We start from the raw sequence: 115343 nt of genomic DNA, 5'->3' as shown, positions 1-115343 counted from the left end.
CAGCTCCATTATCAGAACTGTTTTACCAACACCAGCTCCACCAAATAAGCCAATTTTTCCTCCTTTAAGATAAGGAGCAAGAAGATCTATAACCTTTATTCCTGTAACTAAAACTTCTTCCTGTATCTTCTGCTCAGTAAAACTTGGAGGTGATCTATGTATAGGTTCTAAATTATACTTTCCTTTTAGCGGACCACACTCATCTATAAGCTCTCCTACAACATTAAAAATCCTTCCTAAAGTTGAGCGTCCAACCGGAACTGATATTGGTGCACCTGTATCAACAAACTCATCACCTCTTGACATACCATCTGTGCTATCCATAGCAATACAACGAACTACATTGTCACCTATATGTTGTGAAACCTCTAAAACTAGCTCCTTGCCCTTACATTTTAGTTTGCTTTTTAAAGCATTAAATATCTTAGGCAACCCGTCTTCAAATTTTAAATCAACAACTGCTTGAGTTATTTTAACTACTTTACCTGTACTCATCTCTTTCATCACCTAACACTAAATTCTATAAAAGAACTTCTAAAGAAAATAAATCCTATATTATTAACAGAAATTTTGCAATATTAAAACACTTACTAGTTACGTTTCATTATAAATAGTGCAAATGCATTTAATAGCCAAGTAATAACAAACAGCACCAAACTAAGCGCATAAGCAGCAAGAGTTTGCACACTATTGAAATCCTGATCTCCGGTAAGTAATGTAGCAATTTGTACAGTGATAGTAGTAACTGAATTGAGAGGATTAAAGGTCAAATTTGCATTGATTCCCACAGCCATTAGTACAATCATTGTTTCACCTATCACCCTTGAAATTGATAATAAAACTGCACTTAAAATTGTAGGCATTGCATAAGGTATTGTTATATGCCATATAGTTTCCGCTGGTGTTGCGCCAAGCGCCATAAAACCATAACGTAAACTTTTTGGAACAGATCTTATAGCATCTTCAAGCAAAGAAATAATAAAAGGAAGAATCATTATTCCAATCGATAAACCAGCAATCAAAGCACTTTCTGAGTGTATACTTAAATTAAAAAAATTTGCTACCTGCTTTATAAAAAAAGACAAAAATACAACTGAGAAGTATCCATATACAACAGTAGGAATAGCAGACAAAACCTGTAAGGCTGTATTAATAACATAACGCACTTTTTCACTCGCATACTCACTAATATATATTGCAGAAAATAAACCAAGCGGCACCGCAACTAACATTGCTACAATAGTTATAAGTAATGTCCCCACTAAAAGTGGCGCTATACCAAAACATCCCACCTCTCCTTCACCAATAATAGCTACATTATGCTTCCATTTTAAGCAAAATAAGAATTCTGAAATAGCTACTTTATTAAAAAAAGAAATGGACTGAACAAAAATAGATAGCATTATAAATAAAGTGATAAAAAGTGATATTGCTAAAGCCATAAATAACAAAAATTTTACCATCTTATTTCTTTTACCTTTAAAGATAAAAATCAGCATAAAAAAAAGTAACGCTATAGAAATAGAAGTTATAAAATAACCATCATAGAATGCTAACAAACAAGGTAGCATCCACATACAACTCAAATATATATAAGACTTAACTTTACTTACTGCTTGAAACTTACTCAAACAAAATAAAAGGATTAGTAAAACAGGTACGCCTATAATTAAATTCATTTTTCCATATATCAAATTTTATTCAACAAGAATGCCATAGAAGTTGACCATTATTTGACAATAGAGCAAAATAATTTAAAATAAATAGTTATATTAATATAAAAACAATGAAAAGAACATTTCAACCAAAAAATTTAAAAAAAAAGCACAAACATGGATTTCGTTCACGTATGTCAACAAAAGCTGGAAGAAAAATTCTTAATAAGCGTCGCTCATTAGGGTGTAATAAATTATGCGCATAGTAAGCATAAAAAAAAAGAGTTTTCCTTTGCTTTTAAAAACAGATTAGCACCTGACAGTCTTTTTTATCGAGGGGTATATATATCACTATATGCTATAAAAGAAAGAGAACCTGAAAAGTATATTCATGTTATTAGAGTAGGTCTGGCTATCAGTAAAAAAGTCGGAAAAGCAGCAAAAAGAAATAAAATAAAAAGGCAATTACGAATGCTAGCTAAAGTTAGCATTTCTAATATAAGTAATGTAGGATACTATTACATAATACTAACCCATAAAAACATTATGCAAGCAGGCTATAAAAATTTACAAAAAGACCTCAATATTTGCTTAAAGAAAGATAAAATAAGAAGAAATTTTCACTAAAGTATTTACAGATATATTTTTTATGATAAGATAAGTAAACTTTTTAAAATAAATTAATAGATGTGGGTGCTTGATGGTAGAGAGTATAAGAAAACAAGATAAAAAGCTCGATACAAATAATGCTGAAGAGAGTTTTTCTGAATATAGAAAGTCTAGCTATCGTACACAATGGGGAATGGCATTTGAACAAAGCCAATACTTAGAACAAAATAAGGATAATCCTACAGGGAAGTTGCTAAATTTGAATATAGAAGCAACTTATTACAATAAGAGAATGGTTTGATAAAAGTAAAAGTACCCGTTCAAGGGAGTAGTTCAAGAAACGATAGGCAGGGGATTGTATAGTTCTCTTTATTTCCATGTTAAGTATAATGAAATTATCCTTTCAAGTTCCTAGCTCTGATTACGTAAAATATGAGCTTTTACAGTAAACGATATAATGCCTAATTTGCTGTTCAGCGTGATAGTGGAATACTTTCTGGTTTACTTAAAAAATTTCACATTATTCTTTCAGATTTTAAAATATTTTTCGCAACTTGAAAAGCTCCAGTTGCTTCAGATAGGTAGCTTCAAGTAATACCTTATACGTTTTGCAACTTTCTTATACTTCTGTTTCATTTTTTAATAAAGCTTTTTTTAGCATAAATAATTCAGTGGATGCGTTTTTTAAGTAACAGCCCAGAATTTTAACTTCAATAGTCCAGCTATGTTTCAAAGTACCTGTCAGCGACTATTACGATTGCAACATACACTGTCTTTTAAATCTTCTTTTCCTTTAAAACTTGCAGTATTGCTTCAGCACTAACCAAGTTTACCTTTATTATAACACGTTGATGCGCAAAACCTCACTTTTCTTATTCGATTTGCTCATACACCTTTTTGCATTTTGAGGGAATTCTATATTCACTATTTGATACGCTTTCAATTCACATTAAAAACATCACTTATAATTTTCACGTTTTGAATTTTTATAAAATCCACTGAGTGCTACAATTATCACCTAACTATTGGACCAAATGTATCTGCTTTTTGGTAGTTTGCTACTTCTTCTTTCTCCTCATCTCCAACAACTTAATTAATATTCAATTATATAAAGTTTGATTTTCGGAAGATCAATTGTTTGATGATTTGTTAAATATTGCTATCTCTCCTCCTCATTTGCAAATAGGTGACAAATTCTACTTTTAAATTTTCTACTTTTATTTTAAAGTTTTCGCAAAATTCTAAAAGATCAGTTATATTACCTCATAGCTACTCTATGTTTACCTTGTTTCATCGCTCTACTGAACAGATATAAATAAAAAGAAATTTTTATAAACTTGGCAACGACCTACTTTCCCTTTTTAAGTATCATCGGCGCTAAAAAGTTTCACTTCCGAGTTCGAGATGAGATCGGGTGGTTCATTTTTGCTATAGTCACCAAGTCAATAAAAATTTCTGACTTAACAAATTTCAATTTAATATTTAACACTGCATATGCACATATAGAAAGCAAATAAATCAATCAGGCTATTAGTACCAGTTAGCTTCACATGTTACCATGCTTCTACACCTAGCCTATCAACGTGGTAGTCTCCCACGGCCTTAATTGGGAAATTTTTTTGAAGAGGGTTTCTTGCTTATATGCTTTCAGCAATTATCCCATCTATACATAGCTACCCAGCGATGCTATTGGCATAACAGCTGGTACACCAGAGGTATATCCATCTCGGTCCTCTCGTACTAGAGTCAGATCTTCTCAAATTTCCTTCACCCACGGCAGATAGAAACCGAACTGTCTCACGACGTTCTAAACCCAACTCACGTAACACTTTAATCGGCGAACAGCCGAACCCTTGGGACCTTCTCCAGCCCCAGGATGTGATGAGTCGACATCGAGGTGCCAAACGGTGTCGTCGATATGAACTCTCGAACACCATCAGCCTGTTATCCCCGGCGTACCTTTTATCCGTTGAGCGATGACCCTTCCATACAGAATCACCGGATCACTATGACCGACTTTCGTCTCTGCTTGGCTTGTCAGCCTCGCAGTCAGGCAAGCTTATGCCATTGTACTATCAAGCTGATTTCCGACCAGCTCTAGCTTACCTTCGCACGCCTCCGTTACTTTTTAGGAGGCGACCGCCCCAGTCAAACTACCCACCATACAATGTCCTAGTTCCAGATAATGAAACATAGTTAGATATCAAAAGTGTAAAGGGTGGTATCTCAAGGTTGACTCCATTATAGCTAGCGCCATAACTTCAAAGTCTCCCACCTATCCTGCACATCACACTTTTAATAGCAATGTAAAGCTATAGTAAAGGTGCACGGGGTCTCTTCGTCTAACCGCGGGTACCCCGCATCTGCACGGGGAATTCAATTTCGCTGAAATGATGTTGGAGACAGTGGAGAAATCGTTACGCCATTCGTGCGGGTCGGAACTTACCCGACAAGGAATTTCGCTACCTTAGGACCGTCAGTGTTACGGCCGCCGTTTACTGGGGCTTCAATTTGGAGCTTGCACCCCTCCTATTAACCTTCCAGCACCGGGCAGGCGTCAGACCCTATACTTCCACTTACGTGTTTGCAGAGTCCTGTGTTTTTAGTAAACAGTCGCTACTCCCTATTTTGTGCCACCTACTCATAGTTGCCTAAAAGCAGGTTACCCTTCTTCCGAAGTTACAGGTATAATTTGCCGAGTTCCTTCAACATCATTCTTTCAACACCTTAGTATACTCTACTCATCCACCAGTGTCGGTTTACGGTACGGCCTCATAAATATAAGTGCTATTTCCTGGAGCTTCTTTTAAGCATAGATCAATCCAATAAGACCTATACAAATACAAAACCCGTCACACTTAAGAGGTTTAGGAATATTAACCTAATTGCCATCGACTACTCCTTTACGGACTCGCCTTAGGAACCGACTAACCCTACGCAGATTAACTTAACGTAGGAACCCTTAGATTTTTGGTGAGAGTGTTTTTCACACTCTTTTACGCTACTTATGTCAGCATTCTCACTTCCGATATCTCCAGCAGTTTTCACAAACCACCTTCACAGACTTACGGAACGCTCCGCTACCGCGCCTATTAATCGAAATCAATAAGCACCCACATCTTCGGTATACAGCTTTAGCCCCGGTACATTTTCGGCGCAGAAAAACTTATTTAGACAAGTGAGCTGTTACGCTTTCTTTAAAGGATGGCTGCTTCCAAGCCAACCTCCTAGCTGTAATGGTTTTTCCACTTCCTTCCCCACTTAGCTGTAATTTTGGGACCTTAGATAGTGATCTGGGCTGTTTCCCTTTCCACCACGGACTTAGCACCCGTAGTGTGTCTGCTGTATAATTAATTGTTGGTATTCGGAGTTTGGTTAGATTTGGTAAGATGATGAATCCCCCTAGTCTATCCAGTGCTCTACCCCCAACAACATACATACAACGCTCTACCTAAATAGATTTCGCGGAGAACCAGCTATTTCCAAGTTTGATTGGCCTTTCACCCCTAATCACAACTCATCCAATAATGTTGCAACATTAACTGGTTCGATCCTTCAGTATGTTTTACCATACCTTCAATCTGGTCATGACTAGATCACTTGGTTTCGGGTCTAATCCATAAAACTAAACGCCCTATTCAGACTTGCTTTCGCTACGCCTACACCTACCGGCTTAAGCTTGCTTCATAGATTAACTCGCTGACCCATTATGCAAAAGGTACGCTGTCACTCTAAATATCAATAAATTGATATAGAGCTCCAACTGTTTGTAAGCACTTGATTTCAGATTCTATTTCACTCCCCTCCCGGGGTTCTTTTCACCTTTCCCTCACGGTACTTGTTCACTATCGGTCGTTAAGGAGTATTTAGGCTTGGAGGATGGTCCCCCCATATTCAAACAGGATTTCACGTGCCCCGCTCTACTCAAGGATTTAAAAACTTTCTATTTATACAGGACTATCACCTTCTATGGTTACCATTTCCAGAGTATTCTAATTCTTATTTTTAAATCACTAGCCTTTTCCGCTTTCGCTCGTCACTACTAACAGAATCTCGGTTGATTTCTTTTCCTTTGGCTACTTAGATATTTCAGTTCACCAAGTTTGCTTTATATACTTAGTATATAATAACTAGCCAAGCTAGTTGGGTTTCCCCATTCGGAAATCTGCGGATCAAAATTTGTTGACAATTTCCCACAGCTTATCGCAGCCTGCCACGTCCTTCATCGCCTCTTAACGCCAAGGCATCCATCAAGTGCTCTTAATAATTTATTTATCTGACTATATGTAGAATATGCAGAGTTAAATATTAACTTACAATTGAATTGAGATTAAATAATCTCTACCATAAAACTTTTCAAACATCTAAAAACTAATCTTTTATATGTTACAATCTGATAAATCATATGTCAACGCCTTTTTACACAAAACATTTACCTATTATTATCAACAACAATATACCAGCAATCTAAAACAGTACAATCTGAGAAATATTCGACAAATTGATATGTACAGAAAAATTAATGAAAAAGATATTTTGTAAGATAAAATGTGTTAAAATTAGTTACCTAAAAATGAAAATGAACATTTGGAGTATTTCTAATGTATGAAAAGTAATCTATCTTTTATAAAAAACTTTGCTTTAAATTGTATATCTAAGCTCACTGGCTTATTAAATATTAAAAAAGTAAAAAATTTCATTATGGATAAATACAATACTCTCCATAAAGAAATTGTAGTGTTTCTTGAAAAATCTAAAAACCTGTTAAATACCAACATTGAAATCGGGTTATATCACTTCTATAAAGGTAATATATCAGATGCAAAGTTAAGATTTTGGTTAATTAGCATATTCTACCCCAATTTACCTATAATCTGGTATAATATTGGAAGATGTCATTTTGCAGTAGGAAATACTAATAAAGCTTATAATTATTTAACAAAGACACTAAAATTAGATAGTAGTCATAAAGAAGCTTCTTACTATATAAAGAAAATAACAAACACATCAGATATCGTGGAATTGCCTGAAAATCTCATAAAGCAATATTTTGATTACACAGGTGAATATTTTGTTGAGCATTGGCTAATTGCCAAACAATACAGAGGACATGAACTAGTACATATGATAATCAAAAAAATCTTTCACAACTCCACTTCTGAACTGAATATACTTGACCTTGGTTGCGGTACTGGAATATGTGGTCACTTCCTAAAAATAAATAATATTAGAAGTCGCATAACAGGAGTTGACATCTCAAATAGAATGCTCAATATTGCAAGAGGATGTCTTATAAAAGGTAAACCTGTTTACAATGAGTTAATACATACAGAAATGAAAGAGTTTCTTAAACAAGAGAAGAACCAGCAGTATGATGTAATTATCTTTGCTGAAGTGCTACACTATCTACATGATTTTCTAGCAGAATTGGAACTAGCAAAAGGATTGACAAACAAAAAAGGGGTTATTGTATGTTTAGTAAGAAGAAAGGAAGGTAAAGGTATTGACTTTGTAAACAAAGGAGATTATTTTCGTCATTCAGAAGATTATATTCAGCATGTTGCAAAAGAAACAAATATGCAAATAAGTCAAATGAGTTACTGTAAAATATATGGCAGTCAGGTTGATGGTATCTTATTTGCATTACAACATCCACAAACAAATTCAACAACTTAATCGAGAAATCGCTCAAATAAATTTCTATATTATCATAAAAGGAGCCTTATGAATTACATTACTATTAATTACGCAAAAGATAGTAAATTAACCGATTTTGGAAAAGCAGTTCTATTGGATAGGTATTTAATAGAAAATGAAAGTTATCAAGATCTCTTTATACGTATTGCTAATTACTATTCTGATGATAGAAAACATGCACAACGTCTTTATGATTACATGAGCAACTTGTGGTTCATGCCTTCAACACCAATACTTAGTAACGGCGGTACCAAAAGAGGATTGCCTATTTCCTGCTTTCTTAATGAAACTGAAGATAGCTTGAAGGGAATAGTTGATCTATGGAATGAAAATGTTTGGCTCGCTGCACGTGGTGGTGGAATAGGTAGTTATTGGGGAAATTTACGTTCAATTGGTGAAAGTGTCAAAGGTAGCGGTAAAACATCAGGAATTGTGCCATTTATCGTAGTACAAAACGCTCTGACGCTTGCAATCAGCCAAGGATCCTTAAGAAGAGGAAGCTCAGCAGTTTATCTTCCTGTATGGCATCCAGAAATAGAAGAGTTTCTAGATTTACGTAAGCCAACTGGTGGTGACCCAAATCGCAAAGCATTAAATATACATCATGCTGTAATAGTAACAGACAAATTTATGCAAGCTGTTGAGAATGATCAAGAATGGAATTTAATAAGCCCTCATAACAATAAAGTTATTTCAACAGTAAAAGCACGGGATATATGGATTAAAATATTAACAGCAAGAATTGAAACTGGAGAACCTTATATTATCTTTCTTAATGCAACAAATAACAATAAACCAGAACCTTACAAAAAGCTCAATTTAGATATCAAAATGTCAAACCTATGCAGTGAAATAACTTTAACTACAGGTTACGATCACCTGAACAAGTCGCGCACTGCTGTATGTTGTTTATCATCCGTAAATCTTGAATACTACGAAAAATGGAAAGATAATGAGCTTTTCATAGAAGATATAATGCGTTTTCTTGATAATGTATTAGAGGATTTCATAAACCACGCACCAAATGAAATACAGCGAGCAAAATATTCCGCAATAAGAGAGCGTAGTATCGGTCTTGGTGTGATGGGCTTTCATTCATTTTTACAAAGTAAAATGGTTCCTTTTGAATCAGTAACAGCCCAACAATGGAATAAAAAAATATTTAAGCATTTGCGCGAGCAAGCAGATGTAGTTTCTAAAAAATTAGCAGAAGAAAAAGGGCCATGTCTTGACGCTAAAGAAATCGATCTAATGGAAAGGTTCACACATAAGCTCGCTATTGCTCCAACTGCCTCAATTTCGATTATCGCAGGCAACACTTCTCCTGGAATAGAGCCGTATGCAGCAAACGTATTTATACAGAAGACACTTACAGGTTCATTTGTAGTACGAAATAAATTCTTGCAAAAACTACTAGCAGAAAAAAATCAAGACAATGATGAAACATGGTCCTCAATTTCAACAAATGAGGGTTCTGTTCAGCATTTAGATTTTCTTAGCAAGCATGAAAAACTGACATTTAAAACAGCATACGAACTTGATCAACAATGGATCATAGAACATGCAAGTGATAGAACTCCTTATATTTGTCAATCTCAATCAGTAAATCTGTTCTTACCTGCCAATGTGCATAAACGTTACTTACACAAAATACATATGCTTGCTTGGAAAAAAGGATTAAAAAGCTTGTATTACTGCAGATCACAATCAATGCAGAGAGCTGACAAGGTCTCACATGACATATTCAAAAAAAGTGAAATATTGCAACAAAAAACAGATATTAATTATGATGAATGTCTATCATGCCAGTAGACTGTACATACCTTACTGTCACAAAAATACAATTGTACAAAAGTTATGTTTTCATAGATGCTACATAGAAATCCAGATGAATTTCTAAAGTCTATTCCAAGAGATAAACGTATAATGTGCCTTGATATGGGAGAAAAACAAATAGGCGTAGCATTTAGTGATAAAACACAGCTTATAGCTACAGCTCATAGTATATATTATAGAAGAAATATGAGCAAAGATTTAGGTTATCTGTATAGAATATTCAAAGAAAATGAAGCTGGATCAATGGTAATAGGACTACCATTCAAAATAGATGACCAAGAGACCGAATGGTGTAAAGCAATAATCCAATTCGCAAATAAAATAATAAAAAAATGTAAGATAAACATATATCTACAAGACGAAAGTTTATCAACATCTCTTGCAACTCACGCACTAAAAATTACTGGAATATCAATCACAAAATCAAAAAAAATAGATGATAAAATTGCTGCATGTATTATTCTGCAACGAACATTGGATAAGATAAATGCCATCAAATAGTTTTTTAAACTGAATTCATGTAAAACTACTCAATAAAACAAGAATTTCTCGTATAAGCATGACAAATTGCTGTAGCAAGAGCATCAGCAGTATGGTGACATTTTATATTTGAGCTTTTAACTATTTGCTTTACCATAAATATAATCTGACCCTTATCAGCATGACCATTTCCAGTAATGCTCTTTTTTATATAGTTTGCATCATATTCATTCATGGGTAAATCCGTCATTCGTAATATTAAAATTGCAATTGCTCTTGCATATCCTAAAGTTAGCGAAGATTTTGGATTCTTATTAATAAAAATTTTTTCCACAGCAGCTTCATTTGGAGAGTATAGGAAAATTACTTTCTTTAATTGTTCAAAAATTATATGTAGACGTTCACCTAAACCCAATTTACCATCAGTTGATATGGTACCGCCACCCAAAAATTTAATATTATTCTTTTCTTCCAGTCTAATAATGGCCCAACCAGTCTTACTCATCCCTGGATCTAGACCTATTATTTTAATCACTTAATAAAGGCTTAACCAATAAATAAACAGAAATAAAAATATCCAGACTAGATCGACAAAGTGCCAATACCAAGAAGCAAACTCAAAGCATAAGTGATCTTGAGGTGTAAATTGATCTTTTCGAGCTCTAAATAAACATACTGACAAAAATATTATACCTATTATAACATGCACACAATGAAAACCAGTAATCATGTAAAAGTTGGATGTATAGATAAGTTTTTCTCCTGTTTCTCGTAAAGAAAAACTTGCTTCATGATATTCGATTGCTTGCACTATTATAAAGAACATCCCAAGCAATATAGTTATAGACAGCATTTTAATCATGCTTTTTTTATCATTTTCAAGTAAAAAATGATGTGCTGAGGTAATTGTTGTACCAGAAAGTAATAATATTAGTGTATTCATGAATGGTAACGACCATGGATCCGGTGGTAAAATCCCTTCAGGAGGCCATTCAACTTTTTTTGTAGGAGAAAACGCTTCAAATAAAAAAACCGGATCAAGCCAGGCTTTAAAGAATGAACAAAAGAACGCTATAAAAAACACAACTTCCGAGAGGATAAATAAGTACATTGCAAGCTTGAGTCCATGTTTTACAATGGCAGTATGGCATTTATCATAAATTGCTTCTCTTATTACATCTCTCCACCAATAAAACAGTACACCTGATACTGCAGAGATTCCTAAAACTAAACCAAATATTCCAGAAGTTTGTTTATGAAATACACCAACTAACCCAAGTGCAAGAACAAAAATTGCTGCTGATATAGCAATTGGCCAGGGGCTTGGATCCACTAAATGAAAATCATGTCCTTTACTTTTCATATCATCTTCAAAAATACGTACCAAGCATACAAATTAGCTTAAAATTGTCAATATTTCTTAAAAGCTCGATCAAATTCTGAAAAATTATATGCGCTATTCCAAAAATCTAACTCAAATTGTGCGCTTATCCTAAATAACTCAAGCATTCTACTTCTTTCTTTTTCTCCTACTTTTTGGCAATACTCATCAACAATATGTTCTAAAGTAGTGCACCCATACTCCATTAAACTACCACTATAAAAATCAAACCAATCCTTATACCTGTTATTTTCCTTGAACCCACTTTTCATACTATCAGTAACAGTTTTGTATATAAACATGCAAGAATATAAAACTGTTACAGTTTCATAGATATCACTATATGAGACAGACAAAAGAAAATTGGTAAAATTAAAACATGTAGGAGATTTTTTTCCTCGTCTCACACCGTATATAGTAAAGTAGTGATCACACAAGAACTTATTAACAGCTATTGACCCTTGCGCTACTTTGGCAAGTGGAATTACATTACTACAATCTTCTATTCTGGACGCAATAATCAATATGGTACGAATGTAATCGTCTAAAAACAACGTGTCTTGCTGGATATAGAATTTAAAGTTCTCTATATTTAAAGTACCTTCCATCAACTCAACATTAAAAGGATGATTAGTTAAATCTCTTAAAAGATTTGATCCATAGCAATTCTTAATTATATTACTAAACATGCAAAACACTCAAAATCAAAGTTCTGACACGAGTAACTCTATATTAGATTCTAAGTCGCAACCTGCATTATAATATATCTCATTCCAAAATTCCATTTCAAGCTGCATCCCACTACGAAAGAATTCTAACATATTCCTTTGCTCATTATCATTGGATTTTTTATATAGACTGTTCATAATGTTAGTTACATCATCAATCATGGTATTTGCTGCATCAGAGTTAAAAAAATCTATCCATTTTTGATATTTGTTATCAGCAACAGTTTTACCTTTCGCAATATGACGTACAACTATTTGATATATACAAAAGCACGGGTAAGAAGCTGCTAAACCTTCAGCAACAGAATTGTGATGTGCAACACGTACAAAGAAGTTAGTAAAAGCTGAGCAAGACTTCGACTTTTTGTGGCTATCAGACAAATCGCAATCTGCAAAATGTTCTCTATAGTAATCTCGTGTGGCAAAAGTACCCACAGCTACACAAACTAGTTTATTCATTATTTCAACGTCATTAAATTTAGCTGCAATAATCAATAAAGCACGAGTGCAGTCTACTACATACAAAAAATCCTGCTGAAGATAAAATTTGAACTTTTCATAATCTAGCGTATTATTCATCAACTCAACATTGAAAGGATGTTTTATTATTTTTTCAATAAGGCCAGATGACTCTCTTACAGCAATATCGTAAAATTCTTCTTTTGGTTTGTCGGACATCTTGTAAGTCCCATAAATATTAAAACTGGTATAATTACTAAAAAGTTACTTACAATTTAATAATAAGTTATTATATCAGTATCAAGCTAGAAATAAAAGAGTTTAATAGTTTAAAGAAATTCTCTCTTTTTTTCTTCTATATTAAATTCTTTACAAAAATCAGTAGATAAGTCCACACCTTCCCAAGAAAATCCACCATCACTTTCCGATTCTTTACCAAAATGCCCATAGCAGGCTGTACGTTTATATATAGGACGATTAAGTGATAAATGTCTTATTATGCCTTTAGTTGATAAATCTATGTTACCTTCAATAAACCCTTTAATCCTCTCTTCATCTATTGTATTCGTGCCAAATGTATCAATGTAAAATGAAGTAGGTTTTGAGACACCAATTGCATAAGAAAGCTGCACAAGACAACGTTCAGCTAAACCTGCAAAGACAATATTTTTAGCAAGGTATCTCGCCATACAAGCTGCGGATCTATCAACTTTTGTTGCATCTTTTCCAGAAAACGCTCCTCCACCATGTGGAATATAGCCTCCATAAGTATCAACCATAATTTTTCGTCCGGTTAATCCACAATCACCAACTGGTCCGCCAATAACAAATCTACCTGTTGGATTGACTAAGAGATTTTCTTTAGGGCACATCCACCCTTCAGGTAAAGATGAAGCTATGTAAGGATAAATTATTTCCTTCACTTTCGATTGACTCAGATCCTCAAGATGCTGTATTGAAACAACAATACTTTCAGCACGCACTGGAAGGTTATTCTCATACGCCAAAGTGATTTGCGATTTTGCATCCGGACCAAGCTTTACCTCTTTGACCATACTCATGATATTTCTCAGAATCGAGTGTGCATAAAAAATGGGTGCTGGCATGAGGCTTTCTGTCTCTATTGTTGCATAGCCATACATTATGCCCTGATCCCCAGCACCTTGATCCACACCTATTGCAATGTCATTTGATTGTTCATGTAGTAATATATTTACTTTCACTGTTTCCCAGTGGAAACCATCATGCTCATAACCAATATCTTTTATTGTATTCCGTACAATACTTTCAATCTTGCTATTTTCAATGTTCGGCCCAAATACTTCCCCAGCTATAATAACATTATCTTTAGTAACTAAAGTCTCTATTGCAGTACGAGAGGAAGAGTCATTAAAAAGGTATTCGTCAAGTATTGCATCTGAAATCTGGTCTGCTACTTTGTCTGGATGACCGGCTGCTACTGATTCACTGGTTACTGAATTCTTATGTAAAACCATCGCTTAGTTACACGATATCAAAACTATTGCAAATTTAAATGGTGGGTCTGGGAAGAGTTGAACCTCCGACCTCACGCTTATCAGGCGTGCGCTCTAACCACCTGAGCTACAGACCCGTATCTATTCAAGCCAAGGCTTGCATATCATCTGTAGGCACAACATCAATAAACGTCTTTTTATTTGCTGATTTTCTAAAACTCACCCAGCCTTTCGTTTTAGCAAAAATCGTATGATCTTTACCCATACCAACATTCTTTCCAGGATGAAATTTTGTACCTCTTTGACGTACAATTATGTTACCTGGAATAACCTCACCATTCTTCTTTATCCCGAGCCGACGCCCTGCCGAATCTCTACCATTACAGGAACTACCACCTGATTTTTTAGTTGCCATATCTTACCTCTTACTTTTGAAGACTAATTTCATTGATACGAAGAACAGTAATATACTGCCTATGACCATTTTTCCTACGGTAATTTTTTCTTCTCTTTTTCTTAAAGATTATAATTTTTTTATCTCTACACTGCTCCAGTACTTCAGCTTTAACAACAGCATTAGACGAACAAGATAAGCCATTGTTTGAAACACAAATCACTTTATTGATTTCCACTTCCTCTTTTTCTTCAGCTTGTAATCTTTCTACTTTAATTATGCTGCCTTTTTTTACTAAATACTGCTTTCCACCAGTTTCGATTACTGCAAACATGACAAATATCAATTATTGTTATTAACACTAATCGTAAATGATGTTACACATACTGTCAATATAAATAAAAACATGAAATACTTCTACCTTTATCTGCTTTTCCTCGTGGAGAGTAGTCAAGTTTTAAAACTTGACTACTCTCAAATTCTCTTAGTATCATGAAAACTTTACGACGTTAATAAAAACTCAAGCTTTCACTAAAAACATTCAATCGGAGCTTATAAATTAAAACTCATTCCAAGTTCAAACCCATGAGAAAAATTACTGAACTTGTGAAGTTTATAGCCAGCGAAAACATTCGTTCTCTCAGAAAGTGGAAGATTAATACCAGCACCTATCTGGTAGGAAAAAACTTTTTTACGTCTAGCTGTTGACCTTGCTGTGCTGGTTGAGATACTTTAGCTCCACCTCCTACACCAAAAGTAACATAAGGAGTAATATCCGTACTTTCAAATTGATGATTATAATGAAGCTTTGCCATGAATCCTAACTCTGCCAAAGATCCTCCAAACAAAACAGATTTCAATACAGGACCAGCTGAAATTTTAATGCTATCTGTATAGTGATAGCCAAGATCAACATTAGCACCAACCCCACCTGAAAAGGAAGTGTAGATTCTATCTTTAATCCAATCAACTCCAAAAGACGGTGCTGACAAAGAACAGCAGATAACCAAAGTAAGTAATTTTTTCATTTTCACCCTCTAACCATGAATATACGCATATATATCCATAGAAAAGTTAAAAATCACATAACTTACATAATAAAATCGGAATCACTTTTTTAGCTACTTGCCTTTCTCTTGCAATTGCCAAACTTTTCTTTTTCACATTTTATTACCTACTGCAATCATCATTTTAGCCTATATAACTTGCTTTTATTTCAACAAAAATTCAAACCAGACTTCACTAAAAACATTCAATCAGATTTTACAAATTAAAACTCATTCCAAATTCAACCCCATGCGAAAGTTCATGGAACTTTTGCAGCTTGTAGCCAGCAAAAACACTTGTTCTCTCAGAAAGTGGAAGATTAATACCAGCACCTATTTGATAAGAAAAAAATTCTTCTACGTCTGGCCCTTGATTTTCTGAAAGAGGAATTTTAGCAACACCTCCCAGACCAAAAGTAACATAAGGAGTAATATCTGTATTTTCAAATTGATGATGATAGTGAAGCTTTGCCATAAGTCCCGCGTCTAAAATCCCTTCATTCATAACAAGTTTAACTGCAGGACCAAATGAAATTTTAATGCTATCTGTACAGTGATAGCCAAGATCATAATTAATACCAAGCATGCCATACGACGAAGAGGTGTAGGTTCTATCTTTAACCCAATCAACTCCAAAAGACGGTGCTGACAAAGAACAGCAAGCCAACAAAGTAAGTAACTTTTTCATTTTTATCCTCCAAAGATTAATATATGCATATACAAGCATATAAATATTAAAAATAGTATAAATTGCAAGTAAAAAATTGGAATTATTTTATTTTTTTTGTTATTTGCCTTTCTCTTGCAATTGCAAATTGGCATATCTTTCACTATCTGCTGCAATCATCATTTGAGTCTACATCACTTACTTTCGCTTCAATATAATTTCCCACTAGCCTTTACTAAAAATATTCAATCAGAGTTTACAAATTAAAGCTCATTCCTAGCTCAATTCCATGGAAAATTTTATGAAACCTTTGCAATTTGTAGCCAGCAAAAACACTTGTTCTTTCAGAAAGTGGAAGATTAATACCAGCACCTATTTGATAAGAAAAAAATTTATCATTGACTATAGTTTCGAAAACCTCTGCCAATAGGGTACTTATGTTTTCACCTACATTATCAGCTCTACTTACATTAGGTTTAGCCTTCATTGTACGAACTATAACAGCACCAACACCAGCAGTAATATAACGAGTCATATTCGTACCTTCAAATTTATGATGATAATGAAGCTTTGCCATAAGCCCTATAACTCCTCCAAATTCTTCATCAAGAGTAGGTTTGATTACAGAATTAATAATAGGTTTGATTACATAGCCAACTGAAATTTTAGTGCTATTTGTATAGTGAAAACCAACGTCATAATTAACACCAAGCCGGCTATATGACAAAGAAGTATAAATTCTATCTTTAATCCAATCAACTCCAAAAGACGGTACTGACAGGAAACAACAGACCACCAAAATCAGCAACTTTTTCATTTTTAACATGTATATTGATATACATGTATACTAATGCATATATTAAAAATAACATAATTCGCGTAATAAAAATTAGAGTTATTTTATTTTCTTAGTTATTTGCCTTTCTCTTGCAATTGCAAGACTTTTCTCTGGCACATCCTCTACTATAACGCTACCTGCTGCAACTAGAGAGTCATCATGAACATTAAGCGGTGCAATTAATGAACTATTGGCACCAATAAAACAATTGCTTCCAATATTTGTTTTATGTTTCTTTTTCCCATCATAATTACAAATAACGGTACCTGCACCTATGTTACTCCCCTGCCCTACCTGAGTATTTCCTATATAACTTAAGTGCTTTATCTTAGTATTTATACCTATATCACTTGCTTTTGTTTCAACAAAATTACCTATGATTGCACCATCACCTATTGTTGTATTTTCACATTTGGCAAATGGACCAACCCTAACACCAGATCCTATTTTTACTCCAGGACCAAAAAAAACGTATGGGTAAACAATCGAATCCATACCAATTTGCGTATCAAGAGAGAAGAAAACAGTTTCTGGAGCAACAAGTGTTACTCCAGAGTTAGTGAAAAACTTTCTTTTTTCTTCTTGAAAGTAAAACTCGGCCGTTGCAAGGTCATTCCTATTATTTATGCCAGTTGCCTCCTCCTCATCAGCAATAACATAGCCAACATTTAAATTACTCTTTACTGCAATGGCAACTATATCAGTCAGGTAATATTCGCGAGCTTGATTATTACACTCTATTTTCTCCACTAATTCATGTAAATCTTTTGTATATGCAACCATTATTCCAGCATTAGCAAGAAATTCCTCATCATTATTTCTACCATTTTGTACTTCTACTATTTCTCTTAGGGAACCGTTCTCAATAATTAGTCTACCGTATCCTTTATTATCAGTTTTAAACCCAAGACAAACTAAAGCATTGCTCTCTCCTAAGCAGCTTATCATTTTAGTTATTGTGCTGCTTTTTATCATCGGAGTATCTCCATACTGCACAACAACTATGTCTGATAATTCTTTCAGGTTTCTCATTGCAATTTTGACTGCATCCCCTGTGCCGAGCGTTGACTCTTGTGTAATTAATTTTATATCCTCAAAGCACTTTAGTCTTTCAATTAAAGGCTGATCAACTACAACAGCAATATTTTCAGGATTTAGCTGCTTTGCATTGTAAATGACGTGCTCAAGCATGGAGAAATTACCTATTTTGTGCAGAACCTTAGGCAAGCTTGAATTCATTCGTTTACCATGCCCAGCAGCAAGTACAACAAATGTATAAGATTTATTTGTCACTTATCTTAAAGACGAAAAATGAAAACCATAATGGTTGAGCCAATTGATTTTGTTGTCGTAAAAACTCCTTAGATCACCAATTTGATATTTCAGCATCGCAAGCCTTTCTATGCCAATTCCAAATGCAAAGCCACTGTATTTAGTATGGTCTATTCCAACATTTTTAAAGACATTTGGATGCACCATACCACATCCAAGTACTTCAATCCATTTACTATCTTTATAGCTTATGTCCACTTCCGCAGAAGGTTCAGTAAAAGGGAAAAAACTATTACGAAAGCGTATTCTTAGACCCTTATCTCCGAAAAATTTACTAAGGAAGCAATGAATAGTAAATTTTAATTGGCCCATATTGACATTTTCATTAACATAAAGTCCTTCTATCTGATGAAACATAGGAGTGTGAGTTGCATCAAAGTCATTTCTGTATACCCTGCCTGCAGCCACTATTTTAATTGGAAAAGTTTTTGTCTTTTCCATGGTTCTAATCTGCACAGATGAGGTATGAGTGCGCAGCACCATTCTTTTATCATTTATTTTATTCCTTAAATAGAAGGTATCTTGCTCCTCTCGTGCAGGGTGGTGACTTGGAGTATTTAATGCATCAAATACGTGAAATTCATCTTCAATATCAGGACCATCAACTGCTTTAAAGCCCATATGCGCAAAAATGAGCTTCACTTCACTTATAACTTTACTGAGTGGATGAATCTTGCCAATTCTTTCTGGTCTGACAGGCAGTGTGATATCAACTGCTTCATTTTGCAGTTTTAACTTAACTTCTTTATCTTTCAGTTCATTTTCTTTGCTTGTTATAAGCTGGTCTATCTTATTGCGTAAAACATTAATCACTGCACCTAGGTCGCGTTTCTCTCCTGCATCATCTATATTCTTTAAGTCATCGAAATAAGCTTTTACTACACCCTTTCTCCCCAAGTATGACAACCTAACTTTTTCTAAATCCTGCAAAGAAGCAGCATTTTCAATCTCAGAAATTACCTTATCTTCAAGTAAAGGTATTTCACTTATTAGCTCTTTGTTCACCTTAAAAACGCCAGCTTAAATTTTTATTATAGTGAAATCTTTAATATCATCAATAAAACTATTCGCATAAAAAGTTGTCATCAGAGTAGCTGATCTCTATGATGGTATCATTAAAATTGCCCCTATCCGAGTGTTTCCTTCTTCTGTCATTCCAGTGCTCCGACACTGGAATCCAGCCTTTACTTAACAATAAAAACTTAGCATAACTTTCGTGCTCAAAAAATTCCTGAATTCCAGCATCAAGTGCCGGAATGACATCTCTATAGGACTCCTAACCAATCCAAAATATTAAGAAATTCACCAAGCAAAAAAAAGGCAAAAGAATCTCCCAGTAGTGAGTTTTATAATGTAAATTGGCATTGTAATAATGTTCTAACGCTTATTTTAAGCGGATTTTGGCTGAATGTAGAAAAAATAAAAAAGACATGCAGCCGCTATAATTTTATGTAATTTGCCAATAAATATCTGAGTTTTTTACTGAATTTTGTTATTAAATCTGCAGAGATTAAAAACAAGGATAAATACTCTTATTGTCATGATAAGGAAACTGATGAGGTTTGTAAAGTAACTTCTTCTGCTCTTATTGAATCCAACGCGCCGCTGTTATGCAAGGGCGCTATAATTATTAATTTATTGACTAATTATGTTTTTTATTTCACTCTACATTAAAAAATTTACTCATGCATAGTAGTAACATAGAAACTAAGAAAAAATACAAAATTGAGGATTTACCTAAGTTTTTTAAGGATAGATCTAAAAAAATAAGTAAGGCATTTTCTAATGAAGTACTGGAGATTAGAACCATTCGCTCACAAAATATTACAAGTGATACACAAGAGTTTTCATTTAAGCTCAAGCTGCTAACAGAGGTAAACCCTAATACAATAGGACCTCAAATAAAACATTTAATTTACTTTTTTAAAGCCTGCCTTTCTCAGGAGAAAAACTTCACAGCCAATATAAAAGTACCAAAAGAAAGTGAAGAATTACACAATAACTACCATAAAGCTAATAAAACTGTAGAAGAATTCATAAGTAATGCTCCAATTCAAATCCTCCTGCAGTGCATAACAATAACGCTACAAACAGAAGTTCAAAACATCAACCTAGGTAGCTTGCAACAAATCGAGATATTCTTGAATAAGCAGCTAAAACATGTAGAAAAAGCCAAAAGTGAGGAGCAAAGTCAAGATACGTTACAAGCAGAAGAAACTGAAAATAAAAACGAAAATGTGGTTGAAAAAGGGAACACGCAAGGCAACCAAATTGTGCAAGGTTCGTTTGGCTACAATATAGTAAGTAACAGAAAACAAATTACACGCGCACCAGTAATTGTTGCTGCAATGCATGAAAATATTTCCTGGTTTAGGTCTCTTTTTCAGCCATTCAATTTTTTTAATACGGCACAATTCTTTTTCCCACAACTGCCCAAATTTTCTATACAGAGTAACAATATGCCACCTGGTGTTATTCCAGCACTTGACCAAAAAGAAAAAGAACCAGTGTTAGACACTCGGATAACAGAGGGTAGTATAGGAAATTTAGTCCCTCAAGAAACAGAGCGGGATATAGGTCAAATTAGGTCACACACAGATTATTTTAAGGCTAATAGAAAAAAGAAGTCAAAAAAGCAGGCTAAAGAATTATTGCAAGAAGAAAAACAATCAATCATAAAACAAGCTCAAATTGATGCTAGAGTAGCTATGATAGATAATGTAGCTAAGCACAAGGGAAAAAAACTCGATGAAATATTCGTAGAAGTAGTAAGTGAATATAAAAATCAAGATCCAGAAATATTTCACAATATTTTCGACTCAATGTTTAATATTATTTATTTCCAAGATAAACAACTACATGAAGTATTAGAACCAGATGAGATATCAGAAGCATTAGAAATGCTGAAGATACCACAAACAGCCGGCAAATCTTCTTTTCCAAAAGAGTATTTACACAAGCAAGTATATAGAAAAAAAGAGCAGTTGATTAAATTAGTTTCAGGCCAACCTTCTCCACAGCCTAAAAATGTTTCTCATGAAATTTTACCAAGCAAAGCTGTAGACCATTTACCAAAAACAAATGAAGCTAAAACTCCATTGCCTACTAATATTAGGCTCAAATCACCATTAAAAACTGTATTTTCTTCAAAAGAGACTTATTTTTGTCTATTTTTAGTAGCAGCTTCTATATCAGCACTCTGCCTATGGCACTTGCCGCTGGGAAAAGTGTCAATTTTAAAGGAATTGGTGCCAACAGAAAAAAGGGAAAGTATCGGTCTAACATTAAACATAGGGTTACCAATATTAATTACACTGTGCGTTTTGAACCTGGCTTACTTTCTATATTCTGAATATTCTGTAGAATCTATTGAGCAGATAAGTAAAAAAGATCTTCCTTTGCGCACCTAACAAATAAGATCTTTTGTGATATAATTATTTATTTTATTGCATGTTTAAAGGAATTATCAAAGATATTGGCACTATAACTGATATCACTATCCACCCTAACTCTGATCAAATCTTCCATATTGAGACACAAAATTTATCCTCTATAAACAAAGGAGATTCAATATCCTGCTCCGGAGTGTGTTTAACTGTTGTCAACATAATGAGCAATGTATTCACAGTTCAAGTATCTCAAGAAACCATGAAGGTTTCTAACTTAAATACGTGGAAAACAGGGAAAAAAATAAACCTAGAACAAGCAATGAAACTGAGTGACAGAATTGACGGCCACTTGGTTCAGGGTCATGTGGATGACACAACAGAAATTTTAACAATCAATCAAAATTTAGAATCTCATGAAATCAGACTATCATGCCCACAAGAATTAATTAAATTTGTTGCAAAAAAAGGTTCTGTAACGCTAGATGGAGTTTCCCTTACAGTAAATTCAGTTGTCGATCAAGAATTCACTGTGAACATTATTCCCTACACATGGAAAAATACAACTTTTCAATATAACAAAACAGGTAATTACCTAAATTTAGAAGTTGATATGATTGCTCGGTACTTAGACCAGCTGATAAAATATCAACACAATTAATTTTACAACTTTGTTATTTACAACTATTATATCTTGAAAATCATATAGATACAAAATATGTTTTTCGATAGCCTAATTATCTTTATTATTGTCTTGTGTGTAATAATATCGATAACTAGAGGTTTTATAAAAGAGCTATGTGCATTAATGTTCTTGCTCTTATCAGTCTTTTTGACAGCTAGTTACTATGATTTTTTTATTATAAATTATAGTAAGTATTTTGACTCTAAAGTTACACAAAACATACTTTCTACAATCTCTGTATTTATCATACTTAATCTTACATTCATGACAATGAATAACTGGCTAATGTACATATTATCACCTATAAGGTTGGGATTAATGGATAGAGTTACTGGAATCTTTGTCGGAGCACTCAGAGGAATATTGCTTTCTTATGTACTATTTTTTGCTGTGCACTTATATTGCCACACAGTATATGATAAAAAAGAGGGAGAGTCTAAAATAGACGCAGAAGACATATTGCCCAATTGGATAATAAATTCACACTCTTATCAGGCTTTATTTGTTACAACAGAAGAAGTAATTAACATGTATGTACCAGAGTCATTGATACTAAAAATAAAAGAGATCGGTGAGGAAATGGTTGATCAAGAAAAACCTCAAAACAATAAAGAAAAGTGAGTGTTGATTTTCTATAGCTAAACTATCCTAGACAGCTGTTATTCACAGCAGTGCGCCATAGGTTACCAATTCCTATTACTAATCAAACAAAACTGCAAACATTGACGAATAAGTAAATCATCAAAAAAATTTAAATGTATAATTTTAGTTCATCAATGTAATACAACAAAACTTTTTTAGTGAATTCAAAATCTTCTAAGGTATTTCCTTCACATCTTGCTGTTATGCAGTTTTGCGTATTTGATACTCTAAGAAGCCACCAACCTTTATCATCAGTTACCTTAATTCCATCAAGCTCTGAAAATACAATGTTTTGCTGCTTTAGTGTCTCCTTTATTGATTCAATTATTTGAAATTTTTTCTCATCCTTCACTACAATTTTCACTTCATGAGTGATATATAACTTTGGTAAATCTTTAATCATCTCAGATAGGCTTTGGTTTTTCTTAAGTAAAATGTCAATGGCTTTAATAGCAGAATATAGTCCATCATCAAAACCTAGCTCAGAAAAGAAAAAATGTCCACTCAGTTCACCGGCAAACTTGGCCCCTTCTTCTACCATCTTTTTCTTAACTAGTGAGTGTCCAGTGGCACAGGTAATTATTTGCCCTCCTAATTTGCTAACGAAATCATGCACTTTCATACTCATTTTTACGTTGGCAATAACCTTGCTTTTTGGGTGTTCCGCCAATACTTCACGTGAAAAAATCATAAACAAGTGATCATTGGAAACAACATTACCTTTATTATCAATCAAGCGTACCCTATCACCATCACCATCAAGTGCAATACCAAGATCACATTTATCTTTCTTGACAATATCTATTAACTGAGCAAGATTTTTCTCTTCTATGGGATCTGGGTCATGCAGTGGAAACGTTCCATCTATAAAGCTATTGGTTACGATGTGTATATGATCTGGTAAAATCTTTTCAATATACCTTACAATTGTTGGGCTATTGCCAAAATCCCAAGCTATTTTTAGTTTTTGTGTAGCGTTATTCTTGAGCGCATTTTTTAATATGTTAACGTACTCACTATATATATTCGTGTTAATTAAGCTTCCAATTTTCGTGCTGTTTTTAATTGTATTGCCTATAATTTCCTTCATTTCTTGATCTGAGTAAACTTTTTTACTACTGAAAAATTTAAAGCCGTTATATTCTCTGGGATTATGAGAAGCAGTGATCATAATCCCAAGATCTGCCTGCATTGTTGCAGCGTAGAGCATAGGTGAAGAACAGAGCCCAACGCGTATAACATTCGCACCGGATAAAATCAAGCCTCTGATTAATTCTTTTTCTATGCTTGGTGAATCTATCCTGCTGTCATAGCCTACACAAACGTTAGCTGCAGTTTGACCGAATTTTCTACCTATTTCATACCCATCACTGATTTGCAGGTCTCTGCCTACCACACCTCTAATATCGTATTTTCTTATAATAGTATTGTCCATACTGCACTTCTTGGAGTGGTTAATATATAACATTCCCGCCAAATACTCAAGTTTATTTAACTATAAGATTAGTTGATTTTTTAAGAAAATATGCTAATATTATAATATAGTTCTCTAAAAATAGAAATTATGCTAAAAGAAAACTTATTTATAGCTGAAAATCAAGGTTTAGATGTAGATGAGCAAAAGAAAAATGATATTTTAAGTTTCATTAAATCTTGCAAAAATTTTCAGGATTTTATCAGAAAACTAGAAGAAGAAAATTTAATCTGGTACTTTATTGGTCCTTTACACAAAGATGAGAACATTAAAGAACAGGTAAGTTCAAAGTGGAAAGAGGAGTTTCAAAAGTTTGAGCAATCAATAAATGCAACACATAAAAAATTCGCAGAATCTCTACCAAGTGAAAATTTCTTAGTATATACAACACAAGATAATGAATTTAAAATTAGATTTGAAAATAAAGAAAAACCAATAGAGATTAGCACCCTTTTAAGAGCCAGTGACGAAGGCAAGGTTTATAACCTATCTTTAGGGAAAGATAGTCAAATAACTGCAACCAAAAAAGGCAGCGAAAGGCACTATGATTTTACTGGTTCAAGCTCATGTGAGATGACCATTAACTGGCAAGCTAAGGATTCTAAAGGCAATAGCATAGATTGTAGCATGACTGTAGAAGTAAATTCTAAGGGCATAAAAAGAGTGATTGATGAACCAAAATTTGGAGAAATAACTGACCCAGAAGAGGTATTAAAATTAGTTGAGCAGAATAAAGAAGTTTTTATCAATGGCAAAACTCTATATCAAACTTTCACTGACATGGTCAAAAGTGTGAACGAGCAGCAAACACCAGCAGATGAAACATTTACAAAAGATTCACCACAGTCAGCTACACCAAGTAGCAGTGGATATTCTTCTCTTAATACACCTTCTTCACGCAGAAGTTCTTTGTCTATTAGTAGTGAATTTAATGGTGAAGATGAAATATTTGAGAGTGATACGTTTAGTGATGAAGAAGAGAACAAACAAGAAGGAAATGAGTTAGAGGAAGAAAACACATATCTCAAGAAGGAAAACGCGGAGTTAAAAAGCCGTAATACGAAGATAACAGAAGAAGGTGAAGCAGAAGCAAGTCAATTAATCGAGGGAAAGCAAGATCTGGAAAAAGAAGTCACAAGACTTAAAGATGAATTGAAAAGAAAGGAAAAAGAGTTAGCTAAAAAGGATAAAGACATAGAGCAATTAGCACAAAAAGTAACCGTACTAGAACAAAGTCAAAAAGATAAAAATGTTAAAATAACACATTTAATGAGTCAATTGAACGATAAAGAAAGTGAGATTCAGTCAACAAATAGAATAAATGAGGAACTACAGAAAAAATTGGATCAAGTTGAGATTGAACTAAGTAAGTTGAAAGAAGAAAACACAGAGCTGAGAAATTATATAGAGAAAATATTGGTAGAAGGTTCACAAGATAATCATGAAAAGCAGTTTGTAGAACAATGGATGGAAGCAAAAAATGAAAACGAAAAATTGACTGATAAAGTAAATCAATTAGCTAGAGAATTAAATCAACTGCAAAAAGAAAAGGGAAATTTAGAAAGGGAAATTTGGCAACTTAAATCTGGAAGATCACTTGCGGATGAGTTCAGTGAAGTAAATGCGAAAGTAGCTACTTCAACTGAAGCTGAATATGAAAGTAGAGGAATCGAGGCAAGTGATCACGAAACTACAGTTCCTAAAACACAAGACCAAGGTACAAATGCAGGTATTGATGCATCATCTTCAACAGATCAAAAAAAGACCAAGGAAGAAGAAGCTCGAACAAACATACCACAAAACATTATGGATTGGTCTATTCCAATTCCGAATGATAAACCAGAAGAGCAGGAAACTCCATTAGAGCCAACTAAGGTAAATACAGAATTATCAGATCCAAAATCAACCCCTGCTGAGATTCCTAAAAAATCCACCCCTTCAAAATGATGAGTTTTTGCTTCAACTATAGCTAATCCAAACGAAACATCATACCGCAACAATCACTAATTTTCTGTGCTTTCAAAAAAACACATCAAGCAAAATCATTTGAGAGTAAGTGGACATTGTTAGATGAATTAACCCTAACTTAAGAATCAGATATATACAATATTAGTATGTTTAATTAATAGTGAGGTTTAAAATGTCACCTAGTGAAAAAAACTCTTCAAATTTTGTTGAAACTAAGCAAGATGATCTTAAAATGATTCAAGATTCTTCATTAAATTCAGATATCATTCACGATCCCAAGAAGCTGAAAGACAGAATTATGGATCTGTTAAAAGGAGATACAGAATTCTCCAAGATGAAGCAAGGAGATAAGGCCCTTGTAGTAGGTACAGCAAGTGGATTATTTGCAGCAGTGTTACCATTTTTGGCAGTTGGTGCAACACTTGCTATACCAAGTGCTATAGTTGGTCTTACTCTATTTTTCGCTGCGAAAGTTGCTGTAAAAGCAGTTCAATCTGGATATAAAGGGCTCAAATGGTCAGCAGAAAAAACAGTTGAAGGAGCGAAGCATATTGGCGGAAAAATCAAAGATGGTGCTGTATATGCCAAGAATTCGGTAAAAGAAACTGCAAGTTCTGTAAAACAGGCAACACAAGAGAGAGCTAGCTCTACATTAAGAAAAATGGGGGATAACATTCAAAACCTTGGAAGGAAGATGAGTGATAGTGGTGCAAGCATGTCTAGTTTAGATGGCATCGCATATTCAATAGGTAATGAAGATCAAACTGTTATTTTGAAAACAAAAGAAAAAACGAGAAGTTTTAATAGTGTAAAGGAAATGTTTGTCAAGGAAGTTTTTGAAGACAAAGGTGTGAATAGCTCTGCTTTAACTAGGAAAATATTTTCTAAGCTGGGGGAAAAAATATTAGAGAAAGCTTATTCTGTTGATGGTCAACACAGTGCCAAAAAGGACCAGTTGATCAACCGATTGAAGCAGCAAATAGATTTTATCAATAAATTAGATGCTAAGAAGTTGCAACATTTGTTAGCTAAAGATAATAGCAGCCTATATGAAATTTTTTCTGAACATCATGATGAGATTAAGGAAGTTATTAAAGAATGCAAGGAAGAGCATACTCGTTTTAATACTTTAGAAAGGCTTAATAAGTCAGCAAAAAGGCATAAAGCAAGTTCTATGAATTCACTGGAAAATAGCTTATCAGGTAGTAGTTCAACGAGTTCTATAAGTACTGTTAGCAGCAAAGCAGAATTATTAAATCCTAATGAGCATAAGGAAGTAAAAGAACCTACTTCATTTTGGAGCAAGTTGTTACCATCACTAAAAGGTGGCAAAAAGCCAGAGGAAGCTACTTATATAAGATATCAAGATTCTGAGTTGGATCAGATACAATCTGCGGAGATAGGAAATAGCCGTTTTTATGTTGCTCCGGAGAAACCGCCAAGAAGCAATTCAACGGGTTCTTTAAGCACTGACAGTACTGCTACAACTTCTAGCTTTGCCAGTTACCGTCGTAATTCTGATAGTGGGTTCAATTCACCAAGTTCTTCTCCGCAACATGGTATGTTCACTGAGAAAAATGGCAAGTTAAAAACCCAAGCTGACTTAAGAAAGACAGGTTCTTTGGACAAATTGGTGGGACCTTCTTCAACAGTAACTGCTGAAGTCGATGTAGAGCATCAAGCTCCAAAAATGAAGATATAGAGAGTAAACAAAACTATCTATCTTCTTAAAAAAGATGTTACTCACTGAGTAACATCTTTTTTTCATTTGATCAAAAACATTCGCTTATTTAAGATCAGTTTTCTAGCACTGGGCCAATTATGGAGTTTCTTTTGCCTTTTTTCTAGGTTATGCAAGAAACTTGAAAAATAAAATTTTTATTCAATAATTTGTGTATAAGGGATATCATTTTACTGCTAGCGAAATAAACCAGAATGAAGTCTATTTTATTGACAAGGCCTTTATTAGATTCGTTGAGCACAAGAAGCACGCTAAAAAAATATGGATACAAAGTTTTTATAGAGCCAGTATTCACAATAAAGTACTTAAATCCTGATATATCCGCGCACGAATTTGATGTTGTGATATCTACAAGTAAAAACAGTGTAAAGGCTTTCAGTCAAATATGCAAAGAGGATAACTTTTCGATTATTACAGTTGGTAATTCAACTATGCAGGCTGCAAAAAATTTGGGATTTTCCGATATAATCTCAGCAGACAGCAACGTTGATGGTCTGATATCATTCATAAAATCTCATTATTCAAATGCAATAAAGTTCTTATATATAAGGGGACAAGAAGTATCATGTGACCTAAAAAAAAGATTATCTGAAGAAGGTTTTAACGTAAGAGAAGTTGTACTCTATAAAACAATTACTAAAAGGAGTCTAACTAATAGGTGTAAAAATTTACTATTGGACGGTAAAATTGATAGCGTTGCTTTTTTTTCCTCACAAACTGCAAGGGTATTTTGTTCATTAGTTCTAAAAAGTGGGCTATCTCCTGTGATGAATAATACAGTTGCATATACCATGAGTAAAAACATTGCTGATAGTTTAAAGTTAATCAAGTGGAAAAAAATTATAACATCGAGGTTGCCCACAGGGGAGAGTTTAATTGATATAATTAATAAGGATTGTTGATGCTAAAGATTGCAACTTGGAATGTAAACTCCATACGTAAAAGAATTAACCAACTTTGTAGTTTTATAGTTGATAGTCAGATAGATATAGTTTTGCTGCAAGAGATAAAATGTACAGAAGAGCAATTTCCTTATGCAGAGATAGAAAAGTTAGGATATGAATATGCTGTCTATGGACAAGTTGCAAGAAATGGTGTTTGTGTTTTATCTAAATATCCAATACTGGAAAAATTAAAAATTGATATTGTGGAAAGTCATCAAGAAGCACGTTATATAGAGTGTGTGATAAAACACACCAATAATAAGGTAAGGGTAGGAAGTGTATACGTTCCAAACGGTCAAAGCCCAGACTCTCATACTTTTGAGTATAAACTCAAGTTTTTTGATAACCTATATGAAAGGATGGGCACTTTGTTGAAAAATGAAGAGTTAACTATTATAGCTGGCGATTATAATGTTGCACTGGATGAAATTGATGTTTTTGATTCAAATTTATTAAATGGCCAAGTGTGCTTTCATATAAAAGAGCGTGAGAAATTAAGAGCGATCTTGAATCTTGGATTTAAAGATGCATTTAGAATATCTCACCTCAACTTACAACAATTCACTTGGTGGAATTATCAAGGCAATTCACTCAGAAACAATCAAGGAATGCGAATAGATCATATGCTGCTATCGCCACAAGCTGCAGATAAATTGGAAACATGTTACATAGATGATAGGTTGCGTAAACTAGAAAACCCATCTGATCATACTCCTGTTGTATGTGTTATAAAACAATAAAAGACCTATTACACAATTCACCTTTGGCAAATAGGTCTTACTTGACTGCTGTCTTTTCTGTGCTTTTGGCTGGCTGATCTATAGTAATTTTTCCATCAAGCATAGTAAGCTGCTCACCCCCTTTATTTCCCACCTGAGAAGCTTGTTTCGGAGTAGGTTGTTTTTTACTCCCGTCAGCAATTGTTTCAAGAGGTCTTTCAATTGGGGTTTTTAAAATATCATCAATACCCTTGTAAATTTTTTCATTCAATTTTTCTCTCTTTTCTATATCATCTTTATCTGGTGAGCTAGGGTCATATAAAGTACCTGGCCTATTATTTGAAAAAAGAACTTCAATTCCTCCCTTTACAGCAAATATTGTACCAATAACAGCAGCAATTATCGCAAGTGTAGTAGGACCAAAAATTAATATTGAAGCAATGGAAAAAAGAATAGGAAGAAAAACTTTACGTAAGAACTTTGTTACCATCTCTTCATCACTAAGTAGTGGTTTATCCTCTTCTTCCTTAACATCTAAAACTTTTCCAAGACCTGGTATTTTTTTTAATAATCCTCTTCCAGGTATTTTACGCTTAACAAAATCAACAACCCAATCCCTAGCTTCTGTACCACGTACATCATCTAAGCATCCTTCTACTATTTGCTTTACTTTACTATCTTCCTCTCCAGCTAATTTTTTCTCTCTAATTTCTTTAAGCACAGAAAGTAAAAACTGACAAAAATTCTCTTCACTGAGTGGTCTTATCTTTTCTGGATTGACATTATTAAGTAGTATGTACTCATAATCTGATATGAAAACATTAGTTATTCGTGGGCTCTCCTGTGATTTGGCTTTATCTTGTAATGCTTCCATGAAGGCATCATAAATTGCCTTATGTTCTTCTTTGAAAATTATCTCACTTTCCTTTATAGGTGATTTTGAAGACTCTGCTTTTACTGGTGGAACTGTCATGGTTGACCTATTTCATTTACCTATGCCATAATTATAGCATATTTTTCGTATTAGTTCAAATTTCTTAGAACCTGTCTTGAAAGAGAAAAAAAGAAAAGAATAAAGCAAAAAATAGAAAAGTAACAAATGATATAAGTGATAAGGGAATGTAAAAAATTGCTTCCATATATTTTAAATCTGATTATAATTACAGTTAGAGATATTTTAAGAGCTCAAAATCTATCTTTGTCTGCAGACTTTTCAGTCAAATTTTTAATCAAAAAGCGTAGCGTATCTTCTTTAGTGCATGTAAATATGCTTAATCTCTGTTGTATGTGCGCTGCACTTTTTTCTAATCTTTTTTTTACACAGGGGGATTTTATGTCCAGAATTCCAGATATTTGACCTTTACTTTAGCTAAAAACCAATAGGCGCCTATTGTTTAACGCTAATTAAAATAAAAATTTTTCTAATATATAGAAAAATCACTGTTTACTGAAAACGGGGCAAGAAAGCTGCTAATGTCACAGAATTTTAGGTAAATGTTGTTTGCTTGACGTATGAGTGTACTCTCCTTACTTCAAGAAATATTTAATATGACTATGCTTGTTAATTAAGTCCTTTCAAGACAGGTTCTTAGGGTCTACGGTATAATTAAGAAAAGCCCCAGTTGTCGCTAATTTTTATTTCTACTTCAAGTGGTATAGAGATTTCTATCGCATTTTCCATTACGTCTTTCATAAGTTTTGCTGTTTCTTGTACCTTGTCGTCCTCTACTTCAACTAGTAGCTCATCGTGAACTTGGAGGATTATTTTACCTGTTTTCAATTGATCAAAAAGCTGAATCATTGCACGTCTTATTATATCAGCGGCGGTTCCTTGCAGTGGTGCATTTATTGCTGCCCTTTCTGCAAATTGTCTTAGATAAGGAATTTTATTGTTGATGTCTCTTACAAAACATCTTCTACCAAACAAAGTCTCTACATAACCGTGCTGTCTTGCGATAGATACTGCTTTTTCCATATAGGCTTTTATTTCTGGATAACAAGAAAAATAGTAATTAATATATTCAGCAGCCTCCTGAAAGGTAATGCCAAGTCGCTTTGCAAGGCCAAATGGACTAATGCCATATATAATGCCAAAATTAATGGTTTTTGCTTTGCGTCTTAATTGCTCATCTATTTCTTGCACTCCAAAAACTTGTCTTGCAGTGATATCATGAATATCTTGCCTGTTTGCAAAAGCTTCTTTAAATGCGGTAACATTTGCAACGTGTGCCAGGATTTTTAATTCTATTTGTGAATAGTCAGCAGAAATTATCTTGCAACCTTTTGGCACAATAAAGGCTTGCCTGATAAGACTACCTTCTTCGCTTCTGATAGGAATATTTTGTAAATTAGGATTGCTAGAGCTCAGCCTTCCAGTTGCAGTCACAGTGATTGAAAAGCTTGTATGTATCCTACCATCAAGCGGATCAACCTGTTTTATTAACGCGTCAGTATAGGTACCCTTTAATTTACTTGAATGTCGCCAACTTAAAATTTTACCTGCGATTTCTGTCCCCTCCTCTTCAAGTGCCTCTAGAACTTCAGAGTTTGTGCTATAAGACCCAGATTTTGACTTTTTCTTTTTACTTAGCTCCATTTTATTAAACAAAACATCACTTAATTGTTTTGGCGATGCAATGTTGAATTTTTCTCCTGCTAAATTATGTATATCGTTTTCAAGTACAGCAATTAGCTGCTCAAACTTATCAGACAATTCCTGTAGTTTTTGAATATTGAGCAGTATTCCATTTTGCTCCATATCAAATATTACTTTCATGAGAGGTCTATCAAAGCGCTCGTAAATCGTAAAAAGTTTTTCCTGAAATAATCTTTGTGTCAGTTTCTCATGGATCGCTATTAAAATTTTTGCCGAGAAAGTTTCTACATTTTTACTTAAATTGTGTGCAATTATGTTTGGAATGCTGTGATCATGCTTACCTGTGTCAAGGCTGTATGACATGATCATCAGGTCATCAATTGAGTCTAGCACTCTCTCTATTGTAGGAAATATTTCTCTGATCTTTCTAATATCATGTACTATTTTAAGCACCCCATTTGAAAATAAAGTTGAATTTATTATAGTAAGTGCATCTTGTAGGCAGCTTTGATCTATGTAGAAAATATTATCCTCACTACAAGATAAGGAGATTTTGTTCAATCTATTGTTTTCAAAGTGGCAATGAATTGCAATTTTACCTTCATATCTGCAATGCTCCAAAAATTTTTCTAATTCTTCACTACTATATTCTATTTTCTCTTTTGTGCTAGATCTACTATAAGAAAAGAGCTTTTCTACTTTTCCTATCAATGAATTAAATTCATATTTCTTCAAAAAGGATAACAATTTTTCCATATTTGGAGGATGGACTTCATATTTTACAATATCATGTTGAAGATCTACTTTTTTGCATAGTGACAAAAGTTCTCTTGAAATTAGTGCTTTTTCCTTATGCTCAGTAAGAATATTACGAACTCTTGTTTGCTCAATGTTATTGATGTTTTCTATAATGTTATCCAACGAATCAAATTTATCCAGCAATTTAGCTGCAGTTTTTGGGCCTATTCCTGGAACGCCTGGAATGTTATCAGATGCATCTCCAGTTAGAGAAAATAAATCAAGAAGCTTATTTGAATTTACACCAAATTTTTCTATTACTTTTTTTTCATCTATGTATATATTTTTAATAGGATCAAATATTAAAATATTGTAATTCAAAAGTTGAAACAAGTCTTTATCTGATGAGACTACTACTACTTTAAAGTCTTCGTGGTTGGCATATTTTGCAGCTAGTGTTGCAATTATGTCATCTGCTTCATAGCCTTCAATCTCTTCATAGCTAAAGTTAAAAGCTTCTACCGCTTCTCTCAGTATTGTAAATTGTGGAATTAGATCCTCAGGAGGTGTTACTCTATTTGCTTTATACTCAGAATATAAACTGTGCCTGAAATTTTTTTTGCCAGAATCAAGTGCTATAGTTAAGTAGTCCGAATGGGAAATATACTTCAGAACCATATTAAGAAAACCGTACACAGCACCTACTGGAATACCAGCTGTGGTAGTCAAATGATGCAAAACGTAATAAGCTCTGAAAAGAAAACCATAACCATCAATGATTGTGAAAGTTTTTTCTTTCATTGTAGATATTTATGTGTGCCTTTGATGGTCTGTTATTTAGCTATAAAAATCAAGCTCTTGTTTCCTATAGCCAAAATAATCATAATGCTATAGTTACTATAAGAAAACATATTACGTAAGGGAATTAACTATTCTGCCACAATTTTGCTCTATCACACTTGCCATATTTAATATTCCAGCTTCATCGTAATAATTTCCAATCACTTGCAAAGCAAGTGGTAAGCCTTCATTGGAAAGTCCAACAGGAACAGAAATAGCAGGTAACCCCGCTAAGCTTGCCGGCACGGTAAACACATCATTGATGCACATAATTAGCGGGTCTGGCTTTTCATTTAAGCCAAAAGCTTCTGTTGGAGCAGATGGCACAAGTATGTAATCTATTTTTTCAAACGCTTTTATAAAATCATTTCTAATTAATGCCCTAATGCACTGTGCTTTTTCATAATACTCATTGTAATGACCTGAAGAAAGCGCATAAGCACCAATTAAAATTCTCCTTTTCACTTCTTTACCAAAACCTTCTGCTCTTGTTAGCGAATACATTTCTTCAAGGGTATCAGCATCAACCCTGAATCCGTAACGTACACCATCATAGCGAGCAAGGTTAGATGAAGTTTCAGCAGAACAAATTAGATAGTAAACCGGTATCGCATATTTAGTATGAGGCAGAGTAATGTCAACAACTTCAGCACCATTTTCTTTTAAATTGGAAGAAACTTTTTCCCAATGATGAACGATTTCTTCTGAAATTCCATCCATTCTATATTCTTTTGGTATACCAATGCGCTTACCCTTGATATCACCATTTATAAGATTAGAGAATTTAGGCACTGGCCTTTTGCTCGATGTTGAATCTTTTTCATCATAGCCACAAATTGTTTCCAGCATTAACGCTGAATCAGAAACGGAACGAGTAATTACTCCTGCTTGATCAAGAGAGCTCGCAAATGCAATCATACCAAAACGCGAACACCTTCCATAAGTTGGCTTTATTCCCACTACTCCGCAATAAGCTGCTGGTTGACGTACAGACCCACCAGTATCGCTTCCTAATGCTCCAGCGCATAAAAACCCAGCAACTGATGCTGCAGATCCACCAGATGATCCACCAGGAACAACTTTTTCTCCGTCACTTTTTCTAATCCATACATTTTTAACAGGACCAAAATAGCTGTTTATGTTCGCAGAACCCATAGCAAACTCATCCATGTTAAGTTTACCAAGCATGGCTGCTCCATTTTTTAAAAGCAAGTTAGATACCGTAGATTCATAAGTAGGGATGAAATTTTCCAGCATTTTTGAGCATGCTGTTGTTTTTATTCCTTTTGTACAGAATAAATCTTTAACACCAACTGGTATGCCCATAAGTGGTGAAATATTATCTTTTTGTTTCAAGAAGTATTCATCTGCTATTTTAGCAGCTTTTATCGCGATTTCTGGGGTTTTTGTTACAAATGCATTTAGTTGCTCATTTTCAACTGCATTAACATGCGTCTCTACAAGCTCAACAGCAGAAAAATCCCCCCGCCTAAGTCCATCATGCATCTCTGTAATAGTGAGCCTTCTCAATTCATTCATTAATATTCAATTTTAGCGAGGCATTAATTATAACAACAATAGGACAGAAAATCTATATATTTATGATCGAAAACGGGAATACAACCGAGATCAATTCAGATTTCTGAAATGGATTGGTTAGTAGTACGTTTTAAATAGCCGGTTTGGCACACAATGCTAAGCCATAAGGGTTTAGCGTTTCTAAAATCAAATATCAACATCATGCACGTTAAGTGCATTGTTATTTATAAAGTCACGACGTGGTTCAACTATATCACCCATTAGCACCGAGAATATGCTATCTGCTTCTTCACAATCTTTTATTTCAACTTTTAGCAGAGTTCTAGTTTCTGGATTGAGTGTAGTTTCCCAAAGCTGATCAGCATTCATTTCACCAAGGCCTTTAAATCTCTGCAGAGTTAAACCTTTTTTACCATAATCCATCACTATTTTTGCGAGTGCACTTGGAGACTTTATTTTTATTTCAGTTTCTTGCGACTGTAAAAATGAATCACCATTAAATAAGTCAATTATGTTATCAAGAGAACTCAATATATTCCGTATTTCTTTACTTTCAAGCATACTAAGCGAGAATACATATTTGTCTGCTAACCCTTGAAACAATTTAGCAATGTGAATTTCCTCATCTTTTACTTCTACTTCCCAATTATATTCACTATACATCAATTTTAAATATTTTAATATCTCATCAGCAGACAATAGAGCATTCTTTTTGCTTAAAATTAGCAATGATTCTAAGAGATCTTTTGGTATTTCCCTATCATAATTTTTGCTAATGTTTGAAATACTGAGGCACTTATTCAAAACGAAACGCAAATCTTTGCCTACACCATTTAATGTTAATTTTTTAATCGCTGAATTTACTATATACTCTTCAAAATTTTCATCATCTTTGATATAAGTATCTTTAGCATTTTTTGTAACTTTATAGAGCGGTGGCTGCGCTATGTATAAATATCCTTTTTCAATTACTTCACGCATATGTCTAAAAAAGAAAGTTAGAATCAAAGTTCTTATATGCGAGCCATCAACATCTGCGTCTGTCATAATGATAATTTTATGATACCTAGTTTTTTCAATATCGAAGTGCTCACTCCCTATTCCAGCCCCAATTGCCGTGATCAGAGAGCCAATTTCTGCAGATGAAAAAATACGATCCAGCCCTGCACGTTCTACGTTTAGAATTTTCCCTCTTAAAGCAAGTACCGCCTGTGTTTTACGATTACGTCCCTGCTTTGCAGTACCACCTGCGGAATTACCCTCTACTATAAACAATTCCGATAACTCAGGAACTTTTTCCTGACAATCGGCAAGCTTTCCAGGTAGAGTTGCAATATTAATATTGTTTTTATTTTTAACTAACTCTCGTGCTTTTCTTGCGGCTTCTCTTCCTTTTGCTGACCTAATCGCTCTTTCTACTATACTTGCTGCTAACTTGGGGTCAGTTTCAAGTATTGTACTCAACTTGTCAAAAACTATGCTCTCTACAACTGCCCGCGCTTCAGAACTGACCAATTTATCTTTTGTCTGTGAAGAAAATTTAGGATCAGGCATCTTGAGAGATAAAACACAAGTTAAGCCTTCTCTAACATCTTCTCCAGTCAAATTCACTTTTGCCTTCTTCAAAAAACCTTCATTGTTTGCATAGTTATTGATACATCTGGTTAGTGCAGATCTAAACCCTGCCAAATGCGTACCACCATCCCGTTGTCTTATATTATTTGTGAAGCATAGCATATTCTCATAGTAGGAATCATTCCACTCCATTGATATTTCTACACTGGTACCTAGATCTTTTACATTATCTCTAATGCTGGCAATTTTAGTAACATGTGTCTTATTCTTGTCTAAGTACCGTACAAAATTAGCTGTACCAAAATTATCTTCAGACTCTTTACTATCGTTAAAATGAGACTTTACATGTGGTTTATTACGGAGATCACACAAAATGATCTCAATATTTGAGTTTAAAAATGCCAATTCTCTGATGCGACTCTCAAGAGTGGAGTAACTAAAATCAATACTACTAAAAGTCCCCGTTGATGGCATAAACGTTACTCTAGTTCCTCTTTTATTTTTGTTTTCATTAATTACCTTTAAAGATTCAACAGACTCACCATCTTCAAAGCGTATGAAATATTCCTTCTTATTGCGCCAGATGGTTAATTCCAGCCAACTCGATAACGCATTAACAACTGAAATTCCAACACCATGTAATCCTCCAGAAACCTTATAGGTATTGCTGTCAAATTTACCTCCTGCATGCAATTGGGTCATTATTACTTCTGCTGCTGATATTCCTTCCTCTGCATGAATATCAGTTGGAATGCCACGACCATTATCGGTTACAGATACTGAGCCATCTTCATTTATGCTAACTTCAATCTTACTACAATAACCAGCTAAAGACTCATCTATCGCATTGTCAACAACCTCGTACACCATATGGTGCAGACCAGATCCATCATCAGTATCACCAATGTACATACCTGGACGCTTTCTTACAGCATCAAGACCTCTTAGGATTTTTATTGCGTCAGCGTTGTAGTTACTTTCCATGGAATTGCTTTATTTATAAATATTAATTAATATTACATTTGTATGTGCTGATTAGCAACATCTTTAAGTTGAAAGAAGGATCCTTGACATGTAGATAAAATATAATACATCACCTACACGAAGTGGTTTTACATGTTATTTCAATACATAAACTTAAGTTCAAATAATCATACAAAACTCTGCTTCGTATTTCAAGATAAATGGCTACAATCAAATACAATTTACCTTCTTCTTTCAATTGGACTTTCTAGCTCAACACAGGATAAGTTGCTCATACACTCTTCTAATATTTCATTCTTTTTATCATTGTTTAATCTATTGCTGAACTCTTGACACCTTCTCTCAAGAGCTGAATGCGTAGTCATAATATACCTTACTGTTTCAGATGATAACTCTGGTAACTCGCTACGGATCCTTTCTTGTTCTGTTCCAGAGAAATTGGTGAAATTGGCTCTGGCCATTTCAGGGAATTTTTGTGTGATCGTTTCTTTTATCATTTCTCTAGCCTCTTCTCCATCGAGTGTAATAACCACTGATGGATGTAAGCCAGATAAAGACTCAAATAATTTATTGTATGTTCCACCTGCACAACTTTGACCTTGATTACCGTAAGTTGTTGCAGCGTCTACAAGACCTTTTAAAAACATATCTTTTCTGTTTTTTATGTCTTCATCATTCAAAGGAGTTCTTTGATTTTCTGTCCCTGTATTTCTATCATTGCAGGCTTTCCAACATAAAATAGCTGCTTGCTTTAATGTTAACTTACTATGATTGTCTTTAAAATTATCTCCTGTTCTATTGATAAATCTTAAGCATTCAAGTGCATGAGATTTATCGCCTTCTGTAAATTCATTTGATTGTTTGATGTACTCTTCAATGTCGGTTGTGTTGCCTCTATTTAGCTGTACATAGAATTCATCTTTGCTTAAATTCTCTTTATACTTTTCTATGAGTCTATCAACACTCAAGTTTATACTAGCAACTGCACTTGGGTCATGAGTAGTTTGTGCCATAAAAGGAATGGCTGCTAAATCTTGAAAGAAAATAGGCCTTTCTTCCTCTGGAATTTGTTGTATTAAATCGTTAAACTGCTGTATTTCTTCAATGAGTGATTTGTTTAGCAACCATAAGCACAATATAGGCAGTACCAAAAGCACACAGGAATTAATAATGTGTATAATTAAAAAAATGCTTAATGTTATTCTAATAACATTTTTTGGCCACGCTGATAATCTTTTTTCATTTTCCCTTGGTTTGAAAAAATAATTTACTAATGATAAATACAAAGAGAGCTGTACAAGAAGAAAAAATGAAGGAATCATACTTACTAATAAAACTATATTAATGAATCTTTTAATTTTATTAGTGTTGTTGTAAGCATTTTGCACTCTTTCTATTAAAGCCTGTACTCTATTTCTATTTTGCTGTTGATTATTATTTTGACCTGCAAACATAACACACCCCCATTCTAACATTAATATATCATGCTATAGAAAGAATTTAAATAAAGCAAGAAATTTAGAGCTGCTTTTATTTTTGCTTGATTGGAGATTCTATCTTTGTGCTTTCTGCTTCATCTAGGCTACTAATTGGTTTTTCTGCAGTAATCTTGTGAGTTACCTTATTCTCGATACCTGCCCCATATGATCTCAGTACTTCAATGGCTTTTTCATTTCCACTATTGAGCGCAATATCCAAAGCATCTATTCCATCTTTATTTTTGTGGTTGATAAAATCCTTCAACTGATCTCTACCAAAGCTTTCTATATATTGTTTAATGATGAGTTCCACTACTTTTCCAGGACAATTATTAGCAGCAGGAAAAAGTATTGTATTGTTATTATTATCTTTTTTCGTTATGTCTGCTTTGAGTTTATTTATCAAATACTCGATAACTTCTACTCTGCTATCATCCTTTGCTTCAGTGCATTGTCTAATAGCTAAAAATAAAGCTGTCCGCCCATTATTATCAATATCTTCAATATCCTGTCCCTTATCAACTAAGGCTTGTATTACACTTTTATTTCCATATAAAGCAGCAAGGTGAAAAGGTGTATGTCCTTCAGTGCTTTCTCTTTCATCAATTGACGCACCATTGCTAGCTAGCAATTCTATAAACTCTGGCGTGTTTGCAAAAATTGCAAGGTGCATTGGTGTTAAGTCATCTTTGCCATGATTTCCAGTTTTTGCGTTAACGTTTGCTCCGTTATTTATCAGCAATTTCGCTATTTCAAACTGCTTATACCCGATAGCAACATGCAGTGGCGTACGATTACGTTCATAATTATCATTGACATTTGCACCAGACTTTATTAGTAGCTCTGTAGCTTCAATATCACCTGCCTTAATTGCAACGTATAAAGAAGGAGATTCATCTTTTTCTATTTCCCCTGTCATACGAAATTGCGAACATATTAATTCATAGATTATTAAGGATTATTATTAAGTTTTTATTAAAGTTATATTAATAATAGTAAAAAAACTTCAATTTTTATTAAAAAATTTACATCTATCAGCGATTTTATAAGCAAATGTTTATATAATAATTCGAAAAGTGAAACAGTAAAAAAAAGCTTTTCATGAGAAATTATAAATGATAAATTGTTAATAATGAATTATTGAGAATAAGTTATGTGCTTTGGTTTGCCTAACATAAACAGAGAAGGTTATTTATTTATAATTGTTTCCTTTATAGTAACGTGTATAGCATTTTCTATATCTTGGGGGACTGGCATTACTTGCTTATTACCAACACTACTATGTACTTATTTCTTTCGTGATCCAGCAAGAGCTGTACCAAACAATAAGGATTTTATATTAAGTCCCGCTGATGGTGTGGTTTCAAAAATTGAAGAAGTTAGTTACCCTTTATCAGAAGAGAATAGAGAAGAGAAAAAGTTTACGCTTGTCAGCATATTTCTAAGTGTTTTAAATGTTCATGTGAATCGTATACCAATATCTGGTACGATAAAGGAAATGAGCTACAAGAAAGGCAAGTTTGTTTCTGCAATGAGTAATAGGTCCAGTAATGAAAATGAAAAGCAGGTTATTGTGATTGAGTATGAAAAGGAAAAAGAAATCATTGTGGAACAAATAGCTGGATTTATCGCACGCCGCATTGTTTGTAATTTAAGAGCGTCTCAGAATGTAAAAGCAGGTGAAAGGTTTGGAATTATAAGATTTGGTAGCAGAGTAAATATTTATATCCCTGCTGGAATAGAGGTAAGAGTCTCAGAAGGCCAAACTGTTATTGGTGGTGAGACAGTTATAGCAGATTTAAATAAACAAGAGAAGCTTACCTTTGACATTGTATGAATAACGATGAAAGTAACGGTAAATCCTTACCTATTACCAAGTTATTTCCAAATTTTATAACTTTACTGGGTTTATGTGCTGGCCTTACTTCACTTAAATTCACATTTAATGAACAATGGGAATTTTCAGCAATTTTTATTATCATTGCAGCAATAATAGATGGAATGGATGGCAGGATAGCCAGAATTTTAAAATCAACTAGCGATTTTGGAGCACAACTCGATTCTTTTGCAGATTTTCTAAATTTTGGTTCAGCACCTGCTTTTCTTTTATATTTTTGGAAGTTAAATGAAATTAAAGTTGTAGGATGGATTTTAGTAATGATATATGTAATCTGCATATCAATAAGACTTGCCAGATTCAATATTTCGTTACATTCAGAACAATTATACTGGAAAAAATTTTTCTTTTCCGGCGTTCCAGCTCCTGTATGCGCTTTACTTGCTCTGTTACCAATAATTATTACCTTTCAATCTCATGAGAGTGAATACTTACTTCTTATAGAGCAATTTTTTAACGTAAAGAATACAGCTTGTTACTTTTTGGCCATTTCATTTTTTTCGATAAGTCATATTCCAACTTTCTCTGCAAAGTACATTTATGTTCCTAGAAGCCTATCCTATATATTTGTGTCGTTTTTTGGAATATTGATCATACTGTTTATAAGCAAGCCCTGGATAACACTACCAATTTTAGGCGCATTGTATATACTTACTATTCCAATAAGCACTGGACTTTATATATACTACACATATAAAACTCATTAGCTATATAAAAGTAGTGAGCAGCATGATTGTAAAAGCAACTGATCTATTAAACTCTCTTCTGTATATAAAGATATTCAACATTCCATTTATAATTCTTTGGGTAATTGCAACTGGGGTTTTTTGTACGATTCGATTCAAATTCATTAACTTTAGGTTGTTCAAATATGGGATACAAACACTATTCAACCTAGAGAGCCATAATAATAACGGCATAATCACCCACATTCAGGCATTTGCAACGGTAATTTCAGGAACAGTTGGTCTTGGAACAATATCAGGAGTTGCAATAGCTATTACAATAGGGGGGCCAAGTGCAGTTTTTTGGATGATAATTACCGGAGTACTTGGCATGTCAATAAAATTTGCTGAAGTAGTGCTTGCATTTACTCATCGCTCTGAAAACACAACTGGTGGGGCTTTTTATTATATGGAACATGGACTTGCAAAGATTGGATTTATGAAGACTGGCAAATTCCTTGCATTTATCTACGCAGTTATGCTGCTTGTTGCAATGATTCTAGGCGGCATACCATTTCAGGCAAATCAAATTGCAGCGTTGTCAAGTAACTTATTTGAATACAACACATCTGTTATTATCTCGCTATTTGTATTAATTGTAATACTGGGAGGAATAAAGCGAATTGCTTTAGTTGCAACAGGTTTAGGGCCGATCATGATAATGTTATATATAGGCATGTGTATATATTTAATCTGTGTAAACGGAAATAATCTACTGAATGCTCTATCTATAATATTTCAAGATATCTTTAACAAATCAGCTATAGGAGGTGGAGTATTGAGTGGATTAATAGCAGGGGTAAGAAGGTCAGTGTTTGCTAATGAAGCAGGTACTGGAACAGCAGCTATAGCACATTCGATTGTAAAAGAGCAAGACCCAGTTAAAGTTGGAAGTGTTGCAATGATTGCACCATTTGTAGACACAATATTAGTCTCATTTTTGACTGGTATTGTGATAATTATCACCGATATGCATATCACTAATACCGTAGGTGATATTACGTTAGTTAGCTCAGCATTTTCAACAGCCTTACCTTTATTTAGCAAGCTAGCTCTTCCGCTGATAATGTTTTCCTTTGCATTTTCCACAATAATAGCTTACTATTACTACTGTGAAGTTGCCCTGTTATACTTATTTGGTAACAAAAAAGTACTGATATTGTTCCAAATTCTTATAGTGGGTTCAGTGTATATCAGTTGTATGTCAAAAAATATAGAATTTATATCTTATTTAGGTGATAGCCTGTTTATGTGCCTTATGATTCCAAATGCTGTTGCGATATATCTACTGAGAAGGGAAGTCTTAAATACAATAGATTCTTATTACAAAAGGTATTAAACATGATTTATAGAATGCTTTATATAGTGTTATTTTGCCTACCATTTAATGATGTATACGCTGCTTCAGTTTTTCATAAAAGTTATGACACTGCATTAAATGGAGTAAGCAACTTCATGAATGAAGTGTTGTTTTTCAAGATCTTTCACGTACCATTTATAATTCTTTTATTGGCCTTTGGTTATATATTTCTAACACTACGTTTTAGATTTCTCAACATAAGGATGTTTAAGCATGCGTTCGCTATTTTATGTGGAAAATATGACACAGATCATCATGATGGTCACATTACGCATTTTCAGGCATTTGTAACCGCGCTATCAAGCACAGTAGGTCTTGGAACTGTTGCTGGTGTTGCAATTGCAATTTCAATGGGAGGGCCAGGAGCGGTACCTTGGATGATGATCACAGGCTTTTTTGGTATGTCTGCAAAGTTTGCTGAAGTAACTTTAGCATTCAGACACAGAACAGAAGGCCAGGAGCAGTTATTCAGTGGTCCCTTTCAATATATAAGAAATGGACTAGAGGAATTTGGATTTAAGAAGCTTGGTATTGTGATAGCTGCAATATATGCAGTGTTTTTTGTATTGTCAGGTCTTGGTGGAAGTGTAGCATTTCAGACTAACCAAATGGTTTCAATATTATCTGGCTATTCAAATTGGATAGATGGTCATCCTTGGTTTCTCTCTTCCATAATTTCTACATTACTTGCTCTAGTGATTATCGGTGGAATCAGGAGAATAGCTAAAGTCTCTTCTGCGCTGGTGCCTATTATGTCACTCATATATATTTTGAGTTGTTTCACGATTATTGCATTCAATATTCACAATTTTAGCAATACATTAAAAATATTGTTTTCAAGTATGATAGACTTCAATGCTGTTGGTGGAGGAGTAGTAGGAGCATTTGTTGCTGGAATTCAAAGGGCAATTTTTGCCAGTGAAGCAGGTGTTGGTTCTGCTGCAATTACTCACGCTGTAGCTAAAGATGAGGAGCCGGTTAGGACTGGTCTAGTTGCTATGATAGAACCATGCTTCGATACAATGTTAATTTGTTGTTTGACAGGAATAACAATAGTAATAACAGGCGCATACCAGACTGGCATTGGCGAGGGAATATTGATCACCCAAAAAGCATTTGAAACAGTTTCTTCTTGGTTTCCTATACTTTTAACCATCGCTGCGCCTTTGTTTGCGTTTTCCTCAGTAATTTCATTTGTATATTGTTGTGAAATGGGATGGCTGTATTTGTTTGGTGTAAAAAGTGTAGTAATATATCGTATAGCGGTGGTGGTAGTTGCATTTTTGTCAGGTTTGTCTAAAGATATAATGGCTATTGCTAATATTGGTGGGGCTTTATTCTCTTGTTTAGCACTCATCAATATGACAGCACTTATACTGTTTAGCAATCAGATTAACAATGAAGTCCAATGTTATCTAAAAAGGCTAAGGAATAACAAAATTAGCTAGATTTTTGCTATGATAGAGATATTTGTAGTTTTTGTATTATCTTACATATTAGGTTCAATACCGTTTAGCTTAATTATTGCAAAAATAAATGGTATAAATTTAAGAGAAGTAGGTTCAGGAAACATTGGCGCTACAAATGTTGCAAGGACAGGAAATAAATTTCTTGCTGCTCTTGCGTTATTTCTGGATACCTCTAAAGGGTTTATCGCAGTTTATACAGCACAACAATTTTGTGATAATAACGATTTATATATATATGTATCTGCAATTTTAGCAGTTCTAGGGCATATGTTTCCTATTTGGCTAAGGTTCAATGGAGGAAAGGGGGTTGCAACAACTTTGGGAGTTTTAGTAGCACTTAACATTTCTATAGCATTAGCATTTGTATTTGTCTGGCTAATAGTATTTTTTATCTTTCGGTACTCCTCTCTTGCTTCCTTGGCTGCTACTGCAGCAGCTGTTATAGCATCTTTCTTTTTTCAAAAGGAGTTATTCCTTATACTACTCACTGTAGCGATATTAATTTTCTTGAAGCATTATAAAAATATTGCAAATCTTCTGCAAGGCAGAGAGCATAAGTTTTTATAAGCGATGAGATGTTAAATCACTGACACTTAAACTACGAGATAAACTGCTTGATGGTATTATTTTATCTTCTTTATTTAAGATTGTAATTTTTACTCTTGTTATACTCTCTACTTCTTGAGGTATTAAAAATTCATCTTCAATGAATCTTTGCTTCACTTCTTGTATTTGTTCATAAAGTTTGGTTACATTGCGCTTATTTTGATTATAAATATCTTCAATCTCTATCTCTAGCCTGTGTGAAGCTTCTTTTTTTAACATGTTATTTATCACTGCTTCTGTTATTGCTAGCTTTTCTTGCAGAATTTTCTTTATTTCTTCTTTATCGTCTCTGCTATTTTTACTCAGTTCCGTGTATACCCTATAACACCTTTTCTCTAGTGGTAACGTTCTTAAACTATCTAACATTCTGGCCACTTGACCCTTAATAGTCTTCTTGGCTTTCAATTTTAATTCTTTTACTTCTTCTTTTATTATTTTGCTAGCTATTCTCTTAGCTTCAGTTAAAGATGAGTCCTTGAGAAAAAAATCTGTTCTAAGTAAATTTTGGTTTAAAAGCTCCAAAAAGACTTTTCCTTTGATGTTTTCGAGTTGATCGTCTAAACCATCCCCCTGTAGTTTATTTGTTATGTGCTGAGACAGCGCAAAGTGCTCTAATTTATTTAACTTTACAGAGTTAATATTTTTCATTAACGTCAGCACAATTTGTTCACTATATTGAGAAGTAAAACTCAGTAAATTTCTCATTAAGGAAATACTTACTTCTGCAATAAAATCATCAACTATTTTTTGACTTTTATCATCTTCATAATTATTTTGGGCGTTATGCCAAGCCCTAAGAATTTCTTTACTGTTCTTCTTATTTTTTAGCCTGTCTAACATAAACTTACGTGCTTCATTTTCTGCTTCTGTAAGGAGCATTTGTCTAGGTGGTGTAAATTTAATCTCTGGATCGGAATGAATACCCTCTAATGTACTTAACATTCTGTAGATAACACCAGTAAAACATGTGTTAGGAATTCGTTCTTTTCTAGAGAAAGTTTGGCTATCTAGTAAATTTGCAATCAACGCGTCTTTTTTATTTTTTACAGCTTCTCTATCTCCATCATTGCAGGCTCTAAGAACTAACAGAAGAATTTGTCCACCAGTGAAACCAGAGCTATGTTTCTCATTACCTTTGCAAAAATCTTGCAAAAACATTACTAATTTTCCCTTATTCTCATTACTAAATGGTTGGCCATCAAGCATATGTAAGTGATTTATATATTCAATAAACTCTTTAAATCCCTCATTATTAATAGTGTCTTCAGATACTTGTTCAGTATATTTATCTTTTAATTTGTCAATATTTTTAATGATATCATTATTTAATTGATGGGGTAGTAAATGCTCATAAGTATCATCAAACTTATTTGTCATACTGCGAGTATTTTCTTTTATGCCTTCTAAAAAGAAACTTATAGCAGCTTTGAGTAACGTAAATGGATTAAAATCCTTTGGCCTTAATTCACTTTGTAATAGAATTAAAACCATTGCAAGTGGTATTGTTGCAAGTAACGAAACGAGCAGAAAAGTAGTTGTAAAGGTTAGATATGTTACAGAAGCAAAAAATAAAAGGAAAGATGCTATTTTAATTTTATTTTTCTCAAAAAATATTTCCCAATATTCCTTTTTACTTATTTTTTCCTGCTTTGCAGCTTTTATGTCTTTATAAACGTAAAAAGTTTTTATTTCAGATCTAAAAAACAATGTGGCAAAAGATAAAAAGACATTGGCAGGATTAACTAAAATGCTTAAAGAAACAAAAGCTGCGAAGTAACTTGCTGTCTTTAATCTGTAAGAATCCTTTCCAGGAAATTGTATTTGGGAAATACCTATCATAGCCTACTCTCTATAATATTATGATATTGTAGTAATAACAAATAGCCTATAGATGTCAATGCTTAAGTATTTTACTGTCTACGCACTCATCGTATTCAATTTCAACTGTAGAGTGCGCAATTTCGAACCTATTTAATAGTATTTTTTTTATCTCATACAAAATATTAGTGTGTTGTCCATTTTGCTTTATCTTGGCATGCATAGTAAGTATAAAATAATTATCAGATAGTGACCATGCATGTATATGATGCACATCTATCACTTCAGGTAACTTAGATACAATCTCACTTTTTATCTCCTCAGCAGATACACTCTCAGGTGTACCTTCAAGGAGTATATGGCAAGAATTCTTGAGAATTTTATAGCCACTGTTTAAGATTATTACACTGACAAATACTGACAAAATAGGGTCCACTATTTGCCATCCGGTAAACATGATAATTATGGATGCAAGTATAGCAGCTACAGAACCTAAAATATCTCCGATAACATGCAATACAGCACTTTTTATGTTTATATTACTTTCGCATTTACTATGTAATATAAAAAAGACTATAATGTTAGAGATTAGGCCAAGTGTGGCAATTATTAGCATTACTTTCCATTCCACATTGACCGGACAAATGAATCTCTTTATTGATTCAATTATAATGACCGCTGCAATGAAAAATAGAGTTAAACCATTAACAAATGCTGCAATTATCTGCAATCTGTGATACCCATATGACCTCTGTAAATCAGATTTCTTAGCTGAAAATTTGTGCGCTACCCAGCTTAAAATCAAGGCAAAAAGATCAGTGAGCATATGCCCTGCATCTGATAACAGAGCAAGCGAGTGTGAAATTACTCCACCTACTATCTCCATAAGCATTGTTATTGCGACTATTATTATGGAATAAATTAAGCGCTTGGACTCTTCTATTGAGTGTTTGCCATTGTGCACTGCTGTCATACAAAATCTTTTTATGAGCAAAAAAACGTGGGTAACACTGGGCTCGAACCAGCGACCCCTTGCACGTCAAGCAAGTGCTCTACCAACTGAGCTAATTACCCATCTTAACCTTAGTATAGTGCTTCAGTGAAATGAAAGTCAATTTGCTTTTAGACTTCTTGCTGAATGAAACTCCTTGACAAACCTTCCCACTTTCCTTATCATACCAATAAGAGTACTTATCCTTGTTTTTGATCCTCGCGGGTTCAACAACAAAAATTCAGTAAAAAACTCAGATATTTATTGGCAAATTACATAAAAATTATAGCGGCTGCATGTCTTTTTTATTTTTTCTACATTCAGCCAAATCGCGCTTGTTAGGACATTATTACAACGCCAATTTACATTATAAAACTCGCTACTAAAGGATTTTTTTACCTTTTTTTCTACTCAGTAAATTTCTTAATTATAATTCCGCTACTTATTAACAGCCATGGAATTTTAGCTATATTCTCGATTTTTCATATTGAGTTAACTATCTATACTTTTTTATTAAGATATAAATTATATCAATATGAGAATTTACACTTTCTTAGCGGAAGTAGCTTTATGCTTGATATTGTGGAGACTAATAAATTAGAGGTTAAAGTTATGACAATCAGTAAACAAGTAAATAAAAATATAACTAAAGAAGAATATTTTAACAATAAGCATATCATAGAAGTTAAAGATTTAAATATTAAAGTAGAAGTTTATTCTCATAATTTAAGAGCAAGTAAAGTTGCTCACATTGAAAGTGAGATAAGAGAAACAGCTACTAATTTTAAAGATGCATTTAAGCTGGAGCCTGGTAGCTCAGAACAAACATTCAAAATTTATGTGTTTGATGATAAGGCTGATTACACTCACCTTGGTGGAAGCGAACGTTTTGGTTCTTACCTTGGAGATGAAGGTGGTAAATGTTACTACAAAGGAGAAGCTGATATTTTTGCTGAGATGTATGTCTATCAGCAAGGTGGCGTTCATAACCTTCAGCATGAATTTGCACATGGTTTAACTTACTTGGCTACAGGAGGAAAATCTCTACCTACAGTATTAATGGAGGGAATTGCAGATTACTTTGAACATCATTCAGATCACAAGTTCAATGCTCAAGGGTCAAGCATTGATAAAACTGAAGCCGCAAATTTGGATCTAGGTGGAATTTTAAATTTACAATACTCAGCCAATGGTGAAGAAAACAGTTTAGTGTATAAAACTGGTCATGCGTTGATAATGTACTTACAGGAAAAAGATCCTAGTTTATTAAGAGACTACCTAGATGCTTTACGTCAAGGTAACTCAGATGAATCAAAAAGTTTCTTGAAAGACATAAAAGGACATGATGCTGACTTCAAAAGTTGGCTTGCTGAGAATGATACAGAAACTGCAATGGAACATCTCAACGCTTTGCAAGTTACAAAAGGAGATTTTATAGCAACTGGTCAAGAAATAGTGGGTGGAGAAATTAAAGATGTATCGTATTATAAAGCAAATATAGAAAAAATAGATGGAGAAAACGTTGGAAGTTTCTCTGCTGTAGAGCATGTGTCATTTTACGATTATGCTCGTGCTGTTAATAGGGCAACAAATGATACCCTCGATATATCAAAGGAATATCATTTCTTAAAGGCAGTAAAAACTACTGATGGGCAGGTTAAGCTGACTTACTCTGATCAACAAGGTAATGAATATCAAAACAGTCAAGAGTATAAAATGCAAGCTTTGAGGATATTATCAAAATATGGTGAAGATCTTAGAAAATCTTACTATGATGGGAAAGAAGACTTAGATAAGCAGAAGGATATAAAATATAATGATGTGTTGAAAAGCCTTCGTGAACAGGAAGAAACACAGCGTCATGATGCATACGAGCAATACAAAAGAGGAGAGATCTCTTATGAGAAATTTGTAGAAAAATGCAATTCAGCCAGCACTAATTATCATAATGAAGATAAGAGATTATATAATGCTACACAGGACAAATATACACAACTGAAAGATGATTTGCTTGATAAAACCATAAACGCTGGCTTGAAACAAGTAAAAGAAACTCAGAACATTGACGTAGAAAAGATGTTAGAAGAGATGGTTAATATCGATCCAAACCTAATCAGAGGTGCTCATATTAATCTACAAGAAGGTAAAGTTTTCTCTATCAAAGCTCTTGGTCACGGAGATATGGGTGCACTATCTATATATGATGGGAATACAAAGCTTGGAGAGTTGTCGAGCGAATCGGGCTTTTTTAAGCAAGTTGAAGGTCAAACTAAAGAAACTTTTGTTTTTGAGGACATATTGCACAACTTGAATACTCAATATGACGGTGGTGCTTATATGGCTATTACAAAAGAAAATGGTCATTATAAAGCTTCTCTGATAGATGGCAGAACAGTTGAACGTGATGAATACTTTGATGAAGCACATTTACATGAAAATGAATTGTTGCATCCTAGCACTGGACACATTCAAAAAGATTTAGATTCTCTGCTTCTTAGAGGGACCAAAATTCTAAATCATCAGGATTCAAAGCATGCTCAATATTCTGATGAGCAAAGAGAAAGCGGTGTAATCGTAGAAAAAGGAACATTATTGGATGATAAAGGGACTGATAGAACAGACGACGATGTATACGAAGCGGTTGTAAAGCAAGGAGGCGAAAATCTACATGCATTCAAAAATATGGGCTTCTATATCACTGAAGAGATGAAAAATGAAAGAGGTGAAGTTATAAATGAAAGTAACTTGTTCATTCATGATCATGGAAAAAACGTAAGGTTTCAATTGCCAGGCAATGTTACTCACCTAAAATTGGTGGAAAAAGATGGACAATATAAATTAGCACCATCTGATTCTGAAGGAAGAGAATACAGTAGCATACCAGACGAATACAAATATATTGACCCAGTATTTGCACATGAATATGAAAAGAGAGATTATTCTCATAAACATATAAATGTGGGCCTTATAAACTTAGAAAAATATGCCCCTGGTAAACTTTTTACAATTAAACATGATCCAAATGATTATCAGATACAAAGAAACTCGAGTGGTCAAATAGTTAGAATAAAAGATCAAACATATTTCACTAAAGTAAAACTATTTGATGGTGATACTGATGAAGAAATTGGAATGTTATCTAATAATTTCCATAACTTCAAAGGAAAAATATTCTTTTCTGCTGATTATAACTACAGCTATAATGATTTCCTCGCATCTGTTTCTCCTCAAGTTGAAATTGAGAATATGGGAAATGGAAGCAAAAAAATAACTTTCGATCAAGGCAGTGGCGATATCGGTGACACTAATAGAGGCTACACTGACTATCAAAGGATATACACAAGGGAAACCGAAAGTCCAAAAGGGCAAGTAAGTGAAACTAAGACAGAAGTTCATAGTACTACTAATGTTGTTGCTGAAGAGAGAAACGACAATAGTGAAATACAGTCTGATCAACCACAAATTCCAACAAGGGCAAAAAGGTCAGCTTCAGTGGAGGAGAAAGAGCAGGTAGTGTTGAAAGACACAATCTTGAAAATAGAAAAGAGCTATGATAGAGATGTAGAAGGAAAGCATAAGGCAAATGTAATCATAGATTATAATGATGTGAAAGCCTTGTATAATAGAGCAGAAGGAGCAGATAAGCAATCTGTGTTAGATTTTTGGAACAAACTGCATACATCGGATTATAAGATTGGTGCTTTGCCGGAAGACAAGTATTACTTTAAAGATGGCAAATTTCTAATTCACGATAGTGACACGAAAAAGCTTATAGTGTTACCTGAAGATAAGGTATCCATCAAAATAATGAAGGATGGTGATAGTTATAGTTTGGCTATATCAAATGGTAATGGCAAAGTAATAAGCAGCATTAGTAAAATAGATAATCCAAATTACGAATTGCTATCAGATTCAAGTCACTTCAGCTTAGAAACACAAGATAACTTTGAGTTATTAGATCAACATCATGAATATAATCTCTATCTAGAGAATGGTTTTGTGAAAATGTTCGACTGCGCAAGCGATCACGTTTATCACGATCATAACTCAGCCTATATCTAATATACAAGGAGGGCCCTGCCCTCTTTTTGTTATTCCAATGCCCAGACACTGGCATCCAGTTAAATTTGCTAGTATAAAAGTAATCAACGTTTCTTATGATGGAAAAATGGATTCCAGTGTCAAGCACTGGAATAACACCAAAGGGGCTACTAGGATGACATCGTCTGCTACATACTTAGATCACAAGAGAAGAATTCTGAAGCGAAAAGCTTCAAGGAAATCTTATGCAAAATCTAGTATTTACGGAATTTATATTATTTTCATGCACATTATGGTTTTTATAATTAACGGAAAGTGATATGGCTAGTTTAACTTTTAAAGACAACTCTGGAGCAAATGTACCATCCCCTAACATTAAAAGCATAATTTATGAAGATGCTGCACAGAATAAGTATACCTTTGGTGTAGACAATGCTACTAATGTTTTCAACACTTTTAAGTATGAACCTAATGGTGCTGCTGAAATAGATTACAGTGCTACAGCAACAAACTTCATGACTGGAGGTGCAATTGCTACATTATTAGGTATTGGAACTAATGTAGATGCAATAAAAACTAAGACTGATTCTATTCCAGCTGACTTAAGCGCTGACTTAGTTACCATAAAAACTCAAGTCGGAACAGATCTGATATCAGGAATAAAGGCTAAGACTGATAAGATTACAGATACCTTAGGAGCTGATGTCACTGCTATAAAGGCTAAAACTGATACTATTCCAGCTGACTTAACAGCTAAAGTAACTGCTATAGAAACTGCTACAAGTGCTGCTAATTTAGGAAATAAGGTTACTGCAATACAAACTAAAACTGATAAGATTACAGATACCTTAGGAGCTGATGTCACTGCGATAAAGGCTAAGACTGTATTTATTCCAGATACCTTTACTGCGGATGTTGCTGCTATAAAAGATGCTACAAGTGCTGCTAATTTAGGAAATAAGGTTACTGCAATACAAACTAAAACTGATAAGATTACAGATACCTTAGGAGCTGATGTCACTGCGATAAAGGCTAAAACTGATACTATTCCAGCTGACTTAACAGCTAAAGTAACTGCTATAGAAACTGCTACAAATGCTGCTAATTTAGGAGACAAGGTTACTGCAATACAAACTAAGACTGATAAGATTACAGATACCTTAGGAGCTGATGTCATTGCTATAAAGGCTAAAACTGATACTATTCCAGCTGACTTAACAGCTAAAGTAACTGCTATAGAAACTGCTACAAATGCTGCTAATTTAGGAGACAAGGTTACTGCAATACAAACTAAGACTGATAAGATTACAGATACCTTAGGAGCTGATGTCATTGCTATAAAGGCTAAAACTGATACTATTCCAGCTGACTTAACAGCTAAAGTAACTGCTATAGAAACTGCTACAAATGCTGCTAATTTAGGAGACAAGGTTACTGCAATACAAACTAAGACTGATAAGATTACAGATACCTTTACTGCTGATGTTGCTGCTATAAAAGATGCTACAAGTGCTGCTAATTTAGGAAATAAGGTTACTGCAATACAAACTAAGACTGATAAGATGCCTGATGACTTAAACGATGAGTTAATTAAGTTAACTGCAATAGGAAATGCTATAAATGGTAATGGTCACGTCACTGAAGCTGCTAAAGCTGTACTAGAGAGCAGTTTCAAGAAAGCTATTAAAGAAGCTGGAGAAGATGGTAGCGAATGGCTTAAAAATGAGATAAAAGAGATAGTGTCACAGCCATCCTTCGAGATTCCAACAGATTCAAGTTCACCTCTTTCTTGGGATTGGTAATGTAAGTGCTAGTGAATGACATCGCAAGATGTCATTCACTGTTGTCATTACAGCATGTGATACACAGCTGTACGAACATTATTCTGTAGGAAGATGTCATGCCAGTGCCCAGACACTGGCATCCATTTTTCCATCATCATCAGAAACGTTATATTTTTTTTATACTCGCAAATTTAACTGGATCCCAGTGTCACGCACTGGGATGACATCTTCCAGCTGTGCATGTGAAGCTAAAATGGCATTCTTTTTTCTAGATTCCAACGGTCTTGATAGCAGGCAAAAAGTATATTTTTCATTGCAACTAATTTGCAGTGATTTTTGTTTTAATGTAGATGGAATATAGTCCTATTGCTGCTGCGTTTGAAACATTTAGACTGTTAATTACGTTTGACATTGGGATTTTTAAAAGATAATCACAATTTTCTTTAACTAGTCTCCGCATTCCTTTCTCTTCAGAACCAAAAACAATTACTCTTTTTTGCCCAAAATTCTTTATTTCATCTATATTTTCCTTTGCATTGCAATCAAACCCATAACACCAGTAGCCTATCTTTTTTAAAGACTCCATCGTCTTTACTATGTTTGTAACGTATATTAGAGGAACAATGTCTAATGCGCCACTTGCTGTTTTTGCGATAGATGCATTTTCGCTTGGTGAATGGTGATACGGTAAAACCAATGCATCAATGTTGAAACAAGCTGAGGTTCTTAAAATCGACCCTATATTGTGTGTATCAGTAATTTGATCTAAAATGACTATAGTAGAGTTTTCACCTGATCTTTCAGCTATTTCTTCAATATTTAAGCTGTGAAAAATAGGAGTAACTTTTAAAGCAATTCCTTGGTGATTTACACCTTTGGGTAAAACATCATTGAACATTTTGTTCTCTACCAGTCGAGCTTTAATGCCCTTACTATCTGCACATTGTTTAATTTCTTTCTCAAATTCTCTGTAGAAATTTTCTGTTACTAACAGTTCTATACACCGCCTATTTTTGTTTCTTAATGCTGAAATACAAGTGTGCTTTCCATATATCCAACAGTTTTCATTAGCTTTTGATGATTTCATCTCATTATTAAAAATCAGATTTTTATAGAGTAAGCAATATTTTACTGTGTTTATATATTGTTGTAAAATTATGCAGTTCAATTAATGAATTTATGTCAGATGATGAGTTAGATTGGCAAAAAAATGTTAAGCCAATAGAATGTGGAAAAGTTACTTTGAAAGTTGATCACAAAGTAAATATAAAATCTATGATTGATAAAGGTATCTCTGGCTTACAAGAAAATTTTCTTAATACTGATAATGGTGATTCATCATTTTGTCTTGACTACAATACAAAATTAAAGATCGATAGGGGCAAATATTTTATAAGCGATAAACTCGATTTGCATGGCTATAGTATAGATGATGCTTATTGTAAATTGATAGATTTTATTATCAAAAATTATCAAGCAAGGAATAGGTGCTTATTGGTAATTACGGGGCATGGTAATAGTACAGATAAAATAGACACTATAAAGAATAGCTTAAATAAGTGGTTGAATGATACAAAAGTTCGAAATATGATCTTATACTATCAGCAAGCCATAAAAAAACATGGTGGCAAAGGAGCTTTTTATGTCTTATTAAGAAGAAATAAAGGTTAATTTTAGAGTACCTATTTAGGAGTACCTTTCTTAGAATTCACGTGTTGAAGAATGATTTCTGCTAAACCTTTACTAATTCCAGGTACGTTTTGAATTTCAGCTAGAGAAGCTTTGCTTATGTTTTCTACCGAACCAAAATGAGACATGAGTGCCTTCTTTCTTTTACTGCCAACACCGGATATTTTGCTTAATTGTGAAGCAAAAAATTGTTTATCGCGTTTTTTTCTGTGCGAAGTTATTGCAAAACGGTGAGCTTCATTACGCAGCAATTGTAAATAAAGCATGACCTTGCTGTCACTTGCTAGAGTAAATTCTTCTCTGCTCGGCACATAAAATCTTTCATTTCCTGCGTTACGATCATGACCTTTTGCCATACAAGCAAAAGGAACGTTTATATTCAATATCTCCAACACATTCTGCACTATGGAAACATGTCCTGGCCCACCATCTATCAGTAAAAAATCAGGAATGATGTCTTTTATATTGCCAGAGAAACGTCTAGTAAGCACTTCTCTCATCATTTTATAGTCATCACCTGAAATTTCTTCTTTTATAGTAAATTTTCTGTACTCACTTTTTAAAAAACCTTCCTGCCCTGCAACAATCATCACACCAACTTGTTGATTTCCAGATATATGGCTATTATCATAAACCTCGATACGCTTTGGAATATTTGGTAACAAAAAGATTTTGCTAAGCTCTTCGAGCTTTTCTAGGTTATTTCTATAATCAGTAAGCTTCTGCTCTAGGCTATGCTTAGAATTATTGTAAATAAAATTCAACAAATCACGCTCTTTACTATTTTTCGCATACAAAACTTTTATTGATTTTTGAGTAAGAGCATAAAGTGCTTGCTCTATAATTTCCTTATCCTTAATAAAATCGGGAACGTAAATTTGTGCTGGTGGTGTATTAACTGGATTATACAAATTGACCAAAAAGGTGGATAAAATTTCATCATTTGGATGATCACTACAATTCTCAATGAAGTAAGGAATGCTTCCATAGTTACCTTTATCTCTGAAAGATAGTACACCAATGCATGCTAAGTCTGCCTCACGTACAATGCTGAAGAAATCTGCATCTTCTTCAAAAGAAAAATCCATTGGCTGCATTTGAATTTGCTGAAGAAATTTCAATCGATCTCTATAGACAGCAGCAAGCTCGTAGTTCATCTCCCTACTGCACTTTTCCATTGTAGAAAATAGCTGTCTTTGCACTTCTTTATTCCTTCCTAGCAGAGTATCTTGTGCTTGTTTTACTGATTTGCAGTAATCATCTTTTGTAATTTTATCTACGCATGGTGCTGAACAGCGCTTAACTTGATACTCAAGACATGGTCTTTTTGTTGAAGAGAAATATTGATCTGAACATACTCTTAAGAGAAAAGCTTTTTGCAATGATAATATAGTGTTCTTAACAGCAGCAGCAGATGGAAAAGGGCCGTAGTAATGAAACTCATTCTTCTTAAACTTACCTCTATATTTCGCTATTCTTGGATAATCATGCTTAGAAATTGTTATATAAGGATAAGATTTTCCATCCCTAAGCAAAATATTATAAGATGGTTTTAACGATTTTATTAACTGTGCTTCAAGAAGCAATGCTTCGATTTCATTCTCAGTGATGAATATTTCAACCTTAATAACCTGTGAGATCATTACTCTGATTCGTTCAGAAAGGTTTTCGAATTGAAGGTAGTCGGATAATCTCGACTTCAAGTTTTTTGCTTTACCAATGTATAAAACCTTACTCTTATCTCCAATCATCTTATAAACGCCACAGGATTGTGGAGATGATTTGATTTGTTCCTTATATTGCCTGAGCATTTATCAATTGTTTAACCTGTATAAGGTTAAACTCTGCTACTAAATGAAAGGTAGAAACAACATTTGCAAGCAAAGATAACCTGTTTATTCTAAGCTCATTAGAATCACAGTTAATCTTTACACTGTCCATAAATTGATTGATAAACGGAGCAAAACGAGCAAGTTCATCAAGCGCTGTATTAAAGTCGTTATTTTCTATCGCTTGTTTGATGTTTTTACAAGCAGCTATAGCACAATTTGATAGCGCAATCTCCTCATCTTCAATCAAAAACTTCTTACTGTAAGATGCATTATAAGTAGTGCCATCACTTTTTCTCACTTTGCTCATCATGTTACTGGCTCTTTTATAAGTGCTTAGAACCTGTTCACCTTCTTTTGTACTAAGATAACGATCCAATATCACAGTTTGCTTTTCCGCTTTCAGCAGATCATTAATATCGACTTTATATAGTATTGAATCTACAACATCTTGCCTTATATTTCTATTTTTTAAAATAATCTTGAACCTTTCTAAGCAGAATTTAAATACTAGTTCTGAAATTTGTTTTTCACTTGGCTTATCAACTGGAGTTATATTTTTATTCAATAGAAGCCTTGAACATAAAGATACTGACTTATCTATCAGCAATCTAATTGGAATATGCAAATTATTTTCAAGTATTGTTCTAATTATACCAATTGTCATTCTCCGCAAACCAAACTGATCATACGAACCAGAGATTTTCTCACCTGCTGCAATTAAGCCAACCAAACTATCCATTTTGTCTGCAATAGCTACAGCAATCGCAGTAGGAGATTTAGGGCATTCTTGGTCCGATCCAATTGGCTTATAGTGCTCAGTTATAGCTTCCACTACTTCTTTATCCTCTTGAAAATAAGAAGCGTAGTATCCACTCATTATTCCTTGCAATCCCGGAAATTCTTTCACTATCAACGTTGCAAGATCTGCCTTTGCTAAATATGCAGCACGTTCAACTTTAATTAATGAAGCATGTGGAATAAATATCGCTATATACTTTGAAAGAGCGATAATACGCTTCACTTTTTCTTCTACGCTACCGAGCGAAGCATGAAATGAAATAGAGCTCAATTTTTTGACATAGTAATCTAGGTTTTCCTTCTTGTCTTGAGATATCAAAAACTGGGCATCAGCAAGACGTGCTTCTAATATTCTTTCATGACCTTTGACAACTTCATTGTTGTTAACATTTACAACAGTAACAAAATGTGATATTTTCTGTCCATCACTTAAAGCAAGATACTTTTGCTGCGTATTAATTATACTAAGTATTACTTCCTTCGGTAATTCTGATGATTTTACTTTACCAAATAATACTATTGGCCACTCTATAAGCCCTGCCAATTCATTAAGTAAATAATCATTTTTTTCAAGTTGTAAGTTCTCCTCTTTTGTAAACTTATTAATCTGATCTAGTATAAATTGCTTTCTTTTGTCCAACTGGAGAATGACATTATTTTTTTCTAACAATTCAAAATAGTCTTTGGGTGTTTTAACAGTAAGTACTGCATCACCTGAAAGAAACCTATGACCATACGTCACGTTGAATGCTGTAACCCCTGCAAAAGATATAGGTATTATTTCGTCATTTAAAATACATAGAATATTTTTAATTGGCCTAACCCATCTCTCTTTTCTTTCACTCCATCTCATACTCTTTGGCCAAGAAAAGTTTTTTAGCATTTCCTCCAGTTGATTTTTGAGAAACCCGTTGATGTTAAATAAGCAGCTTTCTCTCTTAATGAAGTAAAAATCTTCATCATTTACTTTGCGAATGAGTAAATCTTCTTCACCTTTCCGATTTTTTCTCAAAAAACCTTCGATAGCACTTTTCGGTGCATTAACTCTTGGTCCTTTAATTTCATTGTTAGAATCTTTTAGCTCTAAAGCACTTATGCCATCAATAAAAAGAGCAATGCGACGTGCAGTCACATAAACTTCTATAGATGCAAATTTCACATTATTTTTACTAAAAGCATTAGTGATATAGCTCTTAACCTGAGCTGCAGATGAATTCTGCATTCTTGATGGAATTTCTTCTGAAAGACATTCAAACAATAATTGTGACAACATATTCTACTTTGCTCTATATAATTCACAGCATTTTTTTGTTAACTCTCTCACTCTACTAATATAGGCTGTACGTTCATTCACACCAAGCACACCTCTTGCATCAAGTAGATTAAGTAGATGGCTCGTTTTAATACATTGGTCATAAGCTGCTATCGGCAATTCTTTTTCAACAAGGAATTTACACAGTTTTTCTGTATCCTCAAACTGCTGTTGTACTACTTTAGTATCATAATAATCAAGTGCCAGGTAAGAAAACTCTCGCTCTCTTTGTTTAAAAATATCTCCATAAGTTGCACCGCTACCGTTCCACATTATGTCGTAAACATTATCTACACCTTGTATGCACATTGCTAAACGCTCTAACCCATATGCTACTTCACCAGGAATTATTCTGCAGTCAATACCTCCCACTTGCTGTATATAAGTAAGTTGTGTTACTTCCATTCCGTTGCATGTAACCTCCCAACCAAGACCGGATGCACCAACACTTGGGTTTTCCCAATCATCTTCAATAAACTTAATATCATATTCTTTTGTCGATACACCAAGAGCTTTTAAGCTATTTAAGTAAATATCTTGCAAATTGCTGCCAGATGGTTTTATTATAACTTGGTATTGATGATGCTGATATAAACGATTAGGGTTGTCGCCATAGCGTCCGTCTGCAGGTCTGATTACTGGCTGTAGATACGCAATTTTTGTTGATTTTTCGTCAATCGCTGACATGATTGTTGCGGGATGTAGTGTTCCAGCTCCAACTTCAGACGTATATGGATGAAGTATAGTACACCCTTCATCTGCCCAAAAATCTTGTAATCCCTTTATTATATCCTGTAGATTCACGCAAACTGTATATCTTTTAAACTGAATACATAAGCAAATAAATACTATTCTATACTTATTTTTTTAATAGTGCCATGAAAATAGTCACTCAAGGCTATTGAACTTTCTTTTACATACTCAAATATGCTTTTGTTTAAAACAATCGCATCATGCATAGTCAGATCGCAGAATATAAATGCAGTCAAGTACAATAAAATCACTGCATAAAACACATGAAAAATCCCTTCAAATGTGATTGATATTGCATTGTTATAACTAAGCTGTATCGTACTTATCGGCCATGGTTTTATTACTTCTACAATATTAAAAAATAAATAAGGTATTATAAAGAAAAAGAACAAATGCATAAGATCATTAAACCAAAATGGACATTGAAGTATTGCTTTACATATACTTAGATAGAATTTACTTACAGTATAATAAATTGACATTATTGCCGGCATCGAAAGCGCAACAGTCAGCACCTGTCCTGATGCTATTTGTATTACTATATTCTCATCACTGCTGGCTGAAGGATCTTGAATGTGAAAAATGGATATTGCAACTAATTGCAGCACTAACATAACTATTGCTAGCTTGGTAAAAATGGCAGCTACAACTATGCCTGTATTCGGCATTTTATATAGTATAAAATCACCTCCGTATGTAAGCATTAATATAATGTCGGTAATAAATAATATTAGAAAAGAAGACCAATAATGCTGCCAACCCGGTAAATACCCTACTCCTAAAAAAGAGCTTACTATTTTGGCAGGAAAAACCTTGCCTAGCACCTTACCCAAAAATTGAAAAAAAATCCCCATGTCCTAACTAACACTTGACTTATATTTTTCACAATACTGAATTGTAATGGACTTATCAATACACTTCTTGCATAGAAAAAAGGCAAATAGTTAAAAACGATCTAAGTTTAGCAATAACCGTTGCCCCTTCTATCGTCATCCCAGTGCCCAGGGATTGGCTCTTTTTTTTCTAGATTCCAGTACTGGAATGAGATCTTCAATATTCTTACATCTGATCTCAAACTATGGAATAACACCGTTATACGTACTGGAATATGGGCATCATTCAAGCAGCTGATCTCTATGATGGCATCATCCCAGTACTGGGATCCAGAACAGGTAATAAGAACTGGTCACGCGCTGGCCTGAAGCTTTAACTATAAATATTAAAAAATTTACCAGGCGAAAAAAAAGGCAAAAGAATCCCCCAGTAGTGAGTTTTATAATTTAAATTGGCGTTGTAATAATGTGCTAACAAGCGCGATTTGGCTGAACGTAGAAAAAATAAAAAAGACATGCAGCCGCTATAATTTTATGTAATCTGCCAATATATACCTGAGTTTTTTACTGAATTTTTGTTGTTAAATCTGCAGAGATTAAAAACAAGGATAAATACTCTTATTGATATGATAAGGAAAGTGGGAAGGTTTGTCAAGTCACTTCGGCCAGCTACCTACTTAGATGTTCCACACTGCTAAGTAGATACCAAATTTTTTGCAACATCAAGTGCAGCATAGGTAAATATTGCACTTGCACCTGCACGTTTAAAACCAATTAAGGACTCATAAATCACTCTGTTATAATCCAGCCAGCCATTATTTGCTGCAGCTTTTATCATTGCGTATTCACCGCTTACTTGGTAAGCAAAAATCGGAAAATTGAACTTGTCACTTGCTGTTTTTATTATATCTAAGTATGGCATACCCGGCTTTATCATAATAAAATCTGCACCTTCATTTATATCCATTTCAATTTCGCAGATTGCTTCGCGTGCATTTCGATAATCCATTTGATAACCACTTTTGTCGATGAAATTTGATGATGCGCACGAACCGACAACTTGCCTGAACGGCGCATAGAAGCTAGAACAGTACTTTACTGCATAGGACAATATTGACACATTCTGAAAGTTATTATCATCCAATGTTTTTCTTATTTTTCCTATCCTGCCATCCATCATATCAGAAGGAGCAACTATATCGCATCCTGCTTTTGCTAAAACAAGCGCTTGCTTACACAATATTGACACAGTCTCGTCATTTTCTACATCTATCCTACTGCTTTTTAAAATGCCATCATGACCGTGAGTAGTGTATGGGTCTAGTGCAATGTCTGCAATAATGCCAATATCCGGTACATTTGATTTTACAGCACAAATTGCTTTACAGATTAAATTGTCAGGATTGTACGCTTCCTCGGCGTTTTCAGATTTTAGTTTACTATCAACTACAGGAAAAATTGCAACAGCATTAATCCCCGAGTCCTTAGCTTTCTGAATTATAGAAATTAATCCATCTATTGAATAACATTTGATATCAGGTAAGCCAGAAATTGGCTCAATTGTTTCTTCTCCGTCATGAACAAATAAGGGAAAAATCAAATCATTTACTGATAAAGTGCTTTCACTTGTTAAATTGCGAATCCACTTGCCTGAGCGCCTACGCCTTAACCTTGTATTTGGGAAATTAAACATTGGATCCAGGCAAATTCCCAGTAAAAAGCAACACTCCTGAAATGAGTATTACCCAAAGTACCGATATTGGCAAAAATACTTTCCAACCAAGACGCATTAATTGATCATAACGATAACGAGGTATTGTAGCTCTAATCCAAACAAATATAAACAAAAGTACAACTATCTTCAAAACAAACCAGATTAAACTAGGAATTTTATACAGCAAACTAAGCTCTAATGGAGGATACCACCCTCCTAGAAAGAATATTGTCATCATAGCGCTTGCTAAAATCATATTTGCATATTCTCCCAAGAAAAAGAGAGCAAAAGGCATTGATGAATACTCGACGTTATACCCAGAGACGAGCTCTGCTTCAGCTTCTGGTAAGTCAAATGGGTGACGATTAGTTTCGGCAAGCAAAGAAATAAAAAATATTATTCCTATAGGAATTAGTAATAAATCAATCCAAAATGGCATATTATGTTTCGCTACCACCATCTCTCCAAGATTTAATGTGCCAGTTGTAATAACAACTGTAGCAACTATTAGACCTATTGAAACTTCATATGAAATCATTTGAGCAGCTGACCTTATAGCGCCAAGAAATGCATAATTAGAATTACTAGACCAGCCTGCAATAATAATGCCATATATTCCCAAAGAGGATATAGCTAGCACATAAAGCACTCCAACATTAATATTTGCTATTACCTTAGGGATTATTACCTGCTGTCCATTTTCTGTAATTATTTCAGCTCCAAATGGTATAACTGCCCAGGAAATTAATGCTAAAATAAAGGTGAGCATTGGAGCCATAATAAACAGTATGGTGTTTGCTCTAAATGGTATTATCGGCTCTTTAATTATCAATTTGATAGCATCTGCAAATGGCTGTAGTAGCCCAAATGGCCCTACTACACTTGGACCATGCCTTAGTTGAATTGCACCAATAACTTTACGCTCAAAGTACACTAAATATGCTACTGAAAGCAAAAGTGGAATAAGAAGAAAAAGAATATCAAATATCAAGTACATGCAACCCTAAATCAAAAAAATAGTTCATAATTGTGGCAATAAAAAATACAGCAAATGCTCTAGACACAAAAGACAATGTCCCTATTGAAATCAATAGGACAACACTTTTCTGTACAGCATTTAGCTTAATAGAATAGTAAAATGATATGCATATGAATGACACTAGTGACATCATAATTAAGATCATTGTAAGAGGCAAATAATTCCCTCTTCCCTCGGTAACTATAATAAATGTTATTGCCATCCATACATATCCTTCCGTAAATAGTGCAATAATATCATTGATAAAATCAACTAGCTTATAAACGAACTGTTTTTCTAATGTATTTTGTTCTTTACACAAAAATATAGAGTTTAATTTTCGTTGAAAATATACCAGAGTTATTAGTAATAATGGTGTTAGAATAAATAAAATATTAAGTAGAGTGTTCATAAAAATCCTTAGTACAATCTGCCATTATTTTTGAAGCGCGACTTATTGAGTCTGTCATATAAAAATTACACTTTTTTAGAGTGAAAGAGATATTACTTAATTTTATTTCATCACAGGTAATTGGTACCCATTTGTTTTTCACCACTTGGTCAGCATCTCTAAACTGTGGACCAATAGTGTATAATTTCTTCCTCACATCAAATAAATTATCGTATAGTAAGGAAAGGCCCAAATATTGGGATAAATTTTTTATAATCAACCAATCTTCCTTTGCTTCACCAGGAGGAAAAACAGCTAAATTTGTTCTCTGTACTCGCCCTTCAGTATTTACATAAGTTGCATATTTCTCTGTGTAAGCAGCTCCAGGTAGAATAACATCTGCTATGTGTGCTCCACTATCACCATGATGACCTTGATAAATTACAAATGTACTTTCTAACTTTGATATATCAATTTCATCTGCGCCAAGAAGATAGACTACTTCTATCTCACCACTTTCTGCCTGTTTTAGCATCTGATTAATGTCTTTTCCACCTTTGCTAGGAACGAATCCAATATCGAGTCCACCAACCCTTGCTGCAGCCTTATGCAGTACGTTAAAGCCATTCCAGTCATCTCTGATCATGTTAAATTTTTCTGCAATTTTGCCAGCTAGAGCTAAAACTGATTCAGAATCATCTCTTATTAATGCATCTTGACCGATAATTAGCATAGGGTTCTGAGCCGCACTCAGTAACTCGCAGAATTTGTGATTTCCCTCTTCTATTTCTTTTAGAACGTTTGGACCATCACCTAATCTTTCAACATTATATAGATATTCAAGATTAGGACCAATATTTGCAATAGTGAAATTACCTTGTAAATATCTCTTTCTCAATCTTGCGTTAATTATTGGTGCTTCTATCCTTGGATTCGTATTGATTAGCAAGCATAAATCTGCACTTTCTATACCTTGAATAGTGGTATTGAACACATAAGATCCACGATTACTTGATATAAGATTTGCACCATCTTGCCTGCAGTCTATATTCCCCGAACCAAGCTTCTGCATCACTTCTTTGAGTAGAAGCATAGACTCACAATCTGCTAAATCACCTGCAATTGCAGCTATTTTATTTGATTTTGTATTCTTTAATTTCTTTGCAGCAAAAGCCAATGCTTCATTCCAATCAACTGGAATTAATTTGCCCTCTTTTTTTATATAAGGTCGATCGAGGCGTTGTACTTTGAGTCCATCGTAAGCAAAACGAGTTTTGTCTGATATCCATTCTTCGTTCACTTCTTCATTGAGTCTTGGCAATATTCGCATAACTTCAGGACCACGACAATCAACTCTAATATTACTTCCCACAGCATCTAGCACATCTATAGTCTCACAATGTGATAGCTCCCATGGACGCGCTGTAAAGGAGTAAGGCTTTGAAGTTAAAGCCCCTACCGGGCAGAGATCTATGATATTTCCAGATAATTCAGAACTAATATGCCTTTTTATGTAAGTGCTAATCTCTACATTTTCTCCCCTTCCGATTCCTCCAAGTTCATTTGTACCTGCAACATCAGACAAAAATCTAACACATCGAGTACAATGAATGCATCTATTCATTGCAGTTCCAATCAGTGGACCAAAATGTTTTTTTGGCACAGCTCTTTTATGCTCATCAAGTCTGCTGGTTCCTTTCCCATAAGCCATCGTGATATCTTGCAAATCGCATTCACCACCTTGATCGCAAATTGGGCAATCAAGCGGGTGGTTAATTAGCAAAAACTCAAGCACACCTTCACGTGCTTTTTTAACCTTAGGGGTATCAGTGTGAATAACCATCCCTTCTGCAACTGGCATTGCACAAGAGGCTACTGGTTTTGGAGGTCCACCCTCCACTTCAACCAAACACATTCTACAGTTACCAGCAATTGCTAAACGCTCATGATAACAAAAACGTGGAATTTCAACGCCCACAACTTCACAAGCTTGAATTATAGTGAGCCCATGCTCTACTTCACATTCCTTAGAATTAATAGTAACTTTAACCACAACTATTATACAGCTTCCCACTTTATAGGATTGCCGCTCACCTCATCTTCAACCAGATTGCCGTTGTCATATTGAGCAGACATATAATTCATGCGCGAATCACGATCTATATATCTAACAGGTTTTACCGGTTTATCTTTATACATTTTTTGCTCGGCTTTCTTACGCTGAGTAGGGTTATTTTTACTAGCTGTCTTTGCTTTCCCACCTGCTGCCATATAAACTCCTAAAAACTTCTTATTTTATTTTAACACTTAAGTATACACCGTCAATGCTAAATAGCTTTAAAGTTTTAATAGTCCATCATTACAATCATCATTTGAACAAAATACTTTCTCTTGATGCTGCTCAAGTGTGTAACTTTAGAATCCCCAAAAAAGAAAATGTAAGTTACTTTGATGATATCATTTTCTACGTCTTATAAATAGACATTCATGTAGCCGTAAATTAAGCTATAAACTCAATACAAAGATCCTTAATTATTAATCTCATAGTACTTCTCAACCAACTTATTTAGCAACCTTACACCGAAACCTACTGCCCCTCTTGGAGAAATATCAGTGCCTTTTTCGTGCCAAGCAGTGCCTGCAATGTCTAAATGTGCCCAACAAGTGTCGTTTACAAAACGCTGTAGAAACTGTGCAGCCATTATACTATCTCCACCAGAACCTGCAGGAGCTATATTTTGCACATCAGCAATCGGCGAATCAATAATTTTGTTATAAGTTTCATTCATAGGAAAGCGCCATAATTTTTCATTTACTTCATTTCCTGCATCAATCAGATGATTTGCTAATTCATCGTTATTTGAAAAAAGACCAGCATATTCATTATTTCCAAGCGCAACCACTATAGCACCAGTTAAAGTTGCAAGATCAACCATAAATTTAGGTGAGAATCTGTCTTGCGTATACCACAAAGCATCTGCAAGTATGAGCCTTCCTTCTGCATCAGTGTTCAACACTTCTATCGTCTGTCCAGACATCGAAGTTACTACATCACTTGGTCTTTGAGCATTACCGTCCACTGCATTTTCTGCAAGTGCAACTACACCAACTGCATTTACCTTTGCTTTTCGTCCAGCTAGAGTACGCATCACCCCAACCACAGTAGCAGAACCCGCCATGTCATATTTCATTGACTCCATGCCACGCGAAGGCTTGAGTGACACTCCACCAGTATCAAACGTTATGCCTTTACCCACAAAAGCTACAGGCTTTTGTTCCTTGGAAGCTCCATTCCATTTGATCACTACTAATTTTGGCTCTTTACTACTTCCCTGTGCTACCCCAAGCAATGCTCCCATTTTTTTCTCTTCCATCTGTTTCTTACCAAGCACTTCGATTTCAAGGCCAAGCTTAGTAAGCTCGGTTTTTATATAATCAGCATAGGATTCTGGATATAAAACATTAGGTGGTTCAATGGTAAGAGTACGTGCAAGAAATATGCCTTCACCTTCTTGTCTTAAACGCTCAAATGATTTTTCAGCACTACTGAATTGCTCATCTTTCGTTAGCACTGTGATCTCCTCTACTTCTGTAACTTTTTCATCCTTTTTGGTTTTATACTTATCAAATTTAAAACTGCGCAAAAATGCACCGTATGCAACATTTGCTGCATTGCCTTCGATTGAGATTGCCGCTCGCTTGATTCTTAATCTGCTTAGCTCACAATATATTTTACCACCAATATTTAATCCTTTGCTTTCATCCCATTCATCTCTCATTCCAAGACCAGCAACTATAATATTTTTTCCCTCTGATGAAGTAATGGAGAAAAATTCACCAAAACCTCCATTAAAACCACTAAATTTCTTGATGTTATCTATAGCTTGCTTATCTTGTAGAACATTAGTTATAAACTTATCACCCTCAAACAAACCTACCACTAGCGTCTCAAAATCGGGTAAAGCTTTAGAAATTGTTATCTTCATCGTTGACATCTCCGTTGCAAATAATTGTAAGCTGCACATAAAATATAGTAAAAACATTAGTAAGATATTTTTCATATACATTTTAAGTACAATAGCGCTTAAGACTACTATGAACTCCCCTGATATGCAAGGGCTTTATCTTTTATCAGAAAATTTGTTATGCCCACCTAGGGTTATATTAAATGTGTAGGTCTTCATGGCCTGATTGTTATAAGTAAATGGTGCTATCAGAAGGCTTGCAAGTCCACTCTCAATAAGATTACCAAGAAGAAGATCATCACAGTTATCGCAATTATGATCAGCAAAAAACATTTGTGTTGTGAATTCTGGAAAATCTGGATGTTGGACCAAAAAGTTGATGTGTGGAGCCCTATCACCAATTTTACCTGGTACTATTGTAATAAAATTATAATAGCCAAGGTTATTTACTACAAATCTTCCTGATCCAGCAAAATTTGGATCAAGCTCCACATTTTCATCATAATAGCTCATGCCAAGTGAGTCTGCGTGCCATATAGAAACCACAGCATTTTGTATCGGTAAGCAATTTACATCAGTAACTCTACCCACTACATTTATTAATTCTCCTGCTGCATTATTTGGAGAGCCAGGTTTTCTTCTTAAATTATTTGAAGAGTTAAAGCTTTTTGGCCTTGTTTCAAGATCATAAATCCCTGGAGTTTCAATACAATTAAGCAAAATAGGATCAGCTGCAAATAATGACAAATCGAATATAAACTGTACTAAAAACGCTAATAAGATATTTTTTACATTCATTTTGTTTATAGTGCTTTTATCAGAATTATAGCAACCTTTTTCTTTTATTAAAGACAAGACTTTCTTTGAAGCCTCCTTAGAATCACAACTATCCTTTCAGTGTATGAGTTTTAGGTTTTAGTACTGCATACACAACTGCACGGACTTCCAATTTAGAAATTGCAAATCAATCCAAACACGCAAGTGTAATGTTACCGCCACATGCTGTAGTGTTGACACTTACAACCTTTTCTATAGAAAAACGTTGCAGATAATTAGGACCACCAGCTTTTGGTCCGGTACCTGACAGTCCTCTACCGCCAAATGGTTGCATTCCAACTGCTGCACCTATTTGATTGCGATTGATGTATACATTTCCAACTGATATTTTCTTGCTTATTAAATCGATCTGACTTTGTACACGGCTTTGCAAAGAAAACGTAAGTCCATATCCTGTATTGTTTATATCACTTATAACTTCATTTAACTGCGACTTATTAAAACGTATGATATGTAAAATAGGCCCAAACACTTCTTGCTTTAATTGCGAAATTTTTTGTATCTCATAAATGTACGGAGGAAAGAAATAACCATTATAAGAATTTGTATCCATGGGTACCTTGGACAAAAGGTTTGAATCTTCATCCCTTGATATTTTTTCCGTATGTTTAGTGAGCATATCAATAGATGCTTTGTCAATTATTGGACCAATATCTGTGCTCAGTTGTATTGGGTCACCTATCTTTAGTTCTTGAGCTGCATTGCATATCATTTTTATTTGTTTTTCTGCTATATCTTCTTGAATAAATAGCACTCTGAGAGCAGAACAACGTTGACCGCCACTGCGAAATGCAGAAATTAAAACATCCTTAGTTACCTGCTCTAAAAGAGCAGAACTATCAACAATCATAGCATTTAATCCACCAGTCTCAGCGATAAGTGGCACAATAGGACCATCTCTACTAGCAAGCATTCGATTAATTATTTGAGCAGTTTGTGTTGAACCAGTAAAAGCTACACCGGAAATTCTATTATCTGGCACTAATGTTTTACCTAAATACCAACCATCCCCTGGAATAAGGTGTAGCACATTTTTTGGTATTCCAGCTTCGTGTAGTATCTTAACGGCTTCACAGGCAATAATCGGCGTTTGCTCTGCCGGTTTTGCCAGCACTGCATTACCTGCTGCAAGTGCAGCTGAAACCTGTCCAATGAAGATAGCGAGTGGAAAATTCCACGGTGATATGCATAAGAAAACTCCTCTGCCTTCAAAAAAGATGAAGTTATCTTCACCTGTTGGACCTGGCAATTTTTTCCAGTCATTCAGTTCATTTTTTGCTATCATTGCATAATAGCGCAAAAAGTCGATTGCCTCTCTTACTTCTGCTATTGCATCGGATAAAATTTTTCCTGCTTCTACAATCAGAATATAAATTAACTCTTTCATCCTTTCCTCAAGCAAATCTGCAGCTTTTTCAAGGCATTTAGCGCGCTCTTCTGCTGAAACATTCTGCCACTTAGTAAAAGCACTATGTGCTATTTCAAGAGCATTTAAAGCCTGAGCACTTGTTGCACTTGACACTTCTCCAATTACATTTTCCAAATGTGCAGGATTCACTACTTCGGTAAATTCCGCACTGTCAAGAAACGACTCTCCATCAATTATTGGGCCAACTTGCCATTTCTTTTCACTAAATTCCCTTATATCATTTGCAAATTGTGAAACTGCAATTGAATCGCTAATATCCATCCCCAAGGAGTTTTTTCTTTCCTCTCCAAAAATATCTCGTGGCAACGGGATGCTTGGATGAGGCTCATATTCTAAGCTTTTAGCTTTTTCTAATGGATCTGAGACTAATTCTTCAATTTTAACGTCAGAATCATTTACTTGATTGACAAACGAGCTATTAGCTCCATTTTCAAGAAGGCGCCTAATAAGATATGGTAATAAATCACTATGTTTACCAACCGGTGCATATATACGACAATTGATGCTTGTTGCAAGTTCTGAAATTGCATAATCATACAAACTTTTACCCATTCCATGTAAGCGCTGAAACTCAAACCCAGGATGATTTTTATCGGCAAGCTCTATTATAGTAGCAAAAGTATAAGCATTATGAGTTCCAAAACATGGATAAAAGTGATTCTCTTTGCTTAAAAGTTTCTGCGCACAGGCAAGATAGCATACATCTGTGTGGCTTTTTCTAGTAAACACCGGATAACCAATTAACCCTAATTCTTGTGTGCGCTTGATTTCTGAGTCCCAATATGCTCCTTTTACAAGCCTCACCATAATTTTATGCTTTGATCGAATGGCAACATCTTCAACAAAATCAAGAACAGATAAAGCACGTTTTTGATACGCTTGCACAGCCAAGCCAAGCCCCTCCCACTTAGAAAGTGAATCATCAAGACGCAATTGCTCAAATAAAACTAATGACATCTCAAGTCTTTCTGATTCTTCTGCATCTATACAAAGTGAAATGTTATATTTCTTCGCTTCATGACACAGTTCCAGCAACTTAGCTCTCAGCTCTTCAGCTATATTACCAAATTGGCTAAATTCATAACGTGAGTGCAGTGAAGACAATTTGATTGAAACCCCTTGAGATTTAAAGCAATCATTTATGTCAGCAGATTCACCTATGGCTTTTATTGCATGCATGTATAAATTAAAATACTCTTCCGCATCCTCAACTGTGCAAGCAGATTCACCAAGCATATCAAAAGAGCATAAATACTTACTGTAGTCATCTGATTTCACACTTTCCAATGCTTTTTCTATAGTTTCTCCAACAATAAAATGCTTGCCAAGAATGGATATTGCTTGTTTCACCGCTTTGCGGATTATTGGCTCTCCTAAATTTTTCAATAACCTGGAAATTATGTGATAGAATTTTGAATCCTCTTCATTGTTTCTTAATATACTGCTTCCTATAATTAAACTCCATGTAGAAGCATTAACAAACAATGAAGAGGAACGCCCCAGGTGTTTATTCCATTCTTGGTTGGCAATTTTATCTTTGATCAATTCATCTATTGTGTAATCGTCTGGTATTCTAAGTAATGATTCAGCAAGACACATTAGCGCTACTCCTTCGTCGTTAGAAAGTGAGTACTGTTGTATAAAAGAATCTATAATGCCTAATTTACTACCTCTAATCTTTTCGACAATTTGTTTTGCAATATTGTAAACTATGTTTTTTGAATCAGCCGAAAGTTCTGATTTTTCTACAAGATAACGTACGTGACTTTTTTCATCAGCACGATAAAATGCCTGCAATCGTTTTCGTAATGCGTTAGGTTCTTGTATAGAACTGATCATAATTATCTACAAAACACCCTTTACCATATGTAAGGTAAGATTATATCATAACTTTGCATCGAATAAATTATTATTTAAATAAAGAGCCAGAATCGATTCAAAAAACCTAGTTAATGACTGTGATAGCTCAAAAGGACTGCGCAAGTATATAGCTCAACACTCCACCACTCATCAAGTACTTAACCTCAGTTGCAGTTTGTACACAGCACTTGAGTTGAATGGATTGCTCTGAATCATCCTTTCTTTTAATGATACATTCTAGATTTCCATTTGGTACTACTTCACCTTTTATGCTCACTATCTCACTACCATCAAATACCTTTCTCGTTACTCCATCCTGAAATGCAAGTGGAAGAACACCCATACCGACCAAATTGGACCTATGTATGCGTTCAAAACTTTCTGCAATCACAGCTTTAATTCCCAGTAATGCAGTACCCTTTGCTGCCCAATCCCTACTTGAACCTGTACCATATTCTTTTCCTGCAATAACAACTAATGGAACAGCTTCTCTTTTATATTGCATTGCTGCATCAAAAATTGACATAGTTTCTTGAGAAGGAATATGTTTTGTATAGCCACCCTCAGCGCTCACCATTTTATTTCTTATTCTGATATTAGCAAAGGTTCCACGCATCATTACGTTGTGGTTACCGCGGCGAGATCCATATGAATTGAAATCTTGCGGTTCAACTCCAAGACCTTTTAAATATATGCCTGCAGGACTATTTGAGGCAATATTTCCAGCAGGGGAAATGTGGTCGGTAGTGACGCTATCGCCAAACATCGCTAGTATTTGCGCATTCTTTATATCAACTATGTTGCTTTTATTGTTCTTAGTCGATAAATTATCAAAATAGGGAGGGTTTTGTATATAAGTGCTTTTCGCGTCCCAATCATAGATTTCACCTTTCTCACACTTTATCTTTTGCCAATGCTCATCACCAGAAAAAACATCCTTATACTTTTGTATGAACATTTCACGCGTCACAACACTTTTAACACAGCTCTCAACTTCATTATTTGTTGGCCATATATCTTTGAGATAGACATCATTTCCATTCTTATCTTTGCATATTGAATCTTTTGTCAAATCAATTTGCACAGTGCCTGCAAGTGCATATGCAACAATAAGTGGCGGAGATGCCAAGTAATTAGCTTTGACTAACGGATGAATTCTTCCTTCAAAGTTACGATTGCCAGACAAAACTGTAGCAACAGTTAAGTTTTTGTTTTTTATATCATCCTCTATATCCTTATTAAGTGGACCAGAATTTCCAATGCAAGTTGTGCAGCCATATCCAACTAGATTAAAACCCAAAGCATTTAGATCTACCTGCAATCCAGACTTTTCTAAATATTCTGTCACAACTTGTGACCCTGGAGCAAGAGAAGTTTTAACCCAAGGCTTTGATTTTAATCCAAGTTTAATTGCATTACGAGCTACAAGACCTGCAGCAATCATCACACTTGGATTTGAGGTGTTAGTGCAGCTTGTTATTGCTGCAATCACTACGCTGCCACTCTGGAGCTGATCGCCATAGATAGGTTCCAACGGAGGTCTGTTTGTCTCATTAATAGGAAAAGATGTAGAAAAAGATTCCGCTACTTCTGAAAGGAAAATCTTATCCTGTGGTCTTTTAGGACCAGCCATCACTGGCTTTACGCTTGATAAATCAAGCTCTAGTGTGTCAAAAAATGCTAACTCATTACTGCTACGCCACAATCCCTGCTCTTTTGAATAGACTTCAACTAATTTGATCAGCTCTTCTGGTCGCCCTGTTAAATGTAAATAATCGAGTGTTTTCTGATCAATTGGAAAAAACCCACAAGTTGCACCATACTCTGGGGCCATGTTAGCTATAGTGGCCCTGTCTGCTAGAGATAAATAATCTAAACCATCACCATAAAATTCTACAAATTTACCAACAACACCTTTTGTTCTTAGGATACTGGTAACCGTCAGCACTAAATCAGTCGCAGTTACTCCTTCCGGTAGTCTGCCAATTAATTTAAATCCAACTACTTCTGGAATCACCATACTAATTGGTTGACCAAGCATCACAGACTCAGCTTCTATGCCTCCAACACCCCAACCAAGGACTGATAACCCGTTAATCATTGTAGTGTGACTGTCAGTACCAACTAAAGTGTCAGGATATATGACCCCATCATTATTACACACAACTTGCGCTAAATACTCAAGGTTTACTTGATGGCAAATTCCAGTACCTGGTGGTACTACTCTAAAATTTGTGAAGGACGACTCTCCCCACTTTAAAAATTGATATCTCTCCAAATTTCTTTTTACTTCTAGCTCAACATTTTTACTGAATGCGGAAGTGCTTCCATAACTATCTACTTGAACAGAGTGATCGATCACAAGATCAACAGTTACAGATGGATTTATTTTGCTTGGGTTACCTCCGTTTTTCTTCACATAATTACGCATTGAAGCTAAGTCAACGACAGCAGGAACTCCTGTGAAATCCTGCATCAAAACCCTTGCTGGCTTGTAGCTAATTTCGTGATTAATGTGTTTCTTGACGCAATTTGCTAATATCTTTATGTCATCTAATTTAACGCTTACTCCATCTTCGTTGCGCAATAAATTTTCAAGCAATACCTTGAGTGAACAAGGCAATTTGGTTAAATTTACTCCTAAGAATTTACCAGCGTTACTTAGGTTAAAGTAGTTATATAACCTTCCATCAATATTTAAAGTCGTCTTTGCATTTAAAGAATTGTTCATCCTGTATTAGTTAAAATTGGAATTACTAGCGCTACTTTTTTGTTGTTGACTTTGCTGCTGATACATAGTTTCAAAATCTATAGGATCTAGCATAAGTGGAGGAAACCCACCACTACTTGTAGTTCTTGCAATTACTTCTCTTGCAAAAGGAAAAAGAAAAGTAGGCCCGCCAATAAACAAAGCTTGTCTTACTTCCTCTTCACTCAACTCTTTCAAATTTTCTATTGAAAAAATACCACAATACTTTATCTCACAAATGAAAGCTATACCATTTTTTATATCTTCATCTTTTACCGTCGCTTTGACTTCTATATGCAAAGTAATTTCATGAAAAGGTTTTTCTTCATTTATTCCTTCTTTGCTTTCCGTTCCTTCTAATTTTGCTGAATTAATATTAACCGTTACATTAATATCGGGAGCTTTACTAGAAGGAAGGAATGGCGAATTTGGATTCTCAAACGAAAGATCTTTGACATACTGACCATGAATTTTCATTTTGTGTTGTAACATTTCTTACTTCTCCTTTAATTAAGTTGAGATATTTAATACTTTCTTATATAATATATTCATTTATAAACGAATAGCAAACCTAACTATAGGCTAATATGCAAAACATATTTTTATCAATAATTAATAATATTTAGATACTTTATATACCAAGGGGTTAAGTTACCATGATAGAGCTTGTAATATATGCTTTACTAGCGGCGTTTATTTTTTCACGCTTATACAATTCTTTAGGAAGATCAGCCAGTCTCAACCTAAAAAAGCTAACAGTTGTATTGGATGCAAGTCAAAGTAAAGAGGATGTGGTAGAAAATATCGAAGATTATATTTATAGCAACGACAAAAGTTCAATAGAAGCTACTTATAAACAAATATTACAAAAAAACAGAGAGTTCTCTATTTCCAATTTTATAGAAGGTTCAAGCATAGCTTTTGAATTAATAATTAAATATTTTAACCAAGGGAATTTACCTCAATTAAAATCCCTTCTGGACAAAGATTTGTATAACAGCTTTGTGGATAAGATTAAGCATCGTAAAGAGATACACGAGTCTATAATTGTTTCTATCGTTTCACAAAAGATCTTAGAAATAAAGCTAGTAAAAAACGTAATATTTATTGCAGTATATTTCCTTTCAGAGCAAATTAACTTCGTTAAGAATAATGAAGGAGATATCATATCAGGTAGTATGTCTACTATTAACAAAGTTGAGGATGTATGGCAATTCAAAAAAAATATTAATTCATCAGATCCAACCTGGTTGCTTGTTTCCATTAACTACAAGAAGGCAAGTACCGATAAAAATTTAACAGCAAATGACAAGTAAGATTAGTTACACCGATGGAAAGTAGGCTACGAGAAATAGTACTTGATACTGAAACTACAGGTCTTGACACTGAGTCTGGCCATCGAATTATTGAGATAGGATGTGTAGAACTAATTAACCGTATTCCAACAGGTAAAACATTTCATCGATATCTTAATCCAGAGAGAGATATACCTTACCACTCATTTAAGATTCATGGTATTAGTGAGGAGTTTTTGGAAGATAAGCCACTATTTTCAGATGTTGCACTTGAATTTCTTGACTTCATATCTAATGACATCTTGGTAATTCATAATGCTGAGTTTGATATTAAGTTCCTTAATATGGAGTTAAACAAGTTGAATGCCGGGTTAATTTCCTCAGATAGAGTGCTAGATACATTACCACTTGCAAGAAAAAAGTTTGTAGGATCACCTGCTTCTTTAAATGCATTATGCAAGCGTTTTGATATATCGCTAGAAGGTAGAGAGTTACACGGAGCATTAGTTGATGCTCAATTGCTTGCAAAGGTCTATGTTGAGCTTACAGGAGGATTGCAAACCTTTTTATTTAATAATGAATGTGCTCAGGACAATAACTCTACGTTTATTCAGCATAAAGTGCGTAATTTAGCTCGCAGAGAACATTCACCAAGTATTAAAGAAATTGATGAGCATAAGAAATTGTTAGATAAAATTAACAACCCACTTTGGAAGGAATATATTGAATCAATCAACTAATCAATATATGATTTAACTTTATTGGAAACGCTTTAATGATAAAGTTTATAAGGTTATTGTCTAGTTTGCTAATAACAGTAGCAGCTATCTTCTTAGGTTATTGTTATTTTACCAAGCAAGGCATATTTGTTTCACAAAATACAGAAATTAAGGTAGGTGGAGATTTTTCTTTGATCAATCAAGACGGACAAACAGTACGCAGTAGTGATTTTAAAAATAAGTATATGATGATTTTTTTCGGATTTTCCTCATGCAAAAGAATTTGCCCTATGAATCTCGGCATAATTTCAGAAACACTTGCAAAGTTAGATAAGAAAACTGACAATAAGCTACAAACATTTTTTATCACAGTTGATCCTGAGCGCGATAACACAGAAAGGCTTAAAGAATTTCAGCAGCAATTTGACCATAGAATACAAATGCTAACTGGTGAAAGACAAAAAATAGATGAAGTAGTTGCAAAGTATAAAGTATATGCAAGTAAAGTAGATGGAGAAGAGGAAATTAACCATTCTTCAATGATATACCTTATTAGCCCTGAAGGAAAATATGTCACACACTTTGTAGCTGATTTAAATTCAGATGAAAGTCAATCTGATAAGATTCTGGCTGAGATAAAAAAATATGTAAGCTGAACTAAAGAGCTTAGCTTACTTTAAATTTATGCTAACAGCTATTTTGATTAAACTAAGTCGTTTTTTTAATTTTTTCTAGGATCAACTCAGCAGCTTTTTGTTCAGCAATTTTCTTACTAGAAGCGCATGCAGAAACTTTGCCATAATTCTCTATGAAAATTGATATAGTAAACTCAGGATTGTGTGCTGGTCCAGTTTGTTTTACAAGTTCATACTCTGGTAAAGGTAATTTGTTTTTCTGAGTCCACTCTTGCAGTGAAGTTTTAGGATCTTGAGGAGGATCGAGGATGTCTTTAGCTAGCTTTTCCCAATGTCGGATAATAAATTTTTCAACACTCTCAAGTCCACCGTCAATATAAATTGCACCTATTAGTGCCTCAAGCGAATTTTCTAAATTTTTTAAGTTACATTTCCCTCCGTTGCAACGTTCACTATTATTCATGATAATAAAGTTACCTAACTCTATTTCTTTAGCAACATTAGCAATGGTACTGCCACAAACTAGATCCGTTTTTCTTTTTGCCAATGCTCCTTCTTTTTCTTCAGGAAACATTTTAAACAGCATAGCAGATACAACCATGTTCAAAATACTATCTCCCAAAAACTCTAGCCTTTCGTAGCTTACGATCTGGTCTTCGCTATTCCTTTTATTTACGCTTGGATGGGTTAATGCCTCTTCTAATATTGCATGATCTGTAAATTTATAATTAATAACTTTAGATATTATATCGTTCAAAACTTTCATGTTCATCATTCAAAAGAAAAGCACTCCCTATCATACCTTTACACTAAAAAGTTAGCTCTACTTTACTAAAACAATATCAATAACTTCCAAAATTAATGTATACAACCCACTGCTTCAGTAATGTTACTAAATCCATCTCTTTTTACCAATTCTGCAAGCTCCAGATTGATTTTGTTCACAACTTGATGCCCCTGATATACGAGAGCAGTGTACAGTTGTACTAAAGAGGCTCCTGCCTTTATTTTTTCATATGCGTCAATACCACTTGAAACTCCCCCACATCCTATCAATAGAATCCTGCTCTTAGTAAGCTTGTACATATCACTCAATAACTCGGTTGAAAGTTGAAACAATGGTCTGCCGCTCAACCCACCACTCTCATTATAGTAAGAATCTCGACTTATCGTAGTGTTGCTTACTATTAAGCCGTCAATTTTATATTCTAGTGTAAGCTCAGCGATATTTTCTTTTGTTTGCTGATCTATATCTGGAGAAATTTTTAATATTATCGGTATGGATTCAGAGCTATCGATTGATTTCCGGGTTAGAGTGATAGATTTCAACAATTTGGATAATTCTTGTTTATTGTGCAAATCGCGCAAGTTAGGTGTGTTTGGGGATGAGATGTTCAGTACTATATAATTGCTCTTTCCATATACTATCTTTATTAAGTCAACATAATCGCTGATTTGGTCCTTTGATGTACTGTTTCTTCCTATATTTATACCAAAAATACAATCACCAAGTTTAGTTTCACTTATCTGTTTAAGAAAATAGTCTACTCCTTTATTATTAAATCCCAATCTATTAATTATTCCTTCATCTTTAATTAATCGAAAAATTCTCGGTTTTTTGTTTCCATATTGGGGATGTTTAGTTACAGTACCAGCCTCAATAAATCCAAAACCAAATGAGAGCATCGGCTTTACAACTTCCGCATTTTTATCAAAACCTGCAGCAAGACCTACAGGACTCCTAATTTTATTACCAAAAAAGTTTACATTTAAAGACTTAGGTAGTTCTATAGGTTTCCTATAGGGCATCTTTTTTAACGCCGTTATTACCAAGGAGTGAGCAATTTCAGGCGGCAGTAAAAACAATAAATTACGTAATATCATTTTGTAAAACACTTTGCTTATTTTTAGTTTATTTTTTACCATGCAACAAGAATAACTTAGAAAGCTTGAGGTTTATCAAAATAGTAAGTATATAGTTTCTATGAGTAGTAAAAACTAATTTTTCTGAAGGGAAACCAGAACTTGATCAGTATTTTTATCTACTAATTCGAGGTAGCCAAATTTGTTAATTTGAGATTTTATTAGTATAGGAATCTTATTTCGATTTAAATAAAATCCCTGTTTTGATTGTTTATTAATCCGCAACCTTACATCCCCATTTTTCCAAGCAAGCATCTTATTTATTCCAGATTTTTCTTTACAATGATCTTCATTTATAAACCCTAAGTATTCATCTTCTGAAGAATATATTGCAATCTTGCATATTCTATATCCTAACCAACTTCCTAGATATAAATCAGCATCATTTTTTTCGTGAAGTTCGAACTCCCCTTTAACATATTCCCATGGAGCTTTTGCATCACCTATTCTTTTTAGAAAGAGTACGTTCTGATCAAAGTTTATAATGGTCCTTGTATGAAATGTTGTTAAGCTTGTGTCCCATAATAGTTTTTCTGTGATGCTAAAATGCTCTTTATCCTTTTGCATATTTTGAAATGATACAATTATCACATCTGCTCCAACTTCTCTTCCATAGTTGATATATTGACTAGCACGCCCATGTTTAGCTGTGAATGATGACTTACCTATTAACAGAAAGTCATTAAATAACGCATTATATATAGTCTGTGCACTGTAAGCTGTACCAACGTAAACTGGCTGTTTATTGGATGAAGGGTACTTTTCTGGTGCAAGATGAGTATATGAGCTCTTTAATAAATAGTGAAAAGTGCAACTGGTAAGCAAGAAGGGCAAACCAATCAATAATAAAACTTTCGTTAGTCTCTTTGGCATTTTACTGCTTATATTTTGAATATAGTATCTTATTTTTTTTAATATTTCATTAAAAGCCACACTTCTTGTTAAAATTTCAGAAGAAAAAACGATCTAATTGAAGTAAGAGGCCGGGACCGGAATTGAACCGGTATAAAAGGATTTGCAGTCCTCCGCATAAGCCATTCTGCCACCCAGCCGTTTTTTATGCATAGATATCCATTATATCTTTTAGCATAGATAAAGCATCCTCTTTTTTTCTTTGAAAAGTGTTACGCCCGATAATTGAACCATTACCACCGCCTTGCTTAATTTCTTTCGCTTCATTGTATATATCATTCACTGACTTTGACTCGCCACCAGAAAAAACTACTATTCTTTTCCCTGCAAAACAAGATCTTTTAACATATTCAATTCTTTTAGATAATGACTCAATATTTTCTGTTTCTATTTTCTCCCTTTCCAAATAGTTAATTGGAAGTTTTACTTTGATTATATTAGCGCCAAGTAAAGCTGCTATGTGCGCAGCATAGGCAATAACATCAACTGCTGTTTCGCCTTCTTTGGAAATTCCTTCACCGCGTGGATAAGACCATAGCACTACGGCAAGGCCGCAAGACTTAGCCTCAGCTATAATTTCGCGAGCTTCTTCCATCATATCGAAGCACTTAGCAGAACCAGGATATATAGTAAACCCAACAGCTACGCAACCCAAACGCAGCGCATCTTTTACAGAAGCAGTTATTGCTTGATCAGAAGTTAAGTTTTTTGAGTGCAAGGAGTTAGCACTATTAAGCTTCAAAATAAGTGGTAGCATTCCAGCATAAGTTGAAGCACCAGCTTCGATCATACCAAGCGGAGCAGCATATGCGCTTACTCCCGAATCAACTGCAAGCTGAAAATGATAATGCGGATCGTAAGCATCAGGATTAACTTCAAAACTTTTTATTGGCCCATGCTCAAATCCTTGATCTACAGGAAGAATTACTAACTTGCCAATTCCACTAAGTTTTCCATGCATAAGAATACGAGCAAGATTTGCTTTTACTCCAGGATTTTCACTTTCGTAATAACTTAGGATTTGTTTTACTTCTTCACTCATTAACATCTTCAAATTTACTTAAAGTGTAGCAAAAACTATAGTTGAAGCAAAGACCTTTTTATACTCTTGCTCCTACACCTATATTTAAAGGTGTAACTTTAGGATCGGTGGTGTGCTGTTGTGGTTTTTCTTGAATTAAATCTTCAAAATACATTTTAACAATAGGAAGAATGAGCGGCATAAGCACTAATTTATAGTCATACCATGCAAACTTTTCCTTGTAGCTAAATTCTGCATCTTCTTCGTATAAACGCTGGATGCAGTGCTCACTATATAATTCAGAAGCTTTCGTAAAAGTTCTAAGTAAAGCAATCAGTAATAAATCCAATGCCAAATTAACTATCAGCATTGTTCCATATTGAACAGGCCAGCCATTTTGTGCAATTTCCGATGCTAAACTGCACACAGCAAACGCTACTGCAATACATATCACATAATTATCAGCAGCAATAAGTAAATTAAACCTTCGGTTGAATCTATCCATATTTCCTTCTTGTGAACCACTTTGTTTACTTGCTGCATAAATAATGCCAAAGGATATCATGAACAACAATGGCCAAATCCCTATGCTGAATGCATAAAATTGAGAAGCGATGTTTTGCACTTTGCCACTGTTAGCAAGTTGCGATAAGCAATATTTGACTTTAGGCGACGGACCAAGTATCACATTTGCTAATATAAAAAATAAAAATGCTCTATTTATAGCTTTACTTCTACGTGATAAAATCTCATAGGTTTTTCTTTGCTCTTCTTGCTGTAATGGTATAGATATGCCAGCTGCTTTTAAAGCATTAAGATATTGCTCTAGCTTATCTTTATCTGCACTAAGTTTTTTAAACTTTTCTTCAGCTACTTTTTTTTCTTTCTCTCCTATTACTTTATCAGGGTGACATTTTAATGAAGCTTTTCTAAAGCGCCGCTCAACTAACTTAATTACATCATCAAACTCCTGGCTTATTACTTCTTCCGCTTTTATTCCCAGTCTTGAAAATAAATTCCGTAAATCTTGATTACTGTAATATTGATTTCTAGTTAAACTTGCCACTTTAGCCTCATTAAAAAATGAGGCTTATACTACAAATTTAATACTCAAGCAAGAATTTAAACTATATTAAAAGCAATTTCTTGTTTATCCATATAAATCCTTAATTTCTTTCCTTTGATTAATTGACGATTCAGCATTTCTTCAGCCAAATGACTTTTTATCTCTTTTTCAATCAACCTCTCTATCGGACGTGCTCCCATTTCTTTGCTGTAGCCAGTTTGTGCAAGATAAAACTTTACTTCCTCTTCGACTGAGCAACTTATGCCCTTTTGCATAAGTTGCTTTTTCAATTCTTGAACAAATTTATCCACAATATACAAAATGACATCTAAATTGAGGTCAGAAAAAGAAATGACTGCATCCAAGCGATTACGAAATTCAGGGCTAAAAATCCGTTCTACTGCTTTTTCGCTATCACCAATATTAAAGTCCTTATACCCAAAGCCAATAGAACTTTTGCTACGCTCAAATGCACCTGCATTGGTTGTCATAATTAAAATTGTATTGGAAAAATTAACTTTACGCCCGTAAGTATCTGTAACATAACCATAATCCATGACTTGTAGTAATATATTGTAAATATCACTATGAGCTTTCTCAATTTCATCAAGAAGTACCACACTATATTGATTGTTAGATACAGATTCTGTAAGCAATCCACCTTGGTCGTAACCCACATATCCAGGAGGGGAACCAATCATTCTAGATATTGTGTGAGGTTCCATATACTCGGACATATCAAATCGTATAAGGTTCATACCCATATTCTGTGCTAATTTCTTTGCAAGCTCAGTCTTACCTACGCCAGTTGGTCCTGCAAAAAGATAATTTGCCAAGGGTTTACTGTAACTTCTCAGACCAGATTTAGCAATTTTAATAGAATTAACAAGAGACTCTATCGCTTGCTCTTGACCAAAAATGGCTTTCTTGAGATTTTCTTTCAAAGATTTTACTCTTTGCACATCATCAAGCTCGCAAGGTACGTTTGTAATCCTAGTGATAGTATTCTTAATATCTCTACTGTTTATAATTTTTCGCCTGTTTTTTTGTAACTTACAATATGCCCCTGCTTCATCTATAACATCAACTGCTTTATCAGGTAATATTCGCCCAGTAATATACTTGTGTGAAAGTTCAGCTGCAGATTTAATGGCATGTTTCGTGTAATATACTCCATGATACCTTTCATAGTAATGCTTTATACCATCTAGTATCTTTACTGTATCATTAATAGAAGACTCTTTTACATTAATTTTTTGAAACCTCCTTGCTAATGCTTTATCCTTTTCAAAGCTATTGCTATATTCTCTATATGTAGTTGCACCTATACAACGCAACGCACCTCTTGCAAGTGCAGGTTTGAGCAGATTGCCAGCATCAAGAAAGCTGCCACTTGTTGAACCCGCTCCAATAATAGTGTGTATTTCATCAATGAAAAGAATAGCGCCAGGTTTTGCCTCAATTACTTTTATTATAGATTTTATTCTCTCTTCGAAGTCACCTCTATAGCGTGTTCCTGCAAGAAGTGATCCTAAATCCAAAGCATAAATTATGCTGGATCTCAGTGCACTCGGAACACTACCTTCAATAATTTTCAATACCAAGCCTTCAACTATTGTTGTTTTACCAACACCTGGTTCTCCGACATATAAAGGGTTATTTTTTCTCCGTCTTAGCAAGATTTCTATAGTGCGATTTAATTCATAATCACGACCAATGACATAATCTATTTTTTTGCTTCTTGCATAATCATTTAAATTTCTACAATAATTTTGTAGAACTTCTTCATCTTTTAATAATTCACCTTTATTTGCTACAGTAGAGATATCGTTATTCTTATCAAGTTTTATCTTGCGATTAGTTACATATTCTTCTATATCACCTGAATATTTTATATTGGATATGTTATAAATCAAATTAGAATCCTTTGCATTCTGTTTGCGTAATAGCTCTTCAATGTATAAATCTTGCTCAGACAGAATCTCTAATAGAATACTTGCTCCATTTATTTCTTTTCTTCCCAGACGATGAGCTTGTATCATGGCTTTATGTATTATGCGTTGAAATAGCACATCAGGCTCAACTTTATTGACAGTTAATTCGGAGTTGTCTTGTAAAAAACCTTTTGTATTATTACCACGATCATTCCTTAATATAATATTATCTATATTTATGATTTCACCAGCTCTGATGTTACATCTTGATAAAACATAATTTACATCCACATCTTTGGTTAATGCTAGCAACAAATGTTCCACTTTTGCATATTTAAGCTTACAATTAGAAGCAATCTGTAACGCTCTATTTAAACTTGCCTCTAAATTTTTAGAAATCATCTATTCTCTTTAAAAGTGTAAATTTATATATAATTAGTAGCACACAATTATTAAAAAAACTGAAATCTAGCAGCTCGTTGTAGCCAAATTGAATTAAGCTACAGATTATAGTCCACACAGCCTAACATTATACCGTTGTGATAATCTCAAAACGTTATAAGCAGCAGAATTAAGATTATCAAATTGTAGGTAAATCTAATTTGGGCTAGCTATATATTCTTTCTACCATCCTCCAATCACTTCACTTTGCAGCAAGTTTACTGGAGCTTTTAAAGAATAGAAGAATAGTTAAGTACATTAATACGCTTTTTCTAGTACTCTGCTTTTCTTCTTAAATACATTGATCTTTTTTCTACCGTATTTAGCCTTTAACGTACTTGGCCTTTTAAAGATCTTTTTGCTGTTACGTTTTTGAGATTGCATACTACAATCAAAATTTGGCTCTCCTTCTTTATCTGCTAGTGCAGGCAGTCTTCTCTTATCTTGAGGTGTAACAAAAGATAATGCAAATCCTTCAGCTCCCGCACGTGCAGTTCTACCTATACGATGAACATAATCAGCTTGCGATTGTGGTACATCATAATTGATAACATGTTGAATGTGCGGAATATCAAGGCCGCGAGAAGCAACATCTGTTGCAACCATGATTTGATTGCGGCCACGACGAAAAGAATCAATGACTCTTTCACGCTTGTGCTGCCTTAAATCACCATGAATTGCCAAAGCGCTATAGTCATCTTTGTGCAATTTGTCAGCTAGCTGATCCGCTCCTCGCTTTGTTTTGACAAAAATAATGATCGATCCTTTGCGCTGACATAATTGTGTAACAAGCTTGCCATATTTTTCTGATTCTGATGCATAAACAACTTCTTGTTTAATTTTTACAGAAGTTGTAGCCTGGCAATCAACAGAAACACGCTCTGGTTGATTAAGATATTTTTCAGTAAGTTTTACTATTTCTCCAGGAAGAGTTGCAGAAAACATAAGATTTTGCCTTATTTTAGGCAAATGCTTCATAATTTCTTCAATCTGAATTCCAAAGCCCATATCAAACATACGATCCGTCTCATCAAGCACAAGAATACCAACATTCCGAGTAACTAAAGTTTTACGCTCAATATGGTCTATAATACGACCAGGAGTACCTATTATAATTTGTGGTTTTTTCTGAAGCTGATTTAGCTGCCTAAAAATAGGCTCGCCTCCGATCAACAAAGCAACTCTTAGTAAAGAACTTTGAGATAAGAGTTTTCTTATCTCACTTGTTACCTGATGAGCAAGCTCTCTGGTTGGCACGATGACTAAAGCTGAACCAATGCTTGGCTCATTCATCAATTTAGCAACCAGTGGAATAGCAAACGCTAAGGTTTTTCCAGTTCCCGTTTGAGCAGACCCAAGAATATCTTTGCCCTGAAGAGCTAGAGGAATCGCTTGCACCTGAATCGGGGTTGGAACACAAAGATTATTTTTACTTAGAGCTTGCCTAAGCAAAGTTGGAAGCCCCATTTCATGAAAATTACTCACAATACATTACCCTATTAAAAAGCTTCACGATAGACTAATCTTCCAATCTTAAATTTATTGCAGACTTTTTATCTTCTCCGTTCCTACCACGCTCTTCTTTAAGCTCATAACTTACTCTTTCCCCTTTCATTCCTCTCTTTTTATCCTCTCCTCGAAGTGCATCAGGTCTTATTCCTGAACGTTCTAATGTACTAACATGTAAAAAAACGTCCTCACCTTTACCTTCTGGCTTGATGAAACCATAGCCTTTTTCAACATTAAACCATTTTATATTACCAAATTCCATATGGATAACTCCTAAACTACTAACTAATATTATTAATGTGATGAAAAACTTTGAAATTACGATTTAGAATGCTTTAAGCTTAGTTACTGCAACTAAACTTCTATACTCCATAGTCTATTCTTAACATTACATAGTAATAGTACACAATTATTGTACTTAATGCAACTAAAATTTTTAATCACTAAGTGAACCTGCTACTGTCATTTCGCTAACTTTAATCGTTGGTGAATTAAACTGCCCACAGAAAGTTAGGTCATTTGCAACAACTAAATTGCTAAACATATTTTTCAAATTGTCGGCAACAGTAATCTCGTGTATTGGATACGTTATTTTACCATTTTCTATAAAAAATCCGCATGCACCTTGACTATAATCGCCATTGATTAAATTAACACCAAAACCAAATAAATCAGTTACATATATTCCTTCTTTTACTTCGTCAATTAATTCCTTAAACGATCTATTACCATTTTTGAAATAGAAATTACTAGCTGAAGGAATAATTGCAGCATTACTTGCACGAGTTGCATTTGCGGTCGTTTCCAAGTTTAATTTCCTAGCCGAATATAGATCTAAAATCCAGTTTTGCAGTACTCCATTTTTTACAAATTCATTTCTTCTGCTCATTATTCCTTCCCCGTCAAACGGTCTTAATGTTATACCCCTTGGTAACAATGGGTCATCAATAATGCTAATCTCAGTATTAAAAATTTGATTATTTAAACTATTTCTCAAAAAAGAGCTATTATTTACAATATTGCTACCATTTATGGCAGAAGCAAAGCTCTTTAATAGCTCTTTTGCTGCTCTTTTTTCAAAAACAACCGGAAATTTGCCTGTCCTGATTGTACATGAACCCAATTGATCTATTGCTCTTTTTGCTGCTTCTTTCCCTATTGACTCCGGTGTTTTTAAATCACTGAAGTTGCATGCTACATCGTAATCGTAGCCTATTTTCATTTCACTCTTTTCTCCAGCAACAACAGAAACCTGATTAACAAAAGTTGACTTACTAAATGAACCAACAAAACCAGAAACGGTTGATAATACTGTATTTACTGAAGTATGTGAAGATGAAGCTCCTTCGGAATTAATAATATTTTTATGTGCAAGAGCTGAATTTTCTGTAGCTTCAGTAATTTCTTTTAATTTATCAATTGTTACAACATTATTATCTGAGATATTTAAATCTGCAGAAGAGATATAATTACTGCCATCTACAGCAAAACTAATATAAGGATCTTCCTGGGCATTCTTTGCCATTTCCACCACTTGGCTCACTGCACTACTAAGATTATTCAAATCGTTTGTGGAAATATACGCAGCTTTGTTCTTACCTGCTATAGCTCTAATTCCGACAGTACAGTTTCTAGATTGTGATATTTGTTCAATTTTTGATAGACGCTGAGAAACCGAGGTCTTATTAGTTTCATATATTGTAACTTCTGCGTCCTGATTCTGCTTTTTTATTAGTTTAGTGATATCTGCTGCAATATTTAATATATTCATTTTTCATTCCTTGAGTTTCTATAAAGATTCTGCACCACCTATAACTTCAATCAAATCAGTTGTAATTGCTGCTTGACGAGAACGATTATAAAGTAATGCTAGTTTATTCAGCATTTCTTTTGTATTTCTGTTTGCTGATTCCATAGCAACCATCCTAGCACTATTTTCACTTGCTGCACTTTCAAGTAAAGCAGAATAAAGAGCAGCTGTAACATAATCTTGAGTCAAAGATTTTAAAATAAACTCAATATTTTGTGGTTCATACTCATAGCTGTAATCTGTTAGAGGACTAACTACAGAATTATCAATTAATAATGAGTCTTTACTCCATGGTTTTATTGTTTCTAATATTGGCTTTTGCATGAAGGTATTATAGAATTTACTGTAAAAAACCTTAACTTTATTGTATTTACTTAGATCTATATCGCTAACCAAGGCTTCCACACGCTTTAGTGTGATTCCCTTACTATTTTCAACCTTCAAGATATTTTTAGAATTAAATCTATTTTTGCCTGTCTCAAAAGCTTTCTTACCAAAAAAAACAATGTCTACTTTCTTATCACTTGCAATTAATTTGTTTATATGCTCCTGACTGAATTTAACAACAGAGGAGTTAAAGCTGCCACATAAACCACGATCAGATGCAATAATAAATACTAGGAAAGAATCTTCATTATTGATATTTAGAATTCTTGCTAGTAACTCTCGATCCGCTGATAGCGCTAGTGAAGAAATAATGCTATGCAGCTTAGATATATGCAATTTTGAATTTGATAATTTCTTTTGGCTTTGTAATAATTTTGCTGCAGAAACCATTTGCATTATTTTCGTGGTTTTCTGCACAGACTTAATATTTTTAATTCTTAAGGATAATTCCTTTAAGCTCTTCATTTTGTATATAATTCTAATTTATTAAAATATATAACTGGTAATGTCTAAAAACAAGTTTTTTTGACATTGGAGTCAAACCTAATTAAGAAACTCACAGATTTACTGTTTTGAGATAGAGATTATATTAAAGCAATCTCGATGTAAAAGTATCAAACCTTATGGAGTCTTATAATATAAGGTAAATACAATTAAGACTATTGCAACTTGAGCACTTATAATCCCATTGCTTTAGCTCTTTATTACAATCAGCACATTTCCAACCTGGATCAGGCACAGCTTCTGAGTCCATCCTGTTTAACCAATAAATTGCTTGATCATACTCTTGCAACATAATCTTGAGCTGTACCATAACAAGGTAGATTGATATGTAATTAGCTTTTTTCATAGCAATATCTAAATGCTGACTTGCAAGATCATATTTCCCTAAGCTAATTGAAGACAAAGCAAGCAAGCAATAACTAAAATAATAATCAGGGCGTAAGTTATATAGTCTTTCAGCGCCTTTATTATTTAACTTGATATACATTCTAGCTGATTGAGGAGTAGGATTTACTCTATACTCTTCCTCTAATACTGTGGAAGCTTTTCTGATTTTTTCAAGCTTGATATATAATTCTGCCTTTAAATAATTGATGGGCTGAAAAGTTGCATAATAACTTTGTGCTTTAGCTAAATAATCTATAGCTTTGTAAAAACTTCCTTTACTTTCGTATTGCTTTGCTAAAGCGCAATAAAAAACCGCTAACATCTTTTTACGATCAAAGGGAAGAAAAATATTGAATTTGATAGCTTCCTTTAACTTTGAAATTGCATTTATCCAATCTTCTTGCAATATACAATGCTCTATTTGAAAGGGAATAGACAAAATTTTATCATTAATTGAACTAGAGCAATATTCTATAAATTTTTGAAAGACTAACCTTTCTTGCTTTAGGTGAATAATCAGTTTATTGATCAGAAGTAGAGCTAAGTTGCGATTTTTACTTGCAATACTCGTTAAATTATGGCTGAAAAAGCTGTAATTTCCCGTTTTACCTGAATTAAAGAGCTTTACTAAAGATAATTTATCACTTTCTTCATTTAGATTTTTAATTAGCTTATTGGTGTTCTCTATATTACCTAAGTCTAAGCTAAAGAAAGCTTCAAAGAGAAGCAATTCTTCCCTACTTCTTCTTCTATTTTTTATGTTAGCAAATGTTGATGAAATAGAAGAACAAAAACATGCCACTGCAATCAATAAAAATAATAAGACTACGCAAGCAAGAATAACGAAATATAGATCAATACTTATAGTGTAATTGCCTAATTCCAATTTTATTACTTCACCACTTACCTTGATCCATATGCCAAATAAAAACGAAAAAGCAAAAATTATAAAATAAATCATGAGATGTATTGTAATAAGTGACGATATATTATTGAAGTATTCTTGAAAGCTACAATAAAATCATTCAATTTATTAAGCCATGGTTTGAATTCTGGGTATGTTAAGTCACTTATTGCGGTGGCTATGCTCTGCCAATCATTATCGCTTATTAATTCTTCAATTTCCGCAAGCTTTAACCTGAGTGGATCACTACGATCATCTATCTTTATCCAATTTGAAATGATTTTTTTAAACAAGTTACTTTTATTGTAGTTAATAACAGTCATGTTCTTCTCAAAAGACAATTTCAACCCGCGTAAAGTATCTACCTCTTTCAAATTTTCCAATTCATTTACTGCATTTTCTATCTCTGGATCGTCAAGCTCTGATATCAAAGGCTTTATTGAATTTATATGATTATCAAACTTGGCTTCTCGCAATAACGAATTCTTCATCTTAATCACAAGTAGCAGCAACTTTGCGAGGTTCTTATTCCTTAAACTACCATCACCTTGCTCACATTGAGTGTGCAGATTTCTCTTTAAGTCAAATATCCTTTTCTCTACCCTAGATTGATTCACTTCAAGCAATACTCTAAGTTCATCCATCTTTTCCGTTAAACCATTTATACTATTTTCACTTTCTTGCTGATTTATTTTGAAAAATATTATGTTATTTATTGCAATATGGCTAACAAATAACAATATAATTAAGAACCAACCTATGCATTTTTTTCGAGTATCATTCATAACGTAATATCTCCGCTGGGTCTTGTGCAGCTGCCTGCAATGCAGGAGGAATTGTTGCTAAAAATGACAAGAACAATGCAAGTGCAGAAATGTTCACTACATCTTGAGAAACTAATATCACTGGCAAACTTGAAAAAAAGTATATCATAGGATCAAATAGCTTGATGTTGGTAATGTTTTCTAAAAACACTCTAATATTTTCAATGTTGAGAGAAAAAATAACTCCTATAACAGAGCCAAGACAAGTTCCTGTAAAACCAATTAACAGCCCACAAGCACAAAATATGCGCATAATGCTTCCACTTGTTGCACCAAACGTACGCATAATTGCAATTGCGGATTTCTTTTCTTGCACTATCATCATCAAACTTGAAACAATATTGAATGCTGCCACAACTATAATCAAAGTAAGAATTAAAAACATCACATTTCTTTCAGTTTTTAAAGCATTAACATAATGGCTTTGCTGAGATTGCCAACTTTCAGCTTTCATTCCTGTTTCTTTTGCTATAGCGTTTGCTAGCTTATTAGACATAGCAATATCATCTACAAACACTTCTATATTTCTCACACTATCTTTATAATTAAAAAAAGCCTGAGCTGATTTCATGGGCATATACATCAAGGTATTATCGTACTCAAACATACCCATATCAAATATTGCTACAACTTTATATTCTTTCATTCTTGGCATTTCATCAAGCAATACATCAAATCCTTCAGGAGATACAAGTATAATATTATCACCATAATCAATATTCAAGGCTTCTGCCAATCGTGCCCCTATTATTACTCCTTCATCGAATTTTTCCACATTACCCACAATCACATTATTTGTAACGGTAGTGTTATTAAATAAGTCTTTAGCTGATACACCACGAACTACACTACCTGCAATTCCACCATTTGCTGCAACGATTACTTGATCATTGGTCATAGAAGTAGCTTTTAATACACCTGGGATTTTCTCAATAGATTTTAACACTGCGTGGTAATCTGAATTTATGCTTCTATCAAAGTAAACATTAATATGGCCATTAATGCCAAGTACAGAGTCGAGCAGCTTTGCTCTGAACCCATTCATTACAGACATTACTACTATTAGCGTTGCAACTCCAAGAGCAATACCAATAATAGAAAACAAGGCCATTATAGAGCAAAATCTAGAATTCTTTGCTCGCAAATAGCGAATAGCCATAGTAAATTCAAAGGCAATAGACATTATACTAAGATTTAAATATTATACTTTTTATGCTTCATATAACTGTAATTTTTCCTTTACCTCAAATTAGGTTGTCTAAATTTAGCAAGCTTATAGAATATATTCAATATTCTATATTAAGACCTTCCATATATATCGTCCAATCTTACTATATCATTATCAGATAAAAACTTTCCTACCTGAAACTCAACTATCTCAAGAGGAAATCTTGTACTTTTATTCTCAATTTTATGAAACACCTTCCTTGGAATCTCTATTACATGATTTTTCGTTATAGCATATGTTTTGTCATCTAAACTAACATATCCAACTCCTGATAGTATTATATGGTACTCATCTCTATAGTGGTGAAATTGCTTAGAAGTGCAGCTTAGTGGATTTATAAAAAGATATTTTATAAGAAAATCCTTGCCCATTAAAATCACACTATAAAATCCCCATGGCTTAATCTCTTTCCTTATTGGCTTTACTTCCTTAACTTTATTAATGAACAACATTAGGCTCTTACTTGGCTGTTTATAAACTCTACCTAGTAAATTTTTTGCATCATTTTCTGTCATCAAAACTGGCTCTCTTCCTTTGGTTACAGCTTGAAACGACTCAAAATTCTTATTAAATCTCTTACTTAACTCTAAAACTGAACCCCAAGTGCCAACATCCATCCAATCGAAATTGGCTTCTATCATTACAATATTTTCTGCTTTTTCTATCACTAGGTGATCAATAGATGTATCACCCATTCCTGCACAATTTTGCTGTTCTAAATACAGAAATCTCTCTCGTGGTACAAAATGCTTCATACTTTCACAACATAAATTATAGAGAGTCGGAGCAATTTTTTTTATCTCATCTATATAGCGTTTTGCTTTAAACACAAATATTCCAGAGTTCCAATAATGATTATTGTCCAGCTCATATTCAGGCTTTTCTATAAAGCTCTTTACTATGTGATATTTCCCTTTCTGACCATATACTGCATTTATATAGCCGTATTCCGAATTGAATTCATGAGGCTTTATCCCAAAAGTGACTATAGAGTTAGTTTTAGAGGCTAGCTCAGACGCTTTCTCAATAGAAACATAAAAACTATTCAAATCACCTATAAAATGGTCTGAAGGCAGAACTAAGATTGTCTCGTTCCTATCGCAGAGAAGCACAGCAATTAGTATTGCTGCCGCTGTCCCAATTTTAACTGGTTCAAAAACTACTTTACATTCCTGTAATGCATGTAATTCCTGCATCAATAATGACTCATATTGTATATTTGTGGTAATGATGGGTGGCATATAATCGCCTTTTAGCCTCAACAAAGTGTTGTGAAACATAGTATTCTGACTAAATATTTTCTGAAATTGCTTTGGCTTAGATAGAGGCCAAAGTCTGCTGCCACTACCACCACACAGTATTACAGGGCGCATTTAATTAAGATATTAATTATTTGATTAATATCTTATACTAACGGCAAAATGCATGCAAGTTTTTATTGTGAGATGATTAAAGTAAAAAGTAATTTAAAGTGATGGTTGACTACGAGCGTGATGGAGTCCCTAAATTTTTTGATGAATCTTGTCTTCTTTCTCTCTCTCTATCAATATAAGGAGTGTTGCTTTTTTGATTAACGGCTGCAGCTACTTTTTCATCAGTTTTGTTTTGCAACTTTTCCTTTAAGCTTTCTCCAACACCTAGTTCTCTAGATTTATCTATACTTTCACTATTTTTGCTCAACCCCTTCTCTAAGTTTTTTTCAATATCTGATTTTCTAGCGTTAAGCTCTTTCCATGTACCCGCTATGCTAAGTGGCTTATGATCCTTCTGCTTCGGCTTTGGCCTTTCCCCATTTGTAACAACATTAAAGTCGCTTTTTACTTCTTTCCAACATTCTTTCAATTGGTGTTTCCACATAGTAAGATAAGCATCACCATACTTTTTCTCATTTGCTACAAACAATAAAATTGGAGCCTTAAGTATGGTAGCTCCCATATTCACTAAATTTTTTACTGCCATTGCAGGGGTGAACAAAAGATAGCCAAAAGACTTTGCAATTGGGTTTTGTTCGCTTATTAAATACTCCCCTAACTTTATAGGAAGAGAGGTCAACAATTTAGTACAAACTTTAGCCAAGCTTGTAGCAAAAACGATAGAAACAGATATAAGACTTTTATCTAGCTCTAGATTACCATCCTGATCTCTAATTTCTGAAAAATGGGTGCTTAGCTTCTTGTAATCACTAGCGTATAGTAATTTTCCATTTCTTCCTTTTTCATCTCTATCTTTCTCATCAACTTCTCCCGTTTCATCATTGATGAAGCAACCTTTTTTAGCAAGAAAAGAAGAATTAGTTAATCTAAGTAACTTAGTATCAACCTCAAAGACCGGCAAGTGTTTTTCAAGATCTATTTTTGAAAACTTAAATGGATTATAAAATTTACTATAATCATTAACCTCACGCCTACCTTTACTAACTAAAAAGTCAATAGTAAAGTAAGATTTTTTATCAATTTCCTTAACCAAGGCTAGATCAAATTTGTATTCATTATATATAAGCTGGTACTCTGGATTTCCGTCTTTATCTTTTACAAGCTTGTCATTTTTTTTTACAACTCTCCCAGAATCTACAATCTGATCATAATTTTTTGGATATTGACACTTTCTTCCATCCTCATATATCATTACCTTCCTAAGGTCTTTGACATAAACTTGAGACTCAGATGAACTAAATAGATCCTTCACCTTTAGCGTAAGGTCTATTCCCCACTTTTTCAATGTCTCTAACATATTGCTAAACCAAAATCGCTATAGTTCAATAATAAAACTAGTACACTAATAATATATTAACATAGAACTGGCAACTTTACAAGAAAATATGCCTATAAAAGAAAAAAGTCGTAAAAGCAAGGACTATATAAGTAATGCTTGATAAGTATTTCATGCATGTAATTGTAAAAATCCTTAGAGGTACGCTGTCTATATAATCTTCACACACTACCTGCATTCCAAGAACTGCATGCCAAAAAATGCAAAACACCAGTATAACAAAAAACAAAAGCTCTAGTGGATGATTAATAGCCTGAAATAATTTTTCATTAAAAGATAAAGGGCTATCAACATAAAATGTGCAAGAAAATGAGTAAATAAACCAAGGAAATAAAAATAACAAAATCACCGCAGAAACACGCTGGATCCACCAATGATGTACTGAATTTACAGATTGACTCATATAAATATAAATAAAAAAGCCATAGTAGAAAGAAATAGCATTATTGTTAGTAATATAGCACTTTTTAAAACACTAGCAATTTCTAAATTAAGCCCAGCATCCCACAATAAATGACGAATACCATTAAGAAAATGATACATAAAGCTTACAAAGCATAAGATATAAGCTAATTTAGCAACAGGAGTGAACAATAATGCATTTAAGCACCTTACTATAATTAACTTAGGGGAGTAAACATATAATATAAAATACCAAGAAAGTATGATTAATAAAAGAAATAGCAAGATACCAGTCAATCTATGCATAATAGAAAAAAAACTAGTAACTTGTACTTTATATATTTGTAAATGTGGGGAAAGAGGCCTGTTACTCATAAAATTTCGTTATCGAGAAATTAAAAAATAAAGTAGAAGTAAAGACAGCAGTATAGTACATAATGACACTATTATTTGAAATGGTGAATTACGTACAAAGCCTAAGGAGGTAATCCAGCTGCAGATTCCCCTACTGCTACCTTGTTACGACTTCACCCCAGTCACTGATCCCACTTTAAATAACTCCTTCCTTGCGGTTAGGCCATTAGCTTCGAGTGAAACCAATTCCCATGGCGTGACGGGCAGTGTGTACAAGACCCGAGAACGTATTCACCGTGGCATGCTGATCCACGATTACTAGCGATTCCAACTTCATGTACTCGAGTTGCAGAGTACAATCCGAACTGAGATGTCTTTTAGGGATTAGCTTAGGCTTGCGCACCTTGCAGCCCATTGTAGACACCATTGTAGCACGTGTGTAGCCCACTCCATAAAGGCCATGATGACTTGACATCATCCCCACCTTCCTCCAGCTTATCACTGGCAGTTTCCTTAAAGTACTCAGCATTACCTGATAGCAACTAAGGATGAGGGTTGCGCTCGTTGCGGGACTTAACCCAACATCTCACGACACGAGCTGACGACAGCCATGCAACACTTGTGTAAAATCCGGCCGAACCGACCCTATCCCTTCGAATAGGTATGATTTCCATGTCAAGAAGTGGTAAGGTTTTTCGCGTTGCATCGAATTAAACCACATGCTCCACCGCTTGTGCGGGTCCCCGTCAATTCCTTTGAGTTTTAATCTTGCGACCGTAGTCCCCAGGCGGAATGTTTAACGCGTTAGCTGTAATACAGAAAGTAAACTTCCCATATTTAACATTCATCGTTTACAGCGTGGACTACCAGGGTATCTAATCCTGTTTGCTCCCCACGCCTTCGCGCTTCAGCGTCAGATTTGAACCAGATAGACGCCTTCGCCACTGGTGTTCCTCCTAATATTTACGAATTTTACCTCTACATCAGGAATTCCTCTATCCTCTTTCAATCTCTAGATTAATAGTTTTAAAAGCAATTCCAAGGTTAAGCCTCGGGATTTCACTTTTAACTTATTAACCAGCCTACGCGCCCTTTACGCCCAATAATTCCGAATAACGCTAGCCCTCTCCGTATTACCGCGGCTGCTGGCACGGAGTTAGCCAGGACTTCTTCTGTGAGTACCGTCATTATCTTCCTCACTAAAAGAGCTTTACAACCCAAAGGCCTTCTTCACTCATGCGGCATGGCTGGATCAGGCTTTCGCCCATTGTCCAATATTCCCCACTGCTGCCTCCCGTAGGAGTCTGGACCGTATCTCAGTTCCAGTGTGGCTGATCATCCTCTCAGATCAGCTATAGATCATTGCCTTGGTAGGCTATTACTCCACCAACTAGCTAATCTAATATAGGCTCATCTAATAGCAATAAATTTTTCCCCCGTAGGGCGTATACGGTATTAGTTGCCGTTTCCAACAATTATTCCGTACTACTAGGTAGATTCCTATACATTACTCACCCGTCTGCCACTAAGTTATACCATAGCAAGCTACAGTATAACTCCGTTCGACTTGCATGTGTTAGGCCTGCCGCCAGCGTTCATTCTGAGCCAGGATCAAACTCTCAAATTTAGACTTCAACCTATAAAAGATTGAGGGTACATCGGATAAATCCGACAAAAAATAATTTAGCTTAATACTGCTGTCTTTATTTCTACTTTAGAAATATTTTAATCTCCAACTATTCAAACAACTCTAAGAATATTATTATGTGATATAATCACTATGTCAATATGTTTTTGCAAATCAAAAGCATTAATGTATAAATATATAACTATTTGGAATATTACCATGAAAAAATACATCTTTCTGCTTGCACTCGCGCCAATGTTAGTTGGCATCACATTATACTTATTGCGCAACATTGATAACACAAAACAATCTATAACTGCAGGTGACAAGTTTTACGAAGTATTATTCTTAAAAAAAGATAATAAGTCACTGCTAGAAGAAATAGATTCAAATTGGGAGTATTTAGCAAATTTTGAACGCGCATTCAATCATATCTCAGATTCAATGCCAACAGACACAGCATCTATTATTTATAATGATTTGGCAGACGATAAAGATGCTCCTGATGTTTTGCGTGAGTTAGCACAATACTTAGAAGTAATGAGCTTACTTCACTCCAGCGGTGAAAAAACAAATAGAGATAAAATTAGTAATTTAGAATCAAATGCAGTGTACCCTTATTCAAGCCAAGAAGCTATCGCTATAGTAAAGATACACAGTAACGACATTAAAGGTGCAATTGAAATATTGCATTCATTATTAAATGATAGAGAATGTCCGACTCTAATCAAGGCCAATGCACAAGAATTACTTCGGATATACGAAAACTAAAAAACTTGCTTGCATAACAATTTGGCAGCGCATCTGATGAAATAAAGAACTTTACTTGACAAACCTCCCTATTTTATTATGGCACTAAAAGTAGTTATGACTCAAAATTTGTTTTTGACCTGCAGAATCAATCACAAAATCCAGTAAAAACTTAGGTGTTTATTGGTAGATTACGTAAAATTATAGCGGTTTTTTAATTTTTTCTATACTCAGCCAAGTCACGCTTGTTAGAACATTATTACAGCACCACTTACAGTAATATAGAGTCAAAACTTTACTACTCAGAGGTTCTTTTACCTTTTTTATTTAGTAAGACTTCTCTATATTTATAGTTAATATATCAAAGAATAAACTTCACTCGCAGAATGTCATTCTAGCACTAAAATGACAAAAAGAGGATAAAATCGCAATAGCTATGTATCAAGCACCGTTGTATTTTCTCTATATTTTAGATTACTTTGTTTACCCCCCTCCCTTTACCATTCAGCTACGCAGATAGTTACTACAAACCGTAAAGATGTTTAAAAGAAATCTAATTTTTTATCAACTCATACATTTCATTACCAACTTCACAATAAGGTTCTGCAGTTGGATAAAAATAATCAAAAAAGAAATAATCCTTTAGTATTTCTATGCTGCATCCAGAATTATAGTAAGTATCAAGCCTTCCTTTAAATATCAACAAGAGTATCTTTATACTTTTTCCAAATCACCCTCCCCCAAACTGGTCTACGATGTTTGATAGGTATGCATCTCGATCATTTAACCCTTTGCTCTTATATTTACCAAGCATACTTTTCATTTTAGAATTAAGATCGAATGCTTTTATTTCAAGATCTGCACCTTTCTTCATATAATCTAAATCATTAGCTAATTTTGTATTGAAACTCTGTGTAAGCTTTGCAGCCAGCTCTCTTGCTTTTCGTCTTTATTAAAGCTAGTATCAAACCAACCTCAGTCACATTTGCAACAATCACATGCTTTACACCATATTCATTTAGAACCAAATGCATTACATATTTCACTAACCGCTTTATTTCAATACTTTTTCTGCTTTAACATTGTTATAAGCAGTGGCACCCATAATATTATTTCCTCGATTATAATGAAAAATAAAATCTCCTTTACCTACGTCTGGATGATGTTTAATTACTGCGTTTAGCTGATTAACTAAACGAAATTTATTGAGGAAATAAGAAAAAATAGGGTTAAGAATTTCAGATGCTGTTGCATATAAAATCGCATAGTTATGACCTTACTGTTCATAGTATCGATCAAAAAATGAGCATCTCCATGATGACTTAAATTCTTCTAAACCTAAATACCTTGCTACATATTCAACAACAGTAAGGCCATTGCTAAAAATCCTCCTTAATAAAAAGGGGCATTAAGTTTCACGTTTCTTACAAAGGATAAGTTATTAAAATTTCAATAATTACACCATTATCAGATAAACTATCACCCAGAACACAAAAATTTTTACACTTTGAATTAGAGTTATTCTTTTCATTTGCCATAACATTCAATATCTAATCATACTGCTCTATGAAGCCTATAAAAAAAGAAAAATAGGGTAAAATTATAGAACTTTGGCTGAATTTTACCTATTTTTTGAGCAGCCCTTCTGCCTTAAAAGAAACCTCTAAGTTTTTTAGCACGGCTTGGATGTTTCAACTTACGTAGTGCTTTTGCCTCTATTTGCCTAATTCTTTCACGTGTAACATTAAAAATTTTTCCTACTTCTTCTAAGGTATGCTCCTTTCCATCTTTACCAAGGCCAAAGCGCATCCTTAGAATTCTTTCTTCTTTTGGTGTTAAAGTTGCAAGAACATTGGTCGTAATGCCACGCAAGTCGGCAAGTATTGCAGCATCCTCTGGTTTAGAAACTCGCTTATCTTCTATACAATCACCGAAGGTACTACTATCATCCTTTCCTGTTGGAGCTTCAAGACTTACTGGATCTCTTGCTATTTTCATAACTTTACGTATTCTTTCTATCGGCATTGCCAATTCTATACTTAATTCCTCTAATGTTGGCTCTCTACCCATTCCATGAGTCATCTTTCTTAATGCTTTATTGATTTTACTGATAATTTCCACCATATGAACTGGTATTCTAACTACTTTAGACTGTTCAGGTATTGCCCTAGTTATTGATTGTTTTACCCACCAAGTACCATAAGTCGAAAATTTATATCCACGTTTGTAATCAAACTTATCTACAGCCTTCATAAGACCAATATTGCCTTCTTGTATCAAGTCAAGTAGATCAAGTCCTCTTTTTGAATACTTTTTAGCAATTGAAACCACTAGCCTTAAATTAGCCTTTATCATCTCTTGCTTTGCTTCAGAGACTTCTCGTTCGTGTTTTTGTATTCTCTTGATTAGCTCCTTAAACTCTTGTACTTTATCTCCTTGTACATAACTCTTAATATTTCTTAAGGCACTAGCTATATATTCATAGTTATCGTTTATAAACCTTAAGAATTTATTTTTTAATTCACCTGTAAAAAGGGACTGATTTTCATTCTTCTTTAAAAGACTGATTTCGCTCAATTCGTGCTCTAAAAGCACAGCACAATAAATATTATAGAAACTTTCTCTATCAATATCGTACTTTCTAGCCTCAGTAATAAGATTAGCTTCTTCAAACGTGATTAGTCTATTTATTTCGTAAAGTTTTTGTGTAATTCTGGCAATAGCAGCATCACTAAACTGAATTTGTAATGCTACAGACCATATTTGATTATATAAATTTTCTAGCTCATTAGAGAAATCTTTAGAATTTTTTTTCAATACCAATGCTTCATTTGTTAAAGTAATGATCTCATCCAATGCTGTGATAACCTTTGGCAATAAATCACTTTCCATTTCAAGAACAGAAATGTTTAAATTCGCTGAACTTATATCTTCACTCTCATTTCCCTTTTCATCGTTGCCTTTTTCCTCATCATCAACATAATCTTTAACATCTTCAGCTTCACTTTCTTCTTTGGCTACCATATTGAAATCAGAGTTATAAATTGCATCTAGATTTATCATTTCTCTCAGCAAAAAAGTTCCCCCACTTAAATCATCACGCCATGTTTTGATCATGTTGAATGCCACTGATGTTTCAATTATTGCACGTAACATGTTATGCTTTTCAGATTCAATTTTTTTTGCTATCTTAATTTCATCTGCTCGTGACAAAAGCTTTACAGAGCTCATATCTTGTAAATAAATCCTTACTGGATCATCATTTTGCACTAAAGTTGTAGTAGTATTCAACGATGTCTCATCATCATCAAGCTTATTACCATCATCATTAGAAGGAGCTTCTTCCTCATCTTCACTACTTTCGAGTATGTTAATTCCAGAGTCTTGCAATAAAGCTATAGTATCATCTATAAAACCAGGTGGAAAACTTTCATCTGACAACTTATCATTTATATCATCAAAAGTGATAAAACCGCCCTTTCTTATACTTTTGGTTACAAGATCTTTGATGATCTTTTTCCTATCTTCCGTACCATTAATAGTTGACATCATTACCTTTACAGTTTATAATTTTATTTCTTATTTATCAAATAAACTTACAATTAGCAAGCTTATAGTTTTATTCTTAATTTATAGTTACTTGCTACTTCATATAGTTTAAGATACTGTCAATTTATTCACACTCTTCTTAATCAACTAATCTCTCCATTCTTACTACTATGGACAATCCAACTGAAAATGTTGCAATTCCAACCACTATAGCAGTAAGCATTAAGACGTGAGGTATAGGATTGGTATATAAGTGAAAATTTGAAGTCAATATAGGAGGTAAAGAACTTTTTACATACCCTAAAGATATGTAAAACAACAAAACAGATGCTTGTAAGACACTTAATCCCATCATTTTTTTGATTAAGTTTTTATCATTTACAATGATATAGAAACCTAGCACCATCAATATAGTAATGCCTACATAATTATATAGAGTCATTGTTTTTTCTTGCGAGCAAAATTTATATATATGATTAACATGGAAGAAGAGACGGTAAGCAATACACCCAGCTCCACTAAGAAAATACCCAATTTTTGACCTGTTCTACCATCAGCTGACAATATACTATAGGATAAAAAATTTTGGCCAAATAAAACTGTTATAATACCAGCTCCTCCATAGGTTAAAATACCTAGTACGTTAGTAAATTTGATAATAGAGTAAGGTATTGCTTTTAAAGTTGTAGGTACATCAAATAACATAGAATATAATATTATCCCAGAAGCAATAATTATTCCCGCCTGAAAACCTCCACCTGGAGTATAGTCACCATGAAACTGTATGTATAAACCAAACAAAATGATAAAAGGTATCATCAAAAATGTTACTGCACTTAATACCGGATCTTTAATCACTTTCTTTCTCTTCTAATATTAACATTATACAAAGTGCAGCAGTAAAAACTACTATAGTTTCTCCAAATGTGTCATAGCCACGAAAGCTTGCTAAAACAGCTGTCACTATATTAGGAATACCAATAGCTTTTTCAGTATTTTCTACATAATAAGGAGCAACGTGCAAGTGAACTGGAGCATTATGACTGCCAAAATCTGGTAATTGAATCATAAAGTATGATAAACATGCAGTCAAAAATAACATAAAAAAAAGTGTTGTGGGGCTATGAGATAAATTTGCTTTGTAATTCTTTACCAAAGAGAGTGCTGCAAACGTAAAGACTGTGCTCAATCCTGCACCAACAGAAGCTTCGGTAATTGCAACATCTGGCGCATTCATAATCAAGTACATAAGTGCAATAAGTGAACTAAATACACACATTAGAACAGCACTTACAACCAAATGTTTCGAAAGAACTATAAAAACTGTAACCGTGAGTAACAGCAAAAGTAATATTAGATTCAGTATTTCTAGCATCTTAACCTTCTTTAATAGTCTTTACTTTTATAATAAGTACGCGCTAAAATATAACTGTTAGTTGAATTGGCTATCCATATTATAAAAATCAATAATATAACTTTAATAGTATTGATTGAAAATTCATTTTGCCAAGCAAAACCAATCAACAACAACATTGCGCCACTAGAATCTGCAATACCTGCAGCATGTAGTCTAGTATAGAAATCAGGAAATACTACTACTCCTAAGCTTGAAATGACTATTAAACAAACACCTAAAAATATGAGAATGGATGCTACCATAAATTATCAAAACAACATTAATCTCATTAGCGCTATAGTTGATATAAAGCTGATGCTAGCATATAGTAATGCTATATCAATTAAAAAAAAATCATTCAGAATAATCGATATTGCTGTTATGAGTAAAACTACTTGTGTTGATAAACTATTGAATGCTAAAATCTTATTGTACACATCACTTGACCTAAATACTATACAACATAACATTACACTCATACAGAACAAAAGCGCATAGATAGCAATACTAATCATTTATAAGCTATTATAACCTCTGCAGATTTCTAAATCGGTACTTCTTCACCACTATCTTGATCATCTATTTCATCATCGTGGCTTTCTTGACTTACATCCATACTTGTGTTAAGTTGATGATCAGAAAAATTTAACAAATTTGCTAGCTTACTTGGACTATTAATATAAGTATTATCTGTGTTTCCTTTCATGTGCTCCTTGCACCTTTTCACCAAAAGGTTAAACAACTCATGAGTATTCACCTTCTTTTCTGCTATTTCATATAAAGAAACTATCGTATCCTTATGATCTTTAAACTTAACCATTTCAACGGGATCGCTTGCCCCTGTACTCAAATCATGCGTTCTTTGACTTGCTAGCAGAACCAATTTAAAACGGTTGTGTACCTGTTCTACACACTTTTCTACAATAGACTCAATCATAAAATACTACCTTGATAAACTTTATACTATATCACAAAAAATAAGATGTCAACTTCGGATCTATTGAGATCCAATTCTACATTCTACTTTTTCTTCTTTAGCTTTTACTGATTGATTTTCTGTTATTGTAATTGTTATTTCATGATCAAGCTTTTTCAAAAAACCTAACAGTCTCTCTAAAGAAAAACCACTTGTCTTACCACTTTTAATTTGTGACACCTTTGGTTGATCAATACCAAGTTTCTCAGCCGCACAAGCTTGAGTCCAAGTATTTTTTCCTATAATTTTACTTATTATGCTCAGCAATTTTTTTTTTATTGCTTCACTATCCAGATTGTTTAATGATATTGTTTCCATAATTTTTACTCTCACATACCAACTAGCTTTATTAAATATTATATCATAATATTTAATATACCAATATATTAATATTATATAATTTGTCAATAACTATAATGATATACTGATACTCAAAATTTTAAATTGACTATAATTTTTATCAAAATACTAGTAATTTCAAACTATTATTTTGTAAAAAACTTACTATTAAAGAGAATAAGTTGAAATTGCAAAGTTTAAAATACAGAAATAATCATTTTACAAACTCGTTTTAGAGACTGTACATGATCTCAAGAAAGGAATAAAGCAGGAGATAGAGTATGTAAATTATGAAAACAGAGCAAGATGAGTAGGAGAAAAACTGAGTAGAGTTCTGTAGAAAGAAACAAAATCAAGAAGATTTAGGATATATTTTACATAGTGTTACAGGTCCTAAAAAGTGGCTTCAGTGAATCAACAATGTTTTCAAAATGGCAAGATTATTTTAATAAATGAAGTAAAAAACATAGCGGAAGTAAAGAAAGTGTTTTGAAACATATATAAAAAAGTAATTGCAAAGAAACAAATAAAAGGATGTAACTGTAGAAATCTTTGCCGTATTGTCAAAAGGTAAGTCTCTAATACTCTTATAGAAAAGTGTAGACAATTGTGATAAGCAAAATTCAATACTAGCTTACAAATCGTCTTCTTGCTTCCACCGCTTTGCTTCTAAAAAGATTATGAATAGACCCTTATATCCGAAATTTATACCTCTATATTTTAATATAGGGATTCATTTCAATTTTTAAAGTTTATATTTAATAAGAATGCTATATCATATTCGTAATTTAATTTAAATATCTGTTGCTTCTGAAATACTATTTGGTTAGTAAATAAAATCATGTCTAATACAGAAAAAATGAAAAAGGATGTTGCTGTAATTATGGGAAGCGAGTCGGATTATGGCACTATGGTGCATGCTATTAACCTATTAAAAGAATTGGAAATTTCACATGATGTATTTATAATATCCGCACACAGAACACCAGAGAGACTCTTTAATTTTACTAAGTCTGCTCAAGAAAAAGGCTTTAAGGTTATTATAGCTGGTGCAGGAGGAGCGGCTCATTTACCTGGTATGACTGCATCGCTTACTTATTTACCTGTTATCGGTATTCCTGTGCATAGCAAGCAATTAAATGGGCTAGATAGTCTATTATCTATAGTGCAAATGCCAAAAGGTGTTCCAGTTGCAACAATGTCTATAGGAGAGAGTGGAGCATGCAATGCCGCTATTACTGCTGCATCTATATTGTCGATTTCTAATAGTGAAATTGCAGATAGATTAAAAAAATGGAGAGAGGGGCAAACTAAAGCAGTAAAAGAAAAACCAACATTATAATGGCAATAGTTCTTTTAGATACAAAAACCATAAATCGTATAGCAGCAGGAGAGGTAATAGAAAGGCCTGCAAGTGTGGTAAAGGAATTAGTGGAAAATGCAATAGATGCCAGAAGCTCAGAGATAGAAATTAAGATAGAAAGTGGTGGGCGTAACCTCATTACTGTAATCGATGATGGTAGCGGAGTAAAAAAGGATGATTTAGAACTTGCGTTTATGCGCCATGCTACTTCAAAATTGAGTGACAGTGAATTGATAGAGATCAAGCATCTTGGCTTTAGAGGAGAAGCTTTGCCTTCAATTGCAGCAGTAAGCAGAATAAAATTATCATCTAAGGCAAGCAAAGCAGATCAAGCATGGTCTATAAGGTATGAGGGGGGAGAAAAAATAGGAGAGCTTGTTCCTTATCCTTTATCGATAGGAACATATATTGAAGTACGAGATTTATTTTTTGCCACACCAAATAGACTAAAATTTCTCAAAACCGAAAGGGCAGAAACACAAAGCATTGTTGATATTGTAAACAACTTAGCAATGATCAATTATGGAATTGAGTTTACTCTTATCTCCGATAATAAGAAGCTTCTTAAGTATGCTAAGCAGACCTCATTATTTAGCAGGCTATGCGAAGTAGAAGAAGAATTTCATGAAAACTCTTTGCAAATTAGTGAAGAAGAAGATGGCATTAGACTTACAGGATACATCTGTAAACCTACTGTCAATCGTAGCAATTCAACTCAGATCTATACATTTGTTAATGGTAGACCAATTAAAGATAATCTACTTATTGGTGCAATTCGTTATGCGTATCACGACCTTATTCCAAGCAATAGATATCCTTTTGCAGCGCTGCACTTAGAGATACCGTATGATCAAGTTGATGTAAATGTGCATCCAAATAAATCAGAGGTAAGGTTTCAGAACAAGAGGCTAATATATGAAATAGTGAGAAGAGGGCTAATAAAAGTGCTATCAAAGAGAATAGATCTTGCAGAAACTGTATTGGCCCAGAATGGAACAACAACGAATCATCTATCATCAGATCCTTTTAGTAGGTCTAGTCTTAAAAATGAATTTTATGGAAGAAGGTCGGATCCTTTTGAAAACCAGTTAATGAGAGAATTTACTTCTCCAAATATAGAGATAAAAAGCTTATCAGAACATTCAAAATCGTTTGATTATACTGGTATGCAAAAATCTCCTCCACGAGCAGAAACTACAATTTTGGAAAGGAAACAAACCGATCTAATAAGGGACTATCCACTTGGGTTTGCACACTGTCAAATCTACAATACTTATATTATTGCCGAGGTAAGAGACAAACTAATTATAGTAGATCAGCATGCAGCCCATGAAAGACTAGTATACGAGTGCTTAAAGGAGAAATCAAGTATAAAAAGACAAAAACTTCTTTTGCCTGAAATGGTTGAAATCAAAAGTCAAGCCGGTATGGAAATGATAGAAGTTTATAAGGATAAGCTTTTCGAAATGGGCTTTGATATCGAAATTAAATCAGAAAATGCGATCATAGTAAAAGAAATACCTGCAATCTTAGGGTCAATAGATGTGAAGAAAATGCTAATTGATATAGTGGATAGATTAATAGAAATAGAAGATACTCTACCTATAGAGGATAAAATAAATAAAATACTAGCTACAATTGCTTGTCATGGATCAATTAGAGCAGGTAGAAAGATGAAATTAGAGGAGATGAATGAGTTGTTGAGGCAAATAGAAAAAACACCATATTCTGGACAATGCAATCACGGAAGACCAACCTATATAGAAATGAAATTAAGCGATATTGAAAAGTTATTTGAGCGAAGGTGAGAAGTTATCACAAATATGTATAGATTATACAACCCTAGTTTCGTCATCTCAAAACTCAGATACACAATTGTTTGAACATTGCAATTTGCAGGTAATTTGCATAGTAGATAATGTCATTCCATCACTTGACAATGATTTATTACGCAGCTACTTGATTAAAATTAAGTTTCCTAAATCCCAGGCATTGTCTTTTATGTTAATAATTAATATACAACTAAAAATACTTATCAAAAACGACAATAAAGAGTTTAAAAAAAGCCAGAAAATTCTATAGAATCAACCGTACTATATAGAGAAAAGAAAGTGTATGATAATATTCTTCGTTTCAATTTGCAAACAAAATAGTTTTGCATTTTTCGATAAGATTAAGTAATATCAGCGTATTAGTTATACAATTAATAATTTTTATGGATGAGCGTAATCCTTGGAATCTTGGAAAGAAACCGTCAGGTCCAAGTAATGAAGATATTTTAAGTAAAGCTGTGTCTGATATAAGATGCTTTTTTAATGGCTTAACCAGAAATAGAGGGAAAAAACCTTATTTCATCATTTTCATTGTTTTGTTGTTTTATTTTTGTACTGGTTTCTATATTGTCCATCCGAGTGAGGAAGGTATAGAACTTACTTTTGGCAAATATTCCAATACAGAAACATCTGGTTTGCGTTATCACTTTCCCTACCCTATTGGTAAGGTTTTTAAAGTAAATGTTAAAGAAGTAAATCGTGAAGAAATTGGGATAAGCAGCTCTTATGGGCGAGATACAGATCGTGGTGAAGGAGTGATGCTTACCGGAGATGAGAACATAGTCAACGTTAACTTTGAGGTCCAATGGAGAGTCAGGGATGCTAAAGATTATTTATTCAAAGTGCGGGATTATAAACCTGGTTTTAGCGTTAAAAATGCTGCTGAAAGTGCTATGAGAGAAATAATAGGTAAGAATACGATCTCTTTTGCACTCGAAGGTCAAGGCAGAGCTGAAATTTCCAGAGATACTATAATTTTATTGCAACAGATTCTTGATGGATATCAAATGGGTATAGAGATTTTATCCGTTCAAATGAAAAAAATTGATCCACCAGAAAAGGTGATTAGCTCATTTAGGGATGTACAAAGTGCTCGCGCAGATAAGGAGCGTACCATAAACGAAGCATACGCTTACAGTAATGATATTATACCTCGTGCAAAAGGTGAAGCAATAAAGATAAAATTAGATGCAGAAGCATACGAGAATGAAATAATAAATGAAGCAAAAGGTAATGCAAATCGCTTTTTATCTCTTTACGAAGAATATAGACAAAATCCTTCTCTTGTTAAGAATCGTATTTATCTTGAAACTATGGAAAATATTTTCAGCAAGGTAGATAAGTTTGTTATAACAGACGATCTGAAAGGTATGTTCTCTTATTTACCTCTTACAAATTTAGGAAAATAGCCATGAGTAGTAATATAAAAATTGTTTTTGCTTTTATATTTGTTGTATTATTGATTGCCTTATCTAATTCAATCTTCGTTGTTCAAGAAACAAAACAAGCAATAGTTATACAACTCGGTAAAGTCGTAAAAGATGTTAGGGACAGTGGTTTATATTTTAAATTGCCATTTATAAATAACGTAGAATTTCTTGATAAGAGAATTTTAGATTTAAGTCCTGATAAAACTCCAAGGGAAGTGATAACTGCAGATCAAAAGCGTATTATAGTAGATGCTTATGCAAAATATAAAATAATAGATCCTATCACTTTTTATCAAACTGTGAAAAATGAATCAGGGCTAGTTAGAAGATTATATCCTGTCATAGAAGCTCACATAAGGGAGAATATAGGAAGATTTTCATTAATTAGTTTGTTGAATGAAAAGAGATCAGAAGTTATGCAATTAATTCAACGTGGAGTTTATTCTGAAGCTGGAAAATTTGGCATAGAAATAATAGATGTAAGAATTAAGAGAGCAGATCTACCAGAAGAAAATAGTTCTGCAATATTCCGCCGCATGCAAACTGAAAGAGAAAAGGAAGCAAAAGAAATTAGAGCAGAAGGAGAACAAGCTGGACAAGAAATTAGATCAAAAGCTGATAAATTAAAAAGGGGAATTGTCTCTAGTGCAGTAAAAGAATCACATGAAATAAGAGGCCGTGGTTATGCTGAAGCAACTAGAATCTATAATGAGGCATTCAAGGTTGATGAAGAGTTTTTTAACTTTTATCGCTCTATGAAAGCTTATAGTAAATCATTTGCTAAGGATAATACTAAATTTGTGCTTTCACCAAATAATAATTTCTTAGATATTTTGAACAAGGGATGGAAATAGTTTATGAAAAGTAAAGCATTTATTTTATCTATATTTGCATATTTTTTAATTTCATTTTCTTCATATGCTAATCTGTTTGCAAAAACAGTTGCAGATCCTGTATGTAGTTGTAATAAAGGGCTTGCTGATATAGTGGAAGAACTTATTCCCGCAGTTGTAAATATTTCAAGTGAGCAAATAGTTAAGCAAGAAAATAACAGTAGAACTAAAATTCCCTTTACGCCAAGAAATAATTTCTTTGATGACTTTAGAGAATTTTTCGAGCATTTTGATCAATTTTTCGATAGAGCTCCTAGCATTAATAGAGAAGTGACGTTACTTGGGTCTGGATTTATTATAGATAAAAGTGGAACCATAGTAACCAACTATCACGTTATTAAAAATGCCCAAGATATTACAGTTACTATGAACGATAATACTTATTTCAAAGCAGAAGTTTTAGGCTATGATGCAAAAACTGATCTTGCTGTGCTTAAGATTAATTCTGATAAAGATCTTCCTTTTGTTGAATTTGGTAATTCTGATAAAGCAAGAGTTGGTGATACAGTTATTGCAATAGGCAACCCTTTTGGTTTGGGTGGCTCTGTAAGTACAGGAATTGTGTCTGCAAGATCTAGAGACATTAGTATTGGTACTATGAATGAATTTATTCAAACTGATGCTGCAATTAATAGAGGTAACTCAGGGGGACCACTATTTCATCTAAATGGAAAAGTTATAGGTATTAATACTGCTATTTATTCCCCATCTGAGTCTGGCGGTAACGTGGGTATAGGCTTTGCTATACCATCTAATCTAGCTATTTCAATTATTGATACATTAAAAAGTGGTAAAAAAATAAAACATGGTTGGCTTGGCGTGCAAGTTCAGCCTATAACAAAAGAATTTGCTGAATCCTTGAGTTTAAAAGATATCAAAGGTGCATTAGTTGCAAGCGTAGTAAAGGGCAGTCCTGCAGAGAAAGGAGGAATCAAAGTAGGTGATATACTATTAGAGTTTGACGGCAAAAAAATTGATAGAATGACGCAATTACCTCATATGGTTTCACGAACTGAGCCCGGAAAGAAAGTACAGGTTAAGTTACTTAGAAAAGGTAAAGAAGTCAATATCAAGGTTGCAATCGAGGAATCTACAAATGATGATTCAGGTAATAATCAAGAAGAAAATAAATCAACATCTAGTTATATAAGTGGTTTAACCGTTTCAAATTTGCCAAAAGAACTAAAAAAAAATGCACCCACAAAGGGTGTAGTAGTTACTAGTGTAGATAGTAGTAGTAATTCTACACTACGTGTTATTAAGAAAGGTGATATAATTATTCAACTAGATGGAATCGATATTGAAAATACTAATGATTTTCAAAAACAAATTGATTCAGCAGTAAAGAAAGACGGCAAAGATTCAGTAATGTTGCTTATTTACCGCAATGGAAACCAGTTTTTTACTTCAATCAAATTGAAGAAGTAGCTATTTATCTAGCTGGTCATGAAAAAATTGCTTGACAAATTTAACTAGCTTCTTTACCCTAAGGGTGAGGGCTTTTCTGTAGATTAATAAAATTTATCCCTATACTGAAAACGTTTCCAACGAGATTATGGAAGAACTAGATTTCAGTATCAAGCACTGGAACATCATCATCTATAAGATGAAAGAGCTGGAGTGGTAAGAAATTCGATAATATAAAGCATTTTTATGCTCAGTTGTAAAAAAATAACTTTCTTTCACAAATTAGTTTATAACTAAATTAGTATAAAGCATAATCATATTTACTTATCATCATTATTAATCAATAATTAATACCCATAAATTAACTATATCTAATCGCAAAGGGAGGTGGAGATGCGTTTTAAACTAGAAAAAGAAGATATTCCACAAAACGATTGTAATAATAGAATTGGTCGTAGGGTACCTGCACAAATAAGATTAAATAACAAAACAACATTTAGCCTGCCTAGTGTATCTTACATTATCATCGACAACAATATTGGTCTGCACTTTCAAATTTGGGATTTGAAGCATGACGTGGCAAGTATACTAAACGACTTATCTGAATGGCCACAATTAAAGCTAGAAAGGGTAGGAAATGATTACAAATTCGCTTTAGTTACTACCTCTGATCAACCTTATTATTATTACTATGATGGCAAAAATACTATGATAGATACTATTGATCGTATACCTCATGGTTACACAGATGGTTTCTATGTTAACGCATATAATCGTGAAAGCTGTAGTATTTATTATGAACTGCTAGAAAACAGGAAGGTTTTAATAGATCCAAAAGACATAATTAGTAGCAAAAATGTCAGTCTTATTTTGGAAGATCTTAAAAGTTCACCTGATAAAAGACTCAAAATAAAAATAGGAGACTATTTGTTTAAAGAATCAAGAAATATATACAAATTATATAGGAGCGCTCAGGTATATAATTTAACTGGTGGAAAAGTTGGCATATTGAATAATATCCTTTCAGCATTTACTCGTATAGACAATATATTCCAGCTATTCCCTTTTCATGAAATGGAGAGCTTGAAAGCACAAGATACCTATTTCGCAGTAAAAAAGTTAGGCAATAGTTATGTTGGTTGCATATCGTATGAAAATAGCACATGCAAAAATTTTTATAATTTTAACCCTAATTCTTTTGGGTATGAGAACGACAATAGACCAGGTCCATATCCTTATTATTATAACTTAGAAAATTTTGATAACTTTTTGGAGGTTGATGTGAATATTCAAGAACATATAAATTTAGAAACAGAAATTGAACTTTTAAAACGCAGAATAGACAGATTAGAACGTACTGGTGTACAAGGTCCTAAAGGTGAGCCAGGTGAAAGGGGACAAAAAGGTGATAGAGGCTTCGATGGAGCGCCTGGTCCTCAAGGTCCTCCAGGACAAAAGGGCGAACTAGGTTATACCGGTGCACCCGGTGAACCGGGGTTCAACGGCAACCAAGGTTCCAGAGGTGATAAGGGTGACCGAGGTTTTCCTGGTCCAGAAGGTTCTGTAGGTAGCACTGGAGCACGTGGTCCTAAAGGTGAACCAGGCCATTTGGGTCCAAAAGGCAACAAGGGAGAATCTGGTTCTCAGGGTAAGCCAGGTATAGATGGAACAAAAGGTATAAAGGGTGATAGAGGTGTGCGAGGTGAAAGTGGAACGAGTGGGCCAAGGGGTTGGAAAGGTGAGCCTGGTTCTCAAGGTCTAAAAGGTGAGAGAGGAGATACTGGTTCTAAAGGTGATAAAGGAGATACCGGAACAGATGGATTGCCAGGTGCACAAGGTCCTAAGGGAGAGCCAGGCATAAAAGGTGAGCCAGGTATAAATGGAACAAAGGGAGATATTGGTCCTAAAGGATTAGACGGAGCCATGGGAATAAAAGGTGATATGGGTGAGAAAGGAAAGATAGGTTCTAAAGGTCCCAAAGGAGATACTGGTTCTAAAGGTGATAAAGGTAGAGATGCAAGTCCTGAAGAAGTTGCACAAAAATTAATTAATAATGGCACTATTGCTAATCAGGTGCTTGAATATCATGACCAAGGCGGAGATTTAGTATTAGAGAAGCAAGTTGCAGGAAGAATTATTAGTAATCAAGATATTCAAACAGGAATAGCCATTGCATTAGCTGATAACAGAATGGAAGAGCTAGCAGATGTGTTACTAAGTGATGCTAATCATACATTAGTAGAAAACCTTGCAAATAATACCGAGCTAACACAAAGCATTGCAGAAGAACTAAGGAAAAATCCAGGAGAAGTCCAAGGTCCAAAGGGAGAAAAAGGAGATATTGGTCCTAAAGGATTAGATGGAGCCATGGGAATAAAAGGTGATATGGGTGAGAAAGGAGAGATAGGTTCTAAAGGTGACAAAGGAGAACCAGGTGCGAATGGGTTGCAAGGTCCAGAAGGTCCTAAAGGATCAGATGGGTTGCCAGGTTCAAAAGGAGAGCCAGGTCTGAGGGGCTTCAATGGTACACAAGGTCTTACAGGTAACAAGGGTGAGCCGGGTATAGAAGGATTAAAAGGAGATATAGGACCTCAAGGTATAAAAGGTGAGCCAGGTATAAATGGAACAAAGGGAGATATTGGTCCTAAAGGATTAGACGGAGCCATGGGAATAAAAGGTGATATGGGTGAGAAAGGAGAACCAGGTGCAAATGGATTGCAAGGTCCAGAAGGTCCTAAGGGAGAGCCAGGTCTGAGGGGCTTCAATGGTACACAAGGTCTTACAGGTAACAAGGGTGAGCCGGGTATAGAAGGATTAAAAGGAGATATAGGACCTCAAGGTATAAAAGGTGAGCCAGGTATAAATGGAACAAAGGGAGATATTGGTCCTAAAGGATTAGACGGAGCCATGGGAATAAAAGGTGATATGGGTGAGAAAGGAGAACCAGGTGCAAATGGATTGCAAGGTCCAGAAGGTCCTA

At 34.1% G+C, this 115343-nt stretch carries 95 protein-coding genes, 3 tRNA genes, 3 rRNA genes and 2 pseudogenes (2 of these 103 cut by a window edge); 31 read left to right on the top strand and 72 right to left on the bottom strand.

The window, feature by feature from the left end; genetic code table 11:
- Both atpD and pstC read right to left on the bottom strand, forming a co-directional pair.
- Window positions 1–495, bottom strand: partial view of a F0F1 ATP synthase subunit beta gene (gene atpD, locus ACICP1_RS01150; RefSeq protein WP_264374808.1) — the beginning only. It extends 942 nt beyond the left edge of the window; 495 of the gene's 1437 nt are visible here — the first part of the coding sequence; the start codon lies at window positions 493–495; the stop codon falls past the left edge of the window.
- Between the two features lie 95 nt (window positions 496–590).
- Window positions 591–1679, bottom strand: a complete 1089-nt coding sequence (gene pstC / locus ACICP1_RS01145; RefSeq protein ID WP_264375924.1) for a phosphate ABC transporter permease subunit PstC — start codon at window positions 1677–1679, stop codon at window positions 591–593.
- A gap of 107 nt (window positions 1680–1786) precedes the next feature.
- On the opposite strand from pstC, the gene rpmH reads away from it, so the two are divergent.
- From rpmH to ACICP1_RS01130, 3 genes are all read left to right on the top strand, one after another.
- Window positions 1787–1921, top strand: a complete 135-nt coding sequence (gene rpmH, locus ACICP1_RS01140) for a 50S ribosomal protein L34 (protein ID WP_010404613.1) — start codon at window positions 1787–1789, stop codon at window positions 1919–1921.
- The gene (gene rnpA / locus ACICP1_RS01135; RefSeq protein ID WP_080589533.1) at window positions 1905–2282 is read left to right on the top strand and encodes a ribonuclease P protein component; all 378 of its coding nucleotides are present in this window, start codon (window positions 1905–1907) and stop codon (window positions 2280–2282) included. Before rpmH ends, rnpA begins: the two co-directional genes overlap by 17 nt.
- A gap of 73 nt (window positions 2283–2355) precedes the next feature.
- Entirely contained in the window at window positions 2356–2565 is a 210-nt protein-coding gene (locus ACICP1_RS01130) for a hypothetical protein (protein WP_353278303.1), read from the top strand.
- Window positions 2566–2688: 123 nt separating this feature from the next.
- On the opposite strand, the pseudogene ACICP1_RS01125 reads toward ACICP1_RS01130, so the two are convergent.
- The 3 genes and pseudogenes from ACICP1_RS01125 to ACICP1_RS01115 form a co-directional block, all read right to left on the bottom strand.
- A pseudogene (locus tag ACICP1_RS01125) lies at window positions 2689–3408 on the bottom strand (IS66 family transposase); the annotation flags it as partial.
- A 191-nt stretch (window positions 3409–3599) separates the two neighbouring features.
- Window positions 3600–3706 (bottom strand): 5S ribosomal RNA (gene rrf, locus ACICP1_RS01120).
- A 67-nt stretch (window positions 3707–3773) separates the two neighbouring features.
- Window positions 3774–6538 (bottom strand): 23S ribosomal RNA (locus ACICP1_RS01115).
- 331 nt (window positions 6539–6869) lie between these two features.
- Here ACICP1_RS01115 and ACICP1_RS01110 point away from each other — a divergent pair.
- From ACICP1_RS01110 to ruvX, 3 genes are read left to right on the top strand one after another with little or no spacing between them, the layout of a single operon-like run.
- Window positions 6870–7940: a methyltransferase domain-containing protein gene (locus ACICP1_RS01110; RefSeq protein ID WP_264682315.1), complete on the top strand. Its 1071-nt coding sequence runs from the start codon at window positions 6870–6872 to the stop codon at window positions 7938–7940.
- A 48-nt stretch (window positions 7941–7988) separates the two neighbouring features.
- On the top strand, window positions 7989–9773 hold the full coding sequence (locus ACICP1_RS01105) for a ribonucleoside-diphosphate reductase subunit alpha (RefSeq protein ID WP_264682313.1): 1785 nt from the start codon (window positions 7989–7991) through the stop codon (window positions 9771–9773).
- Between the two features lie 57 nt (window positions 9774–9830).
- Window positions 9831–10298, top strand: coding sequence for a Holliday junction resolvase RuvX (gene ruvX, locus ACICP1_RS01100; RefSeq protein WP_353278306.1), 468 nt, complete (start codon window positions 9831–9833; stop codon window positions 10296–10298).
- A gap of 25 nt (window positions 10299–10323) precedes the next feature.
- Here ruvX and ruvC read toward each other — a convergent pair whose 3' ends face one another.
- From ruvC to pheS, 13 genes and pseudogenes are all read right to left on the bottom strand, one after another.
- Window positions 10324–10812 (bottom strand): crossover junction endodeoxyribonuclease RuvC, encoded by a 489-nt coding sequence (gene ruvC / locus ACICP1_RS01095; protein WP_395460928.1) that lies wholly within the window; start codon window positions 10810–10812, stop codon window positions 10324–10326.
- A complete protein-coding gene (locus ACICP1_RS01090) occupies window positions 10813–11640 on the bottom strand; it encodes a cytochrome c oxidase subunit 3 (protein ID WP_395460927.1) in 828 nt (275 codons plus the stop codon).
- 47 nt (window positions 11641–11687) lie between these two features.
- Complete coding sequence (locus ACICP1_RS01085) at window positions 11688–12347, bottom strand: TenA family protein (RefSeq protein ID WP_395460926.1); 660 nt, start codon at window positions 12345–12347, stop codon at window positions 11688–11690.
- A 15-nt stretch (window positions 12348–12362) separates the two neighbouring features.
- The gene (locus ACICP1_RS01080) at window positions 12363–13064 is read right to left on the bottom strand and encodes a TenA family protein (RefSeq protein ID WP_395460925.1); all 702 of its coding nucleotides are present in this window, start codon (window positions 13062–13064) and stop codon (window positions 12363–12365) included.
- A gap of 110 nt (window positions 13065–13174) precedes the next feature.
- The gene (metK, locus tag ACICP1_RS01075; protein WP_353281663.1) at window positions 13175–14341 is read right to left on the bottom strand and encodes a methionine adenosyltransferase; all 1167 of its coding nucleotides are present in this window, start codon (window positions 14339–14341) and stop codon (window positions 13175–13177) included.
- A gap of 39 nt (window positions 14342–14380) precedes the next feature.
- Window positions 14381–14457, bottom strand: a tRNA-Ile gene (locus ACICP1_RS01070).
- 8 nt (window positions 14458–14465) lie between these two features.
- Window positions 14466–14735, bottom strand: coding sequence for a 50S ribosomal protein L27 (gene rpmA, locus ACICP1_RS01065; RefSeq protein ID WP_006012184.1), 270 nt, complete (start codon window positions 14733–14735; stop codon window positions 14466–14468).
- Window positions 14736–14745: 10 nt separating this feature from the next.
- Complete coding sequence (gene rplU / locus ACICP1_RS01060) at window positions 14746–15048, bottom strand: 50S ribosomal protein L21 (RefSeq protein ID WP_007302510.1); 303 nt, start codon at window positions 15046–15048, stop codon at window positions 14746–14748.
- A 218-nt stretch (window positions 15049–15266) separates the two neighbouring features.
- Window positions 15267–15742, bottom strand: a pseudogene (locus tag ACICP1_RS01055) (outer membrane protein).
- Between the two features lie 235 nt (window positions 15743–15977).
- Complete coding sequence (locus ACICP1_RS01050) at window positions 15978–16448, bottom strand: P44/Msp2 family outer membrane protein (RefSeq protein WP_264719960.1); 471 nt, start codon at window positions 16446–16448, stop codon at window positions 15978–15980.
- Between the two features lie 235 nt (window positions 16449–16683).
- The gene (locus tag ACICP1_RS01045; protein WP_264720216.1) at window positions 16684–17244 is read right to left on the bottom strand and encodes a hypothetical protein; all 561 of its coding nucleotides are present in this window, start codon (window positions 17242–17244) and stop codon (window positions 16684–16686) included.
- A 78-nt stretch (window positions 17245–17322) separates the two neighbouring features.
- Complete coding sequence (locus ACICP1_RS01040) at window positions 17323–18558, bottom strand: NTP transferase domain-containing protein (RefSeq protein WP_395460924.1); 1236 nt, start codon at window positions 18556–18558, stop codon at window positions 17323–17325.
- Entirely contained in the window at window positions 18559–19602 is a 1044-nt protein-coding gene (gene pheS / locus ACICP1_RS01035; RefSeq protein WP_264719957.1) for a phenylalanine--tRNA ligase subunit alpha, read from the bottom strand. It lies immediately after the preceding gene.
- A gap of 680 nt (window positions 19603–20282) precedes the next feature.
- On the opposite strand from pheS, the gene ACICP1_RS01030 reads away from it, so the two are divergent.
- Genes ACICP1_RS01030 through ACICP1_RS01020 form a run of 3 tightly spaced genes read left to right on the top strand, consistent with a single transcriptional unit; the run spans window position 20283 to window position 23289 of the window.
- On the top strand, window positions 20283–22007 hold the full coding sequence (locus ACICP1_RS01030; RefSeq protein WP_395460923.1) for a hypothetical protein: 1725 nt from the start codon (window positions 20283–20285) through the stop codon (window positions 22005–22007).
- A gap of 40 nt (window positions 22008–22047) precedes the next feature.
- A complete protein-coding gene (locus ACICP1_RS01025) occupies window positions 22048–22644 on the top strand; it encodes a riboflavin synthase (protein WP_064085308.1) in 597 nt (198 codons plus the stop codon).
- Between the two features lie 57 nt (window positions 22645–22701).
- The gene (locus tag ACICP1_RS01020) at window positions 22702–23289 is read left to right on the top strand and encodes a CvpA family protein (RefSeq protein ID WP_211907805.1); all 588 of its coding nucleotides are present in this window, start codon (window positions 22702–22704) and stop codon (window positions 23287–23289) included.
- A gap of 130 nt (window positions 23290–23419) precedes the next feature.
- On the opposite strand, the gene ACICP1_RS01015 is transcribed toward ACICP1_RS01020, so the two are convergent.
- Entirely contained in the window at window positions 23420–24745 is a 1326-nt protein-coding gene (locus tag ACICP1_RS01015) for a phosphomannomutase/phosphoglucomutase (protein ID WP_010407162.1), read from the bottom strand.
- 129 nt (window positions 24746–24874) lie between these two features.
- Here ACICP1_RS01015 and ACICP1_RS01010 point away from each other — a divergent pair, with 129 nt between their 5' ends.
- The 4 genes from ACICP1_RS01010 to ACICP1_RS00995 all read left to right on the top strand — a co-directional run bounded on the left by ACICP1_RS01010 (window position 24875) and on the right by ACICP1_RS00995 (window position 30177).
- Window positions 24875–26731 carry a hypothetical protein gene (locus tag ACICP1_RS01010; protein ID WP_395460922.1) on the top strand — a complete coding sequence of 619 codons (1857 nt, stop codon included), beginning with the start codon at window positions 24875–24877 and terminating at the stop codon, window positions 26729–26731.
- Window positions 26732–26924: 193 nt separating this feature from the next.
- Window positions 26925–28454, top strand: coding sequence for a hypothetical protein (locus ACICP1_RS01005; protein WP_395460921.1), 1530 nt, complete (start codon window positions 26925–26927; stop codon window positions 28452–28454).
- Between the two features lie 233 nt (window positions 28455–28687).
- The gene (locus ACICP1_RS01000) at window positions 28688–29395 is read left to right on the top strand and encodes a uroporphyrinogen-III synthase (protein WP_064085243.1); all 708 of its coding nucleotides are present in this window, start codon (window positions 28688–28690) and stop codon (window positions 29393–29395) included.
- A complete protein-coding gene (locus ACICP1_RS00995) occupies window positions 29395–30177 on the top strand; it encodes an exodeoxyribonuclease III (protein WP_395460920.1) in 783 nt (260 codons plus the stop codon). The genes ACICP1_RS01000 and ACICP1_RS00995 overlap by 1 nt, the downstream gene beginning before the upstream one ends.
- A gap of 37 nt (window positions 30178–30214) precedes the next feature.
- On the opposite strand, the gene ACICP1_RS00990 is transcribed toward ACICP1_RS00995, so the two are convergent.
- From ACICP1_RS00990 to ACICP1_RS00965, 6 genes are all read right to left on the bottom strand, one after another.
- Window positions 30215–31129: a hypothetical protein gene (locus tag ACICP1_RS00990; protein ID WP_395460919.1), complete on the bottom strand. Its 915-nt coding sequence runs from the start codon at window positions 31127–31129 to the stop codon at window positions 30215–30217.
- A 633-nt stretch (window positions 31130–31762) separates the two neighbouring features.
- A complete protein-coding gene (gene polA / locus ACICP1_RS00985) occupies window positions 31763–34291 on the bottom strand; it encodes a DNA polymerase I (protein ID WP_395460918.1) in 2529 nt (842 codons plus the stop codon).
- 111 nt (window positions 34292–34402) lie between these two features.
- A complete protein-coding gene (gatA, locus tag ACICP1_RS00980; protein WP_395460917.1) occupies window positions 34403–35869 on the bottom strand; it encodes an Asp-tRNA(Asn)/Glu-tRNA(Gln) amidotransferase subunit GatA in 1467 nt (488 codons plus the stop codon).
- Between the two features lie 186 nt (window positions 35870–36055).
- Window positions 36056–38428, bottom strand: a complete 2373-nt coding sequence (gene gyrB, locus ACICP1_RS00975) for a DNA topoisomerase (ATP-hydrolyzing) subunit B (RefSeq protein WP_353281653.1) — start codon at window positions 38426–38428, stop codon at window positions 36056–36058.
- Between the two features lie 221 nt (window positions 38429–38649).
- On the bottom strand, window positions 38650–39882 hold the full coding sequence (locus ACICP1_RS00970; protein ID WP_374699746.1) for a hypothetical protein: 1233 nt from the start codon (window positions 39880–39882) through the stop codon (window positions 38650–38652).
- 76 nt (window positions 39883–39958) lie between these two features.
- Window positions 39959–40825 (bottom strand): ankyrin repeat domain-containing protein, encoded by an 867-nt coding sequence (locus tag ACICP1_RS00965; RefSeq protein WP_395460916.1) that lies wholly within the window; start codon window positions 40823–40825, stop codon window positions 39959–39961.
- A 234-nt stretch (window positions 40826–41059) separates the two neighbouring features.
- On the opposite strand from ACICP1_RS00965, the gene ACICP1_RS00960 reads away from it, so the two are divergent.
- From ACICP1_RS00960 to plsY, 5 genes are read left to right on the top strand one after another with little or no spacing between them, the layout of a single operon-like run.
- Entirely contained in the window at window positions 41060–41743 is a 684-nt protein-coding gene (locus tag ACICP1_RS00960) for a phosphatidylserine decarboxylase (protein ID WP_264374591.1), read from the top strand.
- Entirely contained in the window at window positions 41740–42510 is a 771-nt protein-coding gene (locus ACICP1_RS00955; protein ID WP_395460915.1) for a CDP-alcohol phosphatidyltransferase family protein, read from the top strand. Before ACICP1_RS00960 ends, ACICP1_RS00955 begins: the two co-directional genes overlap by 4 nt.
- A gap of 22 nt (window positions 42511–42532) precedes the next feature.
- Entirely contained in the window at window positions 42533–43867 is a 1335-nt protein-coding gene (locus ACICP1_RS00950; protein WP_395461298.1) for an alanine/glycine:cation symporter family protein, read from the top strand.
- 2 nt (window positions 43868–43869) lie between these two features.
- Window positions 43870–45336 carry an amino acid carrier protein gene (locus ACICP1_RS00945; protein WP_320157548.1) on the top strand — a complete coding sequence of 489 codons (1467 nt, stop codon included), beginning with the start codon at window positions 43870–43872 and terminating at the stop codon, window positions 45334–45336.
- A gap of 9 nt (window positions 45337–45345) precedes the next feature.
- Window positions 45346–45924 (top strand): glycerol-3-phosphate 1-O-acyltransferase PlsY, encoded by a 579-nt coding sequence (plsY, locus tag ACICP1_RS00940; RefSeq protein WP_395460914.1) that lies wholly within the window; start codon window positions 45346–45348, stop codon window positions 45922–45924.
- Here plsY and ACICP1_RS00935 read toward each other — a convergent pair.
- The 3 genes from ACICP1_RS00935 to ACICP1_RS00925 all read right to left on the bottom strand — a co-directional run bounded on the left by ACICP1_RS00935 (window position 45919) and on the right by ACICP1_RS00925 (window position 48855).
- Window positions 45919–47802: a hypothetical protein gene (locus ACICP1_RS00935; protein WP_395460913.1), complete on the bottom strand. Its 1884-nt coding sequence runs from the start codon at window positions 47800–47802 to the stop codon at window positions 45919–45921. The two genes, plsY and ACICP1_RS00935, sit on opposite strands and share 6 nt — an antisense overlap.
- Before the next feature lie 55 nt (window positions 47803–47857).
- The gene (locus tag ACICP1_RS00930) at window positions 47858–48754 is read right to left on the bottom strand and encodes a cation diffusion facilitator family transporter (RefSeq protein WP_341810913.1); all 897 of its coding nucleotides are present in this window, start codon (window positions 48752–48754) and stop codon (window positions 47858–47860) included.
- A 28-nt stretch (window positions 48755–48782) separates the two neighbouring features.
- Window positions 48783–48855: transfer RNA gene (locus ACICP1_RS00925), tRNA-Val, on the bottom strand.
- Between the two features lie 487 nt (window positions 48856–49342).
- Here ACICP1_RS00925 and ACICP1_RS00920 point away from each other — a divergent pair.
- Window positions 49343–52834, top strand: a complete 3492-nt coding sequence (locus tag ACICP1_RS00920) for a peptidase M2 (RefSeq protein ID WP_395460912.1) — start codon at window positions 49343–49345, stop codon at window positions 52832–52834.
- A 299-nt stretch (window positions 52835–53133) separates the two neighbouring features.
- On the top strand, window positions 53134–54615 hold the full coding sequence (locus ACICP1_RS00915; RefSeq protein WP_395460911.1) for a hypothetical protein: 1482 nt from the start codon (window positions 53134–53136) through the stop codon (window positions 54613–54615).
- A 301-nt stretch (window positions 54616–54916) separates the two neighbouring features.
- Here ACICP1_RS00915 and rlmB read toward each other — a convergent pair whose 3' ends face one another.
- Window positions 54917–55684 (bottom strand): 23S rRNA (guanosine(2251)-2'-O)-methyltransferase RlmB, encoded by a 768-nt coding sequence (gene rlmB / locus ACICP1_RS00910; protein ID WP_064085291.1) that lies wholly within the window; start codon window positions 55682–55684, stop codon window positions 54917–54919.
- Window positions 55685–55776: 92 nt separating this feature from the next.
- Between rlmB and ACICP1_RS00905 the strand changes: the two genes are divergently transcribed.
- Window positions 55777–56268, top strand: a complete 492-nt coding sequence (locus ACICP1_RS00905; RefSeq protein WP_029237658.1) for a Smr/MutS family protein — start codon at window positions 55777–55779, stop codon at window positions 56266–56268.
- Between the two features lie 11 nt (window positions 56269–56279).
- Here ACICP1_RS00905 and uvrC read toward each other — a convergent pair whose 3' ends face one another.
- From uvrC to secB, 14 genes are all read right to left on the bottom strand, one after another.
- On the bottom strand, window positions 56280–58097 hold the full coding sequence (gene uvrC / locus ACICP1_RS00900; RefSeq protein ID WP_395460910.1) for an excinuclease ABC subunit UvrC: 1818 nt from the start codon (window positions 58095–58097) through the stop codon (window positions 56280–56282).
- The gene (gene glyS, locus ACICP1_RS00895) at window positions 58081–60189 is read right to left on the bottom strand and encodes a glycine--tRNA ligase subunit beta (RefSeq protein WP_395460909.1); all 2109 of its coding nucleotides are present in this window, start codon (window positions 60187–60189) and stop codon (window positions 58081–58083) included. The genes uvrC and glyS overlap by 17 nt, the downstream gene beginning before the upstream one ends.
- A 3-nt stretch (window positions 60190–60192) precedes the next feature.
- Window positions 60193–61032, bottom strand: coding sequence for a glycine--tRNA ligase subunit alpha (locus ACICP1_RS00890; protein ID WP_265030571.1), 840 nt, complete (start codon window positions 61030–61032; stop codon window positions 60193–60195).
- 44 nt (window positions 61033–61076) lie between these two features.
- Complete coding sequence (locus ACICP1_RS00885) at window positions 61077–61835, bottom strand: phosphatidylglycerophosphatase (protein WP_211907765.1); 759 nt, start codon at window positions 61833–61835, stop codon at window positions 61077–61079.
- Between the two features lie 673 nt (window positions 61836–62508).
- The gene (gene hemB / locus ACICP1_RS00880; protein WP_395460908.1) at window positions 62509–63507 is read right to left on the bottom strand and encodes a porphobilinogen synthase; all 999 of its coding nucleotides are present in this window, start codon (window positions 63505–63507) and stop codon (window positions 62509–62511) included.
- Window positions 63500–64525: an NADH-quinone oxidoreductase subunit NuoH gene (gene nuoH, locus ACICP1_RS00875; RefSeq protein ID WP_264682617.1), complete on the bottom strand. Its 1026-nt coding sequence runs from the start codon at window positions 64523–64525 to the stop codon at window positions 63500–63502. Before nuoH ends, hemB begins: the two co-directional genes overlap by 8 nt.
- Window positions 64509–64958: a hypothetical protein gene (locus ACICP1_RS00870; protein ID WP_010404400.1), complete on the bottom strand. Its 450-nt coding sequence runs from the start codon at window positions 64956–64958 to the stop codon at window positions 64509–64511. Before ACICP1_RS00870 ends, nuoH begins: the two co-directional genes overlap by 17 nt.
- A complete protein-coding gene (gene nuoG, locus ACICP1_RS00865) occupies window positions 64942–66990 on the bottom strand; it encodes an NADH-quinone oxidoreductase subunit NuoG (RefSeq protein ID WP_265042012.1) in 2049 nt (682 codons plus the stop codon). The genes ACICP1_RS00870 and nuoG overlap by 17 nt, the downstream gene beginning before the upstream one ends.
- Before the next feature lie 5 nt (window positions 66991–66995).
- Window positions 66996–67208: a hypothetical protein gene (locus ACICP1_RS00860; RefSeq protein WP_006279675.1), complete on the bottom strand. Its 213-nt coding sequence runs from the start codon at window positions 67206–67208 to the stop codon at window positions 66996–66998.
- Window positions 67209–67465: 257 nt separating this feature from the next.
- Complete coding sequence (locus ACICP1_RS00855) at window positions 67466–68962, bottom strand: leucyl aminopeptidase (RefSeq protein ID WP_353279976.1); 1497 nt, start codon at window positions 68960–68962, stop codon at window positions 67466–67468.
- A gap of 96 nt (window positions 68963–69058) precedes the next feature.
- A complete protein-coding gene (locus ACICP1_RS00850; RefSeq protein WP_064085711.1) occupies window positions 69059–69700 on the bottom strand; it encodes a protocatechuate 3,4-dioxygenase in 642 nt (213 codons plus the stop codon).
- Between the two features lie 166 nt (window positions 69701–69866).
- The gene (gene putA / locus ACICP1_RS00845) at window positions 69867–73007 is read right to left on the bottom strand and encodes a bifunctional proline dehydrogenase/L-glutamate gamma-semialdehyde dehydrogenase PutA (protein WP_395460907.1); all 3141 of its coding nucleotides are present in this window, start codon (window positions 73005–73007) and stop codon (window positions 69867–69869) included.
- 127 nt (window positions 73008–73134) lie between these two features.
- A complete protein-coding gene (acnA, locus tag ACICP1_RS00840) occupies window positions 73135–75759 on the bottom strand; it encodes an aconitate hydratase AcnA (protein WP_395460906.1) in 2625 nt (874 codons plus the stop codon).
- 6 nt (window positions 75760–75765) lie between these two features.
- Window positions 75766–76269 carry a protein-export chaperone SecB gene (gene secB / locus ACICP1_RS00835; protein WP_064085710.1) on the bottom strand — a complete coding sequence of 168 codons (504 nt, stop codon included), beginning with the start codon at window positions 76267–76269 and terminating at the stop codon, window positions 75766–75768.
- A 164-nt stretch (window positions 76270–76433) separates the two neighbouring features.
- On the opposite strand from secB, the gene ACICP1_RS00830 reads away from it, so the two are divergent.
- Genes ACICP1_RS00830 through ACICP1_RS00820 form a run of 3 tightly spaced genes read left to right on the top strand, consistent with a single transcriptional unit; the run spans window position 76434 to window position 78447 of the window.
- Window positions 76434–77093 (top strand): Tim44/TimA family putative adaptor protein, encoded by a 660-nt coding sequence (locus ACICP1_RS00830; protein WP_010404363.1) that lies wholly within the window; start codon window positions 76434–76436, stop codon window positions 77091–77093.
- 14 nt (window positions 77094–77107) lie between these two features.
- Window positions 77108–77812, top strand: coding sequence for a DNA polymerase III subunit epsilon (gene dnaQ / locus ACICP1_RS00825; protein ID WP_010404360.1), 705 nt, complete (start codon window positions 77108–77110; stop codon window positions 77810–77812).
- Window positions 77813–77847: 35 nt separating this feature from the next.
- Window positions 77848–78447: an SCO family protein gene (locus ACICP1_RS00820; RefSeq protein ID WP_010404358.1), complete on the top strand. Its 600-nt coding sequence runs from the start codon at window positions 77848–77850 to the stop codon at window positions 78445–78447.
- A 52-nt stretch (window positions 78448–78499) separates the two neighbouring features.
- On the opposite strand, the gene rnc is transcribed toward ACICP1_RS00820, so the two are convergent.
- The 19 genes from rnc to ACICP1_RS00725 all read right to left on the bottom strand — a co-directional run bounded on the left by rnc (window position 78500) and on the right by ACICP1_RS00725 (window position 98428).
- Window positions 78500–79192, bottom strand: a complete 693-nt coding sequence (gene rnc / locus ACICP1_RS00815; RefSeq protein ID WP_029237654.1) for a ribonuclease III — start codon at window positions 79190–79192, stop codon at window positions 78500–78502.
- A gap of 92 nt (window positions 79193–79284) precedes the next feature.
- On the bottom strand, window positions 79285–80352 hold the full coding sequence (locus ACICP1_RS00810) for a quinone-dependent dihydroorotate dehydrogenase (protein WP_265022872.1): 1068 nt from the start codon (window positions 80350–80352) through the stop codon (window positions 79285–79287).
- Window positions 80353–80424: 72 nt separating this feature from the next.
- Window positions 80425–81222: a hypothetical protein gene (locus tag ACICP1_RS00805; RefSeq protein ID WP_395460905.1), complete on the bottom strand. Its 798-nt coding sequence runs from the start codon at window positions 81220–81222 to the stop codon at window positions 80425–80427.
- Window positions 81223–81329: 107 nt separating this feature from the next.
- Window positions 81330–81401 (bottom strand) — tRNA-Cys (locus tag ACICP1_RS00800).
- A gap of 5 nt (window positions 81402–81406) precedes the next feature.
- On the bottom strand, window positions 81407–82303 hold the full coding sequence (locus ACICP1_RS00795) for a class I fructose-bisphosphate aldolase (RefSeq protein WP_395460904.1): 897 nt from the start codon (window positions 82301–82303) through the stop codon (window positions 81407–81409).
- A 58-nt stretch (window positions 82304–82361) separates the two neighbouring features.
- A complete protein-coding gene (locus tag ACICP1_RS00790) occupies window positions 82362–83348 on the bottom strand; it encodes a molecular chaperone DnaJ (RefSeq protein WP_395460903.1) in 987 nt (328 codons plus the stop codon).
- Window positions 83349–83404: 56 nt separating this feature from the next.
- Window positions 83405–85684: an AAA family ATPase gene (locus tag ACICP1_RS00785; protein WP_395460902.1), complete on the bottom strand. Its 2280-nt coding sequence runs from the start codon at window positions 85682–85684 to the stop codon at window positions 83405–83407.
- A 297-nt stretch (window positions 85685–85981) separates the two neighbouring features.
- Window positions 85982–87208, bottom strand: a complete 1227-nt coding sequence (locus ACICP1_RS00780; RefSeq protein WP_010404320.1) for a DEAD/DEAH box helicase — start codon at window positions 87206–87208, stop codon at window positions 85982–85984.
- 34 nt (window positions 87209–87242) lie between these two features.
- On the bottom strand, window positions 87243–87494 hold the full coding sequence (locus ACICP1_RS00775) for a cold-shock protein (RefSeq protein ID WP_264336822.1): 252 nt from the start codon (window positions 87492–87494) through the stop codon (window positions 87243–87245).
- Between the two features lie 174 nt (window positions 87495–87668).
- Window positions 87669–89003, bottom strand: coding sequence for a TldD/PmbA family protein (locus tag ACICP1_RS00770; protein WP_395460901.1), 1335 nt, complete (start codon window positions 89001–89003; stop codon window positions 87669–87671).
- 18 nt (window positions 89004–89021) lie between these two features.
- Window positions 89022–89894, bottom strand: a complete 873-nt coding sequence (gene atpG, locus ACICP1_RS00765) for an ATP synthase F1 subunit gamma (RefSeq protein ID WP_395460900.1) — start codon at window positions 89892–89894, stop codon at window positions 89022–89024.
- Between the two features lie 166 nt (window positions 89895–90060).
- Window positions 90061–91281: a tetratricopeptide repeat protein gene (locus ACICP1_RS00760; protein WP_395460899.1), complete on the bottom strand. Its 1221-nt coding sequence runs from the start codon at window positions 91279–91281 to the stop codon at window positions 90061–90063.
- Window positions 91278–92009 (bottom strand): hypothetical protein, encoded by a 732-nt coding sequence (locus ACICP1_RS00755; RefSeq protein ID WP_395460898.1) that lies wholly within the window; start codon window positions 92007–92009, stop codon window positions 91278–91280. The genes ACICP1_RS00760 and ACICP1_RS00755 overlap by 4 nt, the downstream gene beginning before the upstream one ends.
- Window positions 92002–93231: a lipoprotein-releasing ABC transporter permease subunit gene (locus ACICP1_RS00750; protein ID WP_395460897.1), complete on the bottom strand. Its 1230-nt coding sequence runs from the start codon at window positions 93229–93231 to the stop codon at window positions 92002–92004. Before ACICP1_RS00750 ends, ACICP1_RS00755 begins: the two co-directional genes overlap by 8 nt.
- A 116-nt stretch (window positions 93232–93347) precedes the next feature.
- On the bottom strand, window positions 93348–94649 hold the full coding sequence (locus ACICP1_RS00745; protein WP_395460896.1) for a sugar phosphate nucleotidyltransferase: 1302 nt from the start codon (window positions 94647–94649) through the stop codon (window positions 93348–93350).
- Between the two features lie 109 nt (window positions 94650–94758).
- Window positions 94759–96006: a hypothetical protein gene (locus tag ACICP1_RS00740; RefSeq protein WP_264374557.1), complete on the bottom strand. Its 1248-nt coding sequence runs from the start codon at window positions 96004–96006 to the stop codon at window positions 94759–94761.
- 76 nt (window positions 96007–96082) lie between these two features.
- On the bottom strand, window positions 96083–96448 hold the full coding sequence (sdhD, locus tag ACICP1_RS00735) for a succinate dehydrogenase, hydrophobic membrane anchor protein (RefSeq protein WP_010407127.1): 366 nt from the start codon (window positions 96446–96448) through the stop codon (window positions 96083–96085).
- Window positions 96445–96822, bottom strand: coding sequence for a succinate dehydrogenase, cytochrome b556 subunit (sdhC, locus tag ACICP1_RS00730; protein ID WP_010407125.1), 378 nt, complete (start codon window positions 96820–96822; stop codon window positions 96445–96447). The genes sdhD and sdhC overlap by 4 nt, the downstream gene beginning before the upstream one ends.
- Before the next feature lie 102 nt (window positions 96823–96924).
- Window positions 96925–98428, bottom strand: a 16S ribosomal RNA gene (locus ACICP1_RS00725).
- A gap of 153 nt (window positions 98429–98581) precedes the next feature.
- On the opposite strand from ACICP1_RS00725, the gene ACICP1_RS00720 reads away from it, so the two are divergent.
- The gene (locus ACICP1_RS00720; RefSeq protein ID WP_029237695.1) at window positions 98582–99199 is read left to right on the top strand and encodes a hypothetical protein; all 618 of its coding nucleotides are present in this window, start codon (window positions 98582–98584) and stop codon (window positions 99197–99199) included.
- A gap of 532 nt (window positions 99200–99731) precedes the next feature.
- Here the strand turns inward: ACICP1_RS00720 and ACICP1_RS00715 are convergent.
- The 10 genes from ACICP1_RS00715 to ACICP1_RS00670 form a co-directional block, all read right to left on the bottom strand.
- Window positions 99732–99884 (bottom strand): GDSL family lipase, encoded by a 153-nt coding sequence (locus ACICP1_RS00715; protein WP_226079291.1) that lies wholly within the window; start codon window positions 99882–99884, stop codon window positions 99732–99734.
- 24 nt (window positions 99885–99908) lie between these two features.
- A complete protein-coding gene (locus ACICP1_RS00710; RefSeq protein ID WP_029237693.1) occupies window positions 99909–100052 on the bottom strand; it encodes a hypothetical protein in 144 nt (47 codons plus the stop codon).
- Between the two features lie 776 nt (window positions 100053–100828).
- The gene (gene rpoD / locus ACICP1_RS00705) at window positions 100829–102727 is read right to left on the bottom strand and encodes an RNA polymerase sigma factor RpoD (protein WP_395461297.1); all 1899 of its coding nucleotides are present in this window, start codon (window positions 102725–102727) and stop codon (window positions 100829–100831) included.
- A 139-nt stretch (window positions 102728–102866) separates the two neighbouring features.
- On the bottom strand, window positions 102867–103169 hold the full coding sequence (locus tag ACICP1_RS00700) for a cation:proton antiporter subunit C (RefSeq protein ID WP_010404276.1): 303 nt from the start codon (window positions 103167–103169) through the stop codon (window positions 102867–102869).
- Entirely contained in the window at window positions 103166–103585 is a 420-nt protein-coding gene (locus ACICP1_RS00695) for a Na(+)/H(+) antiporter subunit B (RefSeq protein WP_264682594.1), read from the bottom strand. Before ACICP1_RS00695 ends, ACICP1_RS00700 begins: the two co-directional genes overlap by 4 nt.
- Entirely contained in the window at window positions 103578–104102 is a 525-nt protein-coding gene (locus ACICP1_RS00690) for a DUF4040 domain-containing protein (RefSeq protein WP_010404272.1), read from the bottom strand. Before ACICP1_RS00690 ends, ACICP1_RS00695 begins: the two co-directional genes overlap by 8 nt.
- An 11-nt stretch (window positions 104103–104113) precedes the next feature.
- The gene (gene mnhG / locus ACICP1_RS00685) at window positions 104114–104386 is read right to left on the bottom strand and encodes a monovalent cation/H(+) antiporter subunit G (RefSeq protein WP_395460895.1); all 273 of its coding nucleotides are present in this window, start codon (window positions 104384–104386) and stop codon (window positions 104114–104116) included.
- Window positions 104387–104392: 6 nt separating this feature from the next.
- Window positions 104393–104638, bottom strand: coding sequence for a monovalent cation/H+ antiporter complex subunit F (locus ACICP1_RS00680; RefSeq protein WP_319606842.1), 246 nt, complete (start codon window positions 104636–104638; stop codon window positions 104393–104395).
- 29 nt (window positions 104639–104667) lie between these two features.
- A complete protein-coding gene (gene rpoZ / locus ACICP1_RS00675) occupies window positions 104668–105060 on the bottom strand; it encodes a DNA-directed RNA polymerase subunit omega (RefSeq protein WP_395460894.1) in 393 nt (130 codons plus the stop codon).
- A gap of 60 nt (window positions 105061–105120) precedes the next feature.
- Window positions 105121–105417 (bottom strand): helix-turn-helix domain-containing protein, encoded by a 297-nt coding sequence (locus ACICP1_RS00670; RefSeq protein WP_064085421.1) that lies wholly within the window; start codon window positions 105415–105417, stop codon window positions 105121–105123.
- An 862-nt stretch (window positions 105418–106279) separates the two neighbouring features.
- On the opposite strand from ACICP1_RS00670, the gene purE reads away from it, so the two are divergent.
- The 6 genes from purE to ACICP1_RS00640 form a co-directional block, all read left to right on the top strand.
- Complete coding sequence (gene purE, locus ACICP1_RS00665; protein ID WP_007302433.1) at window positions 106280–106780, top strand: 5-(carboxyamino)imidazole ribonucleotide mutase; 501 nt, start codon at window positions 106280–106282, stop codon at window positions 106778–106780.
- Window positions 106780–108609 carry a DNA mismatch repair endonuclease MutL gene (gene mutL, locus ACICP1_RS00660; protein WP_353278868.1) on the top strand — a complete coding sequence of 610 codons (1830 nt, stop codon included), beginning with the start codon at window positions 106780–106782 and terminating at the stop codon, window positions 108607–108609. Before purE ends, mutL begins: the two co-directional genes overlap by 1 nt.
- A 407-nt stretch (window positions 108610–109016) precedes the next feature.
- The gene (hflK, locus tag ACICP1_RS00655) at window positions 109017–110042 is read left to right on the top strand and encodes an FtsH protease activity modulator HflK (RefSeq protein ID WP_264682589.1); all 1026 of its coding nucleotides are present in this window, start codon (window positions 109017–109019) and stop codon (window positions 110040–110042) included.
- Between the two features lie 2 nt (window positions 110043–110044).
- The gene (hflC, locus tag ACICP1_RS00650; protein WP_264374549.1) at window positions 110045–110917 is read left to right on the top strand and encodes a protease modulator HflC; all 873 of its coding nucleotides are present in this window, start codon (window positions 110045–110047) and stop codon (window positions 110915–110917) included.
- A gap of 3 nt (window positions 110918–110920) precedes the next feature.
- Window positions 110921–112384, top strand: coding sequence for a DegQ family serine endoprotease (locus tag ACICP1_RS00645; protein ID WP_264375972.1), 1464 nt, complete (start codon window positions 110921–110923; stop codon window positions 112382–112384).
- 372 nt (window positions 112385–112756) lie between these two features.
- Window positions 112757–115343 carry the 5' portion of a collagen-like protein gene (locus ACICP1_RS00640; protein WP_395460893.1) on the top strand. It continues 1253 nt past the right edge of the window, so 2587 of the gene's 3840 nt are visible here — the first part of the coding sequence; its start codon is at window positions 112757–112759; the stop codon falls past the right edge of the window.

The sequence above is a fragment of the Wolbachia endosymbiont (group B) of Ablattaria laevigata genome (genome assembly GCF_964277395.1).
GTDB lineage: Bacteria > Pseudomonadota > Alphaproteobacteria > Rickettsiales > Anaplasmataceae > Wolbachia.
The sequence above is the reverse complement of the archived record's forward strand: the minus strand, read 5'-3'. Positions and strand labels throughout refer to the sequence as shown.

Coding starts and splice junctions, on each gene's coding strand:
- pstC (WP_264375924.1), bottom strand. CDS start 1,679: ATGAATTTAATTATAGGCGTACCTGTTTTACTAATCCTTTTATTTTGT.
- rpmH (WP_010404613.1), top strand. CDS start 1,787: ATGAAAAGAACATTTCAACCAAAAAATTTAAAAAAAAAGCACAAACAT.
- ACICP1_RS01130 (WP_353278303.1), top strand. CDS start 2,356: ATGGTAGAGAGTATAAGAAAACAAGATAAAAAGCTCGATACAAATAAT.
- ACICP1_RS01110 (WP_264682315.1), top strand. CDS start 6,870: ATGAAAAGTAATCTATCTTTTATAAAAAACTTTGCTTTAAATTGTATA.
- ACICP1_RS01105 (WP_264682313.1), top strand. CDS start 7,989: ATGAATTACATTACTATTAATTACGCAAAAGATAGTAAATTAACCGAT.
- ruvX (WP_353278306.1), top strand. CDS start 9,831: ATGCTACATAGAAATCCAGATGAATTTCTAAAGTCTATTCCAAGAGAT.
- ACICP1_RS01090 (WP_395460927.1), bottom strand. CDS start 11,640: ATGAAAAGTAAAGGACATGATTTTCATTTAGTGGATCCAAGCCCCTGG.
- ACICP1_RS01085 (WP_395460926.1), bottom strand. CDS start 12,347: ATGTTTAGTAATATAATTAAGAATTGCTATGGATCAAATCTTTTAAGA.
- ACICP1_RS01080 (WP_395460925.1), bottom strand. CDS start 13,064: ATGTCCGACAAACCAAAAGAAGAATTTTACGATATTGCTGTAAGAGAG.
- metK (WP_353281663.1), bottom strand. CDS start 14,341: ATGGTTTTACATAAGAATTCAGTAACCAGTGAATCAGTAGCAGCCGGT.
- rpmA (WP_006012184.1), bottom strand. CDS start 14,735: ATGGCAACTAAAAAATCAGGTGGTAGTTCCTGTAATGGTAGAGATTCG.
- rplU (WP_007302510.1), bottom strand. CDS start 15,048: ATGTTTGCAGTAATCGAAACTGGTGGAAAGCAGTATTTAGTAAAAAAA.
- ACICP1_RS01050 (WP_264719960.1), bottom strand. CDS start 16,448: ATGAAAAAGTTACTTACTTTGTTGGCTTGCTGTTCTTTGTCAGCACCG.
- ACICP1_RS01045 (WP_264720216.1), bottom strand. CDS start 17,244: ATGAAAAAGTTGCTGATTTTGGTGGTCTGTTGTTTCCTGTCAGTACCG.
- ACICP1_RS01030 (WP_395460923.1), top strand. CDS start 20,283: ATGCATAGTAGTAACATAGAAACTAAGAAAAAATACAAAATTGAGGAT.
- ACICP1_RS01025 (WP_064085308.1), top strand. CDS start 22,048: ATGTTTAAAGGAATTATCAAAGATATTGGCACTATAACTGATATCACT.
- ACICP1_RS01020 (WP_211907805.1), top strand. CDS start 22,702: ATGTTTTTCGATAGCCTAATTATCTTTATTATTGTCTTGTGTGTAATA.
- ACICP1_RS01015 (WP_010407162.1), bottom strand. CDS start 24,745: ATGGACAATACTATTATAAGAAAATACGATATTAGAGGTGTGGTAGGC.
- ACICP1_RS01010 (WP_395460922.1), top strand. CDS start 24,875: ATGCTAAAAGAAAACTTATTTATAGCTGAAAATCAAGGTTTAGATGTA.
- ACICP1_RS01005 (WP_395460921.1), top strand. CDS start 26,925: ATGTCACCTAGTGAAAAAAACTCTTCAAATTTTGTTGAAACTAAGCAA.
- ACICP1_RS01000 (WP_064085243.1), top strand. CDS start 28,688: ATGAAGTCTATTTTATTGACAAGGCCTTTATTAGATTCGTTGAGCACA.
- ACICP1_RS00995 (WP_395460920.1), top strand. CDS start 29,395: ATGCTAAAGATTGCAACTTGGAATGTAAACTCCATACGTAAAAGAATT.
- ACICP1_RS00990 (WP_395460919.1), bottom strand. CDS start 31,129: ATGACAGTTCCACCAGTAAAAGCAGAGTCTTCAAAATCACCTATAAAG.
- polA (WP_395460918.1), bottom strand. CDS start 34,291: ATGAAAGAAAAAACTTTCACAATCATTGATGGTTATGGTTTTCTTTTC.
- gatA (WP_395460917.1), bottom strand. CDS start 35,869: ATGAATGAATTGAGAAGGCTCACTATTACAGAGATGCATGATGGACTT.
- gyrB (WP_353281653.1), bottom strand. CDS start 38,428: ATGGAAAGTAACTACAACGCTGACGCAATAAAAATCCTAAGAGGTCTT.
- ACICP1_RS00970 (WP_374699746.1), bottom strand. CDS start 39,882: ATGTTTGCAGGTCAAAATAATAATCAACAGCAAAATAGAAATAGAGTA.
- ACICP1_RS00965 (WP_395460916.1), bottom strand. CDS start 40,825: ATGACAGGGGAAATAGAAAAAGATGAATCTCCTTCTTTATACGTTGCA.
- ACICP1_RS00960 (WP_264374591.1), top strand. CDS start 41,060: ATGTGCTTTGGTTTGCCTAACATAAACAGAGAAGGTTATTTATTTATA.
- ACICP1_RS00955 (WP_395460915.1), top strand. CDS start 41,740: ATGAATAACGATGAAAGTAACGGTAAATCCTTACCTATTACCAAGTTA.
- ACICP1_RS00950 (WP_395461298.1), top strand. CDS start 42,533: ATGATTGTAAAAGCAACTGATCTATTAAACTCTCTTCTGTATATAAAG.
- ACICP1_RS00945 (WP_320157548.1), top strand. CDS start 43,870: ATGATTTATAGAATGCTTTATATAGTGTTATTTTGCCTACCATTTAAT.
- plsY (WP_395460914.1), top strand. CDS start 45,346: ATGATAGAGATATTTGTAGTTTTTGTATTATCTTACATATTAGGTTCA.
- ACICP1_RS00935 (WP_395460913.1), bottom strand. CDS start 47,802: ATGATAGGTATTTCCCAAATACAATTTCCTGGAAAGGATTCTTACAGA.
- ACICP1_RS00930 (WP_341810913.1), bottom strand. CDS start 48,754: ATGACAGCAGTGCACAATGGCAAACACTCAATAGAAGAGTCCAAGCGC.
- ACICP1_RS00920 (WP_395460912.1), top strand. CDS start 49,343: ATGCTTGATATTGTGGAGACTAATAAATTAGAGGTTAAAGTTATGACA.
- ACICP1_RS00915 (WP_395460911.1), top strand. CDS start 53,134: ATGGCTAGTTTAACTTTTAAAGACAACTCTGGAGCAAATGTACCATCC.
- rlmB (WP_064085291.1), bottom strand. CDS start 55,684: ATGAAATCATCAAAAGCTAATGAAAACTGTTGGATATATGGAAAGCAC.
- ACICP1_RS00905 (WP_029237658.1), top strand. CDS start 55,777: ATGTCAGATGATGAGTTAGATTGGCAAAAAAATGTTAAGCCAATAGAA.
- uvrC (WP_395460910.1), bottom strand. CDS start 58,097: ATGCTCAGGCAATATAAGGAACAAATCAAATCATCTCCACAATCCTGT.
- glyS (WP_395460909.1), bottom strand. CDS start 60,189: ATGTTGTCACAATTATTGTTTGAATGTCTTTCAGAAGAAATTCCATCA.
- ACICP1_RS00885 (WP_211907765.1), bottom strand. CDS start 61,835: ATGGGGATTTTTTTTCAATTTTTGGGTAAGGTGCTAGGCAAGGTTTTT.
- hemB (WP_395460908.1), bottom strand. CDS start 63,507: ATGTTTAATTTCCCAAATACAAGGTTAAGGCGTAGGCGCTCAGGCAAG.
- nuoH (WP_264682617.1), bottom strand. CDS start 64,525: ATGTACTTGATATTTGATATTCTTTTTCTTCTTATTCCACTTTTGCTT.
- ACICP1_RS00870 (WP_010404400.1), bottom strand. CDS start 64,958: ATGAACACTCTACTTAATATTTTATTTATTCTAACACCATTATTACTA.
- ACICP1_RS00860 (WP_006279675.1), bottom strand. CDS start 67,208: ATGGCAGCAGGTGGGAAAGCAAAGACAGCTAGTAAAAATAACCCTACT.
- ACICP1_RS00855 (WP_353279976.1), bottom strand. CDS start 68,962: ATGTGCAGCTTACAATTATTTGCAACGGAGATGTCAACGATGAAGATA.
- ACICP1_RS00850 (WP_064085711.1), bottom strand. CDS start 69,700: ATGAATGTAAAAAATATCTTATTAGCGTTTTTAGTACAGTTTATATTC.
- putA (WP_395460907.1), bottom strand. CDS start 73,007: ATGATCAGTTCTATACAAGAACCTAACGCATTACGAAAACGATTGCAG.
- acnA (WP_395460906.1), bottom strand. CDS start 75,759: ATGAACAATTCTTTAAATGCAAAGACGACTTTAAATATTGATGGAAGG.
- secB (WP_064085710.1), bottom strand. CDS start 76,269: ATGTTACAACACAAAATGAAAATTCATGGTCAGTATGTCAAAGATCTT.
- ACICP1_RS00830 (WP_010404363.1), top strand. CDS start 76,434: ATGATAGAGCTTGTAATATATGCTTTACTAGCGGCGTTTATTTTTTCA.
- dnaQ (WP_010404360.1), top strand. CDS start 77,108: ATGGAAAGTAGGCTACGAGAAATAGTACTTGATACTGAAACTACAGGT.
- ACICP1_RS00820 (WP_010404358.1), top strand. CDS start 77,848: ATGATAAAGTTTATAAGGTTATTGTCTAGTTTGCTAATAACAGTAGCA.
- rnc (WP_029237654.1), bottom strand. CDS start 79,192: ATGAAAGTTTTGAACGATATAATATCTAAAGTTATTAATTATAAATTT.
- ACICP1_RS00810 (WP_265022872.1), bottom strand. CDS start 80,352: ATGGTAAAAAATAAACTAAAAATAAGCAAAGTGTTTTACAAAATGATA.
- ACICP1_RS00805 (WP_395460905.1), bottom strand. CDS start 81,222: ATGCCAAAGAGACTAACGAAAGTTTTATTATTGATTGGTTTGCCCTTC.
- ACICP1_RS00795 (WP_395460904.1), bottom strand. CDS start 82,303: ATGAGTGAAGAAGTAAAACAAATCCTAAGTTATTACGAAAGTGAAAAT.
- ACICP1_RS00785 (WP_395460902.1), bottom strand. CDS start 85,684: ATGATTTCTAAAAATTTAGAGGCAAGTTTAAATAGAGCGTTACAGATT.
- ACICP1_RS00775 (WP_264336822.1), bottom strand. CDS start 87,494: ATGGAATTTGGTAATATAAAATGGTTTAATGTTGAAAAAGGCTATGGT.
- ACICP1_RS00770 (WP_395460901.1), bottom strand. CDS start 89,003: ATGAATATATTAAATATTGCAGCAGATATCACTAAACTAATAAAAAAG.
- atpG (WP_395460900.1), bottom strand. CDS start 89,894: ATGAAGAGCTTAAAGGAATTATCCTTAAGAATTAAAAATATTAAGTCT.
- ACICP1_RS00760 (WP_395460899.1), bottom strand. CDS start 91,281: ATGATTTATTTTATAATTTTTGCTTTTTCGTTTTTATTTGGCATATGG.
- ACICP1_RS00755 (WP_395460898.1), bottom strand. CDS start 92,009: ATGAATGATACTCGAAAAAAATGCATAGGTTGGTTCTTAATTATATTG.
- ACICP1_RS00750 (WP_395460897.1), bottom strand. CDS start 93,231: ATGTCTATTGCCTTTGAATTTACTATGGCTATTCGCTATTTGCGAGCA.
- ACICP1_RS00745 (WP_395460896.1), bottom strand. CDS start 94,649: ATGCGCCCTGTAATACTGTGTGGTGGTAGTGGCAGCAGACTTTGGCCT.
- ACICP1_RS00740 (WP_264374557.1), bottom strand. CDS start 96,006: ATGTTAGAGACATTGAAAAAGTGGGGAATAGACCTTACGCTAAAGGTG.
- sdhD (WP_010407127.1), bottom strand. CDS start 96,448: ATGAGTCAATCTGTAAATTCAGTACATCATTGGTGGATCCAGCGTGTT.
- sdhC (WP_010407125.1), bottom strand. CDS start 96,822: ATGAGTAACAGGCCTCTTTCCCCACATTTACAAATATATAAAGTACAA.
- ACICP1_RS00720 (WP_029237695.1), top strand. CDS start 98,582: ATGTCAATATGTTTTTGCAAATCAAAAGCATTAATGTATAAATATATA.
- ACICP1_RS00710 (WP_029237693.1), bottom strand. CDS start 100,052: ATGAAGAAAGGTGCAGATCTTGAAATAAAAGCATTCGATCTTAATTCT.
- rpoD (WP_395461297.1), bottom strand. CDS start 102,727: ATGTCAACTATTAATGGTACGGAAGATAGGAAAAAGATCATCAAAGAT.
- ACICP1_RS00700 (WP_010404276.1), bottom strand. CDS start 103,169: ATGACTCTATATAATTATGTAGGCATTACTATATTGATGGTGCTAGGT.
- ACICP1_RS00690 (WP_010404272.1), bottom strand. CDS start 104,102: ATGCTAGAAATACTGAATCTAATATTACTTTTGCTGTTACTCACGGTT.
- mnhG (WP_395460895.1), bottom strand. CDS start 104,386: ATGGTAGCATCCATTCTCATATTTTTAGGTGTTTGTTTAATAGTCATT.
- ACICP1_RS00680 (WP_319606842.1), bottom strand. CDS start 104,638: ATGATTAGTATTGCTATCTATGCGCTTTTGTTCTGTATGAGTGTAATG.
- rpoZ (WP_395460894.1), bottom strand. CDS start 105,060: ATGATTGAGTCTATTGTAGAAAAGTGTGTAGAACAGGTACACAACCGT.
- ACICP1_RS00670 (WP_064085421.1), bottom strand. CDS start 105,417: ATGGAAACAATATCATTAAACAATCTGGATAGTGAAGCAATAAAAAAA.
- purE (WP_007302433.1), top strand. CDS start 106,280: ATGTCTAATACAGAAAAAATGAAAAAGGATGTTGCTGTAATTATGGGA.
- mutL (WP_353278868.1), top strand. CDS start 106,780: ATGGCAATAGTTCTTTTAGATACAAAAACCATAAATCGTATAGCAGCA.
- hflK (WP_264682589.1), top strand. CDS start 109,017: ATGGATGAGCGTAATCCTTGGAATCTTGGAAAGAAACCGTCAGGTCCA.
- hflC (WP_264374549.1), top strand. CDS start 110,045: ATGAGTAGTAATATAAAAATTGTTTTTGCTTTTATATTTGTTGTATTA.
- ACICP1_RS00645 (WP_264375972.1), top strand. CDS start 110,921: ATGAAAAGTAAAGCATTTATTTTATCTATATTTGCATATTTTTTAATT.